This is a genomic window from Actinomadura litoris (genome assembly GCF_009733595.1).
GTDB lineage: Bacteria > Actinomycetota > Actinomycetes > Streptosporangiales > Streptosporangiaceae > Spirillospora > Spirillospora litoris.
In genome coordinates, this window is the sequence record NZ_WOFH01000002.1 from 619,951 (window position 1) to 735,293 (window position 115,343).

Here is a 115,343-nt window from a genome sequence, read left to right on the forward strand (position 1 = left end):
GCTGGCCTGCATCAGCCCGAGGCCCCGCACGTCGCCGATCACGGGATGGTCGGCCGCGACCTTGCGCAGCCCGTCGTTCAGCCGCGCGCCCTGCCGCTCGGCGTTGGCGACCAGGCCCTCGTCGCGGACGACCTCCAGCGTGGCGAGCGCGGCGGCGCAGGCGACCGCGTTGCCGCCGTAGGTGCCGCCCTGCGAGCCCGGCCGGGCCCTCTCCATCACGGCCGTGGGCGCCGCGATCGCCGACAGCGGGAACCCGCTGGCCAGGCCCTTGGCCGTGATCAGGACGTCGGGCCGCACGGCCGCGTGCTCGTGGCCCCAGAAGCGGCCCGTCCGGCCGACGCCGGTCTGGACCTCGTCCATCACCAGCAGGATCCCGTGCCGGTCGGCACGCTCGCGCAGGCCCTCCAGGAATGCGGGCGGCGCGGGCACGTAGCCGCCCTCGCCGAGGACGGGCTCGACGACGAACGCGGCGGTGTCGGCGGGGGCGCTGGTGGTCGCGAGGACGTAGTCCAGCTCGCGGAGCGCGAAGCGGGTCGCCTCGTCCTCGTCCCACCCGTACCGGTAGGACTGCGGGAACGGGGCGACGGCGGCGCCCGGCATCAGCGGGCCGATCCCGGCGCGGAACTTGGTGCCCGCCGTCGTGAGGGCGGCGGCGCCCATCGTCCGGCCGTGGAAGGAGCCGTGGAAGACGACGATGTTCTGCCGCCCGGTCGCGTGCCGCGCCAGCCGGATCGCGGCCTCGACGGCCTCGCTGCCGCTGTTGAGGTAGAACAGCGAGTCCAGGCCGTCCGGCAGCACCTCGCCGAGCGCCTCGGTGAGCCGCAGCAGCGGCCGGTGCATGACGGTCGTGTACTGGCCGTGGATCAGCGTGCCGGCCTGCTCCCGTGCCGCCTCGACCACGCGCGGGTGGCAGTGCCCGGTGCTCGTGACGCCGATGCCCGCCGTGAAGTCCAGGTACCGGCGCCCCTCGGCGTCGTAGAGGTAGGCGCCCTCGCCGCGCTCGGCCAGGACGGGGGTGGCCTGCTTCAGCAGGGGGGACAGCGTCGCCATGGGAACTCCGTAGGATTGTCGACAATCTGCAAGCCCATGGCACCACGCGCCCCGCCCTCCTGTCCAGGGCGGGGCCGGGTGTTCCTCAGGACGGGCGGAGCCGCTCGATCGAGTCGGTCATGTGCTCCTCGATGAGCCGCAGCAACCGCTCCTCCGCGCCGTCGCCGATCGCGTCGACCAGCCGCCGGTGCTCGTCGACCAGCTCGGACGGCTCGGGGTAGGTGTCCTGGAGCGCGTTCAGGCACATCCGGGTCTCGACCAGCAGGGTGTGCGCCATCCGCTCCAGCCGCGGGCTGCCGGACGCGCTGACCAGCACCTCGTGGAAGGCCTGGTCGGCGTCGCTCATCGCGACCCGGTCGCGCTCGCGCGCCGCGTCCACCAGCGCCTCCAGCGCGTCGGTGAGCCGCGCGACGGCCTCGCCCCGGTTCCGCTCCATGATCAGCCGGCACGCCTCGCGCTCGATCGCGAGCCGCGCCAGGTAGACGTCCTCGACGTCGCCGGCGTCCAGCGTGATCACGAACAGGCCGCGGTGCGGCTCGCTGACCAGCAGCCCCTCCTGGACGAGCCGCTGCATCGCCTCGCGCAGCGGGCCGCGGCTGATGCCGAGCCGGGCCGCCAGCTCCACCTCCCCGAGCTGCGCGCCCGGCTCCAGGGAGCCGTACATGATCGCCGAGCGCAGCTCGTCCGAGACGAGCTCGACCGTCGATCTGCGGGGGACGGGTTCCAGCTCACCCAACCGGCCCATGCGCGGGCCCCTTTCGTCTGGGGGTCAGGGATGTCGCGCCGGCACGGGGCCCGCGTGGGCCCCGGTGACGGCGGGAGTCGCGAACAGCCTGCCGAGTCCCGCGCGCGGGCGCGGCCCGTCCGTGCCGGAGGCGGCGTGGGCGAGCCGCAGGCCCTCCCACACGCTCACCTGGTTGGCGGTCAGGACGGGCTTGCCGACCCGCGCCTCCAGCTCGTCGAGCCAGGACACGGTGTGCAGGGCGGTGTCGGGGACCAGCACGGCCTCGGCGCCGGCGTGGTCGTTGGCCGCCACGAACGCCAGCACCTCGTCGCGGCCCAGCGTGCCGACCTCGGCGGCGGTCACGATGCCGCGCGCCGACAGCGCCGCGACCTCGATCCCGGCCTCGCCGAGGAACGCGCCGAACCGGTCGGCGACGTCGGCGGGGTAGGTCGCGGCGACCGCGACCCGCCGCACCCGCAGGTGCCGGGCGGCGTTCACGAACGCGAACGAGGTGCTGGAGGCGGGCACGCCCGCGGCCTCCGCGACGCCTGCGACCTGCGCGGCGGCGCCGTCCCAGCCGAACACGAAGCTGCCGCTGGTGCACGCCCAGACGGCGGCCTGGACGCCCAGCCCGCGCAGCTCCCGGGCGCCCTCGGCGAGGACGTCGGGGCCGCCGATGTCCAGCAGGGCGTCGACCCGGTGGGCGTCCTCGCGCATCAGCGTGTGGACGACCGGCAGCCGCACGCCGCCGAGGGCGCGCTCGATCGCGGGGTAGTCGTCTTCGGCGCTGAAGCCCGGGTAGAGGAAACCGGCGCGCGGTGCGGTCTGCGGCATGTTGTCGACAATCCTACCTTCCTCGATCATGAAGCGGGGAGCGGGCCTCACGCGGCGGTCGGACGGGTGAGCTGGACCAGCGACTGCCCGGGACCGGCCGCCGGGCGGCCCATCGCGCGCAGCGCCGAGCACATCGTGACCTGGTTCGCGGTGAGCACCGGCTTGCCGATCATCTGCTCCAGCGGCGCGATGATGTCGTAGGTCGGGACGTTGGTGCAGGAGATGAACACGGCCTCGGCGTCGGGCGTGTCCACCGCCGAGACCGCCGAGACGATCTCGCCGTACCCGACCTTCCAGATGTGGCTGAGCAGCCCCATCCCGACCGACCCGGCGACGGAGATGCCGTACTCGCCGAGGAAGGACACGAGCCGGTCGGTCACGGTGTCGATGTAGGGGGTGACGACGGCGATCCGCGAGGCGTTCAGCAGCCGCAGCGACTCCACCAGCGCGCCCGAGGTGGTCGCCACCGCCGGGGCGCCCGCCGCGACCATCGTGTGGTGCAGCGCGACCTCGCCCGCCGCGCCGCGGATGAAGCTGCCCGACGCGCAGGCGTAGGCCACGGCGAGCGGCTCGGGCGCCAGCACGTCCCGCGTCGCCTGCCGGACGATCGAGTGGTCCGACAGCGCGGAGGCCATCTCGACCGTCACCGGCACCGGCACGTAGGGCAGCCGGGTCATGAACAGCGACACGTCGTCGGGCGTCCACCGCCACAGCTCGCGGTCGAGCGCGAAGTCGAACGGCGCGACGACGCCGATGCCGTGCTGGGCGAGCAGTTCGGGACGCTGGACCAGCATGGGGTCGAAGGCCATCGGGATCGCCGCGCTCAGGACTCGGCGCGGCGGTAGACCAGGCGCTCGCCCACCGCGCCGGACCGCCAGACGTCGTTGCACGCCTCGGCCATCCGGTCCAGGCCCTCGACGATCGTCGCGTACACGTTGCCGGGCACCCAGCCGACGTCGCCGTTCAGCAGCAGGTTGTTGCGGCCGTAGAAGATCGCGAGGTCGATGACGCCGGGCAGCCCGTGGATGCCCTTCTCCTCCTTGAACGCCCGGTCGAGCATGCCGCCGGGGAAGGAGAAGTGGACGACGTCGCCCGGGATGGGCGTCACGGTCGGGTTCTCCAGCCCGACCTCGTCCTCGGCGAACCGCTCCACCATCGTGTACACCTCGTTGCGGGCGTACTTGGCGTGGTAGGCGTCGCCGCCGAGGGGCAGGGCGTTCCACACGGCCGCGCAGGTGCGCGGCGCGTCCTTCTCCAGCAGCTCGGCCACGCACGAGACGCCGCGCCGCTCCAGTGAGATGGTCATGAGCTTCGGCATGCCGGACCTCCCCGAGGACAGGGGTGGGCGAGCGCGTCGCCACCCGAAAGGACTCTTCCGTTAGAGCGCTCTGGGATCCGTCCTGGCCCTGGGGCAGCGGTTGCGACGGTCTTACAGCACGTTCAGTGCGGTCGTCCGGCCTGCTCGCCCGTGCCGCGCTGATTGTTGACAATCCTACGAAGCGTTCCTAGCGTGTCAATGCCTTGGCGAGTTGCCTTCTCGTTATTTCCCGGACCCGGAGGGGACGCCGATGGACGCTGCCGCGCCCGGCCCCGTGCCGCCACCGCTCGTGGTGGTGCTGACCGGGGACGACGCGCCCCCGAGCCTGCGGGCGGTGGAGGCGCTGGCGCGCGTCCGCCTCGTCGGAGAGCCGGATCTGGCCGCCGCCCTACCGGGCGCCGACGTCCTGTTCGTCTGGGACTTCTGGACGGAGGCGGTGGCCGCCGCGTGGCCGCCCTCCGGCGGGCCGGGCTGGGTGCACATCGCGAGCGCGGGCGTCGACCGGCTGCTGTTCCCCGCGCTGGTCGAGTCCGGCACCGTCGTGACCAACTCCCGGGGCGTGTTCGACGAGCCGATCGCCGAGTACGTGCTCGGCCTGGTCATCGCGCTGGCGAAGGACCTGCACGGCACCGTCCGGCTCCAGGGGGAGCGGCGGTGGCGGCACCGCGAGACCGAGCGGATCACCGGGGCGCGCGCGCTGGTCGTCGGCACCGGCCCGATCGGCCGCGCGATCGGCCGCAGGCTGGCCGGCGCGGGGCTGGCCGTGTCGGGGGTCGGCCGCACCGCCCGCGCCGCCGACCCCGACCTCGGCACCGTCCACCCGATGGAGCGGCTGGGCGAGGCGCTCGCGGACGCCGACTACGTCGTGCTGGCCGCGCCGCTCACGGACGCGACCCGCGACATGGTCGACGCCGCGGCGCTGGCCCGGATGCGGCCCTCCGCGCGGCTGATCAACGTCGGCCGCGGGCAGCTCGTCGTGGAGGACGACCTGGTCGCGGCGCTGCGCGCGGGCGTGATCGCGGGCGCCGCGCTCGACGTGTTCGTGGACGAGCCGCTCGCCGCGTCCTCCCCGCTGTGGGAGATGCCGAACGTGATCGTCTCCCCGCACATGTCCGGCGACGCGACCGGCTGGCGGGAGGCGCTCGTCCAGGTCTTCGCCGAGAACCTCGCGTGCCGGGTCGAGGGCCGCCCGCTGCGCAACGTCGTGGACAAGCGCCTCGGATACGTCGGATCGAGAGGGGTTCAGTGATGGGCGACGCGGCCGACCTCACGGCGACCGAGCTGCTGGAGGGCTACCGGGCCGGGACGCTGTCCCCGGTCGAGGCGACCGAGGCCGTCCTCGCCCGGATCGACCGCGAGGACCCCTATCTCAACGCGTTCTGCCTGGTCACGGGCGACTCGGCGATGGCCGCCGCGCGCGCCTCGGCCGACCGGTGGCGGCGCGGCACGACGCTCGGCCCGCTGGACGGCGTGCCGGTCTCGGTCAAGGACGTCCTGCTCACCCGGGGCTGGCCGACGCTGCGCGGCTCGCGGTCGATCGACCCGTCCGGCCCCTGGGACGAGGACGCGCCCACCGTGGCCCGGGTCCGCGAGGCGGGCGCGGTGATCGTCGGCAAGACCACCACGCCGGAGTTCGCGTGGAAGGGCGTCACCGACTCACCGCTCACCGGCGTCACCCGCAACCCCTGGGACCCCTCCCGCACGCCCGGCGGGTCCAGCGGGGGAGCGGCGGCGGCCGTCGCGGCGGGCATGGCGCCGCTCGCGCTCGGCACCGACGGCGGCGGCTCGGTCCGCATCCCCGCCGCGTTCACCGGCACGTTCACGCTCAAGCCGACCTACGGCCGCGTCCCGCACTACCCGGCCAGCCCGTTCGGGACGCTCGCGCACGCCGGGCCGATGACCCGCAGCGTGCCGGACGCGGCGCTGCTGCTCGACGCGATCTGCGGCGCGGACGCGCGGGACTGGTCCGCGCTGCCCCCGCCCGCCGCCGCCTTCACGGGGACCCCCGGCGACCCCGCCGACCTCACCGGGCTGCGCGTCGCGTTCAGCCCCCGCCTCGGGTTCGCCGCCGTCGACCCGGACGTGGCCGCGCTCGTCGCCGCCGCGGCCCGGGTCTTCACCGAGCTGGGCGCCGCGGTCGAGGAGGCCGACCCCGGCTTCGCCGACCCGGTCGAGGAGTTCGAGGTCCTGTGGTTCGCGGGCGCGGCCAAGGTCGTCGAGCACCTGCCCGCGCACGCCCGCGCGGCGCTCGACCCCGGCCTGCGCGAGATCTGCGACCGGGGCGCGGCGTTCACGGCGAGCGAGTACCTCGACGCCACGGCCCGCCGCATGGAGCTCGGGCGGATCATGGGCCTGTTCCACGAACGCTACGACCTGCTGCTCACCCCGACGCTGCCGATCACCGCGTTCGAGGCCGGCCGGGAGGCCCCGGCGGGCGCGGCCGCACCCCGCTGGACCGGCTGGACCCCGTTCACCTACCCGTTCAACATGACCCAGCAGCCCGCCGCGAGCCTGCCGTGCGGGCTCACGCCCGAGGGGCTGCCCGCCGGGCTCCAGGTCGTCGGCGCGCGGCACGCCGACGCGCTGGTCATGCGCGCCTGCCGCGCCTTCGAGCTGGCGCGGCCCTGGCACGACCTGCGCCCCGCCGCGCTCGGAGCGCCGGTCCCGCACTAGGCACCGCACTAGGCACGCGGATCAGGACGGCGCGTCGGGGCCCTCGATCTGGGCCTCCGCCTCGCGCCGCCTCATCTCCTTGCGCAGCCGCTTGTCGTGCTTGCGCGCCCGGCGCTTGACGCCGACGCCGCCCCAGAACGCGAAGCCGCGGATGACGACGACGGGGGCGCCCGGCGCGCCGGGGCCGCTGGCCCGCTGGTCGAACCCGCCCATGATCCCGAGGCCCTTGACGTGCACGGTGAGGTCGTCCGGCACGATGACCTCCACCCCGCCCATGACCGCCAGCACGGAGATCGTCGCCTCCGCCTCCTCGAACCGGGCCTCGCGCAGGTCGATCTTGCCGCCGCCCCAGAACGCGAACGCGCGGAACCGCCGGGGGACGTTCCACACCCCCGACCGCCGGAACCCGCTCATGATCCCGATGCCGCCCCGCCAGGACGGGGCGCCCCGCACCGGCCTAAAGTCGGTCCCCGAGGACGGCGCGGGCGCGGGCGGCGCCGTGCCCTCGGCCGGCAGGTCGCGGGTGAGCGGCTCCAGCTCCGCGTAGGTCTTGGCCGCGTACACCGCGTCGAGCCGCTCGTCCAGCTCCTCCAGCGTGAGCCGCCCCTCGCCGGCCGCGTCGCGCAGCACCCCGGCGACGCGCTCGCGGTCGGCGTCGGAGGCCCGCATCTCCGGTGTCGCGGGCCGTCCGGCGCGCTCAGGCAGGTTCGTCATGCGCCGAGCCTAGAGCGGCCGGCCGGTGGTCTCCAGCCGTACGATGATCGACTTCGACGTCGGGGTGTTGCTGACGGCGGCGGTGCTGTCGAGCGGGACCAGCACGTTGGTCTCCGGGAAGTAGGCCGCCGCGCAGCCCCGCGCCGTCGGGTAGCCGACCACGCGGAAGGCGGGGGCGCGGCGCTCGGTGCCGTCCGTCCACTCCGAGACGAGGTCGACGACCGCGCCGTCGCCGATCCCGAGGGCCTCCAGGTCGGCGGGGTTGACGAACACGACGCGGCGGCCCGCCTTGATGCCCCGGTAGCGGTCGTCCAGCCCGTAGATCGTGGTGTTGTACTGGTCGTGGCTGCGGACGGTCTGGAGCAGCAGCCGCCCCTCCGGCACCCGCAGCACCTCCAGCTCGTTCACGGTCAGGTTGGCCTTGCCGGTGGCGGTGGGGAAGCGGCGCTCGTCGCGGGGCGCGTGCGGGAGCGTGAAACCGTTCTTCTCCCGGATCCGCTCGTTGAAGCGGTCGAACCCGGGCACGACCCGGGAGACGCGGTCGCGGATCACGTCGTAGTCGCGCTCCATCTCCGCCCAGCCGAGGTCGGGCCCGGACAGGGTGGCGCGGGCGAGGCGGCACACGATCGCGACCTCCGACAGCAGGTCGGGGGAGGCCGGGGCGAGCCGCCCGCGCGAGGCGTGCACCATGCCCATCGAGTCCTCGACGGAGACGAACTGCGGCCCGGAGTCCTGGACGTCGCGCTCGGTGCGGCCGAGCGTCGGCAGGATCAGCGCCCGCGTCCCGGTGACCGCGTGCGACCGGTTGAGCTTGGTGGACACCTGCGCGGTCAGCCGGCAGCCGCGCAGCGCCGCCTCGGTCACCGCCGAGTCGGGGGTGGCGCGGACGAAGTTGCCGCCCATCCCGAGGAACACCTTCGCGGTGCCGTCCCGCATGGCGCGGATCGCGTCCACGGTGTCGAGGCCGTGCTCGCGCGGCGGCTCGAAGCCGAACTCCTCGGCGAGGGCGTCCAGGAAGGCGGGCGCGGGCTTCTCGTAGATGCCCATCGTCCGGTCGCCCTGCACGTTGGAGTGCCCGCGGACGGGGCAGACGCCCGCGCCGGGGCGGCCGATGTTGCCGCGCAGCAGCAGGAAGTTGACGACCTCGCGGATCGTCGGCACCGAGTTGCGGTGCTGGGTCAGCCCCATCGCCCAGCACACCACGATCTTCTTCGCGGCCAGCACGTCGCCGAGCGTCGCGGCGATCTCGCCCCGGGTCAGGCCGGTCGCCTCCAGCACCGCGTCCCAGTCCAGGCCGAGGACGTGGTCGCGGAACGCCTCGAACCCGTGCGCGTGGGCGGTCAGGAACTCCTCGTCGACCGCGTCGGGCGCGTCCGACTCCAGCAGCAGCCGGTTGAGCGCCTGGAACAGGGCGAGGTCGCCGTTCAGCCGGATCTGGAGGAACCGGTCGGCGAGGCCCGTGCCCTTCCCGACGAGCCCCGACGCGCGCTGCGGGTTCTTGAACCGCATCAGCCCGGCCTCGGGCAGCGGGTTCACCGCGACGATCCGCGCGCCGTCCTTCTTGGCGCGTTCCAGGGCCGACAGCATCCGGGGGTGGTTGGTGCCCGGGTTCTGGCCGACGACGAAGATCAGGTCGGCCTGGTGCAGGTCCTCCAGCAGCACCGAGCCCTTGCCGATGCCGATGGTCTCGACCAGCGCCGACCCCGACGACTCGTGGCACATGTTGCTGCAGTCGGGGAGGTTGTTCGTGCCGAACGCGCGGGCGAAGAGCTGGTAGGCGAACGCGGCCTCGTTGCTCGTCCGGCCCGAGGTGTAGAAGAGGGCCTCGTCGGGGGAGTCCAGGGCGTTCAGCTCCTCGGCGAGGAGCCCGAACGCCTCGTCCCACGACACCGGCTCGTAGTGCTCGGACCCGGCGCGCAGGATCATCGGCTCGGTCAGCCGGCCCTGCTGCCCCAGCCAGTGGTCGGAGCGCTCGGCCAGCTCGGCGACCGTGTGGCGGGCGAAGAACTCCCGGGTGACCCGCCGGGTCGTCGCCTCCTCCGCGACGGCCTTCGCGCCGTTCTCGCAGAACTCGGCGAGGTGCCGGTGGTCGCCCTCGGGCCACGCGCAGCCGGGGCAGTCGAACCCGGGCTTCTGGTTGACCCGGACCAGCGTCAGCGCCGTCCGGCGCACGCCCATCTGGTCGTAGGCCTGGCGCAGCGCCGCCGTGACGCCCGGCACGCCCGCCGCCCAGGTCTTCGGCTCCGAGACCTCGGTGCCGGCGATGTCGTCGGCGGGGTCGACGTCGTCCGCGGGCGCCTTGCGGCTCATCGTTCACGTCCTCGGGTCAGGGGCAGGGGGCCGCCCCTACTCTCGCACGACCCGCTTCGCTGGTCACCGCCCGGTTCCGCTGGACGGACGCTACTGGGGCGGCCCGTCGGTGAGATGCAGCACGGCGGACTGCCGGACGCCCTGCGCCGTCGTCCATTCCAGCAGGACGTCGTCGCCCGGGTGGTGGGCCAGCATCAGGTCGGTGAGGGCGGTGGCGGACTCCACCCGCCGCCCGCCCAGGGCGACGATCGTCACGCCCACCGGTACCCCGGCGGTCTCGGCGGGCGTGCCGGGGACGACCTCGGCGACCAGGGCGCCCTGTTCCGCGCCCGTCCCCCGCACCTTGACGCCGAGCAGCGCCGTCGGGCCGATGTGGACGGTCTCGGACGCCTGCCCCCGCTGGATCTGCCGGGCGATCTCCAGCGCGCGCCCGGCGGGGATCGCGTAGCCGCGGTGGGCGCCCTTCTGCTTCAGCTCGGCACCGCCCGCGGCGGCGGTGTTGATGCCGATCACGGTGCCCCCGGTGTCCAGCAGCGGGCCGCCGGAGTCGCCCGGCCGGATCGGGGCGCTGGTCTCGATCAGGCCGGTGAGCCGCTCGGAGGTGCCGTCGCTCTCGTCCCTGGCGGTCACGGACTGGCCGAGCGAGGTGACCAGGCCCGTCACGACCGAGGGGTTCCCGCCCCTGCCGCCCGCGTTGCCGACGGCGGTGACCGGGTCGCCGACCCGCACGCGGGACGCGTCGCCGAACACGGCCGCCTTCAGCCCGGACGCGCCGTCCAGCCGGATCACCGCGATGTCGCCCGCCTTGTCGTAGCCGACGACCCGCGCGGTGTAGGTGCGGTGGTCGTCGGTGTCGGTGCCCTTGATCGACGTGGCGCCCTGGATGACGTGGTTGTTGGTGAGCACGAACCCGGACTGGTCGAGGACGAGGCCCGTCCCGGCGGCGCTGGTGCTGTTCAGGCCCTGCTCGGTGTCGATGTTGACGACGCCGGGGCGGCGCCCGCTCGGCGCCGCGTGCCGGGTGGAGGTGGCCGCGACCGGCGGGGTCACCTCGGGGTCCTCCGCCGCGCGGCAGGCGGGGGCGAGCAGCGCCGCCAGCGCGGCCAGCACCGCCAGCGCCGCCGCGCGGACGCCGCGACGCTCCGGGATCTCGCTCACCGCGCCTCCCCTCGGGCTTTCCTCCAATGATTCCCGATCTCTGGTGTTTAGTCCCTAGAGCCGGAAGAGAGGCGCTCTGACCTGTGGATTCACCGGCGGCGCGGGGCCAGGAGCGTGATCGCGAACGCGGCCAGCGCCAGCGCGGCGATCGTCAGCGCCATCGGCAGCGCGGTGCCGGGGCCCCCGACCCCGGCGAGCGGCGCGGCCGCGCCGCCGATCGCGAACTGGGTCAGCCCGAGCAGCGCCGACGCGCTCCCGGCGACCCGGGGCGGCCGGTCGGCCAGCGCGAGCGCGGTCGCGTTCGGCATGATCAGGCCGTCCCCGGCGGCGACCAGGAACAGCGCGGGCAGGACGCAGGGCAGGCCCGCCCCGGTGAGAACCGCGATCGGCAGCCCCACGCCGCCGACCGCGACGACCGTCAGCCCGGCGGCCAGCAGCCGCTCCAGCCTGACCCGCCCCGCCAGCCACCCGCTGAGCTGGCCGACCGCGACGATGCCGAGTGAGTTGACGCCGAACACGATGCTGAAGCCCTGCGGCGACAGGCCGTAGATGTCCTGGAGGACGAACGGGGAGCCCGAGATGTAGGTGAACAGCGCGCCGAACGCCAGCGCGACCGACAGGCCGTAGGCGACGAAGGTCCGGTCGGCGGCGAGCGCGCGGAACGTCGTCAGCGTGGCGCGGGCCCCGCCGGTCTCGCGGCGCCCCGGCGGCAGCGTCTCGCGCAGCCCGAGCAGCGCGGCCAGGAACAGCGCGACGCCCGTTCCGGCGAGGACGGCGAACACGCCCGGCCACGGCATGACCCGCAGCAGCTGCCCGCCGAGGACGGGCGCGAGGATCGGCGCGAGCCCGTTGACGAGCATCAGCAGCGAGAAGAACTTCGCCGCCGCGACCCCGTCGTAGAGGTCCTGGACGATGGCGCGGCCGATCACGATCCCGGCGGCGCCCGCCGCGCCCTGGACGAGCCGCAGCGCGATGAACGTCTCCACGTTCGGCACCATGACGCACAGCGCCGACGCGATCGCGTACAGGGCGAGGCCGACCAGCAGCGGGCGGCGGCGGCCGAGCGCGTCGCTCAGCGGGCCCGCGATGATCTGCCCGGCGGCGAGGCCCACCACGCACGCGGTCAGCGTGAGCTGCACCTGCATCGCGCCGGTGGACAGGTCGGAGGCGAGCCGGGGGAGCGCCGGGAGGTACATGTCGATCGACAGCGGCGCGACGGCGGTCAGCGCGCCGAGCACGAGGATCAGCATGAGCCGCCGGTCGGGCGCGGCGCGCGCCGGGGACACGGGCCCGGAGGGCGTGGCCGTCTGGTGCATGGGGGGTCTCCGTGGGGAAGCGGCCGGGCGGAGGAGGTCCGGGGAGCCCGAGAGGTCTCCGAGAAGATCTAACGAGATGACCCTACGTTATCTGCCACGTCAGGAAGTGGTGTCCGTCACATCACGGTCAGTAAGGGAACCGCTCGGCGGCGGCGAGCAGCGCGCCGGTCACGGCGGCGACGGTCAGCGCCGACACCCCGGCCAGCACGGCCCAGCGTCCGACCTGGTAGCCGACCGGCACGCGGCCGCCCGCGCGCCCGCGCACCGGCCAGGGAGCGCGCGGCGGCGCCGTCCCCGGCACCCCGTCCTCGCCGTCGCCGGTGGCCGGGCCGTCGCCGTTCGCCGCCGGCGGGGTCAGGCCCGACAGCCAGCCGAGCAGGTCGGCGACGCCCGCGGGCGGGGTCGCCAGGCCCGAGCCGAGGTAGCGGACCTCGCCCGCGACCTGGTCGAGCATGCGGACGGTGTTGCCGAGCCCGACCCGGCCGAGCCAGCCGCGCAGGTCCGGGTCCTCGCGCAGGCTCCGGCCGACCTCGGTGCGGGCGAGCAGGTCGATCTTGGTGACGACGACCGCGACGCGCTTCTGCCGCCCCTGGTCGGGACGCGAGCGCAGCTCGTTCAGCACCCGCTGGAGCGTGTCGGCCGGATCCTCCTCCGACGAGGCGGCGCCCGCCTCGACCAGCCGCCGCTCGTCGGCGGTCAGCGCCCGCCGCACCTGGGGGAGCGCGAAGGGGTCCACGACGAACAGCAGCGCCTCGCCGTGGTCGAGGTAGCGCAGCGACTCCACCTCGGTCGCGCCCGTGTAGTGCTCGCCGGCCGGGTCGAACAGGTAGAGGATGCGCCGCGCGCGTCCCGGCAGCTCCACGTCCACCATCGTGGCGAGCGGCAGCTCCGGGCCCGTCTTGGCGGGGCGTCCGCCGCGCCGGAACTCCTCGATGGCGCCCGCGTACGCCTGGGCGTGCCGCCGCTCCACGAACGAGAGCCGCCCGTCGACGGCGTGCGCGTGCGCGTGCAGCGCGCGGATGCCGAGCACCATGAACGTGGTCTTGCCCGCCGCCGGGCCGCCGACGAACGGCAGCGGCTCCACCCGGACCCGCCCGATCCGCTCGGGCAGCCGCCCGCCGCAGTGCGGGCAGTAGGCCGCCAGCCGGAACCGTCCGAGCGGCACGGTCGTCGGCAGCCGCGCGCCGCAGCGGCACACGTGCCGGAACGCGCCGCCCGCGCCCGGCGTCAGCCCCCGGTGCCGGGCCCCGCATCCCGGGCACGCGTACTCGGGCAGCCCGATCCGCTCGTAGCAGAACGGGTGCGGGCAGGTCTGGAGGATCCGGCCGTAGGCCATGAACACCCGCTCGACCGCCGCGAGCACGAGCACGCAGCCGAGCCACGCCGCGAGCCCGACCGCCGCGACCAGCCCGTACAGGACGGTCAGCGCCAGCACGAACACCCCGGCGGGGACGGCGGCGGTGGCGATCCCCGCGCACAGCGCCAGCCAGATCGGGAACGCGAAGTACCCCCAGAGCCCGCCGAGCAGCAGCGTCCTGGTGAGCCGCACCACGATCGCCGACGCGGTCGTCCACACCCGGGGCACGACCGTCCGGGTGATCGCCCACCAGTCCCGCCACACCTGGGACAGCAGGTAGTGCCGGTAGGCGACCGGCGGCGGCTCGACCGGCGAGGGGCCCTCCAGCGTGGAGGGGGCGAGCGTCCGGCAGGCGTGCAGGTAGTACAGGCCGAGCGCGGCGGCCCCGGCCACGACCAGCGTCGCGGGGAACAGCACGGGGAACACGACCATGAACCCGACGTACATGGCGCCGAGCCACACCGCGATCAGCAGCAGCACGAGAACGGGATGCACGCCTCACCGCCCCCTGAAGCGCGAACCGGCCTCGGCGAGGAGGTCCTTCAGCGCCGCGCGCAGCCGCGGCTCGCCGGACAGGTGCGCGTCGAGCTGGCGCGCCGCGAGCCACCGTCCGGCCGCCGCGCGCGCCCACGTCTCCAGCGCGGGCTCGGTGACGCCCCGCGTCCGCAGCCGCAGCACCACCTCGACCAGGTCGTTGCGCTCCCCGATCTCCGCGCCGCGCAGCGGGGCGCGGCCCGCGCGGGCGCGGGCGGGCAGCTCCGCCGTCCACCGCCCGCCGAGCCGCGCCCGCACGGGCGTGGACGCGGCGGCCAGCAGCGCGGCCCGGAACCGCGGCGGCCTCCGGCACAGCAGCCGCGCGGCGGCGGTGAACGCCGCGTCGGCGAGATCGGGCCCGGCGCCCGAGCCGGCCAGCTCGTCCAGCGCCCGCGCGGCCTCCCTCGGCTGCTCGGCGGTGACCGCGTCGGCGTGCGCCCGGACGGCCTCCGCGTCGCGCGCGGCCCGCCCGTCCGGCAGGACCGCCAGGACCCGCGCCGCGAGCCGCAGCGTCATCGCGTCCGCGAACGTCTCGCCCTGCCGCGCGAACGCCCGCGACGGCAGCTCCGCCAGCGCCGGGTGCGCGGCCATCCCGGCGGGGTGGGCCTCCAGCAGCTCGACGCACTCCAGCGCCGACGGCGGGTCCGTCCACACCTCGCCCAGCGCCGCCCCGACCCCTTCGGCCTCCTCGGCGAGGCCCAGCAGCTCGCCGGTGACCGCGACGCGGGTCGCCGGGCGGCGCCGTCCCGCCGACGCCAGCACCGCCACCGCGACGTCCGGGTGCCCGCGCAGCCGCTCGGCGCTCGCGTACAGCAGGTCGCAGGCGGCCGGGTCGAGGTCCCGGTGCCCGTGCTCGGTGAGCCCGGCGACCACGCCGTCCAGCAGCGCGTCCCGGACCTCCGCCGGGCACGCCGCGTGGACGGCGGGCAGATCGGCGGCGCCCGGCCGGGCCAGCGCCGCCCGCGTCGCCGCGACGGCCAGCGCGTCCGCGAAGCCCCGACCGGCCCCGGCCCGCCGGTGCACGGCCAGCGCCAGCTCCAGGCCCATGGACCGGGCGCCGGGCGCCAGCTCCCGCCACACCCAGTCGGGGAGCGCGTCCCGGTGGGAGACCAGCTCCGCCGCCGCCCGCTCCTCCTCCGCCGTCACCGCCGCCTCGCCCCGGCACAGCGCGAGCAGCACGGCCGCGCCGTCCAGCGCGGCGGTGTCGGGGCGCGCCAGCTCGGCGAGGGCGTCCAGGCCGGCGAAGTCGGCCGCGCGCCAGCAGGCCGCGACCGTCCGGGCGAACCGGGACGGCCCGCGCGGGGCCTCCGGCGGCGCGCCCTCGCCGAGGTCGACGGCGAACGCGTGCGAGGTGCGGTGCCGGACGGCGGCCCACACGCCCGGGGTCGTGCCGACGAGGCGCTGCGCGGCGCCCTCCGGGTCGGCGGTGTAGGTCACGAACGACAGCCGCGCCGCCGCCGCGACCGGCAGCGAGTAGGAGACGACCGCGATCCACCGGGCGACGACCTCCACGTCGCCCGCGACCAGTACGACGCGCCCGTGGCCCCGCGCGAGCACCGAGGAGACCGCGTCGACCAGGCCCGCGAGCGTCGCGTAGGGGGCGTCCGAGCCGGGGGCGGCGAGCCAGGCGGCGAGCGCCTCGGGGTCGAGGGCGGCGCCGGGGGTCAGCTCCTCCAGCTCCTCCAGCGCCGGGTCGTCGGCCGGGCCGTGCGTCCACAGCGGGGCGCGCCACAGCTCGGCGGGGCGCAGCCCCTCCAGCTCGCCGGGCTCGGCCACGACCGCGTGGGCGAAGAAGTTGCCGTAGCGGCCGGAGTAGTCGCGGCCGAGGTAGCGGCTGCGCAGCAGCAGCGGCCTGCCGCCGACGGTGTCGTAGAGGAGCGAGACGGGGAACTCCGCCAGCTCCGCCTCGTCCGGCGAGAGCGGCGCGTCCGGCGGCGGACGGTAGGACAGGTACGGCGTCACCCCCGCCCGCACCCCGTCGGGCAGGCCCGGCGTCTCGGCGACGAACTGGAACCCCGCCCGGCCGGTGGGGCCATGCCGGGCCGAGGTGTAGTGCAGCTGCCAGGCCACCGTCACGCCCCTCCGGGGCGGGCCCCGTCGAGCATCCCGAACCGGTGCAGCAGCCACAGCAGCGGGTCCTCGGCGCGGTGCGGCCGGACGCCGCCCGCGCCGACCCGCCCCGCCTCGGGGACGCCGCCGAGCGCCGACAGCCCGAACAGCGCGTGCTCGGCGTACTGCTGGCCGAGGTAGGTGTCGAGCTGGCCCGCCCCCCAGTCGTGCAGCAGCGCGCGGACCTGCGCGTCCACCGCCTCCCTGTCGTCGAGGTCGAGGACGCCCGAGCCCGCGCGGGTGCGGTGCAGCGCCGACTGCCGCAGCGGCGCGGGCCGCAGCACGTCGATCTTGGTCAGCGCGACCGCGACCGGCACCGGCAGCGGCTCGCCGGGACGGGCGCCGTGCCGCTGCCGGAGCGTCTCGGTGACCCGCGCGATGACGTTCAGCGGCTCGCTGCCGGGATCCTCGCCCGCGCCCCGGGGGACCGGGACGTCGGCCAGGCCCGTCCGGGCGCCGGGCAGCTCCAGCGGGTCGACGAGGAAGATGACCGCGTCCGCCGCCTCCAGGTAGCGCAGGTGCAGGTCGGTGGCCTCGCGGCTGCGCAGGTCCTCGCCCGCCGTGTCGAACAGCACCAGCGCCAGCGACTCGTTGCGCGCGCGGGAGAAGCGGCCCCTGCGCGTCCGGGTGAGGAGGTAGACGAGCGGCTCGCGCGGGCCCGTCGCCGCGCTGGCCGTCGTCGGCAGCAGCCTGCGCTCCTCCAGCAGCGGGCGGGCGAAGTCGCGCTTGTACCGCTCGATCGTGCGGTCGTCGCAGGCCACGAGCGAGGCGTCCAGCTCGGTGCCGACCCGGTTCATCAGCTCGTGCAGCAGCACGGCGATGTAGGTGCTCTTGCCCGCGTTCTTCGCGCCGACGAGCGCGACGATCCGGCCGGGGGAGTCGCAGTAGGCGGCCGGGAGCGGGTTGTGGCACTCGGGGCAGGCCCGGTTGCCGGTCGGCCGGCCGCAGTCGGGGCAGTCGGCGCGCCCGCCGCGGCCGGGCGCGGCGAACACCGGCGGCAGCGACGCCCCGGCGGTCGAGCCGGTGTAGGCCGCGAGCCGCTCGTCCAGGACGGGCGCGCACCCCCGCGTCCGCCCGGCCTGCCCCCGGCACCGGAACAGCACCCGCTGCGGCGGCACCGCCGCGAAGCAGTACGGGCAGGTGATCCCCGGCCGGGACGGGGCGCCCGGCAGCCCGACCCGCGGCAGCCCGACGCGGGGCAGCCGGGGACGGGCGAGCGGGCCGGTCATCGCGCGACCTGGAGGGTGCGGACGGGCGGGTCGCTCAGCTCGACGACGTCGTCCTCGGCGAAGCAGCGCAGCCAGTACGGGCCGGACGCCGCCGGGGCGGGCAGCGACAGCTCGCCGGGCACGGGCACCTGCTCCCACGCGCCGAGCGTCTCGCCGTCGGCCGCGCGGTGCGGCATCACCCGCCCGGCGCGCAGCACCAGCGCCAGCCGAGCCACCCGCAGCGGGCGCGGCGAGGTCAGCCGGATCGTCAGCGACCGCCGCCACGGCGGCCCCGACCGCCGCACGTCGTAGCGGACGACCGTCCGCGCCTCCACCCGCGCGGCGACCGCCGGGCCGACCACCCGGGAGCCGCCGACGGTCCCGGACGCCGCGACCGACACCTCCACCGGCTCGTCCTCGGGCACGGGCAGCCTGATCCCGCCCTGCGTGTCGTAGGAGGCGCGCGTCACGACCGCGCGGTCCGCCCCGCCGGGCCCGGACCCCGTGCGGTCGACGGCGGCGACGCCGACCTCGACCTCCGCGACGTCGGGCGGCCAGTCGAACCCGACGTGGACGTGGGCGCCGCGCCGCTCGGCGACCAGCCGGCGCGGCGGCGGCAGGTTCACGTGCCGGTGGCAGGCGCCGATCGCGGCGGTGCCCTCGGCCACCGTCACCGCGAGCAGCCAGCCGCCCGACCCCGGCCGCACCTCCAGCCCCCCGGCGGCGGGCGCGCACGCCAGCCGCCGCGTCGCGCGCCTGACCTCCTCCACCGGGATCAGCGCGCTGCGCGGCCACGGCGGCGGCGCGGCCGCCAGCACCAGCTCGGCCCTGCCGTGCGCGGGCGGGTCGAACCGCACCCGCAGCAGGCCCGGGTCGGACGCGTCGGGCTCCACCTCCAGCTCGTACACCGGCCCGGGCGGCGCGCTCGGCGTCACCGACGCCCGCACCCCCGGCGTCACGACCTCGCGGCCGGACGCGTCCAGGTAGACGGCGCTGACCAGGTAGTGGTGGGTGCGGCCGTTGGGGACGTGCTCGCGGAACCCGTCGCGCCCGCCGGGCACGGCGCGCCCCTCCCGGACCACGACGACCCGCGCCGCCTCCGCCGGGCACCGCCACCGGCCCGTCACCTGGCCGTCGCCCGCCAGCAGCTCGACCTCGCCCGGCTCGGGCCGCACGACGACCGGCCCGGCCACCGCGGGCGCCGCCGCGGCCTCGCCGCGCACCGCGAGGACCCCGTAGTACAGCGGGACGTTCACCGGCGGAGCGGCGTCGCGCGGCCCGGTGAGCGGCTCCCCGTCCCGCGCGTCGCGCGGCGCCCGGCCCGCCCGCCGGACGACCTGGTAGCCCACCTCGCCCGCCGTGGACGGCGACGGCTCCCACGACACCCGCACGGCGGCGCCGTCCACGTCCACCCGCGCGGCCGGGACCGGGAGCGGCGGCAGCCGCCGCCGGTGCTCCGCCGCGCCGGGCAGGTCGCCGACGAGCCGCAGCGCGTCGGCGAGCAGCAGCCACGCGCGGTCGGCGTCGGGCTCGGCGACGGCGGTCTCGCGCAGCCGCAGCGCGGTGTCGAGCCGGTACCGGGCCTCGGCGGCCAGCACCTCCGTCTCCTCGTCGGGGGCCTCGCCCTCGGGGGCGCGGGCGTCGGCCAGCTCCGCCGCCGCGAACACCTCGCCCGCGTCCAGCAGGGCGCGCAGCCGTCCCGCGAGGCCGCCGTCCCGGCCCGTCTCGCGGAGCACGGCGAACACCAGCCGCCGCGCGTCCTCCGCCTCGACGCCGAGGTCGGCGGTGGCGTACCGGAGCAGCGCCCCCTCGGACGCTCGCTGCCGCAGCCGCTCCCGCAGCCGGTCGGCCACGTCGTACAGCACGAGGCCGTGCAGCGGCGCGTCCGACCGCAGCGCCGCCAGCACGGTGCCCGCGTGGGCGGTGCTGGTGTCGCGGCTGCGGCGCGCCCACGCCTCGCCCGCCGCGCGCACCGCGTCCTGGTCGAGGCGCAGGCCCGGCGCCCCGGCGAAGCCGTCCAGGACCCGGATCGGGCCCGCCAGCCGCTCTCCGAACAGGAAGTCGGGCAGGTGCCGCTTGCCGAGGACGTCCAGCGACTCCCGCACCTTCCGGTAGGCAGGGTAGGGCGCGGCGGAGGGCAGCGCGTCGGGCTCGCGGACCGCGATGCCCGCCACGCGCGCCGCGCCCTCCAGCTCGGCGCGCGGCACGCCGCCCGTCCGGGCGATGGCCTCGATCTCGGCGGGCGCGACCATCCGCAGCGTCCCGGCGGCGTCGGCCAGCCGGGCGCGGGCCTCGCGGCCGCGCCGCGCGTCGCGCTCGGCCGCGCCGCGCAGCCGGTCGGCCAGCGGGCGCGGGTCGCCGCGCTCGGCGGCGGCGAACAGCGGCGCCAGCTCCCGGTGCTCGGCCTCCAGCCGGTCGATCAGCCTGCGGTACTTCAGCTGCCCGCGCGAGCGCCGCCAGCACCGCCGCACCTCGCGCACCCGCGCGGCGACCGCGTCCGCCGCCAGCGGCTCGGCGAGCGCGTACCGGGCCCGCAGGTCGTCGGGGGGCCGGTCACCGGCCTCCCGCGCGGGCTCCAGCACCTCCCGCCGGTAGCGCTCGTCGAACGGCTCGTCGCCGGACGGCACCCTGTCGGGCGGCACCCTGTCGGACGGCACCCTGTCGGACGGCACCCTGTCGGACGGCACCCTGTCGGACGGCACGGGCGCCCCCTCAGCTCACCCGCACCTGGGAGAGGGCCTTGCGGGACCGCTCGACCTCCTCCTCGGACATGCCGCCGACGTCCACCTTCAGCTCCAGCCGCTCGCCGGTCTCCTTCTCCACCGCCGTGACGTTCAGCAGGCCGGAGGCGTCCAGCGCGAACGTCACCCCGATCGGCCAGCCCGCCCGCTTGCCCGGCGGGACGCGGATCTCCCCGGTCGCGATCTCGGTGTTGTCGACCAGCTCGACCGACTCGACGCTGCCCGCCTGCTCCATCACCCGGATGTCGGCGGACGCCTGGTCGTCGTAGACGGTGAAGAAGTCCTCGGTCTTGGCGGCGGGCAGCTCGTCGTTGGCGTGCACGAGGTGCGCCACGTGCTCGGCGCCGCTCTCGCGGTCGACGACCACGATCCCGAACGCGTGCGAGGCGACCGTCCGGATCCGCCGCCCCGCGATCTGCTCGCGCTGCTCGGCCGACAGCCCCGCCCGGCTCGCCATCTCCTCGGCGCGCTCGGCGGCGCCCTCCCGGACGAGCCGCCGGTAGGTCTCCTCGAAGGCGTAGAGCGCGGCGCCCTTCGCGACGGCGAGGTCGGGGTCCTGGAGGCGCGGCGCCAGGCCCAGCTCGGTCTCCAGCCGCGCCGCGACCACCGGCATCTTCGTCGAGCCGCCCACGAGGACGAGGTCGTCGTAGTCGTCCACGCCCTTGTCGGCGGCGGTCGCGAGGGTCCGGCCGGTGATCTCGACGGTGCGGTCCAGCAGGTCCTTGGTCAGCTCCTCCAGCTTCTCGCGGCTCACCTCGACCGCCGCGACCCGCCCGCCGTGCATCACCCGGACCGTGTGCGAGGTGCGGGTGGTGAGGGCCTTCTTGGCGTCCTCGGCGTCCCGGCGGAGCTGCTGCTCGGTGGCCTTGTCGTCCAGCGGGTCGCCGGCGTCCGGGTGCTCGGCGCGGAAGCGCTCGGCGAGGTGCTCCACGACCCGCGCGTCCCAGTCGGCGCCGCCGAGCTCGTGGTCGCCATCGGTGCACACCACCTCGATGTGGCCGCCGCGCAGCGCGATGACCGTCGTGTCGAACGTCCCGCCGCCGAGGTCGTAGACGAGGATCGTCCGGTCCGCCTCGGGGTTGAGCACGCCGTAGGTGATCGCGGCGGCGATCGGCTCGGACACGATGTCGATGACGTTCAGCCCGGCGATCCGCCCGGCCTTGCGGGTCGCGTCCCGCTCGGCCGCGCCGAAGTAGGCCGGGACGGTGATGACGACGTCGCGGGTCTCCTCGCCGGTCGAGGTGCGCGCGTCGGTGGCGAGCTTCAGCAGGATGAACGCCGACAGCTCCTCGGGCGCGAAGTCGATCCCGTGCAGCGGGCGGGTCACGTCCCGGCCCATGTCGCGTTTGATCAGGCTGACGACGTTGTCGGGCTCCAGGACGGCGGTGTCCTTCGCGGCGGCGCCGACGACGACGTTGTCGCCGCTCTCGAAGTACACCACCGACGGCGTGGTGTCGGTGCCCTCCAGGTTGCGCAGCACCGCCGGCCGCCCCACCTCGTCGATGGAGGCGATGCACGAGTACGTGGTTCCGAGGTCGATCCCGTAGACAGCCATGTCCCTCTCACCTAATCGGTGCCGAGTCCGGTGTTGCGTTCGGTGCTCATCGTCGCGCCGCGCCCCGCCGCGCGGGGGCGACTTGACCCGGTCTTGTTCGGCTCGGTCATGTCGCGTCCGGCCCTGACGGGTGCCGTGGCGGGTGCCGTGGCGCCGGGCGTGGCGCCGGGCGTGGCGCCGGGCGTGGCGCCGGGCGTGGCGCCGGGCGTGGCGCCGGCGGCGGCGGGGTCGACCCTGCCGACGCACACCGCCGCCTTGCGCAGGATCGCGCCGCCCTGCTCGAACCCGTCGGACTGGACGGTCACCACGGTGCCGTCCCGGGCGGGCTCCGCGACGGAGGTGACCGCCACCGGCCGATGCCGGGACGGGTCGTAGGGGGCGCCGGGCTCGACGGTGTACCGCTCCACGCCGAGCCGGGCGAGCGCGTCGGCGACGTCGTCGGCGACCGCCGCCAGCAGCTGCGCGGTCCGGGCGGGGTCGGGCGGGTCGTCGCGGCCGGGCTCCGAGAGCCGCAGCGACTCGCGGCGCGCCTGGTCGTGCAGCCGGTACAGCGCGGCGCGGACGGGCTCCAGCATCGCCTGCAGCTCGCCGCGGCGGAGCCGCTGGTTCTCCTCGTGCAGCCGGTCGATGACGGCCTCCCGGTGCGCGGCGCGCTCGTGCTCGCGGTCGAGCCGGGCCGACAGCGCGGCGAGCGCCTCCGCGACCCGCGCCCCGGAGCCGTCGTTGAGCGGGCGTTCCCCGTCCGTCGACACGTGCAGTTACCTTAATCGTGAGGTGGCGTGCGGCGATAGATCCGCGGTTGACCTTCAACGGACTCTAGTTTGACCCGGCCCCGCCGATCCAGCACCGGCTTCTCCGTGCCGGAACACATGGGTAACACCACTGAAACGCGTGTCGCGGACCCTGGAGGGGTCCCGGATTCAGGAGGTGGCGATGTTGCTGCGGATTCGTGTCCGCCTGCCGGACCGGCCCGGCTCGCTCGGACGGGTCGCGCGCACGCTCGGCGCGGCGGGCGCCGACGTGGCGCAGATGGCCGTGCTCGAACGCGGCGACGGGCGGGCGCTGGACGACTTCACGGTCTGCTGGCCCGCCGGCGCGGAGACCGGGCGGCTCCACGACGGCCTGGCCTCGGTGCCGGGCGTGGAGGTGCTCGGCGTCTGGCCGACCGGCGAGCCGCAGGGGGCCTTCCCCGACGCCGCCGTGATCGGGCAGGTCGCGGCCGTCCCCGAGCGCGGCGCGGAGATCCTCGCCGACGCCGTCCCGGCCGTCCTCAGCGCCGACTGGGCGGGCCTCGCGGAGGTCGGCGCCGACGGCGCGGCGGCGCTGGTGTACGCCAGCGTCGGCGGGGCCGACCCCGCTCCCGCGGAGCTGCCCGCGCTGGCGCCGGTGCGGCCGCGCTCGTTCACCGCGCCGGACGGCGCGCAGTTCGCGCTGTGCCCGCTGTCGGAGGGAGGGGTGACACTGGTGGTGTCGCGGGCGGGCGCGCCCCCGTTCCACCGGACCGAGGTGCTGCGCCTGGAGCAGCTCGCGGGCGCGGCGGGCGCGGTGCTGGCGGCCGGTCTGCCGCTCGCGCCCTAGCGGCGGGAGGGGAGGGGGTTCGGCGATGCTCCTGGAGGCCGAGCGGGCCGCGCTGTGCGGCACGGGCCGCGGGATGGTGGAGGCGGGGCTCGTGCTGGGCTCGTCCGGCAACGCGAGCGTCCGCGCGGGCGGGCTGGTCGCGGTCACGCCCGGCGGGATGCGGCTCGACCGGCTGGAGCCGGCGGACTGCCCGGTCGTGGACGTGCGCGGCCGGCGGGTGGACGGGCGGCTGGAGCCCTCGTCCGAGACGCCCCTGCACCTCGCGCTGTACGGGGCGTCCCCGGCGTCGGCGGTCGTGCACACGCACTCGACCCACGGCGTGGCGGTCGCCTCGACCCTGACCGAGCTGCCGCCGGTCCACTACAACACGCTGCTGCTGGGCGGGGTGGTCCAGGTCGCGCCCTATGCCACCTACGGGACGGCGGAGCTGGCGGCGAACGTCGAAAAGGCCATGTCCGGGGGGATGCGCGCCGCGCTGCTGGCCAACCACGGCGGCGTCGCGGTCGGCGGCGACCTGGACGAGGCGTTCGAGAACGCGCGGCTGCTGGAGTGGCTGTGCGAGGTCTACATCCGGGCGAAAGCGGTCGGCGACCCGCGCGTCCTCAGCGGGGAGGAGCTGGCGCGGGCCGCCGAGCGCGGGCACCGGCCCAGGGGGTACGGCCCTAGCTGAGGCAGACCGGACGCGTCCGGCGCTGGTACGACCACGCCGCGACGCCCAGTGCCGTGCCGTAGACCGCGAACGCGCCGATCCCGCATGCCGCGACCGTCCAGCCCGCCCATCCCGCCAGCGGCTCCTTGTCCGGGAGGTCGGTGAGGCCCGCGGCGGACGGCAGCAGGTAGAGCAGCGTCGCGGCGACGCCGTAGGGGCCGAGCGTGAGGGCGCCGAGCCACGCGGGGACCAGCGGCAGCCAGCGCGGCACGCGCCGCCCGGTGAGCGGCGGCGCCCACCGGGGGAACACCTGCCCCCACCGGTGGGTGAGGCCGAGAAGCAGGAAGACGCCGAGCAGCGCCGACAGCGTGGTGAAGTCCACGCCGTACCGCTCCAGCGCCAGCACGAGCCCGGACGCGCCGTTCCGCTCGAACTCGGCGACCATCTCCGCGCCGGACACGCCCGCGAACGTCCCGCCGAGCGCCCAGGTCGTCTTCATCGCCATGTACGGGACGAACGCGAGCGCCCCCGCGTACGCCGCGCGCCGCACCGCGCGAGGTGCCGGGAGGGGCGCCGGGAGGGGCGCCGCCGCGCCCCTCCCCGCGACCCCCGCCGCGCCGTCCGCCGGGTGGGTCCCGCCGCACCGCGCGCAGGCCCCCGCGGCCACGCGCTGGAACGCCAGGGCCGCCGCCGCGTACAGCGCGGCACCGGTGGCCGACAGCGCCTCGACGCCGAACACGGGCCAGTCGTCGACCGTGCCGGTGAACACGAGCTGCAGGGCGTTCATGACGAACCCGAACGTGCCGGCGCCGGTCAGCGCGCAGGCCGCCCAGAGCCCGGCGCGCGGCCACCAGCGCGGCATCTGCCGGCCGACGCGCCGCACGCTCGACACCCCCATGATCCCGCCGACCAGCAGCAGCGCGGCCACCGGCAAGGCCAGCGCCGGGCCGATCCGCGCGTCCCGCAGCACGTAGCCGGTGTCCCCGCCGGCCGCCCAGTACAGGGCGAGCCCGACGGCGGGCAGCGTCCACGCCCCGGCCGCGTACCCGGCCCACCGCGGCCACCGCCCGGTCGCGCCCCGCCCGGACGCGGCGTATGCGACGCCCACATCGTCCTCCCTCGCCTCGGCTCCGCTGCCGACCACTCTCGCGGCGGGCGGGGCGCCGGGCCTCCCGCCGAGGGCTGATCCGCCTAGCCCGTGCGGGGGAGGGACGCGGCGGAGGGCGCGCTCAGCGGGGGAGGGAGCCGGCGAAGGCGGTGACGGCGTCGGCGACGCGCTCGGGGAACTCGACGTGGGGGTGGTGCCCGGCGCCGTCCAGGAGCACGACCTCGGCGCCCAGCCGCCCGGCGACCCACTCGGCCTCGGCGACCGGGTCGGGCCAGTCGATGTCGCCCGTCCCCATGATGACCAGCGCGGGCACGGCGACGCGGTCGAGGCGGGCCTCGGCCTCGGCGTGCGACATGCCCATGTAGGCGCCGATGACCTTGGCGCGGCCGGGGCGGCGGAAGCTCGCGTCCAGCCGCGCCCTGTGCTCGGCGAAGTCGGCGGGCGGCTTCGGCTCCCACTTCGGGTAGTAGGACATGTAGAGCGGGCGCGCCAGCCCCGGCACGCGCAGGAGCGCCTGCGTGAGCTTCTGCGCGAGCCCGGCCTCGCCGTCCCGGACGAACGGCGCCGACAGGACGACCCCGCTGATCAGCTCGGGCGCCTCCGCCGCCGCGTAGACCGCCGCCCCCGCGCCGTTCGAGCAGCCGTGCACGAGCGCGGGCCCGGCGTCCAGGTGCCGCAGCAGGGCCATGAGGTCGTGGGCGAGGGGCGTGCTGCCGTACTCGGGCCAGGCGGCGTCGCTGTCGCCCATGCCGCGCTGGTCGAGCGTGACGACCCGGTACCCGGCCGCCACCAGCAGCGGGGTCAGGAACCGGTACTGCGAGCGCAGGTCGAGCATCGACGGCAGGCACACGACGAGCGGGCCGTCCCCCTCGTCGTCGTAGGCGAGGCGGCCGCCGGGAAGCTCCAGGTAGTGGGTCATCGCATGCTCCTTCGTAGCTCTATGGCTAAAAAGATTAGCCATAGGGCTATGTGACGTCAAATCTCAGTCCCAGGCGCCCCCGATCCGGGCGAGGTCGCCGGCGTATTCGATGCGCGCGGCCCACTCGGCGGGCCAGGCGTCCATGCCGAGGTGCGCGCCCGCGAAGGCGCCCGCCAGGCACGCGATGGAGTCGGAGTCCCCGGAGCTGGCGGCGCCGCGCCGGATCGCCGCGACGGGCTCGTCGGGGAAGAGCAGGAAGCACAGCAGGCCCGTGGCGAGGGCCTCCTCGGCGACCCAGCCCGCCCCGGTCGCCTCGCACGGGTCGGCCGCGCGGTCGGGACGGGCGAGCGCCTCCTCCAGCCGGTCGACCGCGTCGAGGCACTCCTCCCAGCCGCGCGAGACGAACCGCCACGGGTCGCCCGAGCCGGAGGCGCGCCACAGGTCCCCGAGCCAGTCCCCGTGATAGGTCGTGCGCTGCTCGTGGCAGCGGTCGCGGAGCGCGCCCGGCAGGTCGGCGGGCGCCAGGCCGTCCGCCAGCCACCGGACGGCGAACGCGGTCAGCTCGCTCGCCGCGAGCCCGGTCGGGTGCCCGTGCGTCATCGCCGCCTGGAGCTGCGACGCGGCGGCGCGCGTCTCGTCGGTCAGCCCCGGGGCCAGCCCGACCGGCGCGACCCGCATGTTCGCGCCGCAGCCCTTGGAGCCGGGCTGGGTCGCCTCCGTCCACGGCACGGGCGCCGCGAGGCGGCGGCACGCGGTCAGGCAGGTGTTGCCCGGCGCCCTGGTGTTGTCCGGGCTGTCGAGCCACTCGACGAACCGCCGCCGCCACAGCGGCTCGACCCGGTCGGCGGTGAGCGGCGGGTCGGCCAGCGCGTCCAGCAGGGCGAGGCCGACCGCGATCGCCATCTGCGTGTCGTCGGTCACGAGCGCCGGGTCCCCCTCGGGGCGCTCGGGCCCGAGGCCGCCGAACCGCTGCCCGATCTGCGCCATCGAGAGGAACTCGGTGGGCGCGCCGAGCGCGTCCCCGTACGCCAGCCCGAACATCGTCCCGCTGGCCCGCCGTGTCGTCGTCATGGGCGGATTGTCCCGTAGGCCCCGACCTTGCCGAGCCGGGGCTACGGGGCCCAGTCGTGCGGCCCGAGCACGTAGCCCTTCGGCGTCGAGTGGAGGTGGTTGACCTCGACGAGGTGCCCGAGCGCCGCCCACAGCTCCTCCTCGGGGGCCGCGACGAGGCGGCTCACCGTGTCGAAGTCCGCCGCCCCGCCCCCCTTGTCGATCTCCGCGACCGTCTCGTAGACGGCCAGCTCGAACTCGCTCAGCTCCTGGACGTCCCCGCGCCTGCCCTCTCGCTCATCCATGACCGCAGCCTGCCCACTGGGCGCGGGTCTAGCCGTAGCGGCGCATCTCGTGGAAGAACCCCGGCACCGTGCTCAGCGCTCCGGACGCGGCGACCTCGTCGTAGACGTAGCGGGCCACGGCGAGGTCCAGGACGCCGAGGCCGAACGGCGAGAACACGACCGGCCGGTCGGCGGGCGGCTCGATCGCGCCGGTGAGGACGTCGTAGAGCGTCCCGGCCACGAAGTCCCTCCCGCCGGTCTTCTGCTCGGCCAGGTGCGGGGACGTGCCGGCCTTCAGGCAGTGCTCCACGTCGTCCACCACGTTCCACGCCGACAGGATGATCTCGGGGGACAGGTCGCGCAGCGAGACGTGCAGGACCAGCGGGTTGTGCGCGAACCACGCCGGGTCGGTGACGTGCGGCTCGCCCGCGACGGTCGCGAACACGACGAGGTCCGACGCGCGGACGAGGTCGTGCGCGGACCCGTGGATCGTGACGGTGCCCGGCCCCGCGCCCTCCAGGTAGCCCTTGAACCCCTCGGCGTGCTCGGCCGACAGGTCGTGGACGCCCAGCTCGTCGAACGCGAACCCGTTGCCCGCCAGGTAGGTGTGGATGTAGCGGGCGATCAGCCCGGTGCCGACGAACCCGACCCGGCGCGGGCGCTCGCCGCGCAGGTCGGCGAGCGTGACCGCGGCCAGCGCGGCGGACGCGGCGGTCCGCGCGGCCGAGATGATCGAGCTCTCCAGGCACGCGAACGGGTAGCCGGTCTCGGCGTCGTTGAGGATCAGCACGGCGGACGCGCGCGGGATGCCCGCCGCGACGTTGCCGGGGAAGCTGGAGATCCACTTGATGCCGTGCACGCCGATCTCGCCCTTGACCGACGCGGGCAGCGCGATGATCCGGTCGGACGGCCGGTCCGGGAAGCGCAGGAAGTAGGAGTCGGGGTTCACGGTCTGCCCCTCGCCGTGCAGCCGGTAGGCCGCCTCGACGGTCCGGGTGACCCGCTCCTCGTGCCCGCCGATCACCTCGTGCACCTGCGCTCCGGAGATCACGGCGAATGTGGGGGCCTGCGTCATGGGGGGAACTCCCGTCCGTCGAGATGATCTTCGAGCCGAGGATAACCGTGCCCCGGGCACCGCCGCCCCGCCCCCCGGGACAGGGCCTTAGGGTGGCGGCGGAGGCCGCCCCGCCCGGGGCCGCCGCGCCCACGCCCGAGATCGTCTCGTCCCCGCCGGGACGAGGAGGAGGAGTCGAGCACATGACCTGGTTCCGCTGCGCCGAGACCCGGCCCTGGGCGTCGACGCGGCTGTTCTGCCTGCCGCACGCGGGCGGGTCGGCGGTGTCCTACCGGTCCTGGACGAAGGAGGCCGACCCCTCGGTGGAGGTGCGCGCCGTCCAGTACCCGGGGCGCGCCGACCGGCTGGCCGACCCCCTCGTCGGCGATGCCCACGAGCTGGCCCGGCTCGTCGCGGGCGCGATGGCCCCGCTGCTCGACCGGCCCGCCGCGCTGTTCGGGCACAGCATGGGCGCCGTCGTCGCCTACGAGGTCGCGCGGCTGCTCCAGGAGCGCGGGAGCGCGCCCGTCCACCTGTTCGCCTCCGGCGCCCGGCCGCCGCACGACCGGGGCGATGACCGCGTCTCCGACCGCGACGACGAGGGCGTGCTCGCCGAGATGACGCGGCTCGGCGGCACCGACGCCGAGATCCTGGCCGACCCGGAGCTGCGCGAGCTGGTGCTGCCCTACGTCCGCAACGACTTCGCGCTGGTCGAGAACTACGCGCACCTGCCGGGCACGCGGCTGGAGGTCCCGGTCACCGTGATCGTCGGGGACGACGACCCGCACGTGACCCCGGCGCAGGCGCGGCGGTGGGCGGAGCTGACCGACGGGCCCTTCGCGATGACGGTGATGGAGGGCGGCCACTTCTACCTCACCCCCCACCAGTCCGCCGTGATCGCCGAGATCCACCGGGCGCTGGGCGTCGTGGGCTGAGGGCCTGGCGGGGCGACCCCCGCCCGGACGCGCGCGAGCCCCCGGGCCCCCGCCGGGCGAGGCGGGGGACCAGGGGCCCGATCCCGGGCGCGCAGGCCGGAAGGCCGGCGCGGGGCCGGAGCGTCAGTACACCTGGGCGCCGTACACCTGGAGCGGCTCGGTGACCGGCTGGAAGAACGTCGTGCCGCCGCTGGAGCAGTTGCCGCTGCCGCCCGAGGTCAGCCCGAGCGCGGTGGCCCCGGCGAACAGCGAGCCGCCGCTGTCGCCCGGCTCCGCGCAGACCGTCGTCTTGATCAGGCCGGTGACGCTGCCCTCGCGGTAGTTCACGGTCTGGTTGAGCCCGGTGACCTGGCCGCTGTGCACCTGCGTGGTGCTGCCGCTGCGCTGCACGGTCTGCCCGACGGTCGGGGTCCCGGCGCTCGTGATGTCCTGGCTGCCGCCGTTGTAGAGGCTGACCGAGCCCTGGGTGTCCTCCGGGGTGGAGGAGTACTTCACGATGCCGTAGTCGTTGCCCGGGAAGCTGCCGTTCTCGGTGTTGCCGAGCAGCCTGGTCTTGCCCTGGTCGGAGTACCAGCTCGTGCCGATGTTCGTGCAGTGCCCGGCGGTGAGGAAGTAGTACGCGCCCCCCTTCTTGACGTTGAAGCCGAGCGAGCAGCGCCCGCCGCTGGTCCAGATGGCCTCGCCGCCCCGGGTGAACGTGCGGAACGTCCCGGCGACCCGCTCGGTGCGGACGGCGGCGCCCTGCTTGGCGACGGCCCGGCGCACCTTCGCGAGCCCGGCGCCGGTGACCGAGGAGTCCATGGACAGCACGACCTTGTTACTGGCCGGGTCCGCGGCCCACGCGGTGCCCGGGACGGTCGCGTCGCGCTTGAGCGCGGCCATGACGCGCTTGAGGTCCGCGCCGCTGCGCGCGACGGTCTTCGGCTGGGCGCCCGCCGCGCGGACGGCCCGCGCCGCGCTCGCGTCGGTGACCGTGACCACGAGCTGCCGCGTGGCGGCGTCGATGTAGGAGCCGGCGCTGCGGGAGCCGAGCCGCTGGGCCAGCGTCGCGGCCGTCCTGGCCTGCGCCGTCTGGGCTGTCGTGACGGCGCCGGCCGGTGCGGCCGGCGCCTGCGGGGCCGCGTTCGCGGCGGGGGCGGCGACCAGGGCGGACGCCATGACTCCCGTCGCCGTCATCGTGACGGCCGCGCCGCTGATGCGAGCGTGACGGATCTTCACTGAGCCTCCAGGGGGGAGCGGGCACACCCGGATTGGTATGCCGGAGGTCACCGCACATGCTCCGAGACCCCAAGGGCGGACGGAAGGCTAGAAAGTGCCCAATCAGCGGAGACTGCCTTGGCACAATGGGTGCGGATTTGTCTAGCCGTCACGGGCAGGATGGCCTGTTAAGGACAATTGGCTCGCACCAGGTATGGGGCCTGCCGTGGGGCGGGTAGGACGTTGCGGCAAAATGATCAGGTGACGTTGCTGCTGACCAGGTCCGATCTGGAGTCCGTGCTCGATCCCGCGGCCTGCCTCGCCGAGCTGCGCCGCGGATTCACCGCGGGGAGCCGGGGCGGGGACGCGGCGCGCCGCGTCGTGGCCCGCCCGCCGGGCCCCGGGACCGCGACGGCGCTGCTGCCGGGCGCGGTCGAGGGCATCCCCGCCTACACGGTGAAGGTCAACGCCAAGTTCCCGGGCAGCCGTCCGGCGCTGCGCGGCGTGGTGTGCCTGCACGACCTCGGCACCGGCGAACTGCTCGCGCTGCTGGACTCGGCCACCGTCACCGCGTGGCGCACCGGGCTCGCCGCCGCGCTCGGCACCCACGTCCTCGCCCGTCCGGGCGCCGACGCGGTCGCGGTGGTCGGGGCCGGGGCGCAGGCGGAGTTGGTGATGCGCGGGCTCGCGGCGCTGCGGCCGGTGCGCCGGCTCGCGGTCCATGACCTGGACGCGGGCCGGGCCGAGGCGTTCGCCGCGCGGCACGGCGCCCTGCTCGGGCTGGACGCCTCCGCCGCGGCCTCCTACGGCCCGGGGCCGGACGCCGTCCGCGAGGCCGTGCGGGACGCGGGGATCGTCGTGACGGCGACCTGGGCGCGCAGCCCGATCCTGGACGCGCCGGACGTCGCGCCCGGCGCGCACGTCACCTCCCTCGGCGCGGACGAGCCGGGCAAGGCCGAGCTGGCGCCCGGCCTCCTGCGGGCGGCGCGCGTCGTGGTCGACGACGTCGCGCTCGCGGCGGAGATGGGGGCGCTGGCCGGTGCGGGCCCCGAGGTGGAACGGTCCGCCGCGACGCTCGGGGACGTGCTGGCGGGCCGGGCGCCCGGCAGGGCGGCGGAGGACGGGCGCACCGTCTACGCGCCGGTCGGCCTGCCCTGGCAGGACCTCGCCCTGAGCTGGGCCGCCTTTAATATGGCCCGTTCCAATCAGGTAGGGCTGGCGTTCGATTTCCTCGGTTGAACTGGCCGACTGCGGACAGCGGATTCTTTCGACAAAATCACGCACGGTAATTGTTAATATTCTATTTCGTCTTTATGCTGACTCGACGATTACTGTTGGCTCCGTTCGGTAGGTCCCGCTCATGAGATCGGTTCGTCTAGACGTGTCGAAGGAAGAGCCTCATCGTGAGCCCCGTGCCTCGGGACCCCCGGCTCGGTCACCGCCTCTTTCTTCTCATAGGTTGACAAACGGTGGGTAAGTGCTTCTCGGGCCACATGGGTGGCGGGCCTTGGGAGACAGAACATGATTCGGATACTCCTCGCCGAGGAGGCGCCCCTCCTGCGAGGCGGGCTGGTCGCGTTCTTCGGCGGTGTGAAAGACCTGGACGTCGTGGCCGCGATCGATTCTGGTGATCATTTGCTGCGCATGGCGAATTTACGGAGGCCGGACGTCGCATTGATAGACGTCGCGCTTCCGGGACTGGACGGCTTCTCGGCGTCCCGGAGGCTGCGGGAGGAACTCCCCGACTGCCGCACCGTGCTCATGTCGGGCCGGCACCGCACCGGCGACCTGCGCCGGGCGGTCACCGCCCGGGCGGCGGGGCTGGTCCTGAAGGACACCTCGCCCGGCGCGCTGGTGGACGCGATCCGCCGGGTCGCCGACGGGCAGCGCGTCGTGGACGCCGAGGTGGCCTTCAGCGAGCTCGGCTCGGCGGTGAGCCCGCTGACCGAGCGCGAGAGCGAGGTGCTGGAGCTGGCCTCACGCGGGGCCTCGGCGGCGCAGATCGCCGAGGACCTCGTCCTGACGATCGGGACGGTCCGCAACCACCTCTCCCGCATCAACCGGAAGATCGGCGCGCGGAACCGGGTGCACGCGATCAGGATCGCCGAGGAGGCCGGGTGGCTGTGAGCCGCCCGGCCCCTCGGGGTCTGCCGTGCCCGGCCCCTCCGGGCCCGCCGTGCCGGGCGCCTCGGGCGAGGGCCGGTCCGGGTCCCCCGACTCCCAGCGGCCGATGAGGTCGCGGTAGAGGGGGGAGACGGCGGGCAGGTCCGCGTGCCGGCCGACCCGCGCGTGCGTCCCGTCCAGCACCAGGACGCGGCGCGCGCGCACCGCCGAGCTGACCCGGTGCGCGATGACGACGAGCGTCCCGGGGCGGCGCGCGAACGCCTCCTCCGCGCGCGCCTCGGCGGCGGCGTCCAGCCGGCAGGCGGCCTCGTCCAGCACGATCAGCGGCGCGGGCGCCAGGTAGGCGCGGCACAGCGCGATGAGCTGGCGCTGCCCCTCGGTCAGCGCCGCCGGGTCCACGGTCGCGCCGTAGCCGCCGAGGTCCCGGACGAGCCGCGCCAGCCCGAGCTCGTCCGCCGCGCGCACGACGTCCTCGTCGCGGGCGTCGGGCGCGAGGTAGGTCAGGTTCTCGTGGACGGTGCCGGTGAACACGTACGCCTCCTGCGGGATGAGCACCCGCGCGGCCGGGTCGCCCGCCGGGCGGCCCGCCACCAGCACCTCGCCCTCCAGCGGCGCCAGCAGGCCCGCGACGAGCGCCGCCAGCGTCGACTTGCCGATGCCGCTCGGCCCGACGACCGCGAGGTGGTCGCCGCGCGGGATCGTGAGGTCCAGGCCGCTGATCACCGGCCGCGCCGAGGCGCCGTAGGCGAAGGTGACGCCGCGCAGCTCCACCGCCGGCGCGTCCGCGCGCTCCTCGCGGGGCGCCTCGGCCACGGGGGGCAGGGGCGGCGCGACGGGGGCGCTCGTCTCCAGGATCCGGCCGAGCGTCACCGCGAGCCGCAGGCCGCTGCCGCCCATGCCCTGCACGAGCGTCCGCAGCGCGGGCTGCAGCCCGTGCAGGACGTAGGCGAGCGCGCCGACCACCATGCCGGGGGTCGCGCCGCGCCGCATCAGCCACGGCGCCGCCGCGAGCACGACCAGCAGCGGCAGCCAGCCGCTCACCGCGAGCGCCAGCGCCCGGACCGCCGCGAACCGCGCGACCGCCCGGCCCGCCGCCGCCTGCGCGTCGACCGCCGCCGCGAGCCGCTCGCGCACCTGGTCCTCCGCGCCGCACGCGACGACGTCCCGCAGCCCCTCGGCGAGCGCGGTGGTCCGCTCGGCGATCTCCTCCTCGCCGACGACGAGGGCGCGCTGCCGGATCGCCGCCGCCCCGAACGCGGCGCCGAACAGCACCAGCCCCGCCACCAGCGGCGGCAGCACCAGCAGCGTCACCTCGGGCATCAGCGTCGCCAGCCCGAGCAGCGCGGCGCCCGCCGCGAACACGAACCCGCGCGCGACGACGAGGATGCCGCCGAAGGTGTCCCGGACGATCTCCACCTGGTGCGTGAGCCGCGCGACCGCGCCCGTGTCGGGACGGCCGCGCAGCGACCGGTACAGCGCGCCCCGGGTGACCGCGCGGACCAGGTCGTCGCGGAACGGCTCGACGAGCGCGGCGAGCGCCAGGTAGAGGCGGCGGCTCCCGTAGGCGCCGACGACCGCCGCGACCGCCAGCGCGGCGAGCCAGGCGGCCGCGCGCACCGGGCGGTCGTCGAGGAAGGCGTCGGTGGCCTGCGCCACGGCCCGCCCGAACACGGCGGTGGGCACGGCCTCCAGCAGCGACCAGGCGAGGACGGCGGACGCGGCGCGGGGCCGCCCCCGCACGGCGCCCGCCGCCGTCCGCCACAGCAGCCGCGCGGCCTCGCGCCTGGAGGTCATGACTCGCGCCCGCAGGTCATGGCGCCGCCCCGGCGGGCTCGGCCACCCCGAACACGGCCCGGTAGGCCGGGTCGCGCCACAGCTCGGCGTGCGTCCCGCGGCCGCGGACCCGGCCGCCGTCGAGCCAGACCACGAGGTCGGCGCGGGCGGCGGTGCCCGCGCGGTGCGCGATGATCAGCCGGGTCCGGTCGCCGAAGCGGTCCAGCACGGCGCCGGTGACCTGCACCTCGGTGACGGTGTCGAGGCTGGAGGTCGCGTCGTCCAGCACGAGGACGCGGCCCGCGTGCGCGAACGCGCGGGCGAGGCCCATGCGCTGCAGCTCGCCGCCCGACATCGGCGCGTCCGCGAGCGGCGTCGCGTAGCCCTGGGGGAGGCGGCGGACGAAGTCGTCGGCGCACGCCGTGCGGGCCGACTCCCGCAGCCACGACTCCGGCGGGCGGCACGGTCCGAACGCGATCGCGTCCAGGACCGTCTCGCCGAACAGCGTCGGGCGGGCGAAGGCGTACCCGACGTGGCGGCGCAGCTCGGTGCGGGCCAGGCGGGGGAGCGGCGCCCCGTCGAGCAGCACCTCGCCCCGGTCGGGGTCGGCGAGGCGCCCGGCGAGCGCGGCGAGCAGCGACTTGCCCGCGCCCGAGCGCCCGACGACCGCGACGGCGAGCCCGCCGGGGACGGTGAGGTCCAGGCCGTGGAGCACGCCGCCGGCCGAGACCCCCCGGAACTCCAGGGTGCCCCGTCCCTCCGGGACGGCGGCGTCGCCGTCGGCGGGGGCGGGCTGCTCCAGGATCTCGGCGGCGCGGCGGGCCCCGGCGCGCGCCCGGCCGAGCCGCAGCACATGGGTGAGGACGGGGCCGAAACCGGCCGCCAGCCCCGCGTACTGGACGGTCGCGACGAGCTCGCCGGCGGTGACGCGGCCCGCCATCAGCTCCGCGCCCGCCGCGCCGACGGCGGCGACCTGGAGCAGCAGCAGCGTCAGCAGGCCGCGCGCGGCCACGCCGCCCTGCACCGTCCACATCGTCTCGCCTTCGGCGCGCAGGCCGGGCAGCGGCCGCAGGACCCGTTCGGCCTCCCGCTCGGCGGTGCCGGCGGCGGCGATCGTGCGGGCCCCGGCGAGCGCCTCGGCGAGCCGTCCGGCGATCGTCCCCTGCACGCTCAGGTAGCGGTGGGCGGACGCGGTGATGTCGCGGACGAACACCCGCAGCAGCAGCACGATCGCCGGGAGCGCGACCGCGACGGCGACCGCGAGCCGCCAGTCGATGAAGGCCAGCACGGTGAGGGCGCCGAGCGGCGGCAGCAGCGCGACGGCGGCCTCGGGGGCGGCGGACGGCGCGGTCCCCGCCTCGGCGGCGCCGCCGACGGTGCGTCCGGCGACGTCCCCGGGCGGGACGCGCAGCGCGGGGCCGACGGCGAGGACGTGGCGGACGAGCGCGTGCCGCAGCCAGGCCGTCGCGCGCGCCGCCGAGCATCCGGTGGCGAGTTCCGACAGCACCTCGGCGGTGGCCGACAGCAGGACGAGCGCGACGCACGGCCACAGCGCGGACGCGGCGGACGGGCCGCCCGGCGGGGCGGCGTCGACGGCGCGGGCGAGTGCGAGGGGGAGCAGGACGGCGGCGAGGGCGTCGGCCACCGCGGTGGCCGCGACGAGCCCGGTCCAGCCGCCGCTGTGCCGGGCGGCGCCGACCAGCAGGCGGTCCGCTCCGGCGGTCGTCGGAGAGGTCATGGGTTCGGTGACATCATGGGTCTCCCGCGATGAACGGCCATGGTCCTCCCCAGTGGGCGGACCATGGCCGTCACCGTTGCCGTTACAGGCAGATGGTGTAGCTGTGCGAGCTGTGGCAGAGCAGGCTGAGGCTGCTGTTACCGCCGCCGCCGCCGTTCTCGCTCACCATTCCCTGAAGGTCAAGAAGCGCCATTTGTCTTCACCTCCTTTCGGGCTGGATAGAGGTGGCCGCCGTGGAGGTCTCCACGGGGGGAACAGGGGCCGTCCCGAGGAACGGCAACCGGGCCGGGGCCTCGTGCAGCGCCGCGCCGAGGGCGAGCAGCACCCCGGCCGTGCCGGTCGCGAGGTCCATCGACAGCCGGTACATGTGCTCGCCGGGCATCGCCAGCCCGCCCTCGTAGGGCAGTGCGTGCCAGGCGAGGTCGCGGACGTGGCGCGCGACGCGGGGGTCGTCGCGGTCCTGGCCCGCCAGGTAGAGCAGCATCCCGGCGCGGCCGCTGAACAGGCTCGGCTGCGCGTAGTACCGCGACATCGCCGCCAGCCGGACCGACGCGCGGACCTTCTCGAACTCCGGGTCGTCCGGGCGGTGCGCGAGGTAGTCGTCCACGACCAGGCCGATGCCGACGCTGCCGCGCCCGAGGTAGGGCAGGACGCGGTGGCCCTGGTCGACGTGCAGGGCGCCGTTGCCGTCGGTGACGCACGCGGCGACGTCGCGGCGCAGCGCGGTCCCGGCGAGGTCCAGCAGCGCCTTGTCGCCCGTCCGCTCGTACCAGCGGACGAACATCAGCGCCGTCCCAGCCCCGCCGTACAGCAGTCCGGGGCGCGGGCTCTTCTCCTGGGGTGCGCGGTCCGCGACGATCTCGACGGCGCGGCGCGCCGCGTCCTCCAGTGCGGTGTCGCCCGTCAGGTCCGCGAGGTGGGACAGCACCAGCGCGTACCCGGGGAGCCCGCCGTAGAGATCGTCGCCGAGGCGCTCCCACCGCTCGTTCAGGCAGTGCCCGACCGCGCCGAGCGCCGCGTCGAGGTGGCCGAGGCGGGCGAGGACGTACGCGGCGCCCTGCAACCCGTCGTAGAGGCCGAGGCCGGTACCGCGCGGCGGGTCGGCGGCCCGCTCGGCGAGCCACTCCTCGTGCGCGGGATGGCGGCCGGCGCCGGTCACCTCCAGTGCGTACAGGACGCCCGCCGCGCCGTGGGCGATGCCGAGCGCCGCGCCTGAGAACTGCTCCACGTCGCCGGGGAACAGCCGGTCGTCCCGCTCGGGGGTGGCGCTGGCGAGGATGGCGTCCGACAGGGAGGAGCGGGCTCGCTCCCAGCCGCCGGCATCGGGCTCGAAGGCGGGCGCGGGGACCTCGGGGACGCCGCGCGTGATCTCCGCGACGGCCTCGTCGAGGAACGGGCGCGGCACCGGGAAGTACTCGGCGACCAGGTCGGCGAGCTGCCGCGCCTTGCCCCGGTCGATCACGAACAGCGTCGTCATCGGGACGAACAGCGCGAGCCGCAGGCACGCCAGGCTGTAGAGGTCGACGGCCGTGCCGCGCCGGTCGGGCGGCGCGATGAAGGCGGGGTTGGCGAGCGTCTGCCGGCCGCCGTCGGCGGCGGGCGCGGCGACCTCGAAGTCGATGAGCGCGATCGTGTCGTCCGGGCGGACCATCACGTTGAACATGTGCAGGTCGTTGAAGGCGATGCCGCGCTCGTGGATCGCCCGCACGACCCGCTCGACGCCCTCGTGGACGCGCAGCGCCCATGCCGTGTACGCGGCGACCTTCCCGGGCTCCGGCTCGGGGTCCAGCATCGGGTGGCGTTCGGCGAAGAAGGTGTTGAGCGTCCGCCCCTCGATGAACTCCTGGACGAGGAAATGGTGCTCGCCGAGCGTGAAGGAATCGCGCGCGGCGGGAATTCCCTCGACCCCGTCGAGCAGTTCGAGGATGCGGCGCTCGCGGTCCAGCCGCTCGACCGCGTCGGCGCCGTCGGCGGCGAGGCCCGCGTAGGGGCGCGCCTCCTTCAGAACCACCTTCTCACCCGTGCGGGTGTCGATTCCCTGGTAGACGCCGCCGCCGTTGGAGAAGTGCAGCGCCTTCTCGATCCGGTACGGAAGGTCGGTCGTCGTGGTGGCGCCCCGTGCGGCCAGATGCGGTTCGAGGCAGCGGGGCAGCGTCACCCATTCCGGGACGGAGAAGACGGGGTTGCGGCGGTCGGGGACCAGCACGCCCTCGCCGTTCTCCAGCGCGGCGACGAGTTCGCCGCGCTCGTCCAGGCACCGGCGGTGGGCGAAACCGCCGTAGCGGACGTACAGGGGGCCGTCGCCGATGCGCAGGTCACTGAGGATGTAGGGCCCCGGCAGGCCGGCGAGCCGCTCGCCGAGCGTCTCCAGCACCGCCTCCAGTTCCGCCTCATCGCTCGGGTAGATGGTGACGAGCTTGCCGCTCGCCCCGCGCGGAGCGTATTTCGCGTTGCGCATCCGGAGCGTCCCCGGGCCGTGCAGGTGCTTGAACTCGATGCCGTTCTCGACGCAGTAGTCGAACGAGGCGGCGAGAGCCTTGTCCGCGCTTTCCGCGCAGCCGGTGACATGAACCTTCCAGCCCTGGAGCGGCGCCTTCTGCTCCGGCGGGACGTACACCGTCCATTCATCGCCAGGCATCCTTTCCCAGCCTTCGGGAAGGGGGCGGGATCCGATCTCGAACGCGGTTTCCCGGGTCGTCGGAGGCGCGTCGTAGAAGAACTTGTTCGCGAGGCAGTAAAGCTCATACCTCTTGTCCACGACAACGGTCCTCTCTGCCGGATCCGGCGGGCGCCGGTCACAGGTAAAAGAATGGCAAATGGCCGGGAAGGGGGCTAGTAGCCGATATAACGACTCACCCGTGAAGATGTACCGGCCGCGCGTGGGCGTTCGTCACCCCGCGTCCGCGTCCCGTGACCGTGCGCCCGCCTCGACCTGGCCTTACAGGTCCGGCGTGAGCTGGGCGAGCGCCTGGACCAGCCGCTCCTCCTCGTGGTCCAGGTGCGCTTCGAGGTCGGCGGTCAGGCGTTCAACCTCCCCCGCGAGGGCGGCGGACCCGGATGAGGGCGCCGCGAGGACGGCCCGCAGGTCCTCCAGGAGCCGCTCGATGACCCGGTGCTCGTCGCGGAGCACCTCCAGGGCCTCGCCGAGCCCCGGGTACCGCTCCGCCAGGACCGGGAACAGCATCTGGTCCTCCCCGGCGTGGTGGTTGCCGAGCCCCTCGCACAGCGCCAGGCAGTTCACGCGGAGCTGCGCGCCGATCGTGGCCCCGGACCTGGCGACCTCCGTCCGGATCAGCTCCAGCTCGCGGCGGAACGCGTCGTGGACCCGGACGAGCTGGGCCGCCGGGCCGCCCGCCACCTGCGGCGGGCCCTCGACGGCCGGGTCGAGCGCGACGACGGGCAGCGTCCGGGACGCGGCGGCCTCGTACTCCGCCCACCCGGGATCGGCCTCGACGGCCCGCGCGAACACGGCGTCGCGTTCGGCGCCGTCCAGCACCGCGGCCCGCGCCTCATAGGTGAACAGGCCCGTCTCGACCGTGGCGCGGGGGTCGGCCAGCAGGTTGCGGTACCAGGCCGGGTGCCGCGGCGCCCCGCCCGCCGAGGCGATGACGTGGATGCGCTGGCCGGCGTCGGGGAAGTAGGCGAGCGGGGTGGTGTGCCGCGCGCCGGTCCGCGCGCCGGTGGTGGTCAGCAGGACGAGCCGGCCGCCCTCGAACGGGCCGCCCACCCGTCCGTCCTTCGCGCGGAACTCCTCGATGATCCGCCGGTTGAATTCGTTCGTCACTCTGGTGTCTCTCCTTTTTCGGGCATGCCGAGTTCGCCACGGGACGGTGCTCGACCATGGCGTGTCGAAAAAACGCGGTAACGCGTGAAGAAGGGCGCGCGGAAAACGCGCCGAAGCCCGGCGCGCGCACGGGCGTGCGGCACCGAGAGGAAAGAAGGAAGGGGGCGCGAGGTGCGCGGATACCGGCGGAGGCGGGGCCCTGGCCCCGGCGCTCACGTCCTGGCCGGGTGCCTCACTCGGTAGTGGCCCATGGCCGACCCGGCAGTCACGAAATTGATCCTAAAGGACATCGGATTGCCGTGGCAAGGCGGGCCGCTAAAGGCCCTCGCGGTGCGCGAACGCGGCCGCCTGGGTGCGGCTCGTGACCTCCAGCTTGGCGAGGATGTTCGATACGTGCACGCTCGCGGTCTTCGGGGAGATGAACAGCGCCGCCGCGATCTCCCGGTTGTTGCGCCCCTCCGCGACCAGCTTGAGCACCTCGCGCTCCCGGACGGTCAGCGCCGCGAACGGCCCGGCCGCACCGTTGGCCCGCCCCGGCCCCGGACCCGGGCGCCCCGGGTCGAGCCGCGCGCGGGCGCCGAGTTCGCGCAGCCGCGCCAGCAGCGGGGCCGCGCCGAGCCGCTCGGCGATCGCGACGGCCGACCGCCACGGCTCGGCGGCCTCCGCCCGCTCGCCGCGCTCGACGAGCGCCTCGACCAGCCGGTACCGCGACCGCGCGACCTCGTAGGTGAAGCCGTCGCCGCCGTAGGTGAACAGCTCGGCGGACCTGCGCCAGGGCTCGGGGTCGTGGCCGCCGTCCAGGCGGCTGCGCTCGGCCTCGGCGCGGGCGAGCCAGGCGTGCCCCTCCAGGCCGAGCCACGCGCGGGGGTGGTCGCCCCAGGTGGTGGCCGCGACGTGGCGGGCGCGGGCGAGCAGGTCGTCGCCGACGCGCGCCGCGTCCTCGACGGTGGCCGGGTCGCCCGCGGCGCGGGCCCGCGCGGCGCGGTCGGCCTGCGCCCACAGGCCGGTCGCGGCGATCCGGATGATGCCGGTCTCGAACGGATACATGACGCCCAGCACCGCCGTCACGTGCTCGATCGCGGCATCGACGCCGCCGCGCCACAACTCGTGCTCGGCGGCGAGCCCGCGCGCGACGTAGGCGATGAAGTAGTCCTCGTGCCACAGCGGCGCGATCCACCGCAGCCGCTCCTCCACCCGGGGCTCGCCCCGCGCGACCTCCAGGAACAGCGCGTAGGCCGAGACCCGCGCCTCGGGCGGGCGGACGACCCGCACCGCGAACCCCTCGGCGAGCCGGGCCGCCTCGTCCCAGTCCCCGGCCGTGTAGTGGATGAGGTACTGGAGGCTGCGGAGCACCGTCCCGAACGAGCTCCACTCCAGGCCGTTGTCGAGGGCGAGCTTGACGCCCTCGTCGGCGGCGAGCGTCGCGCCCGCGAGGTCGCCGCGGTCGAACTTCGTGCGGGCGTGCTGGAACGCCGCCCGCAGCGCCGCCGGCTGGTTGCCCTCGGCGGCGGCGAGGTCGCGGGCGCTGGCGAACACCTCGGCGACCGCCTCGTCGGCCTCCCGCGACTCGCGGTAGAGGCCCAGCGTGACCAGCAGGCTCGCCTCCGCGTCGCGCGCCCCGGCCGCGCGCGCCTCCACGACGGCCTCCTCGGCGAGCCGCGGCATCTCCGCGTCGGGGTCGTTGTAGAGCAGCATCCGGGCGTAGGTGGCGAGCGCGGCGGCGCGCACCGGGCCGGGGGTGCCGGGTTCGAGCAGCGCGACGGCGGCGCGGCCGACCACGACGGCCTCGTCGTCCTCGTCGATGTCGAGGAGGTAGGAGGCGAGCTGCTCGCGGAGCCGCACGCCGAGCGCGATGTCGGCGGGGTCGGCGAGGTCCAGCAGCCGCCGCAGGCGCGACACGGCCCGGCGCAGCTCGCCCGCCCGCCCCGACATCCGGACGGTCGCGAGCGACAGCTCCATCCGGTCGGTCCCGGCGACGGCCTCCGGCTCGGGGACGGTGTCCCACAGCTCCAGCGCCCGGTCGAAGTGCTCGAACGCCTCGGCGGGCGCGCCGAGGCGTTCGGCCTCGCGGCCCGCCCGGACGGACGCGGCGAACGCGGCGGGCAGGTCGTGCGCGGCGAGGCTGTGCGCCGCCAGCTCGGCCGCCGACCCGCGCCGGGCGGCCGCCTCGCCCGACAGCAGCTCGGCGAACCCGGCGTGCAGCCGGGTCCGCTCGCCGGGCAGCAGGTCGGCGTAGACGGCCTCGCGCAGCAGCGCGTGCCGGAAGCTGTAGCCGGTGCCCGCCGGGACGAGCAGCTGGTGCGAGACGACCTCCCGCAGCGCCTCCCCGGCGGACGCCTCGTCCAGCCCCGACACCCGGCGGACCAGCTCGTCGTCGACCCGCCGCCCGGCGACGGCCGCGACCCGCACGACGCGCTGCGCGTCCTCCGAGAGCCGCTCCACCCGCGACAGCAGCAGGTCGGCGAGCCCGGCGGGCAGTTCCTCGCCGGTGCTCTCGGCCGAGTACAGCTCGGCGGCGTAGAAGGCGTTGCCCTCCGAGCGCTGGTGCACCCGCTCGACGACCTCGGCGGTCACCGGCGCGGTGCCGCCCGCGAGCGCGGCGAGGTAGTCGGCGGTCTCCCCGGGCCCGAACGGCGCGACCTCGACCCCGGTCACGTTCGGCAGCCGCAGCAGCTCCGCGACGACCGGGCGCAGCGGGTGCCGCCGGTGCAGGTCGTCGGAGCGGTAGGTGCCGACCAGGCAGACCCGCTCGCGCTGCAGGACGCGGCTCAGGAACGTCAGCAGGTGCCGGGTCGAGCGGTCGGCCCAGTGCAGGTCCTCCAGCACCAGCAGGACGGGCCGCTCCCGGCCCAGCTCGCCGAGCAGCCCGAGGACCGCGCCGAACAGCTGCTGCTGGCCGACCTCGGACGCGGCGCCCGGCGCCCCCTCGCCGTCGGGCAGCAGCAGCCCGAGCACGGGGCGCGCCTCCAGCGCGGCGCGGACGGCGGCGGCCTCCGGGGCGGCGGCGCGCGCGGAGGTCCACAGCGCGTCCGCGAGCGGGAGGTAGGGCATGCTCTCGCCCAGCTCGGCGCACTGGCCGACCAGGACCGCGCAGCCGCGGTCGCGGGCGGCGCGGGTGAGCGCGGTGACGAGGTGGGTCTTGCCGACCCCGGCGTCCCCGCTGACCAGCGCGACCCCGGCGCTGCCCGCGGCGGCCCGGTCGAGCACGGCGGTCAGCTCGGCGAGCTGCGCCGCCCTCCCGATCAGCACCCGGCGCCCCCGGACGTCGCGTATTCGGCCATGCCGCACAGTATCCCACCGGCTGGAACACCCGAATACACCACACGGCCCCCGGCCACGCACGGCCCCCGGCCACGCACGGCCCCCGGCCACGCACGGCCCCCGGCCACGTGCGGTGCCTGGCCACGTGCGGTGCCTGGCCACGTGCGGTGCCTGGCCACGTGCGGTGCCTGGCCACGCACGGCCCCCGGCCACGTGCGGTGCCTGGCCACGTGCGGTGCCTGGCCACGTGCGGTGCCCTCGACCGTGCGGTGCCCTCGACCGTGCGGTGTCTCGACGCGTGTGGGGCCGGGTCGCGTGTGGGGGCGGGTCGTGTGTGGGGTCGGGACGGCGGCGGTGGCCGGGTGTGCCTGTGGGGGCCGGACATGAGCGGGCCCCGGATCCGGGGAGGGATCCGGGGCCCGCCGGTGACGGGGCGCGTCAACCGGCCATGGCGGGTGTCCGGTCGGCCTCGCACTCCGCCTCGTCCGCGGCCCGGGGCGCCGGCACCGGGTCGGGCTCGGGCAGCGCCTTGGCGTAGGCGCGCAGGGTCTCGCCGGCGATCCGGTCCCAGGAGTAGCGGGAGCGGGCGCGGTCGGCGGCGGCGATGGAGTAGCCGTGCAGGGTGGTCTCCTCGGCGAGCAGGCGCCGGATCGTCCGCCCGATCACGACGGGGCGGCCCGCCGGGACGTGCAGCCCGGTGATCTTGTCGAGCACCTCGTCGCCGTTGCCGCCCGCCGGGGTCGCCACGACCGGCACGCCGCAGGCCATCGCCTCCAGCGGCACCGCCGGGGACGGCTGGGCGGGCGCCAGGCAAAGCGCCAGCCGGGCGGTGCGCAGCAGCTTGGGCAGCGCCTTGCGGGGGAGGCGGCCGAGGAAGAGCACGCGGTCGGCGACGTGCAGCTCCTTGGCGAGCAGCATCAGCCGGTGGACGACCGGGTCGTTCTCCAGGTCCTCGCGGTCGGGGCCGCCGGCGACGGCCAGCTCCGCGTCCGGGACGTGCACGAGGGCGCGCAGCGCGGTCTCGACGTCGCCGGCCGCGAGGTCGCGGCACACCATCACGAGCCGGTCCCGGCCGCCGTGCGGCATCGCCGGGCCGACCTGCGCGAACGTGTCGGCGTCCACGCCGTAGGGCACGACCTTGACCGACGGCCGGGGCACGCCCATCCGCACGATCGTGGCGGCCTCCTCGACGCTGGAGGCGAGCACCAGGTCGGCGCCGCGGCCGATGGCCTTCTCCAGCCGGTCGCGGTGCGGGTGCACCTCGCGTCCGGCGCGCCGCTCGGTGGCGGCGACGCCGTGGAAGCTCTGGAAGAAGGGGATGCCGAGTTCGCGGGCGACGGCGCAGGCGGCCAGGCCGCCGATCCAGCCGTGCGCGTGGACGACGTCGGGACGGCTGGAGCCGCTCCAGCGGCGGCGCAGCCCGTCGGCGAGGTCGCGGACGTGGTCGAGCTGCTCGGCCTCGGTGAGGGGCCGGGCGGGGCCCGCGTCGAGCTGGACGAGCGCGGCGCCGGGGCCGAGTCGGCCGCGGGCACGGGCGGACGGGTCCTGCCGCCGGGTGTACACGGTGACGTGGTTGGTGTCCTCGTCGCCTGGACGCGGCCGGGCGAGGGAGCGGGCGAGATCCCGGACGTGGACGGAATGCGCGTGCTCGCCGTCAAGGTCGGAGGCGGACACGAGCGCGATGTTCAGCGGGCGATGCATGACGATCCTCCGGGACAACACAGGGGAAGCCTGGAGGTATCTGCGTCTTAGACACCTGCTCGCTGGAGACTATTTCCGTCTGCCCGGTCCGTCAAACCTCGCGAAACGGGATCACATCGGGTCAAGGGCGGCGATCAAGCCGTGACCAGCGAGGACTCCTCACTATACCGTCGGCGATACTGGAGGCGTGGACGACGAGCCGGTCTGGTACGTGGCCTACGGGTCGAACCTGTTCCGCGAGAGGTTCCGCTGCTACCTGTCCGGGGGGCGCCCGAGCGGCGGCGCCCGGCACTACCCCGGCTGCCGCGACCCGCGTCCGGCGCGGGCGGCGGCGCCGGTCACGCTGCCGGGCGGGATCTACTTCGCCTCGACCTCGCCGACCTGGGGCGGCGGCATGGCCTTCTACGACCCGGGGCTGCCGGGACGCGCCGCCGCCCGCGCCTACCTGCTCTCGCGCCGCCAGTTCTGCGACGTGGTCTCCCAGGAGATGTGGCGCGACACCGGCGTCGACGTCGACCTGACCGAGGCGGTGCGCACGGGCCGCCAGCGGCTCGGCCCCGGCCGCTACGAGACCGTGCTGAGGGTCGGCGAGCGCGCCGGGCACCCCATGCTCACCTTCACCGCGCCCGCGCCGCACGGCCCCGCCGAGCTGAACGCCCCGGCCGCCGCGTACCTGGGCATGCTCGGCAACGGGCTGCGCGAGGCGCACGGCTGGACGGCGGCGCGCGCCGCGTCCTACCTGTGCGGGCGGCCGGGCGCGGCGGGCACGTGGCGGCCGGAGAAGGTGGCGGCGCTGATCAGCGGGCCGGGACGACCGGAAGCAGGACCGCCGACGGGTGCGCGGGGGAGTGCAGCACCTCCTGGTCGGCGGTGAGCATCGCGGTGGCGGTGCCGATCGGCTCGCCGGTGCCCGGATTGCGCGCGACCCGGGGGTAGGCGCCGCTCGCGACCTGCACGCGGACCCGGTGCCCCCGGCGGAAGCGGTGGCCGGCCGGCCACAGCTCGACGGCGACGCGGCGGACGCCGTCCGCGCCCGCCTCGGGGGCGCCCGGGACGAGCCGCCGCATCCCCTCGCACAGGTTCAGCGACTCGCCGTCCGGGGCCACGTCGCACAGCCGGACGACGAAGTCGGTGTGCTCCCGGTTCGAGCGGACCCGCAGGTCCGCGGCGACCGGGCCGATGATCTCCAGGTCCTCCTCCAGCACGGCGGAGGTGTAGGTCAGCACGTCCCGGCGGCGCTCCAGGCGCCGCTGGTCGGTGGAGGGGCGGGTCTCGCCGAGCAGCGTGGGCCCGCCGAGGAACGGCGTCGGGTGCCGGGGGTCGTAGCGGTAGGGGTCCGGGTCGGACTCGGGCGGTCCGGCGGGGGCGAGCGCCCCGTCCGGCTGGAGGTGCCAGCGCTCCTCGGCCATCCCCGGGACGGGCCAGTCGGGGAACTCGCGCCACTCCGCCGCGCCGGTCACGAACAGCCGGACCGGCTGCTCCCGCAGCTGCGACGGGTCGTTCAGCAGGTGCGCGCGGAACCACTTCACCGCCTCGCCGACCGAGCCGCGCATCATCCGCTGGTCGGCGTGGAACCAGGGACCGATCGTCAGGTAGGGGCGGTGCCCGGCGGCGCGCAGCGCGGCGTAGTCCCGCAGCTGCCAGGGCAGGAAGATGTCGTACCAGCCGCCGGTCATGTTGACCGGCGCGTCCACCCGCGACACCGTGGCGCTGAAGTCGCGGCGGTCCCAGAACGGCGTGTTGGCGCCGTTGGCCAGCAGTTCCTGGAAGAACCGCTGCTGCGCGCCGGTCGCGAGCCGGTCCAGCTCGGCGAGCGGGCGGCCCGACAGCGCGGCCCGGCGGGCGCGGCGCGGCGACATGATCCCGGTCGTGATGCCCGACAGCGAGTGCTTCATCCGGGCCGTGAGGTCGACCCAGATCAGCGCCGACTCCAGCGCGAACGCCCCGCCGACGTTCACCGCGTCCCGGAACGTGGACGCCGTGACCTGCATCGACAGCGCCTTCAGCGCGGGCCCCGCCTCGGCGGCGACGGCCCATTGCACATAGCCGAGATAGCTCGGGCCGTGCATCGCGAACGCGCCGCCGAACCACTCCTGCTCCCGCAGCCACGCGATGGTGGCGAGGCCGTCCTCCCGCTCGTCCAGCGGCTCGAACACCCCGCCCGACCCGAACCCGCCGCGCGCGCTCTGCACCACGGCCTGGAACCCCTGCGACGCGAACGCCTGCCCGCACATCAGCCCGAACGGGCCGCGCCGCCCGTAGGGGGAGCGGACGAGCACCACCGGCGCCCGCTCCACGTCGGCGGGCGCGTACCGGTCGGCCAGCAGGGTCACGCCGTCGGCGGCGGGGACCTCCAGGTCGCGCTCGACCCGCACCCGGTGGGGGCCGTTCCGCAGTCCCAGCGCCGTGACCCCCAGCCGGCGCATCATCCCGACGCTCACCACTTGATCGATCGTAATCGCCGGTTCCGGGTACCGCGCGGGCGGCCTCGTCCCGGGACGCGTCCCACCCGGTCCGGTCCTTCACTACGATCGTGGGCGAAATCCGGATCTGCCCGGCAAGTCGACCATTGAGGAGTGATCAGGGCGTCATGGGCGACCACCTGGACTGGCGGCGGGTCATCATCGCGGCGATCGTCATGGTGGCCGCGCTGGGGGTCGCGGTGGCGCTGCGGATGCTCACCGGGCGGCTGTTCCGCCGCGCCGGGGACACCCGCTGGACCTGGGACGACCTGGCCGCACGGCTGATCCGCGACCTCGCGATGCCGGTCGCGGTGCTCACCGGCGCCTGGTTCGCGGCGCTGGTCCTGCACCTGCCGCGCGGCACGCTGGACGTGACCGCCCGGGTGCTGACCGCCGCGACGATCCTCGTGGTGTCGCTGGCGCTGGCGCGGCTCATCGCCGGGTCGGTGACCTCGATCGCGATGGCGCGGCAGGGCGTGGCCGCCAACGTGACGATCTTCGCCAACATCACCCGCGTGATCGTCATCGGCATCGGCCTGCTGGTCATGCTCCAGAGCCTCGGCGTGTCGATCACGCCGCTGCTCGGCGCCCTCGGCGTCGGCGGCCTCGCGGTCGCCCTCGCGCTGCAGGACACCCTCGCCAACCTGTTCGCGGGCGTGCACGTGCTCGCGTCCAAGACCATCGAGCCCGGCGACTACATCAAGCTGAGCAGCGGGCAGGAGGGGTACGTCGTCGACATCAACTGGCGCAACACCTCCATCCGCACGCTGTCGGACAACATCGAGGTCATCCCGAACCAGCGGTTCTCCGACACGATCCTCACCAACTACCACCGGCCCGCGCAGGACATGTCGCTGCTGATCCAGGCGCGCGTCCCCTACGAGGCCGATCTGGAGCGGGTCGAGAAGCTCGTCGTCGAGGTCGGCGAGGGCGTGATGGCGGACGTGCAGGGCGGCGTGAAGGACGCGGAGATCCTCGTCCGCTTCCACACCTTCGCCGAGTCGTCGGTCGACTTCACCGTGATCCTGCGCACCAGCGAGTTCGGCGACCAGTTCGCCATCAAGCACGAGTTCGTCAAGCGGCTGCACCGCAGGTTCCGCGAGGCGGGCGTCGAGACGCCCTACCCGCGCCGCCGCGTGACGCTGGACGAGGCGTCCGGCCCCGACGGCCGCCCGGTGTCGCCGGGCCTGTAGCCCCGCGGGCCGGGGGAGCGCGTCAGGGGCGCAGGATGGGGAGCAGGATCTCGTCGACCATCGAGGCGAGCCGCTCGTCGTCCATCGCGCCGCCCTCGGTGAGGTGGTCGTACACGACCAGCGCCGGGCCGACGTTCGCGACCTGGCGGGTGACCGCGCCCGGACGGACCTCGCCGCGCGCCGCGCCCTGCTCCAGCGCCTGGTACAGCATCTCCCTGACGGGCTCGGAGATGCGCGCGCGGATCACGTCGTGCATCAGGCCGTTGCTGTCGGCGGCCTCCTCCTTCAGCACCTTGAACGCCGCGCCCCGGCAGGCGATCAGCGTGTCGCGCAGGCAGGTGAGGGAGGCCAGCATGTCCTCGCGGACGCTCCCGGTCGCCGGACGCGGCGGCGGGTTCGGCAGCGCGTGCTTGAGCGCGTCGGTGACGAGGTCCTCCTTGGACTGCCAGCGCCGGTAGAGCGCGGCCTTGCCGGTGCGCGCCGCGCCCGCGATGCCCTCCATGGTCAGCCTGCGGTAGCCGACGGCCTCAAGTTGCGTGAACACGGCCTCGTAGATCGCCGCCTCCAGTTCGCCGCCGCGGCGGCGCGTGCCCGTCCCCGGGCCTCCGCCCCCGGCCGTGTCCGCCCCCGTGCCCGTGCTCACCGGTCGCTCCCGTTCACCGGCACCCTCGACCCCGCCAATATAGTGAACGCTAGCGTTCTCTTTTGTGCGGATCGGTGGTACGTTTCCCACATAGTGTACGTCCCCGTTCCTTAAGTTCTCGTTTCCGGGGGTCACCCGTGACCACATCCAACGAGCGGACGGCCGCGCGCGGGGAGTTCGCCGCTCCCAGCGCCGCCGCTCCGCCAGTCAATCATGGCCTTTTTCAGGGCCTCCTACACCGTCCGGGCGTGATGCTCGCCGTGATCGTGGGCTGCCAGCTCATGATCACGCTCGACACCTCCGTCGTCACCATCGCGCTGCCGCGGGTCCGCGACGGGCTCGGGCTGTCGACCGGCGGCCTCGCCTGGATCCAGAACTCCTACATGCTCGCCTTCGGCGGGCTGCTGCTCCTCGGCGGGCGCGCCGGGGACATGTTCGGCCGCCGCCGCGCCTTCACCGCCGGGATCGTCGCGTTCACCGCAGCGTCCCTGGTCGGCGGGTTCGCGACGAGCGGCTGGTTCCTGCTCGCCGCCCGCACCGCCCAGGGCCTGGCCGCCGCCGTCGCCGCGCCGAGCGCGATGGCGCTGATCGCGAGCAACTTCGAGGGTCCCGCGCGGGTCCGCGCGCTCAGCGTCTTCTCCGCCGTGTCCGGCGCGGGCGGCGCGATCGGGATGCTCGTCGGCGGCGTCCTCACCGAGGTGGGGTCCTGGCGGTGGGTGTTCTTCATCAACGTGCCGGTCGGCGTCGTGCTGGCGCTGCTGGCCCCGCGCGTGCTCGCCGAGACCGCGCGGCGCCCGGGACGGTTCGACGTCGCCGGCGCGCTCACCTCCACGGCCGGGATGACCGCGCTCGTGTACGGGCTGATCCGGGCCGGCTCGGACGGCTGGGGCGACGCCCGCGCGCTGGGCGCCTTCGCCGCCGCCGCCGTGCTGCTCGCGGTGTTCGTCGCGGTCGAGTGGCGCGCCCGGCAGCCGATCATGCCGCTCTGGCTGCTGACCGGGCGCGACCGCGCCGCGTCCTACCTGGTCCTCCTGCTGTACGTGGCGGGGATCTTCGGGGCGTTCTTCTTCCTGACCCAGTACCTCCAGCAGAACCTCGGCTACGGGCCGCTGCGCGCCGGGGTCGCGTTCCTGCCGCTGGTGGGGCTCCAGTTCACGACCGTCCGGCTCGTCCCGCGCGTGCTGCCGAGGACCGGCGCGCGTCCCCTGGTCGCCCTCGGCACGCTGCTGCTCGGCGCCGGCCTGCTGTGGCTGTCGCAGCTCTCGGCCGGGGACGGCTTCGTCAGCGGCCTGCTCGGCCCCTTCATGATCATCGGCCTCGGCGCGGGGCTGACGATCCTGCCGCTGAACGCGACGATCCTCGCGAGCGTGGACCCCGAGCACGCGGGCGCCGCGTCCGGGGTCGCGCAGGCCATGCTGTGGTCGGGCGCCTCGCTCGGCTCGGCCGTCCTGGTCGCGGTCCAGGGCTCGCGCGAGGACGCGATGAGCGGCATCGACGCGGCCTTCGCGGCCGGCGCCGTGTTCGCGGCGGCGGCGCTGCTGGTGACGCTCGTGGTCATGCGCGTCCGCGGGTGAGCGGGGCGTGGCCGGGGCCCGCCGCTAGGCCCGCTCCGGCCACGCGCCCCGGCGCACGACGTCCAGGACGAGCGCGCCGATGTTCCACGCGTCGTCGGCGCCGCAGTGGTGGCGGCCCTCCAGCGGCAGCCCCGCGTGCTGGAGCGCGCCCGCCATGCCCAGCCGCTTCGGCAGCCCGCGGGCCTGCGAGTAGGTCGCCTTGGCGTTGGTGTGCCGCCGCCCGAACGGGTACCGGACGCCCGCCCGCGCGCACTGCGCCTCGAACTGCTTGCGGTCGTAGTCGCCCCAACTCGCCCAGGCGCGGGTGTGGGAGCGGTGCTCGCGCTCCAGGATCGCGCACGCCTCCGCGAACGGGACGCCGCCGTCCACCTCGTCCTGGGTGAGGCCGGTCAGATCGGTGCAGAACGCGCTCACCGCCGACCGCGCCGGACGCACGAGGACGCGGTGCTTCGCGGTGCGCTCGCGCGCCTCCAGGTCGACCACGCACAGCCCGATCTCGATGATCTCGTTCGGCTGCCCGCCCGCCTCGGCCCGCGTCGGCCAGCAGGTGGCCTCGACGTCGACCACGTTGAGGTAGCGGCCGGTCCTCTCGTCCATGGGCGGGACGGTACCGGCCCGGCCGCGCGGCTCACGACCCGTTTTCCGGCCTCGGCGCGTAGTCGTCGACGTACTCCTGGCCCGACAGCCCCCGGATCGCCTCCATGATCTCGTCGGTGACCTCGCGGGCGGCGCGGCCGCGCGGGGTCCCGGCGTCGCGTCCGGTGAAATCCATGGGCGTGCCGATCCGCAGCGCGATCCGGCCCGGCTTCGGGACGGCCCGCCCGCGCGGCTGGACGCGGTCGGTGCCCTCGATCGCCACCGGCACCACGGGCGCGCCGGTCCGCATCGCGAGCCGCGCGACGCCCGTCCGGCCCCGGTAGAGCCGCCCGTCCGGCGACCGGGTGCCCTCGGGGTGGATCGCGAACGCGCCGCCGCCCTCCAGCACCCGCGCCGAGGTGTCGAGCGCGTCGAGCGCCGCGCGCCCGCCGGACCGGTCGACCGCGATCGCGCCGACGCTCCGGAAGAGCGTCGCGATCGCGCGGCCCCGCGCGCCCGCCCCCGTGAAGTACTCGTGCTTGCCGAGGAAGTGCACCCGCCTCGGCACCATCAGCGGCAGGACGAAGGAGTCCACGAACGCGAGGTGGTTGGCCGCGAGGATCACCGGGCCCGTCCGGGGGATGTGCCGCAGCCCGCTCACCGTCGGCAGGAACGCCAGGCGCATCGCCGGGCCCACCAGGACGTACTTCATCAGCGGGTAGATCAGGCGTTCGGGGTCCATGTCCGAGCAGGTTATGGGCCGCGCGTCCGCCGTCGCGGTGCCGCCCCGACACAAGATCCAGCCCCGGAATCTTGTCGGCCCCGTCATTGCGGGCGGCCCCGCCCTCCCTCTCGGGCCGCTACCCGGCCGCGGCGGCGGCGCGCCGCGCGCGGAGGAGCTTGCGGACGGCGGGCACCGCCGGGCCGCTCCGCGCCGTCAGCTCCTCGATCCGCCGTCTGTGCCGCCGCCGGTCCGAGCCGGGCAGCACCGAGGCCATCTCGCCCGCCGCCGCCAGCGCCACCGCCGCGGCGTCGTAGCTGTTCACGTGCGCGACCGGGCGGCCCCGCAGCGCCGAGGACGCGCCGCCCCACAGCGCCTTCACCACCCGGGGGTCCCGCACGCTCACGCGGTCGCGCGGGAACAGCCCGAGCCGCCGCTCCCGCGTCACCCGGATCCACCTCTCCCGGGCCAGCTCCTCGCGGACGGTGCCCGCCATCGCGCGGACGTCCTTGCGGATCCAGTGCTGCCAGGACCGGGGACGCGACGCCGAGATCTCCGCGAGCAGCCCGTAGGGGTCATCGCCGGGCGTGCCCGGCACGGGGCGGCCGTGCTCCTCGACGAGCCGCCCGTCCAGGAACAGCTCGGTCAGCGCGGCGGCGCGCAGCACGTACCCGAGCCGGGGGCCGTGCTGCGTCATCCGTTCCTTCCGCAGGTCGTAGGCCAGGAGGAACATGCGGGCCGGCAGCGTGTCCGGTATCTCGACCATGGCTACTCCTCGTTCCCCTCGGTCTCCGCCTTGGACGGCCGGCCCGGCCGGCGCATCCGCCCCGCCGAGCCGGGCATCCGCCCGGCCTCGGCGAGGGCCTGCCGCAGCAGGAACTCGATCTGCGCGTTGGTGCTGCGCAGCTCGTCCCCGGCCCACCGGGCGAGCGCGTCGTGCACGGCCGGGTCGAGCCGCAGCAGAATCTTCTTCCGCTCGGCGCTCACTGGTAGAGCGTGCCGGTGTTCACCACCGGCTGTGCGTCCCGGTCGGCGCACAGCACGACCAGCAGGTTGCTGACCATCGCCGCCTTGCGCTCCTCGTCGAGGTCCACCACGTTCTCCTCGTCGAGCCGGTCCAGGGCGAGCTGCACCATCCCGACCGCCCCCTCGACGATCCGCTGCCGGGCCGCGACGACCGCGCCCGCCTGCTGGCGGCGCAGCATCGCCTGCGCGATCTCCGGCGCGTAGGCCAGCCGGGTGATCCGGGACTCGATGATCTCCACCCCGGCCGAGGCGACCCGCTGCCGCAGCTCCTCCGACAGCTGCCCGGTGATCTCGTCGGCGTTGTCGCGCAGCGAGGTCCGGTCGTGCGCGTCGTAGGGGAAGCTCCCCGCGATGTGCCGCACCGCCGCCTCGGTCTGGAAGGCCACGAACTCCACGAAGTCGTCGACCTCGAACATCGCCCGCGCGGTGTCGCGCACCTGCCAGACCACCACCGCCGAGATCTCGATCGGGTTCCCGTCCAGGTCGTTGACCTTCGCGAGCCCGGTCTCGTGGTTGCGGATCCGGGTCGAGACCTTGCGCCGCTCGGTGATCGGGTTCACCCAGCGCAGCCCGTCGGTGCGCACCGTCCCGGCGTAGCGGCCGAGGACCTGGAGCACCCGCGCCTCGCCCGGCGCGACCGCCGTCAGCCCGGCCAGGACGACCAGCCCGGCGAGCACCAGCACCACCGCCGCCGCGATCCCGACCCCGATCCCCGCGCCGCCCCCGGCGGCGATTCCGGCGAGGACCGCCACGGCCCCCAGCAGGACCAGCGCCAGCCCGGCCCCCAGCATCGGCCAGCCGCCGATGTCGCGCGCCGCGCGCTCGGAGGACTGCGGCCTCGGCATCTCCACCCGTGTCGACTCCACCATGTGCTTCCTCCCTTGTTAGCACGAGCATAGCAAAGTGATATCACTTTTTCGACTCGTGCACGGGGGCCTCGGCGGGCACCTCGGCGTCCTCGATGACCTTGGGGACGCCGCGCAGGGTCACGAGCGCGAACACCGCCACCAGCGCGGCCAGCCCGGCGCTGCACAGCAGGGCGGCGTGCATGCCGTCCACGAACGCGGCGCGGGCGGCGCCGGCGACCTGCTCCCCGAGGCTTCCGGGCAAAGCGGCCGCCGCCTGCACGGCGCCGGTCAGCGAGTCGCGCGCGGCCGAGGCGGCGGGCGCCGGAACACCCGCGGGCAGCTCCAGGCTGTCGCGGTAGACGGCGTTCAGCACGCTGCCGAGGATCGCCATGCCGAGCGCGCCGCCCAGCTCGGTCGCGGTCTCGGAGATCGCGGACGCGGCGCCCGAGCGCTCCCGGGGCACCGAGGCGAGCACGGTGTCGGAGGTGACCGTCATCGCGAGCCCCATCCCGAGCCCCGACACCAGGATCATCGGGACCATCGCCAGGTAGGAGGTGTCCAGCCCGATCGTCAGGAACGAGGTGAACGCGCAGGCCGACACGGCCATGCCGATCGCGACCGAGCGGGCGCGGCCGAGCAGCGAGATCAGCGGCGGGGCGAGCGCGGCGCCGCCGATCATCGCGCCGAGCGCGCCGGGCAGCCCGGCGAGCCCGGCCCGCAGCGGCGACCAGCCGAGCGCGAGCTGGAACAGCAGCGAGAAGATCAGCGACTGCGCGACCAGCGTGAACATCGCGAACATGTTGGTGACGACCGACCCGCTGAAGGCGGGGACGCGGAACAGCCCGACGTCGATCAGCGGCTCGGCCACCCGGGTCTGCCGGACCATGAAGGCCGCCAGCGCGGCGGCGCCGAGGGCGGCGGCGACCGGCACGCGCGGCTCGTCCACCCCGTGGGCGGCGGCCTCCTTCACCGCGTACACCAGGCCGAGGACGCCGGCGACCGACAGCGGCACGCTCGGCAGGTCCATCCGCCCGGACGCCGCCCGCCGGTGGGAGCCCGGCAGCACCAGCGCGCCCGCCACGAGCGCCACCGCCATCAGCGGCACGTTGATCAGGAAGACCGAGCCCCACCAGAAGTGGTCGAGCAGCGCGCCGCTGACGACCGGGCCGAGCCCGACCGCGAGCCCGGCGGCGCCGCTGAACACCCCCACCGCCATCGTCCGCTGCCTGGGCTCGGTGAACACCCGCCGGATCAGGCTGAGGCAGGACGGCATGAGCGTCGCGCCCGCGACGCCCAGCAGCGCGCGGGCCGCGATCAGCAGCTCGGCGCTCGGCGCGTAGGCGGTCACGGCGGACGCGGCGGCGAACACGGCCGTGCCGATGAGCAGCAGCCTCTTGTGGCCGATCCGGTCGCCGACGCCGCCCATCGTGACCAGCAGCCCGGCGAGCGCGAAGCCGTAGGCGTCGGCGATCCACAGGATCTGCGTGGCGGAGGGGTCCAGGTCCGCGCTTAGGCGGGGGATCGCCTGGTTCAGCGCGGTGAGGTCGATGTTGGGCACGATGGCGAGCAGCGTGCAGATGGCGAACGTGCCCCATTTGCGGGTCGGGTTTTCCATGGCCGGAGCCTCGCGGGGGCCGCTGACCGCCCGCGCACCGTCCGCTGACCGAGCTTCCCGCCGGTGGTCAGCGGCGCAGCTCCGCCACGGCCTCCTCGCGGGGGAGCGCGGCGCCCCCGGCGTAGGACGCCTCGTACGCGGCGTCGCCCACCAGCGCGCGGGCGCCGCCCTCGACGCCCTCCGCGTCGGCGTCGCGCTCGACGTCGGCGCCGCGCAGCGCGCGGGCCGCGCCGAGCAGCAGCGCGGCCCGCGCCCCGTCGCCGTCCGCGAGCGCCGCGCCCGCCAGGCCGACGGCCGCGCCCGCCTGGTTCATGAAGACCGGGTGGTCGATCGACAGGGCCAGCGACGCGCGGAACAGCTCTCTGGCCCGCGCGGTCCCGCCCTCGCGCAGCTCCACCCAGCCGAGCCCGACCAGCGCGACCGCGCGGACGGCGCCCGCGATGAACCGCTCGGACATCGGGCCGCCGAGCGCCAGCTCGTACTCGCGGCGCGCCTCGGCCAGGTCGCCGCGCAGCCGCGCGACCTGCCCGAGCCCGTGGTGGGCGCCCGCGACCTTGTCGGGCGCGCCCGCGCGGCGCGCGAGGCCGCCGCCGCGCGTGTAGTCGGCGTGCGCGGCGTCCAGGTCCCCGGCGTGGACATGCACGTCGCCGCGCCGGTAGAGCAGGTCGGCGGTGTCCTCCAGCGCGCCGAGCCGGTCGGTCAGCGCGAGCGCCTCGTCCAGCAGGGCCAGCGCGCGGGCGCGGTCGCCGCGCCAGTCGGCGAGCTGGGCGAGCGAGTCCAGCGTGTTCGCGATGCCCCAGGAGTCCCCGGCCTCGCGGAACCCGGCGACGGCCTCGCCGCAGGCCAGCTCCGCGCCCGCCAGGTCGCCCCGGAACTGGAGCAGGAACGCCGCGCTCATCCTGGTCAGCGCCTTCGACCACGGGTCGTCGCCGATCTGCCGCGTCATGACCTCGATGTCGGTGCGCTCCGGCCCGGCCGTCAGCGCCCAGGAGACGGTGACGACCGGGTAGGCGAGCGTGCGGCCGATCCCGTTCAGCAGCTCCTCGGCCCGGTCGAGCCACCCCGCCGCCCGCGCGCCGGACTCGCCGCCCCCCACCGCGTTGGCGACGCACAGGACGTACTCCTCGCCCAGGCCCTCCGGCGGCTCGGTCCCGATCTCCTCCAGCAGCGCGGTCGCCAGCGCCGCGCCCTCGATCCGCCCCCGCAGCCACCAGTACCACGACAGCGACGCGACGAGCCGCAGCGCCAGCGCCGGGTCGGGCCGGACGCTGCGCCGCAGCGCCGCGTGCAGGTTGCCGTGGTCGGCGGCGAGCCGCTCCAGCCACGCCACCTGCTCGGCGCCCCGCAGGTGCGGGTCGGCGCGCCTGGCCAGCCCGAGGAAGTACTCGGCGTGGGCCCTCCGGAACCGCTCCTCCTCGCCCGCGTCCGCGAGCCGCTCGGCGCAGAACGCGCGGACGGTGTCGAGCATCCTGAACCGCGCCCCGTCGGCCTGGAGCAGCGACTTGTCGGCCAGCCCGACGAGCAGCTCGTCGGCGTCCTCGACGTCGCAGACCTCCGCCGCCGCCTCCAGTGTGAGCCCGCCGGAGAACACGGTCAGCCGCCGCGCGAGGACCTGCTCGGGGCCGTCCAGCAGGTCCCAGCTCCACCCCACGACGGCGCGCAGCGTCTGGTGCCGGGGCGCCGCGCCCCGGTTGCCGCGCGACAGCAGCCGGAACCGGTCGTCCAGCCGCGTCGCGACCTCCCCGACCGGCAGCGACCGCAGCCGCGCCGCCGCCAGCTCGATCGCCAGCGGCAGCCCGTCCAGCGCCCCGCAGATCCGCAGGACGTCCCGCGCGTTCGCCTCGTCCACCGCGAACCCCGGCCGCACCGCCGCCGCCCGGTCGGCGAACAGCCGCACCGCCGGATAGCGCGTGAGGTCACCGGCGGGCGTGCCCTCCGGCGGCAGCGCGAGCGGCGGCAGCGGACGCAGCGCCTCGCCGGTGATCCCGAGCGCCTCCCGGCTCGTCGCGAGCACCCGCAGCCTCGGGCAGGCGCTCAGCAGCCGGTGCGCCAGCCGCGCGACCGGCTCCACGACGTGCTCGCAGTTGTCGAGCACCAGCAGGATCCGCCGCCCCGCCAGCGCCGTGACCAGCCGCTCCTCCGCCCCCGGCTGCCCCTCGGCGGGCCCCGGCAGCATCCCGCTCTCGCGCAGCCCGAGCGCGCCGAGCAGCGCCTTGCCGACCTCCGTCCGGTCGACCGGCGCGAGGTCCACGAAGCGGACCTCGCCGTCCTCGCGTCCCGCCGCCTCGACCGCCAGCCGCGTCTTGCCCGCCCCGCCCGGCCCGAGCAGCGTGACCAGCCGCCCGTCCGCGAGCATGGCCCCGACCCGGCGCACCTCGTCCTCGCGCCCGACGAAGCTGGTGAGCTGCGCGGGCAACTCCCGCGCGGGCGCGGCCTCGGGCGCGGCCTCGGACGCGGGCTCGCCGCGCAGGACCGCCAGATGCGCCTCGGCCAGCTCCCGCGAGGGGTCGGCGCCGAGCTCCTCCGCCAGCAGCCGCCGCCCGTCCTCGAACACCGCGAGCGCGTCGGCCTGCCTCCCGGCCCCGTACAGGGCGCGCATGAGCAGCGCCCGCGCCCGCTCCCGCAGCGGCTGCGCGTCGACCAGATCCCGCAGCCGGGGCACCACCGCCCCGAACTCGCCCAGCGCGATCTCCGCCTCCGCGAGATCCTCCGCCACCGCGGCCCGCGACTCCTCCAGCCGCGCCGCCTGCGCCGCCGCGAACGGCGCGCTGACGTCCGCCAGGGCAGGCCCGCGCCACAACCCGAGCGCCCGCCTCAGCACGGCCGCCGCCCGCGCGTGCTCGCCCGCCGCCAGCGCCTCCCGCCCGTCCCGCGCCAGCCGCCCGAACTCGTGGACGTCCACCAGCTCGGGCGCGACGGCCAGCCGGTACCCGGCCGCGTGCCCCTCCACGAGCCCCGCGTCCCCGAGCCCCCGCCGCAGCCGCGACACCTGCGACTGGAGCGCGTTCGCCGCCCCCTTCGGCGGCTCCTCCCCGTACAGACCGTCGATCAGCCGCTCGGCGGCGACGACCCGTCCCGCCTCCAGCAGCAGCATGGCGAGCAGCCCCCGCACCCGGGGCCCGCCCACCGCGCCCTCCGCGCCCCGGACCTCCACGGCCCCCAGAACCCCAAACCACATACCCCAATCCTCCCAGCCTGGGAGCGCGCGCGAGATCGCCGGAAAACGCCCCCTGACCAGAAGCGGCCCCGGACCCGGAACCGTGCCCGGCGCTCCGCGCGTCCAGGAGACTTGAGTGTTCGCATATCGGAAGCTGGGGGACGATGGAGCCGCTGCGACCCGCCGATCCACAGACGATCGGCCGCTACCGCCTGTCGGGACGGCTCGGCTCCGGAGGCATGGGCGAGGTGTTCTTCGGCCACTCGCCGGGCGGACGCGCCGTCGCGGTGAAGGTCGTGCGCGCCGAACTCGGCTCCGACGAGGGCTTCCGCCGCCGGTTCGCCCGCGAGGCCGAGGCCGCCCGCCGGGTCGGCGGCTTCCACACCGCGCAGGTGGTCGACATCGACCTGGACGCCGACCCGCCGTGGCTGGTCACCGCCTACGTCCCGGGTCCGTCCCTCGCCGCCGTCGTCGCCGAGCACGGCGCCCTCCCCGAGCACTCCCTGCGCGTGCTCGGCGCGGGCCTCGCCGAGGCTCTGGAGGCGATCCACGCCGCCGGGCTCGTGCACCGCGACCTGAAGCCGTCCAACATCATCATGGCGCCCGACGGCCCCCGCGTGATCGACTTCGGCATCGCCCAGGCCGACGAGGGCACCGCGCTGACCCGCACCGGCGGCTCCGTCGGCACCCCCGGCTTCATGGCCCCCGAGCACATCACCGGCGCGGACGTCGGCCCGCCCGCCGACGTCTTCGCGCTGGGAGCGGTCCTGTGCCACGCGGCGGGCGTCCGCCCCTTCGGCGAGGGCCCGGCCCACACCCTGATGTACCGGATCGTCCACGGCGAACCGACCCTGACCGGCCTCCCGCCCGCGATCCACGACCTCGCCGCGTCCTGCCTGGCCAAGGACCCCGCCGCCCGCCCGACGCCGCCCGAGATCCTCGAACGCCTGACCACGGAGGCCACCCCAGACCAGTGGCTACCCCCCGAAGTAACCCAAATGGTGAGTCATCACCAGGAAACCCCGCCCCCACCCCGCCGCTCACCCTGGCCCATCTGGGCGGGCGCGGCCACGGCGGCCCTCCTCGTCACCCTGATCACGGGAGCGTTCCTCATCCACGACCCGTCGACCCCCGCCGCCGCACCCACCAAATCCGCCACCCCGACCGCGTCCGCACCGGCCGCCCACTGCACGCACGCGACCAGACGGGTGACCGACCCGACCGGCCGCAGCTTCGACACCTGGTCCTGCCAGACCGCCCGCCCGGGCCCGCTCTACCAGGAACCGACCTCCGGCCCCACGACCGGCTACCTCAGATCGACCAGCAACTGGTTCGTCTGCCAACGCCCGGGCTCCACCGACCCCGCCACCGCCTGGCTCTACACCCAGGGCGACGACCGCTACCAGAACGAGGGCTGGGGCTGGTTCCCCGCCACCTCGGTCTCCCCGACCTGGACCAACCCCCCGATCCCCGACCTCCCCACCTGCCCCTTCTAACCGGCTACCTCTGGCAGAGGTAGCCGTGCGTCTCCAGCCCTTCGGCCAGGTAGAGGGCCTCGGCGGCGCTTCCGCGGGCCGCCTGAAGGACCTTGACGTCGGCCCCACGCGCGCGGCCCCAGGCCATCGAGGCCCGCCACAGCCTCCGGCCGTAGCCTCGGCCCCGGTAGTCCGGGTGGACGGCGAAGTAAGCGGGCTGCTGGATGACCCGCCCATCCGGCCCGACCACCGCGCAAAGCGGTCCGAGCCCGGCGCGCGGTCCGGTGACGCCGGTCTCAGGGCTGTCCTTGGACTCGCCACAGGCAGCTTCTGATTCCTAGCGCAACAAGATGCGATCGGGCCGCCCGTCGATGTGCCCCTCTTCTTGGAGTTCGGTGAGGTCGTGCGCGAAGGTGCGCACGATGTCGGAGCCGCGGCGGTTCCAGCCGAAGAAGCGGGTGGCGACAACGGTCAGTTCGGGTTCCGTGATTCCGGGGGATTCCCCGATGATGCCGATGAGGGCGAGCTTCCTCTCCTGGGCGGGGATCTCGGCGACCCTGCGAAGGACGCCGTCGCCCGGTTCGCGGGGGTCGATCGGCCGTTCCTTCAGGAGGAGGGCGTCGCCGTCTCGTTCTACGTCGAGGTTGTCCCGTAGGAAGTCGTTGAGCGCACCGTCCAGATTGGCGCGGATCCGTGCGCCGATCCGTTCGACCTGCCAGACCGTGGCCGTCCGCCGGTAGAGGACGTCGCGTTGGATCGGTGCCTCGATCTCCAGGACTTCTCGGAAGAGCCGCTGGAGCAGCGGTCGAGACTCCGGGAGGTGCATGTCGTAGTAGTAAAGGTGGCCTTCGAGGCGCGCTCGACGGTAGGTGGCCGCCCAGGTACGCGCGGTCTCGGTCGACTCCATGGTCACGAGCGCGGGGTCGGGGGCCGGCGGCGCCTCGACCCGGGCGGTCTCGGTCTCCGGGCTGGCCTCGGCCTCATCAGGCGAGGTGATGTCGGCCGACTCGATCGCCGATTCGACCGCCTCGCGGAGCCGCTGCTCCGCGGCGGGCCGGTTGCGGTACCAGTCGGTGCCCCAGATGCGGTACAGGTTCCAGCCGAGGCCGCGCAGTACGTCCTCGCGCAGCCGGTCGCGGTCGCGTGCGGCTCTGGACGAGTGGTACATGGCCCCGTCGCACTCGATACCGAGCGCGAACCGGCCCGGAAGCTCCGGGTGGCGTACCGCCATGTCGATCCGGTAGCCCCCCACGCCGACCTGCGGTTGGACGTCGTAGCCCCAGTCCGCCAGGACGTCCAGAACCGACTCCTCGAACGGGCTCTCGGGCGCCGTATCGTCGTTGAGCCTGGCCTGCTCCAGGACGGCGGGACCGCGTTCGGCGTAGTCGAGATACCTCTTGAAAGAGTCGCGGCTCCTTTTACCGTTCTCCTGGATGTCGGCGCCCGAGATGGACGCGACCACCTCGACGCGATGCCGCGCGCGGGTCACCGCGACGTTGAGCCGGCGCCAGCCGTTCTCCCTGTTCAGCGGCCCGAAGGCCATGGTGAGTTTACCGGCCTGGTCCCGGCCGTATCCGACGGAGATGATGATCACGTCGCGTTCGTCGCCTTGGACGGTCTCCAGGTTCTTGACGAAGAAGCCGTTGAGACGGTCCTCGGCGAAGTGCGACTCGAGTTCCGGATGCTCGGCCCGCGCCCGCTCCACGGCGTCCTCGATCGCGCGGGCCTGCGCGTCCGACATCGCGACCACGCCCAGGCTCAGCGCCGGCCGTGACCTGTAGTGGTGTACGACGCGCTCGGCGACGGCTCGCGCCTCGACGGGATTGCTTCGGCTGCGGCCACGCTCGTACACACCGGCGACCTTGGTGAATGTCACTCCGACGTCGTCGCCGTTCGCGCGCGCGCCCGGGAATGTCACCAGGCCGTCGCCGTAGAACTCGCGATTGCTGAACGCGATAAGGCCCTCGTGCCGGCTTCGATAGTGCCAGGCCAGCGAAAGGTTGGGAATGAGACCGCTGGCCTTGCACATATCGAGGAGCGAGTCGAAGGAGTCGGGTGCCCCTTCGTCGTACTCGTCGTCGTCCGGGTCGTCCGAGTGGGCGAAGAAGTCCGTCGGCGGCAGCTGCTTCTGGTCCCCCGCCACGACCAGGGATCCGCCTCGATAGACGCAGTTGACCGCGTCCTGCGGGAGCACCTGGGACGCCTCGTCGAAGATGACGACGTCGAAGCGATAGTCGGACGGTAGAAACTGGCTGACCGTGAGAGGGCTCATCATGAAACAGGGCTTCACGAGCTGCACGACGTCAGGGGTCTTCTCGAGCAGAGTCCGCACCGGCATGTGCCGGCTCTTCTTCTCAGCCTCCCGCTGGATGATGGCGGCTTGGCCGATGTTGGGGCGTGGGCGTCGCGCGTTGCACGCTTCGATCACCTGGGCGTGGGCTCCCTCGACGAGGGCCTGGTCGAGGGAGCGGAAGAGATCGACCTGCCGGTCCCGCTCGACCGCCCGGACGGGCACGAGGCGCGCGTCATCGTTCATGATGTGCTCCACCCAGGTCTCCAGCACGGCCCGTTCGACGATCTCCCGGAACCCCGCGCCGTCCAACCCGCGTTCGGCGACGCGCCCGATCAGGCCGTCGAGCCCATGTCCGCGCAGGACCGCTCTCGCGTTGGTGAGGGAGCGCCATTCGTCGGGGCCGGACTCGTCCGCGACCAGCCGGTCGGTGAGCTCCTGGAACGCCGTCGCCGTACCGGTGAGCCGGGCCCGCAGGTCGGGCCACCGGGCTTCCTCGAAGAGCCGCACGAAGTCGGTCACCGCCGCGCGGAACGCGTTCCAGGCCCCGCGAAGGTCCTCGTCGGGCTGAGCCGCGAGCAGCGCGGCGGCGGATCGTTCGGGCATCGGCTCGTCCGCGGGTCGCATCCGGGCCGCCCGGGTCAGGGCCTCGTCGATGGCCGTGCCGTCGGTGTCAAGATCGGCGTAGAGGGGGCCGAGCAACCGCTCGTCCTGCGCCTTCCGCGCCCGGAACGCCTCACGTCGCGCGCGCACCGATTCGATTCTCCCGGCGATGTCGCGCGCCTGCGCCAGAGTGAGCGGTGTGGCCGACGACACGGGCTGGACCGTCGCGATGAACACCGCGCCCTCGTCGAGCGGACGGATGTGCGCCGAGTACCAGTCGGCGGCATCGGTCATGGTGCCTTGTGCGAGCCTCGGACGCCCGCCGGGTCGCGGTGCGGGCACCAGGGACGACCGCCACCGCTCCAGCCGGTCGAGGACACCGTCGGCGGCGGCGCGAATGTCGGGATCGGGCGTTCCCTCAGCGGAGACCTGCTCGACCAGAGCGGCCGGGACAGGTAGATCGCGTGTCAGGGTGATGATCTCCTCCGCGTTCTTGAGGAGGTCGCGGACGAGTGCGAAGTCAGTCTGTTCACCCTGCCAGTAGCGTCCGAGGGCGTGACCGTGCGCGGTGGCGGCCTGCTGGAGCGCGAGCGCGGCCTCGTGCCAGGCCACCGCCTGGGAGAGTCGTTCGGCCGCCGCTCTGTTCCACTCGCCCGAGACGGTCAGTTTGGCCAATGCGCGTTTGTCGCCGCGGTGAGCACCTGAGAGTTTCGCGACCCCATGGCTCTCACCAAACCGTCGCGCGAGGATGGGAAAGTCGGGCACATTGAGGATTTCCTGACTGAAAACTGTAACCGCTACCGCCTTGGCGCGAAGGAGCGAGTCGACGCGGTTCTGGAGTTCGGTGACGGCGCGTGCCGCGGCGTCCCTGCCCTCCCGTGTCAGCCAAGCGGCCTCCGGACGAGTCGCCTTTCGGGCAAGTTCGGTGAGCCTGCCCAGCGCGAAGGCCCGTTCGAAGGTCTCGGGTGCGGGCATTCCGTAGACGGCGGCGATGTCGGCCAAGGTCTCTCTCGCGTCCCGCAGCGTTCTCACCGCGGCTCGGAAGTCGTCGGCCAGGCCGCGAAGCCGACTCTCGGTGAGATCCGCCAGGGCGATGCCCTCGATGGCCAGCGCGGCGAGTGCCCTTTCCTCGGTCGGCACTCCGGTGGGGAGTCGCGCGGGCAACCGGTCCCAGTCCGGGCCGATCTCGTCGGCGACGGTGGTGATGGACGCACGTAGGGCGCTCAGCCTCGTGGTGAATTCCGTGGTCATCGTGCGAACCACCGGCAGCCCGGGCGCGGTGAGCCATGCCTCCGGTATGTCGGGGCGGCCTCGGGTGGAGTCGAGCAGGGCGAGCACCCGCTCCACGGAGCCTGGTCCCGTCAGTCCCAGCGGCTCGGTGATGTCGGAGTGCGCCGCCATCCGGCGCAGGAGCATCTCGCCCCGTTCGCGCAGCAGATCGAGTCGTGCCCGTGGGGTGCCGCGTTCCGTGAGGCCGCGCCAGACGAAGTCGGGGCCCTCGGCCACCGGCCGCCACGAGTCGTCGACCGTCGTCGCCGCGGCGAGCACGTCCTGGAGTCCGTCGGCGGTCAGGCCGTCGGGAAGCGCGATCCTGAGCAGCGGGACGTGCGCCAGCGCGCACAGCCGTCCGATCGCGTCGTGCAGCGTGAGGCCGAGGGGCGGACGGGGCTCGTTCATCGCCGCGGCGTAGGCCGACAGGCCCTCGCGGGTGATGCGGAGCCTCCGCCGATCCTCCTCGGAGGTGGCGCGGAGGGCCTTCGGACGGTGGGACAGGGCGGCTCCCAGGGCCCTCGCCACCTCCTTGCGGCTCGCGTGGTGGCTGTGCAGCGACAGTACGAAGGCGCCGAGACCGACCGAGTCCAGACGGTTGCGAACGACGTCCAGGGCCGCCGCCTTCTCGCTGACGAAGAGGACGCTGCGCCCCGCGTGCATCAGTGTCGCGATCATGTTCGCGATCGTCTGGCTCTTCCCCGTGCCCGGTGGCCCGTCCATGATGAAGGACCGGCCGTCCAGCGCCGCCGTGACGCACTGCCGCTGCGACGAGTCGGCGTCCAGGACGAGGGGGATCCGCTCGGGCGGCTGGAGGACGTCGATCCTGTCCGGGGCGATGGGCTCGAAGTCGAGCGCGTCGTCCGGGAGTTCCGCCGCCGCGCCCAGACCGATGGCCTGCACGAGGGGGTGCGCGAGGATCTGGTCCTCGTGGTCCAGCAGATCCCGGTACATCGCCTCCTTGTGGGAGCGGAAGGTGGCGAGCACGACCTCCTCGGTCACCTCCCAACCCGGGCGGTCTGCGATGATCTCCCGGACCGCGGTCAGCGTACTGAACAGGTCCTTCATGTCGTCCGGTGCGGGCCAGGCGAGCCCGAGCTGGCTCATCTTGACGGCGAGCGCCGGGTTGGGGGCGGGGTCCTCGTTCTGTTCCGCGACCAGGCGGAACAGGCCGGGGCCCAGCCTTTCGAGGCGGACCGGGACGAGCAGGAGCGGAGCCGAACTGAAGTCCTCCGCCCCGGGCTCGCGCCATTTGAGGAAGGACACCCCGAGCTGAAGCGTCCACAGGCCGGTGTCGTTGAAAGCCTGATTGGAGTCGCGGTACAACTTGCGCAGCGACGCCTCGAGGGCGGGTCGGGTGGTCTTCTGGGTGATGATCCGGCCGTCGGGCTCGATATCGGACCGATCGTCCGTGGCGTCGTCCTCCGGCAACTCGGCGAAGCGCAGACCCGAATCGAGATCGACGAGGAGCGGCCCCGCTTTCGGAGATTGAATCCTCAGCGTGGCGATGCGGGTGTGCCGGAAGTTCAGCAGGCGGTTCCGTCCACTCAGATCAATCAGGCTGGCTCGCCATTTCCCTAGAACGTTCCGCAACTGCGTGCGCGCCAGCTCGTCCATGTACCACTCCCGTGAAAAGACCCGGGTACACAATCCTCGCGCAAGGTCACGGATGGATAGCTTCAGTGCTGCATCAAGGCATAGATTGGCTGTGAATGCGATCGACCAGCGTCTCATTGGTCGAAAGCCTGGTAGGTGTAGCGTGGCGTTCAGCGCTGCCACAAGCGTGCATCGCAGGTAGGAGGGGTAGGGAGCCGTGCCACAGGACGCGACCGTGACCGCGGCGGACATCGCCCGGCTGGCCGGTGTCGGACGGGCGGCGGTCAGTAACTGGCGCAAGCGCTACGACGACTTTCCCCGACCCGTCGGTGGGACGGCCACCAGTCCGTCGTTCTCTCTCATCGAAGTACGCCGTTGGTTGCGGGATCAGGGCAAGCTCGACGAACCGGCCGTCGACGAGGATCTCTGGCACGAACTCCGGCGGACCACCGACGAGGCCGCGCTGCCCGAAATCCTCGGGTACGCGGGTGCCTTTCTGCTCCGCCTCGTGCGCGACCCCGCGTACGGGGAATCGCTCGCTGGGGCGTCCGACGCCGACATCCTGCGGAACCTGCCGAGTGTGGTCGACGAGGCCGCCGCGATCCTTCCGGGCGGGCGCCCGTTCCCAGCCGTGTTGCGGCGACGGTTCCCGCCGTTGCTCCGCGGACTGGCGTCGCTGGCGGCGGAGCGCGGGGCGGTCGAGACCTTCGAGTTCCTGCGTGAGCGCTACCTCGATCTCCACCGGCGGCGCATCTACGTCACGCCGTCTGAGGTCGTCCGGCTCGTCTTGGACCTCGCCAGCCCCGATCTCACGACGGTCCTCGATCCGGCCTGCGGCACCGGTGGCTATCTGCTGGGCGCGCTCGAACGCGGTGCCTCGGGGCCCGTGTTCGGCCAGGACGCGGACGAGACGATCGCGCGACTCACCGCCGTGCGTCTCGCCCTTCGCGCGCCGGGCGCGGTCGTCCGGGCCGGTGACTCGCTACGCCACGACGCGTTTCCGGACGTCCTGGCCGATCTCGTCGTGGCGACTCCGCCGTTCAACGACCGCAACTGGGGTTACGACGAGCTCACCGCCGACGCTCGATGGGAATACGGCCTACCGCCGCGCACCGAGTCGGAACTCGCATGGGTGCAGCACGCGCTGGCGCACTGCGTACCGGGCGGCCAGGCGATGCTGCTGATGCCGCCCGCCGCCGCGAACCGCCGTGCCGGACGCCGGATTCGCGCGCAGCTTCTTCGCCGCGGCGCCCTCCGCGCGGTGTTCACCCTGCCGCTCGGTGCCGTCCCGAACATGGCGGTGCCGTTGAACCTGTGGGTGCTGCGACGCCCTGCCACCGGCGACCGGCAACCGAGCCGGGTCCTCATGGTGGAGACGTCGGAGGACTACGTGGCACAGGCCGTCACCATCTGGCGCCGATTCGAGGCGGAACCCGAGGAGGAGCTCGACGAGCCGGGACGCGCCCGCGCCGTCCGCATCATCGACCTGCTGGACGAGGAGGTAGACCTCACCCCGTCACGCCACATCGGCCGCCCCGCCGCGGCTCCCGCGATCGAGCGGGTCACCGATGAGCGTGTCGGCGTTCTCGGACTCCTGTCGGCCCTGCCGGAGCTGCTCCCGGAGGTGGAGGGCGGCGAGGGAGCGGCTGACGCCCCTCTCGTTCCCGTAGCGGAACTCGTCCGCATGGGCCTGGTCACCGTTCACTACGGGCCCGGTGCTCCCTCTGCGGACGAGGAGGCCACGACGGCAGGGGCCCCTCCGATCCTGACCGCCGACGACGTCGTGCAGGGTCGCTGGCCGTTCCTGCCGCCCGGTTCGGAGATCGTGCTGGACGAGGACCTGATCCCGGTCCTCGCGGGCGACGTCGTGGTCCCGACGATCGTGCGGAGACCCGAGGCCCGTGTCGTCCCGGAGCCGGGGGCGGTGCTGGGCCGTCACCTGTTCCTCCTGCGCCCCGACCCCGAACGTCTCGACGCGCACTTTCTGGCGGGCGTCCTGCGCGGCTCGCTCAACCTTCGCCACTACTCGATGATGTCGTCGAGCTACCGGGTGGACATCCGCCGTGCGGAGGTACCGCTTCCCCCCATAGGCGAGCAACGGCGCTACGGTAGTGCTTTCCGGGGGCTTGAGGAGTTCGAGACGAAACTGCGCCTGGCCGCCACGCTCGGCGGAGATCTGGCCCGCCTGCTCGGCGACGGTCTGGCCGACGGGAGTCTGCGCCCGATCGGGCCCGCCCGCGCCAGGACCCGGGGAAAAGGCTGCGGCGCCTGAGCGGAGGAGGCGAACGTGCGGCGGGGTGACCTTCTTGGCGAACGCGGTCGCTACGAACTCGATCAGGCCATCGGGCGCGGAGGCATGGGTGAGGTATGGCGCGCCTACGACCGGTTCCTCGACCGCCGTCTCGCCGTCAAGTTCACCTTCGTGCGAGAGGCGCCGGACGAGGCGCTGGTGAGCCGCTTCGAGCAGGAGGCGCGTAGCACCGCCTGGTTCGAGCACCCGGGCGTCCCGACCGTGTACGACTTCGGCGAGCACCGGGACGAGGCGGGCGGCCACTGCTTCTACCTGGTCATGCAATACGTGGAGGGGATGACGGTCGGCGATCTCGTCGACGCGCACGAGCGGCTGCCCATCTCCTGGGCCGCTCTGATCGCGGCGCAGGTGGCGGCGGTGTTGAGCGTCGCGCATCGAAGGCCGCTCGTGCACCGTGACCTCAAGCCCAGCAACCTCATGCTCTGCGGGGACGGTTCGGTGAAGGTGCTCGACTTCGGCGCGGCCGTCGGCCTCGGCCCCCAGGACGTCCGGGCGACCACCACCGGCTTCGGAGGTCCCTACACGCCGGGCTACACCGCCCTGGAGCAGGTCTACGGCAGTCCCGAGCCGCGGAGCGATCTGTACTCGCTCGGCTGCGTGCTCTACGAGATGCTCACGGGACGTCAGGTCTTCCCAGGGACGACGCCCTACGAGGTGGTCCGGCGTCATGAGGACGAGGAGCCGGTCCCGCCGCGCTGCCACCGCCAGGAGATCCCGCTCGGGCTCGACGCCCTCGTCCTGCGACTGCTCGCCAAGCGGCCGGACGATCGCCCGGCGGACGCGGAGGAGGTCTACCACCGCCTCCGGGAGTTCATCGGGCCCCTCGAACCCCTGCCGGGCGCGGTCGACGGCACCACGAAGGTCCGCCTCTACGGCGACATCGTGAGCAGGATCGAGATGGCCGACACCGTGTCTGCCGCCGCACCCGTGGTGGAACCCACGGTGCTCCCCGATGTGGACGAGATCGTCGCGGCCCGAGCGGAGGCCGCGGTCCTCTCCGATGACGGCCGGTACACCCAGGCGGCCGGGATCCTCTCGGACATGATCGAACCCGCGCGTCTCGCGCTGGGCGACGACGATCCCGAATACATGGGGCTGCGGTTGGACCTCGCCGATGTTCTCTTCCAGGGCGGCGACCACCGGCGCGCCGTCGCGGCCTACGGCAGGCTCGCCGTTGAACTGGCCGAGTGGTACGGCCCGGACGACGCCGAGGTGCTGCGCTGTCGCGAGCAGGAGGCACTGTGCCACGCGCGGCTGGGGGCCACCACCACCGCCATTCGAAATGTGGAGGAGCTGCTCGACGACATCTCCCAGGCGGGACCCTACGGCGACACCGCCTTCCGCCTGCGGGAGCTGATGGCCCGGCTGTTGCCGGCGGTGGGCCGGACGGGCGAGGCGCGTAGGGAGATCACCCAGCTCACGGACGACCTACGCGGGCGCTACGGCGATGGCCATCCGCAGCTCAGTGCCCTGAAAGTCCTGCTCAACGAGCTCGGCTAGGGAAGGAACGGGCTGGCCGACGCCGTGTACGACACGGCCAGCCGGTCGCGAGCGCGCGTGCACGCGACGAACAGCAGGCAGCGCTCCTTCTGCACGTCCTGTGCGTGCGCCTTCGGGTCCTCGGCTTCCGGCGTGACGGCGCGGGACGACGGCAGCGAATGGTCGTCGGCCCCGATGACCGCGATGCAGCGAAACTCCAGGCCCTTCATCCGGTGCATCGTTCCCACCTGGACGCCCGCCGACTTGCTGGGGACCTGGAAGGCCTTGACGCCATCGGCCTTCAGCCGCTCGACGGCCTTCCGCACCATGTACTTGTACCGCGCGGCGACACCGATCGTGGCCGGTTCGACCCCCTCGTCGAGCCAGGACCGCACCTGCCGGACGAGCCCGTCCAGCTCCGCCTCCTGATCGTCGTAGGCCGTGACCGTCGGGCGCCGGCCGTGCATGGGGGACCGGTAGCCGTCCAGCGTGTCGGCGGAGTCGTCGAGGCCCTGCGCGGGGGAGAGCCCCAGCAGCGACACCGACCAGGTGAGGATCTCCTGCGTCGTCCGGTAGTTCAGCTTCAGCTTCGAGCTGCGTCCCCGGACGTTGATGCCGAGGCTCGCCAGCGACACGTGGCTGTCGTAGATCCGCTGGTGCGGGTCGCCCACGATGAAGAGGTCGTCGGGGCCTTCGGCCACCAGCCGGCGCAGCAGCCGCCACTGTGTCGGGTGGATGTCCTGCGCCTCGTCGAGGATCACATGGTCGTACTCGGGGCCGCCCACGAGTTCCGCCGCCTCGTTGGCGAGCTGCGGGAAGGTCGACTTCTCCTCGGCCTTCAGCCGGTCCACCACCTGCTGGACGGCCTTCCACACCGTCGACCGTTTTCCCTGGCCGAGCGGGACGCCGCGGCCGGTCCGTGTGCACGTGAGGTAGTCGGCCTCGCTTTCCAGCCCCTGCGCGAGGATGACCTGTTCCCACTCCCGGTTCAGGAAGGTGGGCGAGTACGGTGTCTGCTCGGCCGCCTCCGTCCAGAGCGGTTCCAGGACCTCGCCGCCGGCGATGTTCGGCCGCCGGTGCCGGCCGACGATCCCGTAGGCGATGGCGTCCACGTTCCGGACGTGGATGCGCTCTCGCACCCGCTCGTCCTCGATGAGCAGCGCCAGCTGCGCCTCCAGTGCCTGCGCGAGGTTGGTCGTGTAGGTCGTGAGAAGGACGCGGGTCGCATCCCCCTTCGAGGCCAGCAGGCGAGCGCGATGGAGGGCCGTGACGGTCTTCCCCGTCCCGGCCCCGCCCGTCACCTGCGCGGGGCCGCTGTAGGACGGTCGCAGCGCGATCTGCCGCTGCACCGGGTGCAGGAAGATCCGCCACGTGTCGAACGGGTGCGCGAGGATATCGCGCAGTTCCTCGGGCCCGTTCACGAAGGCGACCTGCCCGGGTGTCCGCCGCATGGCCGCGACCAGGTCGTCCGGATCGACCGACGCCGGTCGCTCCTCGCACGACAGGCTTTTGGCGACCTCCTCCCACGCCTGCTGGACGTTCATGCCCTGCGCGAGTGCCAGCAGCGCGATGTACTGCGGTTCGGGCAGCCGCCTCTCCAGCGCCTGGAGGTGCGCCTCGGTCGTCAGCAACCGGACGAGCGGGATGAGGTCCGCGTCGATGCCGAGCTTGATCAGGTCCTTGTCGAAGACATGCCCGAACAGCCGGAAGGCGGTGCCTTCGGCGGCCTTGGACAGCGCCGGCGACATCTCGTCCAGCGCGGCCTGGTCGCGCACCTCCAGCACGCCGAGCCGCTGGTTGACGGTGAACTTCCTGCTCCTGGCCCAGGCGATCGCCTCGTCGTGGGGCAGGACGGCGAGCAGGCAGTGCACGTCCCCCCGCTCCGGCGCGAGCACCACCCCGCGCCAGAACTGGTCGATCCGAATGGTCCTGATACGGGGGTCCCTGGAGTTGTGGATCTTCTCCAGATGCAGCCCGGCGTAGGTGTGCTCGGCGAACTTCGCGAAGGTCGCTTCGACGCCCTTCCGTACCTTCGGCTCCAGCCTGGCGTACTGCGGCATGAACGAGTTCGCAATCGCCAGCTGAGCCAATTCCGTGCCCTTTCATCCCTTTTGACGACTGGTCGAGGCGCCATTCTAGGTGTCCGATACTCGCCGGATGGGCCGCCAGAACGATACAGAGCAGCCATCGCCGTCCGGATCCGGACAACGACAGCCGGTCAGCTCGATGACGGAAGACCAGGACGTCACCCGGGGGAGACGTCGCCCTCTTCGGCGGCGCGGTAGTGCGGGTGGTCCATGTCGGCGACGCGGGCCAGATGGAGGGGGACCGGCCAGCGCGTACGGCCCCGCCAGGAGACCGGCTGGGCGCAGAGCCGCGCGGCGATCACCGCCGCGGACTCCTCGGAGAACCGCCCGGACCGCGCGACGACGAACTCGGTGCCCGTGAACGAGTGCCAGGGCTTGCCCTGGAGGAACTTCTTCTCAAGAGGCAGCGTGAACCGCGTGTACAGGGCCCCGCAGCGGCCGACGATGCCGGACTCGTAGGTCGTGGACGTCCTGCCCAGCATCCAGCTCCGCCTGCCGTCATCCCCCTCGTGGACGTAGAGCCGCCCGTCCGGCTTGGCCGGCTGGTCCGGGTCCGCGGACCGCTTCCCGCCGGCCGCCTTGTGGACGGGCCGGGGAATCTCGACGTCGTCGGAGCAGATGCGCACCACCGCCATGTCCCGAGCCTCCGGGAGGCCGTCCCCGGGCAGCGCCCCCGTCCCGAGGCGCGCGTCGGAGAGCCCGGACCACACGCGGCGGCTCGCGTCCGCGTCGATCATCACCAGTACCGGGTCCTCGTCGTGGCCCGGGAGGGAGCCCAGAGCCTGGTCGACGAGATCACGCGCGTTCGCGAAGGCGTCCCGGCCCGCCTCCGCTCCGATCGCGGAAGCGTGGAAGGCGGCGAGACCCTGGGCATGGGGACGCCATCCGGTTCCCGGGACGTACATGTGCATGGTCCAGGGGCGGGACGGGTCCGGGTCGGCGTGCAGAGCCACGAGCACGGTGACGAGGACGGGACGCGCCTTGGCCGCGGTCGGGTTCTGTCGCCGGATGTGCACGCCGACGAGCCAGGCCGGCCGGTCCAGCGCGTAGGACCGCATCGTGACGGCGTCCCGGAGCCGGTCGTCGCTGAACCCGCCGAGCCGCATCAGGTCTTTGAGGGCCGCTTCCACGGGATGGTCGGTGGCCTCTGGGTCCTCAGAGGCCTCAGAGGCCGGGCGGGTCGCGATGAACTGCGAGGCGACTCCGAGTTCGGCCAGCGCCCGCCGCAGCGGACGCTTGGCGTCGGGCCTGTCGTCCTCCTCGTCGTGGGCCGTCTCGACCAGCGCCAGCGTGAGGGTCCCGGGTTCCGCCTTCAGCATGGGCGCCTCCGACGCCAGCGCCGCGGCGTCCACCTGGACGTCGTCGAGCAGTGCCGCGATGTCGTACCCCACCACTTCGGTTCGCCGGGTGAGGGGCTGCACGACGCCGAGCGCGGGCGTCGGCTCAGGCGACTGCGGATGCCGGTACTTCTCCAGCCCCTCCCGGATACGCTTGCGTGTGCCGGAGGTCGCGGTCAGGTGGACGATGCGGAGGCGGCCATGCTCGGTCGCGCCGATCGCGGCGTCCAGCGCCTCCGGCCGAATGTGGTCGCTGATGGCCGAGGCGGGCACTCGGACGCTCACGCGGCCGGCCCCCTTACCTGGGGCGGTGAAGGGCTGGTAGGTGATCGGTTCCGCGTCAAGCGCCTTCGCGGCGTGCTCGGTCAGCCGTAGGTACGTGCGCGGGCCGACTCCGGTGCCGATCGGGTGTTCGGTGTTGGTCGCCCGCCAGGCGCGGACGCGTTCGGGATGCTCGCGCAGTACGTCCGGCCCCCATGGCAGCGGATCGAGCCCGCAGGCCGTGACGATGTCGGCGCTGAAGTCACCGAGGACGCGCCCCACGCCGTCCTGGTCCTTTCGGTATCCGACCGGAAGCCGCAGCAGCGCGCTGCCGCCGTGCTCCCGGCCATGGTCGATCCAGACGTTGCGGACGTCGTAGAGGCCGTCGCGAAGGCGCGTGAGGGTCGCGTCGAGGACGCAGATCAGGTCGCCGACGCCCGGCATCGTCTTGATGTGCGGGGTGATCTGCATGATGGCCCTCGCGTCGGTTCCGTTCCGCCGCGGCTTGGTGATCGGGTCGTCCCAGGCGACGAGGGCGCCGGAGCTGTCGAGGCGGAAGGTCACCTCGCGCCCGTCGAACAGCACCGGCCGGGCTGCGAGCTGCTTCGCGACCACCCAGCGCAGGACCCGGTAGACCCAGGGCTCGGCGGCCACCCGCCCAGGCGCGGGCCGCCGGACCGAGTCGGCGAGCGCCGTGCTGACGGGAGCGACCCCGCTGAGCAGGGGAGCCAGCACGTTCGTGTCCGACCCGCGGCACAGCCGCTCCCACTTGCGGACGGCGATGGCGAGGATCGTGGGATCGATGGGCTCGGTCGTGACGAGGAGGACGTCCCCCTCGCCCATGCGCGTCCGGGGCAGGACGCACACGGGACGGCCGGTGACGGCGGTCAACGCGTTGGCCAGTGACGCGTGCGGTGCCCGTGCGCGGTCGTTCTTGCCGCGCCACCGCCGCCCGAGCTCCCAGAGGGCCTCGACGAAGGCCGCCGGCAGCGGATAGACGTACAGGCGGCCGAGCTGTTCGGGCGGAAGGCGGAAAGCCGCGGTCCACAACATCGTTCACTCCTCGGGGGACGGTCGCCGGTCGGCGAACTCGAAGAAGGCCCGCAGGGTCGGGCCGTAGAGGCGAAGGAGAGGGTCGAGCTCGCCGGAGGCGGCCCACTCGTCCCGCAGCGCGCGGATGAGACGCGGCAGGTCCGATCCACCGCGCGTGTCGAAGAAGGCGTGGTCGACGAGGTGCACCCGGCCGGGTGTGCCACCGCGGCGGGCTCGGCCGACGAGCTGGACGAGGCCGATGACGATCTCGGCGACGACGCCGCGCTGGACCCAGTCGGGCTGGGAGCGGAAGAACTGCGCGGAGCGGACCACCTCGGCGAAATGCCGGCCGGCCCTGCTGATCCGGAGCCGGAGGGCGGCCTGAGGGTGCTCCTCGCCTCCCCGCTCCGCGGCCCAGAGCCGGTGATTGATGTGGGCGAGCAACTCGGCGGGCTCGTCGAGGATCGGGATAGGCCGGACGACGAGGTAGATCGAGCCGAGCGCCGAGACCGTTCCGTCGAGGATGTTGACGCCGCGTTCCACGGTGGCCAGCGGCGCGATCAGGATGCGGGCTCCCGTGGCCGGGAAGCGCTCGACCCGGTCGGCGGTGAGGGTGTGCCAGCGCGAGTCGGTCATCGCGCGCTCGTCGCCCCGCCTGGCGACAACGCAGAGCGAACCCGGCGCGGCGCCCGCGCGCGCCATGCCCTCGGCCAGGTCGAGGCAGCTCGCGTACGAGGTCGTGGCGACGAGGATCAGGTCCCGTCCCGGTGTTCCCGCCCGCCGGCGCCGAACGGCGAGCCGATCGAGTTCCGGGTGGAGCGTCGCGCGGTACAGGGACTCGCCGAGGTCTCGCACGTTCAGTTCCCGACGCGGCCCCTGGACGCCCGACACCCTGATCGGCGACTGGTCGGCCGAGAACGCCTGGGACGCGAGGACCGTCACTCCCGTGGGGTCGGCGTCGGGGACGCTCCAGGTCGGCGCGGTGTGAACGTGATGGTGCGGTGCGCCGGGGAAGTACGAGGTCGCCGACAGCCCGAGAACGGCCCTCGGCACTCCGGCGTGGGCGCGGGCGGTCAGTTCGCCCAGGTACAGCACGTAGCCGTGCGGGTCGCCGCCGAAGGCGGCCATCGAGAGCTTGGCGTGCCGGGGCGTCTCCGGGTCATGGCGTTCCTTGAAGGCCAGGAACAGCCGGCCGAGCGGGCTTCCGGGCATGGCCGTCCACGCCGTCAGCCCGCCGAGCGCGTCCGCGACCTGGTCGGCGGACTCCGCGCCGACCGCCCGCAGGTGCGAGGTGTGCACGAACAGTTCCTGGAGCCGCCGCCGCAGCGGCTCCAGGTAGGCGCGGCGGATCATGCGTTCGGCGAGCAGGCCGCGCTGTGCCTCGTCCGCCGCCACCGGTTGGAGCAGGCTCACGAGCCGCGTCAGATGGACGGGGAGGATCGCGTCGCGGCAGCCGTCCGACACCGCGCGCAGCACCGTCGAGACCTCGGCCAGCAGTTCCCGCTGTTCGCGTTCGCCGAGGCCGCCGCCGAGCCGGAGTATGCCGGCCGCCTCGGCGACCGAGCCGGTGTAGAGAAGGTGGAGCGCGCGTGTCTCCTCCTCGGCGATGTCCCGGCCGTCAGGGGGCAGGCCGAGGAGCCGCCCCGTGATCCAGGCGTCATGGCCGCGCGGGACGATCCAGTGGTCGGTGCGCCAACCGGGGCGGTGCGCGCGCACGGGGCGGAGCCAGCCATGCGCGAGCCCCGCGACGTACCCGCCCGCCAGCAGTTGCAGATCGGAGAGGATCGGGCGGACCTCCCCGTCGATCTCGGCGGGGATCTGCCCGAAGGCGGTGCGGAACTCCTCCTCCAGGGTGTGCAGCGGAGTCTTCCGCGGTCCGTCGGCGAGCACGAGGTGGCGGGCACTCCGGCCGATCACCGCGGCCTGGAACTGGTCCAGCTCGTCGACCGCGACGAGCTGGCACCGCCGTAGCAGGAACTCCTCGACGCTGAGCCGGTCGGAGCGTCCCGGCGCCGTCGCGCCGGAGGTTTCGAGGGGGATGTGCATCCGCCCGGTGAAGAACGTCTGGTGCGCGGTGACAATGACGTCGGCATCCACGGCCTCCCGCATCAGCCTGAATTTGCCGCAGCCGGCCCGCCAAGGGCAGGCGCGTGGAGCGCCGTCGGTCTCGGTCCTCCCGGGGCGTGAGGGGCGCAACTCCCGGCACGGCTCCTCTCCCGGCCGCCAGGTGTCCACCTCGGACTCGGTCTCGGCCGCCGCGGCGAGCGCGCACCCGTAGGCCAGCCGCTCGTACGCCCAGGCGCCGAAGCCGTCCGGATCGTCGGTCGCGGCCTTCACCGCGTCGTCCATCAGCTTGGCCGGGGACAGCAGCGGTGTGCAGGACGCGTCGATCTCCAGCAGCGACAGGTCGCTCTCGATGCGGTGCGCGAGCTGAAGGGCGGCGGCCCTGGTCGGGACGACGAGCGCGGTGGTCAGGTGCTGTTCGGCGGCGTGCGTCCCGATGACCTCCAGCAGCACGGACTTCCCGAATCCGGTCGGCGCCTGGAGAATCTTCGTGAGCCCGCCCGCGCCGACACGCAGCCCTTCGGCGACGGCGTCGCCGTCGCGGTCGACGAGCCCGGCGAACAGCGCCTCGACCCGCTGTAGACGGTGTCCCTCGCCCCGGGCGTTGTCGATGCGTTCGGCCATCTTGCGCAGGTCGTCGGCTCCGAAGACGACCTCGTCCCTACGCGGCGCGTCCGTCACCACCGGGATCTCGTCGGCTCCGGCGCGCAGGTCGGTCAGGTTGTAGACCGCGCGGGTCGTGGTCGTCGCCGCACCCTGGCGCAGGACGCGGAGCGTCGTCCGGTAGCGGCCCGGAGCGGCCGGCGCCGTCAGCCGGGCGCCGTTCCTCCGCTGCCGTGAGAGTTCCGTGAGCAGGCGTTCCGCGTGTTCGAGCGGAGACAGGCCGTGGTCGGGCGTGAGCGTCCCGTCCGGTTCGCGGTGGTAGCCGGGCAGCCGCCCGGTCGCGGCGGCGGTGCGCAGCGCGGCGGCGAAGAACTCGGCGCTCGCCAGTTCGTCCGGGCGGTGTCTCAGCAGCGCGCAGACCCGTCGCTTGTCGTCCTCCGCGAGACGCCAGTAGCCCGGCCAAGCGTCGATTCGACCTGTGAGCAGCAATTGGGCGTGTTCTTCGTGGGCCTTGCCGCCCATGCCGGGGAAGTAGACCTCGGCAAGCGCCAGGGCACAGGAGATCGACGTCTGCTCGCGGACGCGCTGCCTGTCGTTCGGTCGCGTCATCGGGGACTCCCCGCCCGAGCCGCCCTCCGGCGGATCCGGTCGTGGATCTGGTCCTCGGTGGCGATTCGCGTCTCGGGCAGGAGTCGCCGCAGCTCTCCGATCTGGTCGCGCCGGTACCGGGGCAGGACGAGATGGCCCGAGGCGATCGGCCGTTCCTCCAGTCTGCGGGCGAGCGCGGAGGCGGAAGCGTAGTCCTTGACGTCCAGGGTGAACTCCCATTTGTCGCCCTCTCCGGCTCCCACGACCTGGATGTCGTGAAGGTCCTTTCGCGGGTAGAGGGCGGTCTTGACGCCAGGGAGAGCGGCGAGCCGGTCGTGCAGCCGTACTTCGACGACACCGGGCACCACGATGTAGCGCCAGACCGACTCGTCCACACAGACGGCGCCGTCCGCGGGCCGGGCCCCGGGGGCGCGCCGCGACGCGCCGACCGGCCTCAGCCGCGAAGCGGTGCCACCGTCCGGTGGCCCGTAGACCGCCTCGTGGCGGGGGAAGTCGCAGCGCACCAGCGGGCCCCGCACCCGCATGGGCCAGCGGCAGACCGGACAGGGCCACCACAGGCCCCGCCACCGCCGCTCCTCGGGGATCTCCGAGTACGGGACGAGCGCGGGAAGGTCGAGGGCGTCACGCGCGACCATCAGCTCGGTCAGAGCGCCGGCGGGGCGCTCGGTGATGAACCTCCGACCCCGGGTGTACTCGTCGTCGGTTCCGACGAGGAGCGCGCGGAAGGCCGCGGTCTCGATCTGTTCGGCCCGGTGGACGCGCCAGCCCGGAAGCCACCCCGCGCCGGGATCGTCCTGTCCGCTCAGGACCTCGGCGGTGTAGTCGCAGCCGATCTCGAAGGTCGCGTCGGTGAGCTCGTCGTCCGCGTCGAGCACCACGAGACCGCCCACATCGGCTCCGCATCCCGGCAGCCATGTGCCGAGGGGGCGCCTCAGTGCCCCGACCAGCTCGACCGGCGTGGTGGGCCCCCGCCCGGGGCCGCACGTTCTCATGATCACTCCGGTCATCCTGGCGATCTCGGTCCAGGCCTCCGGCCGCTCCCGCCTGACGGTCCAGGCGAAGCCGGCCCGGATCGCCGCCGTGACCGCCCGCTCAAGCGTCGTCGTACTCGTCATGTCGGCTTCCTCTAGAACGGGGGCTCGTCGTCGGCGCCGGGCTCGGCGATGCCCTGGGCCACGGCGGCGGCGCGGCCGCTGACCGCCCGCGGAACGTCCAGCACCTCGCCCGTCCGGGGGTCGATGCGGACGCCGTCCACCACGATCGGCGCCGCCGGGTCGGTCGGGGCGCGGTCCGGACACCACTGGGCGACCGGGCATCCCGCGCACCAGTGACCCGGGTTCGGACGGAAGGCGGTGTCCACGTGCCACTCGCCGGTCATCCGGGCGATGACGTCCCGCGCCGCCTCCCGCACCGCCGGGTCGGAGACCTCGAACGAAAGGACCGTCGCCGCGTCCGGTGTCATCGTCTCCAGCTCGACCGTGCCGGCCTGTTCGCCGCCGAAGACGCCGTGCTCGACCAGGCGGACGGCCAGCGCGAGCTGCGGCACGCGCGAGAAGACCTCGCCGGGCTCCTCGCCGGGCGTCGCCGCCAGCGTCGTCTTCTGTTCCCGGTAGACGGTCCGGCCGCCCACCTCGCGGATCAGGTCCGGGTAGGCGACGACCACCACGTCAGCCGCGGGGTCGTACACCGCCAGGGCCGGTTCCGGGACGACGTTCTCCACCGTGTCGTCCAAGGGGCAGACGGCCAGATGCGCGAGCAGGAACGGTCGGGCGTCCAGGTACTCCTCATGGGTCATGACCTCCGCGGCCAGGCCGAGGTCCGCCGCGTCCACCTCCGGAAGGTCGTCCAGACGGCAGGCTCGGGCGGGTGAACGGCCGTGCGCGGCCTCCAACCACCGGTGGACGGCCCGGCCGCGCCGCACCGCCGATCCGTCCGCCCACGGCGTCGCGGGAATGTGCAGCTCTCGGAGGTGCGCCTGCGCTGGGCAGATGAGGTACTGCCTTCCGGTCGTGACCGACCACGTCCGGCGATGTGTTCCGGTTCCCTGTAGGCCCAGCAGGCCGGGAACACGCGGCAGCGCCTCGCACGACGCCCGTGCCTTGCAGTCGACGCAGTCGGAGCCTGGGCGCTTGCCTGCGCCGAAAACGACCCGGGTCACAAGATGACGCGTATTCTTCTGGTAGGTCCGGCGGATCTCGTCCGGAGTGGAGTCCACGAGAACCCTTGGGGCGATGTCGGCCGCTAGGACCACCTCCACCACCCGTATCCGCGTGGGCATGTGCTCGTCCGCGTCGACGTCGACCGGCAGATCCCGGTACACGTCGCCCTGTGCGCGCTGCCCCGCCGCCGCCACGAAGGCCATGGCGTCGTTGGACGGGGCGTCCCGTTCGCCGGCCCTGCTCATCCGCAGCCGCCGGAACTCCCGGACCCGGCCGTCCGCGGATGCGTACCACCGTCCCCAGGCGGTGAGCATCCGCAGCTCGGCCGCCGACTCGTGCTGGACGACCCGGGGAAGCGGCTGCGGCATGAGCACGACGTCTTCGGGCTCGAGTTCGTCCGCGACCCACTCGGCGGCCTGGAGGTAAGCACCGCAGGCGTGCCGCACCCACGCCGCCACCCCGGGGTGGACGGTCGAACGGTTGCGCGTGACGGCCTCGTTTACCGCGTCCGCGATGTCCGTGCCCTGGAACTCGACCGAGTCGAGCGCCCTCATGACGAGCCCCAGCGGGAACGTGTCCCAAGGCGCGTACCGGCGCCGCTCGTACGCGCTCGGCCAGATCCGGGGGCGGGCCTTGAGGGCCGTGAAGTCGCGGCAGTGCCGGTCGTCGCGGTCGAGGGCACTGGCCGAGAGCCTGATGATGTGCGCCTCACCGCGCAGCCCATCGTGAGATCCCCACTCATGAACGGTCATAGCGTCCATTAGAGCAGTTGTGAACTCGATCAACATAGAAATCGATGGATGGTAGGGTAAGTCTTACCGCGAGGACAGCACCACGGTTTCCTGACGCGGTGTCATCCGTCGGCTTGCGAGAGGCGTCCACCCAGGGTGAGCATGTGCCACGTGCGGTACCGGTGGCCGCTTGCGACGGGGAGAGGCAACGGGAGGGGAGGGCCGGCGGCATGGACGTCTTCGGCGTGCACGAGCGGCTGATCGAGGACTACTCGGCCTTCACCGCCTCGCTCGTCCAGGTGCGCGACACTAAGATCGCCGAGCATCTGGACCACGAGAACGGTGACAAGGTCCGCTGGCCGGATCCCTGGCTCTCCCTCAACCCCAACTTCGAGCCCGCCGGAACCGTGACCGAGCTGGTCCGGCGCGACGTCCTGCACCCTTACTGCGACCGCTTCTTCCGGGCGAAGAAGAGCGCGGACGACGAGGGAGCGCGGTCGCTCACCCTCCACGAGCACCAGCGGCAGGCCATCGACGCGGCGCGGACGGGCGAGAGTTATGTGCTCACGACCGGGACGGGGTCCGGCAAGAGCCTCACCTACATCGTCCCGATCGTCGACTCGATCCTGCGCGACCCCGCGCCCGGACGGATCAAGGCGATCGTCGTCTACCCGATGAACGCCCTGGCCAACAGCCAGCTCCACGAGCTGGAGAAGTACCTGACCTGGGGGATGGCGGCCGACGACCGGCCGGTGACGTTCGCCCGGTACACCGGTCAGGAGGGCGAGGAGGAGCGCGACCGCATCCTGCGCCGCAAGCCGGACATCCTGCTGACCAACTACGTGATGCTGGAGTACCTCCTCACCCGTCCGGCCGAGCGCCTGCAACTGATCGGCGCCGCACAGGGCCTGCGGTTCCTCGTCCTGGACGAACTGCACACCTACCGGGGGCGCCAGGGCTCGGACGTCGCGATGCTCGTCCGGCGGCTGCGGGACGCCTGTGACGCCCCCGCGCTCCAGTGCGTCGGTACGTCGGCCACGATGGCCACCAGTGCCACGTTCGCCCAGGCGCAGGAGAAGGTCGCCGGTGTGGCGACCAGGCTGTTCGGCACGCCGGTGAGGCCGGACCGGGTGATCGGTGAGACGCTCCGCCGAGCCACCGAGGTCGAGGAGCCGGGCGCGGACGACCTTCGCGGCGGCATCGCCGCGGTGCTCGAAGGTGCCGAACGCGACTATGCCGCGCTCGCGCGGGACCCGCTCGCCGGATGGATCGAGACGACCTTCGGCCTCACGACCGAGGCGCCGACGAACCGGCTCGTCCGGCAACGGCCGCGAAAGCTGCCGGACGCGGCGGAGGAACTCGCGCGGACCACCGGGGAGCCGCGGGACCGGTGCGCGCGGGCCATCGAGGAGGCGCTCCGCCAGGGCTCACGGGCCCGGCATCCGGTGACGGGCTGGCCGCTGTTCGCGTTCCGCCTCCACCAGTTCCTCTCCAAGGGCGACACGGTCTACGTCAGCCTGGAGCCGGAGAACGAGCGACACATCACCAGCCAGTATCAGGTGAGCGTCCCCGGGCAGCGGGAGAAGGCGCTGCTGCCGTTGGCGTTCTGCCGCGAGTGCGGGCAGGAGTACCTCGTCGTCGCCCGCACCCGGAGGTCGGACGGCGTGTTCTACACGCCCCGCCAGGACCAGGACGCCGCCGGCGGCGACGCGGCGAACGGCTACCTGTACCTCAGCGCCGACGAGCCGTGGCCGGTCCAGGATCCGATCGGCGCCGGTCGCCTGCCCGACTCCTGGTACGACACCGACGAGAGCGGCGCCCCCTACGTCCTGCCGGCGCTTCGCGATCACCTGCCGCGCGAGGTGTGGCTGGGCGTGGACGGCGCGGAGCGGCCCGAGGGCGACGGCGTCCGAGCCGCCTACTTCTCCACGCCTTTCCGCTTCTGCCTGCGCTGCCGGGTCTCCTACACCCAGACCCGCGGGAAGGACTTCGCCAAGCTCGCCTCCTACGCGGCGGAGGGCCGCAGTTCCGCCGTCTCGGTGATCAGTTCCAGCATCGTGCGCAGCCTGCGCACGCAGGAAGGGCTGAGCGACGAGGCGAAGAAGCTCCTCACGTTCGTCGACAACCGGCAGGACGCCAGCCTCCAGGCGGGGTTCCTCAACGACTTCGTGCAGGTCACCCAGGTGCGCGGGGCCTTGTTCCGGGCCGCGCTCGCGGCCGGCGAGCGAGGGCTTACCCATGAGGGCGTCGCGCAGGCCGTGGAGGACGCGCTGGGCCTCGCCATGGAGGACTTCGCGCAGAACCCGGGGGCGAAGTTCAGCCAGAAGGAGAACATCAGGCGCGCCCTGCGGCTGGTGCTGTCGTACCGCCTCTACGCGGACCTGGAACGCGGCTGGCGGGTCACGATGCCGAACCTGGAGCAGACCGGCCTGATCCGTTTCGGCTACCTCGACCTGGAGGAGATCGCCGCCGACGAGGAGAGCTGGCGGGACGCCCACCACGTTCTCCGCGACGACGATCCGACCCACCGGGCGGCGCTGATACAGATCGTCCTGGACGAGATGCGGCGAGCCCTCGCCGTGGACATCGACGTCCTCACCCAGCAAGGCCAGGAGCGGATCGAAGGGCTGTCGGACCAGCTTCTCAAGGGCACCTGGGCGCTGCCGCACGGTGAGCCGATGGTCAGGGCGCGGACGGTGTTCGCGGTCCCGTCCGGGCGCGGGGGCAGTCGCGGCAGCGTCCACTTCACCGGCCGGAGCGCCGTCGGGCGCTACCTGCGCAGGCCGAAGGAGTTCCCCCACCTGTCGGACACGTTGTCCGTCGCTGACGCCCAGGAGATCATCGCCAGCCTGCTCAAGGTCCTGGAGGACTGCGGGCTGCTCACCGTCGAGACCGAGACCCGCGAGGGCGTGCGCGGCTACCGGCTCAAGGCGTCGGCGCTGGTCTGGCGCGCGGGCGACGGCATGTCGGGTGCCGCCGACCCGCTCCGCAAGGTCGTCGATCCCGAGGTCGGCGTCCGCGTCAACCGGTTCTTCCGCGACCTCTACCAGGAGACGGCGGGTCGCCTCACCGGGCTGGAGGCGCGCGAGCACACGGCCCAGGTCCGCAACGAGGACAGGATGCAACGGGAGCTGGACTTCCGCGAAGGAAGGCTGCCGCTCCTGTACTGCTCGCCCACGATGGAGCTGGGCGTCGACATCGCGACGCTCAACGCCGTCGGGATGCGCAACGTCCCGCCCACCCCGGCGAACTACGCCCAGCGGTCGGGGCGTGCCGGACGCAGCGGCCAGCCCGCCCTCGTCACGACCTACTGCTCCACGGGACGCGCGCACGACCAGTACTACTTCCGCCGCTCCGACCTGATGGTGGCGGGCAGCGTCGAACCACCCCGGCTCGACCTGACCAACGAGGACCTTCTCCGCTCGCACGTCCACGCCATCTGGCTGGCGGAGACGGGTGTGTCCCTGCATTCCCGGATGGCGGACGTCCTGGACATCTCAGGCGAGGAGCCCTCCCTGGACATCCACCCGCATCTGCTCGACCAGTTCGCCGACGAGACCGCCCGCCGCCGCGCGACCGCCCGGGCGGGCCGTGTGCTCGCCGACCTCGCCGCTCCGGGCAGCATCGAGGGCACAACCTGGTGGTACGAGGACTGGGTGCGCGACGTCGTCCGCGGGGCGGCCCGCAGGTTCGATGACGCCTGCGAACGCTGGCGCCAGCTCTACCGCGCGGCCCTGGCCGAGCAGCGCGAGCAGAACCGGCGGGTCCTGGACCACTCGACCGAGTCCAGAGCGCGGACGCAGGCGCAGCGGCGGCGCATGGACGCCGAGAACCAGATCAAGCTGCTGAAGAACGAGGACAGCGAACAGCAGTTCAGCGACTTCTACACCTACCGCTACTTCGCGTCCGAGGGGTTCCTGCCCGGCTACTCCTTCCCCCGCCTTCCCCTGGCGGCCTACATCCCGGGAGAGCGCAGGCGCGGCGCCTACATCCAGCGGCCCAGGTTCATCGCGGTCGGCGAGTTCGGGCCGGGCGCGCTGATCTACCACGAGGGCGCCCGCTACCAGGTCAGCAGCGTCCAGGTTCCGGCGGGCGCCGAGGCGGGCGAGGTCGCCACCACCGAGGCCCGCATCTGCGGGTCGTGCGGGTACTGGCACTCGCGGCAGGCGGGCGTCGACCGGTGCGAGGAGTGCGACGCCGAGCTCGGCGGCGCGCTGTCCGGGATGATGCACCTCCAGACCGTGCACACCGTCCGGCGCCAGCGCATCTCCTCCGACGAGGAGGAGCGGCGCCGCGCGGGCTTCGAGTTGCAGACCGTGTACCGGTTCAGCACACACGGCACCCGCCCGGGCCGGCTGCACGCGGAGGTCGAGGGGCGGGACGGCGCCCGGATCGCCGACCTCGTGTACGGGGACGCCGCCGCGATCCGCGTCATCAACCGGGGCCGGCGGCGGCGCAGGGACGCGAGCGACGTCGGCTTCTGGCTCGACCCGATCCGCGGCCGCTGGCTCAGCGAGACGTCCGCGGCCGGCCTCATGCCCGAGGACGAGGGCCTCCGCCCGCTCAAGGACGCCGCCCGCGCGGTGAAGGTGGTCCCGTTCGTCGAGGACCACAAGAACATCTGCGTGATCAGGCTCGGCCGCCGGGTCTCCGAGACCGAGGCGGTCACCCTGCGCTACGCGCTGGAGCGCGGCATGGAGGCCCACTTCCAACTGGAGGACTCCGAGCTCACCAGCGAAGGGCTGCCGGACGCCGACGACCGCGGCCGGATGCTGTTCGTCGAGAGCGCCGAGGGCGGCGCCGGCGCCCTGCGCCGCCTCCACGACGAGGGGGAGGCGCTCGCCGAGATCGCCAGGACGGCGCTGCGGATCATCCATGTCGACCCTGGCACCCTGGAGGACCTCGGCTCCGCGCCCGGCGCCCGCGAGCGCTGCGAACGCGGTTGCTACGACTGCCTGCTGTCCTACACCAACCAGGTCTTCCACCAGCGGATCGACCGGCACTCCGTCATCGACCTCCTGGCCGAGCTGGCCGGGGCCTGGACGGGTGCGCGCGCCGACCAGCGGGGCACCGTCGAGGAACACGCGACCGGCCTCGCCGACGCCTCCGGCAGCGAGTTGGAGCGCCGATTCGTCACGTTCCTCAAGCAAAGGGACTATCGTCTGCCGGACGAGGCCCAGACGCTCGTCGCCGACGCCCTGGCCCGCCCCGACTTCGTGTACCGCCTGCCCGCGGGCCCCGTCGCGGTTTTCGTCGACGGTCCGCACCACGGGTACTCGCAGGTGTGGGAGCGCGACGTCCAAGCGGAAGGACGGCTGCTGGACCTCGGCTGGCTGGTGGTCCGGTTCAGTTATGACGGGGAGTGGGACGAGATCGTGAGCGGGTACCCGAGCGTCTTCGGCACTGGACGGGGCGACGCCTGATGGCGGCTCCCGCGGGCATCGCCGCGCCCGTGTACTCGCCGGGTTCCCTCGTCGCCGCGCGCGGCCGGGAGTGGGTCGTCCTGCCCGAGTCCACGGACGGCTTCATCGTCGCGCGCCCCCTCAACGGCGATCGGGAGTTCACCACCGGCCTGTTCACCGACGAGGTCGAGCCCGCGAGCTTCCCCCGCCCGTCCGCCGACCCGGGCGAGGTCGGCGACAGCGTCGCGGCCGGCCTGCTGCGCACCGCGATGCGGATCGGGTTCACCTCCGCTGCCGGGCCGTTCCGCTCGCTCGCCGCGATCGCCGTGGAACCCCGGCAGTACCAGCTTCTCCCGCTGTTGCTCGCCCTGCGCATGGACACCGTCCGGCTGCTCATCGCCGACGACGTCGGCATCGGCAAGACCATCGAGGCGGCGCTGATCGCCAAGGAGCTGATCGAGCAGGGCGAGGCGGACCGGCTGACCGTGCTGTGCTCGCCCGCGCTCGCCGAGCAGTGGCAGGCCGAGCTGCGCGACAAGTTCGCCATCGACGCCGTTCTCGTCCTGCCCTCCACGGTGACCAGGCTCCAGCGCGACCTGCGCTCGGACGAGTCGCTCTTCGAACGCCACCCCTACACGGTCGTCTCCACCGACTTCATCAAGGGCGACCAGCGCCGCGCCCAGTTCCTCCGCGCCTGCCCCGATCTGGTCATCGTGGACGAGGCGCACACCTGCGTCCCGGCGGGCGGCGCCGCGACGACGCTCCGGCAGCGCCGCTACGACCTGCTCAAAGAGATCGCCGAGGATGCCGACCGGCACCTGATCCTGGTGACCGCCACCCCGCACAGCGGCAAGGAGGAGGCGTTCCGCGACCTCATCGGCCTGCTCGACCCGGCGCTCGCCACCGTCGACCTGGAGACCGAGAAGGGCCGCGACCGCCTCGCCCGCCACTACGTCCAGCGGCGCCGCCGCGACATTCGCCGCTACCTGGACGAGGAGACCCGTTTCCCCAAGGACCGGATGCTCCTTCCCGTCCCATACGAGCAGAGCGAAGGCCAATCCGAGCTGATGCACAAGGTCCTCTCCTACGCCCGGGAGACCGTTCGCGACCCGGTCACCAGGGAGGTCCGGCGGCAGGTGCGCTGGTGGTCGGTGCTCGCGCTGCTGCGCTCGGTGGCGTCCTCGCCCCGCGCCGCCGCCGCGACGCTCACCGCCCGGTCCGCGGCCGACGCCGCCGAGACCGTCCCCGAAGCGGACGAGCTCGGCGCGCGGGGCGTCCTCGACATGATCGAGGACGAGGCGCTCGAAGGCGTCGACGTCGCGCCCGGCGCCGACCACGAGGAACTGTCCGCGCGGGCCCGCGCCCGCATGCGCGCCATGGCGGCCGAGGCCCGCGCGCTGGAGGGCGCGGAGCACGACGCGAAGCTCCGCAAGCTGATCGACGAGGTCAAGGCGCTGCTCATCGAGGGCTACGACCCGATCGTGTTCTGCAAGTACATCCCCACCGCCGAGTACGTCGCCGAACACCTCGGCAAGGCCCTCGGACGCAAGGCCGGCGTGGAGGCGGTGACGGGCACGCTCCCACCCGCCGAGCGCATCGACCGCATCGAAGAACTCACCCGGCGGTCGAAGCGCCGCGTCCTCGTCGCCACCGACTGCCTCTCCGAGGGCGTCAACCTCCAAGAGCACTTCAACGCCGTCGTCCACTACGACCTTGCGTGGAACCCGACCCGGCACGAGCAGCGGGAAGGCCGCGTCGACCGGTTCGGGCAGCGCAGCACGAAGGTCCGCGCCATCACCCTGTTCGGCACCGACAACGGCATCGACGGCGTCGTCCTGCACGTCCTGCTCCTCAAGCACGCCACGATCGCGAAGCAGACCGGCGTCGCCGTGCCCGTTCCCGAGCGCAGCGAGACCGTCGTCAAGGCCCTCGTCGAGGGCCTCCTTCTACACAGCAAGGACCCCGACCAGCTCGCCCTCGACTTCGAGGACGACCCGGCCACCAAGAAGCTCCACCGTTCCTGGGAGAGCGCCGCCGCCCGCGAATCGAAGGTGCTCACCAAGTACGCGCACTCCGGGGTCAAGGAGCTGGACGAGGTGCGGCGCGAGGCCGCCGAGGCCCGCACCGCGGTCGGCCGCCACACCGACGTGGCCCGGTTCGTCCGCGAGTCGCTGTCGGCGATGGGCGGCGCCGTCCAGGTCGGCGAGCAGGGGTTCAGCGTCCAGACACAGGGCCTCCCGATCGGTGTCCGGCACGCCCTCGGTCTCATCGGCGCCGCCGAGGACGAGTCGAAGCCGCCACTCCTGGAGTTCCTGAACGACGTGCCCGCGCCCACCGGCAAACACGCCCTCGTCCGCACGGACCCGTCGGTCGTGGCACTCGCCCGCCATGTCGTCGACGCCGCCCTCGATCCCGAGCTGCCGGATCGGGAACGGCCCGCCCGCAGCTGCGGCGCGATCCGCACCACGGCCGTCACGTCCCGGACGACCATGCTCCTCGTCCGCTACCGCTTCCACCTGACGCTGCCGAGACCGCCCCGGCCGGACGACCCACGGCCCGACCCGCGCACTCTTGTCGCTGAGGACGCCCAGATCCTCGCCTACAGATCGGTCCGCCCCCCCACCGGGGACACACCGGTCCCGGGGGACACGGGCGGTCGCGAATGGCTCACCGACGACGAGGTCACCGCACTGCTCGGCGCGGGCCCGGACGCGAACGTGCTCCCCGAACTCGTCCAGCGGGCCGTCAAGACGTCCATCGACGAACTCGGCGACCCGCCCGCGCCCGGCGAACCCGCGCCGCCCGGCTCCGTCCAGGCGGAGTTGGACGCCCGCGCCGCCGGACTGGCGGACCGGCTGGAGGCCGCGCACCGGCGCGTCCGGTCGTCGGTCGGCGCGATCAAGCGCGGCTTGGACGTCCGGCCCCACGACCACGCCGACGTACTCGGCGTCTACGTCTACCTGCCCGCGGGAGGCGCCCGGTGAGCGGCTCGCCCTACACCGCCGTCCACATCGAGGGCGGCCTGCTCTCCGCCGACCTGATCGAGCTGATCAGGTCCGGGACCAGGGAACTGCCGGGCAACCGCCCCGAGGACTACCATCTCGCCGCCGGGGAGCGGATCGGCGAGGCGGCCAGCCGCAAATGGGACTACCTCAAGGGCGCCTACCGCGCCTTCCGCGAACGCCTGGACGCGCTTCCGCCGACCGACTCCGCCGTCACCGAGACCCGCGAGCGCTGGCTCCTCCGCCTCTTCGACGAACTCGGCTTCGGACGCCTCGCCTATGTGCGCGGCGGCATCGCGGCCGGGGAGAAGACGTACCCGGTCTCCCACCAGTGGGGCGAGCACGTCGCCGTACACCTGCTCGGCTGGCACACCGACCTCGACCGCCGGACGAAGGCCCATGGCCAGACCGGCCGTGCCCCGCAGTCGATGCTCCAGGAATTCCTCAACGTCAGCGACGCCCACCTTTGGGGCGTCCTGTCGAACGGGCGCGTCCTGCGCATCCTACGCGACTCGTCCGCACTCGTCGGCTCGGCATACGTGCAGTTCGACCTGGAAACCATTTTCGACGGCGACCTGTACCCGGAGTTCGTCCAGCTTTTCGCCCTCCTGCACTCGTCCCGGTTCGAGCTTCTTCCGCGCGACGACGGCGGCGATCCCACGGTCGCCGACTGCTGGCTCGAACGGTGGCGCGCCCACGGCATCGAAACCGGCAGCCGCGCCCGCGAGCAGTTGCGCCTGAATGTCGAACGCGCCCTGAACGAACTCGGCACCGGCTTCCTCGAGGTCAACCAGAAACTACGCGACGACCTGGCGAACGCTCGGCTGACCCGCCAGGACTACCGCCACGAACTGCTCCGCCTCGCCTACCAGCTCATCTTCCTTTTCGTCGCCGAAGGCCGGAAGGCGCTCCTCGTCCAGGACCCGCCCGACGCCACACCTGAGCAGCGAGCCGAGCTTCAGGCCGCCCGCGACCGCTACACGGACTATTTCTCCGTCGAACGCCTCCGCCGTATCTCGTCCCGCCGCCGGGGCGACCGCCACAAGGACCTGTGGCGGACGCTCGTCGTGGTCCTCGACTCCCTCGGCACGGACGACGGCCATCCCAAGCTCGGCCTGCCCGCGCTCGGCGGCCTGTTCTTCCGCGCCGGAGACCCGCTCAATGACGCCGGTCTCGCGCCCGATCTGCTGCGCACCTGCGAACTCACCAACGAACGCCTCCTTTCCGCCATCCGGCTCCTCACCACCTTCAAGGACAAGAAGGGCAGCGCCCACCGCGTCGACTACCAGCACCTCGGCGCGGAAGAACTGGGAAGCGTCTACGAGTCGCTGCTCGAACTCGAACCCCAGATCGACAACGCCGAACCCCGCTTCTGGCTGGAGAACCTGCGCGGTAACCAGCGCAAGACCACCGGCTCGTACTACACGCCCACGGCCCTCATCGACGAACTCCTCAAGACGACCCTCGACCCGATCATCGAGGAGTACGCCCAGTCGGGAAATCCTGACGACCTCCTGAAAATCACCGTCTGCGACCCGGCCTGCGGCTCCGGCCACTTCCTCGTCGCCGCCGCCCGCCGCATCGCCAGGAAGTACGCGATCATGTGGAGCGGCGACGACGAGCCGACGCCCGCCGCCGTCCGCGAGGCGATGCACAAGGTCGTCGAGCGGTGCGTCTACGGCGTGGACCTGAACCCGATGGCCGCCGAACTCGCCAAGTTCTCGCTCTGGCTCGAATCGCAGGAACCCGGTCGTCCCCTCGCCTTCCTCGACAGCCACATCAAGGTCGGCAACTCCCTCCTCGGCACGACCCCCAAGCTGCTGATCCAGGGAATCCCGGACGAGGCGTTCAAGCCCATCGGCGACGACGACAAGAAAATCGCGAAGCGGTTCCGCACCGAAAACACCAAGGAACGCGATCGGCAACTCGCCCTTCAAGGTGATGGCCTTTTCGAACTGATTCGGCCCCCGGAGGACACCTCCGAACTGACACGCCAGGCCACCGCCCTCAACCGGATGCGCGTCGGCTCCATCGCCGACATTCGCGAACAGGCCCGCCGCTTCCGCGCCCTGCTCGACTCCCCGGACCTCGCCAACCGCAAGCGCCTCGCCGACGCCTGGTGCGCCGCGTTCGTTTTCCCCAAGCAGAAGAAGCCTCGCCCTATCACGTCAGCCACCCTTCAAATCATGGGCGGGGACGATGTGGCCAAGACGGACTTCGCCCAGGCCACGCCCACTGCGGAGATGGAAGACGAACTCGACAAGCTCATCGAACAGTACGGCTTCTTCCACTGGCACCTGGAATTCCCGGAGATCTTCCTCGTCGGCAACGACTCCACCCCCGACGCCAACCACGACACGGGCTGGCAGGGCGGCTTCACCTGCGTCCTCGGCAACCCGCCGTGGGAACGTGTAAAGCTCCAGGAGCAGGAGTTCTTCGACTCCCGCAACGACAAGATCGCCAAAGCCCGCAACGCCGCCGCGCGTAAGAGGCTCATCGAGCAACTGAAGATGAGTGAGGAGCCAACAGATCGGGCTCTTTATGATGATTTTCAGGAGGAGTTGCGCAAGTCTGCGGGGTGGAGCCATCTACTCCGCTCGTCGGGTCTCTACCCGCTCACTGGACGCGGTGATGTTAACACCTATTCGGTATTTGCTGAAACGGCCCGAACTATCGTCGGCCCACACGGCCGCAGCGGCCTCGTGCTGCCCACTGGAATTGCCACCGATGCCACCACGGCGCCATTCTTCAGCGAACTTGTTCAGAGTCAAGCACTAATTCATGTTCTTGGCTTTCGCAACAATCGCGGACTTTTTCAAGGAGTTGGACATGGAGATGTGCGCTTCTGTCTGATTGCGTTTGGCGGGCGCAAGGTCACGGTCGAATACTTTATGCTGGCTTTTGACTTGGGGCTGCCCTCGGAACTCAAGGACATGGGCAGGACCTATCGGTTGACCAAACGTGATGTTGAGCTTGTAAATCCGAATACTCGAAACTGTCCGACATTTAAACTCCCGCGGGATGCACGCATCGTGCGCAACATTTATGAACGTTTGCCAACATTGTGGAGAGAGCGTCCCGGTGGCAATATATGGAATCTCTCTTTTGTGCGCATGTTTGATATGGCGAGCGACTCTAGCTCGTTTGCAACCTTCAATCAGTTGACTGCGGAGGGCTGGAGTCTCGAAGGTAACATTGCCACTCGGGAAAATGAGCGGATGCTTCCTCTCTATGAGGGGAAGATGGTCTATCATTATGATCACCGATTCGGAGACTATCGCGAAAGAGGTGCCGAGCGCATAGACAGTGTCTTGCCTCGCGTTTCGGACGCCAACAAGATGAATTCTCGGTTCTCGGTGCTCCCGCGTTACTGGATTTCGGAAAAGGAAGTGGAAGACCGGCTGGCTGGCCGGTGGGATAAGAAGTGGCTCCTGGGGTGGCGGGATATTGCCCGTAGCACAGATGAACGAACTGCGATTTTTGGTATATTGCCCCGTTCTGGCGTCGGGCACACGTTTCCGGTTGCGCTAGTGTACTCGGAGAAGGTGGCATGCCTTTATGCAAATGTCACCTCACTCGTTTTCGACTATGTGCTGCGTCAGAAGATGGGTGGCACTCATTTGACCTACGGGTACCTTAAACAACTTCCTGTAATAGCTCCCGGTGCTTATGATGCTTCTGTTACGTGGGAAGTAGATACTCGGCTTCGGGAATGGCTTGAGGTTCGAGTCCTTGAGTTGACTTATGTTGCATGGGAATTGAAGGCTTTTGCTTGTGAATTGGGGGATCAAGGGGCCCCCTTTATGTGGAACAATGATCGGCGTATGGTTTTGCGTTCAGAGTTGGATGCTGCGTACTTCATTTTGTATGGCGTGGACCGGCAGGACGCAGAGTCGATCTTGGACAGCTTTGATGTACTAAGGCGCAACGATCCGGAGCGATTCGCGCGGACGAAGGCGCTAATCCTGGACGTTTACGATGCGATGGCGCGGGCGATGGAGACGGGGAAGCCGTACAAGACCATCCTCGACCCGCCGCCAGGAGAAGGTCCGCGCCATCCGGAGAGGTGATTGGGGCGAAGAACAAGACGGCCTGGGGCGATTGGCTCGTCCCAGGCCGCTAGTGATGACGGGGGTCAGTGGCTGGCTGCGCGGATTCTGTGAAGGAAGGTTCGCCACTCATCTCGGGTGAACTCCAAGGTCGGGCCTGCTCCGTGCAGTTGGGTGTCTCGTACGCCGATCGTGCCGTCAGTGGCTTGGCCCACTTCGACGCATTCGCCATTGGGTTCGCTGTGGCGCGATTTACGCCAGTGGTGGAAGTCTCCGGTCATGTTCTCGATCCTGCCTGGTCGGTTAGCCGGTTGGCTACCCGTTCGAGGAAGGCGATGCTGGCTTGGCGAGAGAGCGCGGCATCCCGGAGGCGGTCATACACCCTGGTATGCTGCACCACTTCTCGTCGCTTGGTGAGTACGAGATCGGCGGTGACGGTGTCAACCACCGCCAGCGGCGAGTCACCTGGTTCGGGGAACGTGTAGAGGTAGAACGACGACTTCGGCAGGAAGCCGCCAGGAATTCTGGTGTCGTGCAGCAGCACTCGGACACTGACCCGTTCCTCCGCAGAGACCACCCTAATCATGTGTCGAAGCTGGCTACTCATAGCGGGCGGCGGTACGGCCAGACGATGGACGATGCACTCGTCCAGGACGATTTCGTAGGACGGCCCGCCTGGCCGCAAGAGCTCATGTTGCCGCCGCGTACGGGCTTCGGCCATGCGTTCGGGCACGTAATCGAGCTTGCCCTGGCACTTGTCCAGGTCGACGAGCGCAGAAATGAACTCGGGTGCCTGGAGAACTGCGGGCATCGCAGTCTGGTTGTAGGCGCGGACGGTGTCGGCGCTGTACTCCAGGTCCGCGTAGAGCTTCTGGCGGGGACCCATCGACATCCCGTACCTGTCCCACCAGCCCTTCTGGCCGGCCTCGCGGGCAAGCTTGACGAGTCTGTCGTACTCGCTGCCGGTGACCCCGAGGATGTCCAGCATGTCCAGGAAGTCGTTGAGGTTGGGGCGGACCTGGGCGTTCTCCAGGCGGGTGATCTTCGTTCGGGAGTGGAAGACGAGCTTGGCGAGGCCATCGGTCGTGAGGTCGTGACTCTCGCGGAGTTTGCGGATCTCAGCCGCCAACCGGCGGCGTCGGACGTAGGGGCTCGGCATGACCGCCTCCCGTGGGGCATCGCCGCCTGGATCGGCGGCTAACTCTGAGTTACGGCACTAACCGGGACTGTAGCGGCCAACGGGTGGGGCGTCGCGACAAATGGGCAGGTCGGGGGCGCGTCAGAGGATTCCAGACGTGCGAATTCCGCACGTGCGTCCTTCGGACGGCTTGTAGCGGGCGGCGGTGCGGGGTCGCGCGGTCAGTTCGTGGACTTCACGGTGAGGTGGCTGCCGAGGTAGCCGATGTAGATCTTCCCCGTGTTCTTGACGTCGTCGAGGTAGTGCATTCGGGGTGCGCTCATACCCGCGCCGCCGCCCAGGCGGACATGGGCCCACATGTACGCCCTTCCGCCGGGGGCCACCTCGGGCGGGACGGGCAGCAGCCGTTCCCGGCGCATCTTCGGGTTGGTTCTCACGGTCTCCGACTCGTCCGGGCCGACCTTGCCCGCGCTGATGGCGTGGGCGCCGGGATCGGGGCGCTTGCACCAGTCTGCGAAGCCGCCGGAGACCCGCCCGGCCGCGCTCGCCTCCGCGTAGTCGTTCATGGCGAGCACGGCCTGCCATGCGCACTGCGCCCAGGACGACGCGGCCGGCATGATGTCCATGCTCCGTGGGTGGTCGCGGTCGCCGCTGAAATCGATCCGCTCCAGGCCGTCGATGCGCTCCAAAAGCTCCTCGAAGGAAGTAGGCAGGATCGTCTGCTCGTCGGCCGGAGCGTACGCCTCGGTGCTCCGTCCGACCTCGACGAGGCGCCTTCGCAGCGCCCGCACCTGGTCCTCCAGTGACTCGGCGCGCTGGTTGACGCGGTCGAACTCGGCTGTGAGGGCGTTCAGCTCCTCGTTGCGGTGCGCGAGGAGGTCTTCGGTCCGTTCCGCCTCCGCGACCAGCTCCAGTGCCGCGTCCAGGGTGCTCTGGAGGCGGTCCGTCTCGGCGCGGAAGGCTTCTGTGGCCCTCTCCACGGCTACTGACGGGGCGAGCTCGGGCCTTTCCTGGGCGAGCAGCGCCCTGCTGAGCCCGGTGAGCGGACGGGGGAGGCGCGCCTCCGCGCTCAGGCGGCGCGGCAGGCCCGCGAGGAGCGCCTTGGCGCGGCCCTGGTTGTCCTCAATGCGGGGCGCCGACAGGACGCGGTGGCGGAGCGCGTCCTCCGCGCTCGCGGGGTCGGCTCCCGGCAGGTAGGTGCGGACGGCACCGCCCCAGACCCCGTGGGAGTCGCCGACCTCGTCGTTGAACTGGTCCGTGGCGTGCGGGTCGAGCAGGTAGAGGCTCGCCAGGCCGGCGGCGTTCCGCACCGACTTGGCGACCATCGCGCGCCAGTCGTGGAAGTCGTGCCGCGAACTGGCGCTCGCGACGAGCGCGGGCGTCCGGCGGTCCGGATCGCAGATCGTCTCGATGAGCGCGTCTACGTCCGGCGGACGAACGAGGATCGGCGTCGCCCGCAAATGGGACAGGGAGTCGCGGGCGTCGACCGCGTCGAGCAGGGCGCGGGCGAGCCGGGGGACCCCGGCCTGCGGCGCCTGGGCGGGCTCTTGTTCGTGGGGCCCGCTCGCGGGTGAGCCGAGGAACTCGACGTCCAGCCAGAACCAGCTTCGGGCCTGGTCGCGTACCTTTCCGGGCGCGTGCACCGTGAGCGTGGACACCCAAGCGCCGCGGTCGGTCGGCTCGCGGAGCTGCCACCGCTTCGTCTGCGTGCCGTCCATCGCGTTGCGGGCGAGGACGAGCAGGGTCTGTCCTGCCGGGCCCACCTTCGGCATGCCGCGGTCGAACGCGTGCTGGTCAAGGCCCTTCTCGCCCAGCCAGCTGCGCAGCTGTTGTTCCGCCGCTGGAAACGCCTCATCGGCCCGCAGCACCGTGTGAAAGATCGACCGGTATCGCCCCGTCGCCATCGCCACATCCTTCGCTTATTTGCCGCTCGCCGCGTTTTCGGGAACCGGATGTGGGAGCAGAAGCGACGAGTTACCAGATAGACGTGCCGGACGACCGTGGGGTTTACCCGAAGAGGTCCGCACGTGCCGGAGTGTGATGTGCGACGTCGGCGTGTGCGGTTGACGCTTGTGCCGAATGCCTCTCCGGGCCATCTGAATTCTGGTTCTTCGTGTTCAGAGTGCGACCGGCTGTGACGCTTGCCTCGTGGACAAGGAGTGGCTCGACAGATCCGCAATGTCGTTCCCGACATGATCAGAGGTGGTTCCGATGTCACCGGTGATGCTCCTGGCAAGAGAGTCCGTGCCGCTGTGCTGGCGGCGAACCTTCCCCGGCGGTCCCGAGCAGGCCCGCGCCGTCCGGCGGTTCGTCGGCTGCCTGCTGGCGGGCTGTCCCCACCTGGACGACGTGCTGCTGGCCGCCGACGAACTCGTCGTCAACGCGATCCGGCACACCAGGTCCGGCCGGGACGGCGGGACGTTCGCCGTCGAGGTCGCCCGGTGCGGCGGCGTGATCGTGGTGTCGGTCGCCGACCAGGGCGGCCCGGGGGAGCCCGCCGTCACCGACGCGGACGAGTTCGCCGAGAGCGGGCGCGGGCTGCGCACCGTCTGGCGCACGGCCCGGAGCTGGGGCTGGCACGGCAACGGCGACGGCCGCACGGTCACCGCCGTGTTCGCGGCGGGGTGCGCCGCGTGAGGCTGCCGGTTGGCCGGAGGCACACCGAGATCAGCCGGGGAGTGCACAGTGCGATGACGATCGCGATGCGCGCGGACGTGCACGCGATCGACGCCGGCCTCGTGGAGGGCGGACGGCTCGACCTGAACAGTCGCAAGTTCGTCGGCCAGGCGCGGGGGCTGGTGCTCGCCTGCGGCGCCGCGATGACGCGCGTGCTCGCGGCGCACCGTCCCGGCGACGATCCCTATGGCCGCGAGATCTGTCTCGGCTGCGGCATCCCCGACTGCCGGACGCTGCGGGGCGTCGACCACGTCCTCGCCGCCTACTCGGTGCGCCCGGTGGTCGTCGACCGCGCGGAGGCGTGGCGGCGCGCGGACGCCTGCCTCCGCCCCGGCGGTCGCCCGGTGCCGCTGGCGGTCGAGGAGTTCTCCGCCGGGTTCGTCGCCCGGCCCGTCGAGATCGCGGCCGGGGACACCTACTTGCTGGTCGTGGACCGCTATACCGGTGCCCTCAGCCGCTGGCCGCTAATGCCCTTCGAGACGCTGGTCGGCGAGTACGAGCGATACCGCGCGGGAGGCTAGGCGCCCGGCAGCGCGGCCGCCAGCTCCCTCATGGATTCCAGGAAATCCTGGCGGTCGCGTGCCCGGAACCGGGAGAAGAACCAGTTCGGGACGCGCGACTGGGCGACACGGGTGCGGTAGACCGCGTCCTGGACTTGCCGCGCCAACGTCAGCAGGTCGCGCGTCCGGGCGGGGCCGGCCCTGCCGGAGGTCCGGGCGAGGTGCTCGTGGACGAGGCGCAGCACCCGCTCCCGTTCGTCCGCGATCATCCGCTGGCCGCGCTGGGTGTCGATGCCCAGCAGCAGCACGCCGAGGGACGGCAGGTACCAGCGCAGCACCAGCTCGGTCAGGCCGAGGTCGGCGGCCACGCCGACGAGCAGGCCCATCGCCGCCCATCCCGCGGTGGCGCCCGCCACGGTCGTGGCGTACCGGCGCCGGACGCGGGCGCCCCAGCCGAGGTTCTGGTGCTGGCAGCCGAGGACGTCGAACGGCCTCGGCAGATCCGGGATCTCGTAGTAGTCGCGCAATGGCCCGTCGTCGCCACGGAACCTGCGGTTCAGCCGGCTCACCTCGTGCGCGGGCACCTCGTCCCCGGCGATGACGCGGTTCCAGGGGATCAGGAACAGCCGCACGTCGAACATCTCCTGGAGCAGCGCGGCCCTGCGCAGTTCGCCGTCCGCCCAGAAGGACGCCCCGGCTGAGTACGCCAGGGCCCAGAGCGCCCCCAGGACGCTCACCCAGGGGAGGCTGCCGGTGAACGAGGCGAGGAGGCCCAGCGCCGCCATCGCCATCGCGGCGGCCATCCGCAGGGCGTTCAGCCTCCGGACCCGGGCATGCGACACCGACATGGCGCGCAGCAGTGCGAGGAGCGCGGGATCGTTCTGACGCTCCCTGAGCGTAGGTCTCCCTTCGGGCACCGTGGCCTCCGGAGATGGATGTCCCCATGCCCATGGTCGCTCCCCAGGACACCATGGCGGGACGTACGCGAATGCGTCACGCAACACAACATGTGCTGTGGATCTCGGATATGGGTAGGGAGCGGGCTGGGTCGGCAGGTTCGGGGTGCCTCCACGCCGCCCTGCCCGGAGGCGGAGGTCCGGTGCCCGCCTCGTGATCTCGCCCTGTGGAGGGCCGGTGGGAACCGCGTCGCGGACGACGGCCGACGACCTTGAGGCGAGCTTCGACCGGGCGACCGCCCGTGCGCTCCGGCGCTGGGCGCGGAGCCTCAACCGGACGGTGACCGTACCGCGTCGCCCCTGGCGAGGCGCGGGGCACTCCGGAGCCCTCCTCGCCGCCGTCATCCTCGGGTCGGCCGAGCCGGACGCCGCGCGGCGGCCGGAGAAGCTCATCGTCAAGGTGTGCCCGCGCGCGCTGTCGGAGGAGGAGACACGGCGGCACGAGCACGCGTGGCAGTCGCATCCCGCGTTCGCCGAACGGCACCTGGTACGCCAGCCGTACGCGCCGCACCCGATCGGCGACGGCCGCTCCCTGATGTTCCAGCGGATCGCCGGCCGCCTGGAGGAGATCGCGCCGCTCAGCCTCCTCGGTGCCGAACGGCGCCCGGTCCTGCTCCGCCGGACGACCCGGGTCGTCCTCGACGAATGGAACGGGGCCGGGCCGCTGCTGGCGTGCGCCGACGCCGACGCCTACCTGCGGGCCGAGACCCGCCACTCCGCGAACGACGACACCTGGTTGGACGAGGTCGGCCTGTCGGACAGGGACAGCGCCTGGATCTCCCTGGGAACCGGTGGCGCCGTCCCCAACCCGGTCCACCTGCTCGGCCCGGACTCGATCATCGCCGGTGTCCAGATCGACTACCTTCAGGGCCACGCTCACGGGGATCTGCACCTCGCGAACGTTCTGGCGCCCGTGTCCACGGGCCAGCGATCTCGGCTCTCCGACCTGCGGTTCGTCGACCTGTCGGCCTACGCGCCGGACGCCCCGCTCACCCGCGACCCGGTCACGCTGATGCTGTCGGCCCTGCTCCCGGTCGTCGGCGCCCTGCCTGAGGACCAGGCCGAGGAACTGCTGCGGCACGTGGTCTCGCCACGGCGTGCCTTCCCGGCGCTGCTGCCCGCCGCCTACGCCGATGCCGTCTGGGCGATCCACGAACCGGGGATGGCCTTCGCCGGCTCCCTCGGCGACGAGTGGCGGACCCAGTACCTGCTCTCGGTGACCGCCCACGCGCTGGTGCACAGTACCTACGACAACGCCGGCGCGGCCGGCCGCTGGTGGTTCGTCCGGCTCGCCGCGGGTGCCGCGTCCGCGTTCGCTGCCGCCAACGATCTTGTTCCGCCGCGACACGCGCCCGGGGCCGAGCCGCCCCCGGTCGACGATGCCGGTCGACGAGCCGGGCAGGACGTCACATCCCGGACGGGCCGCGACGCCGCCACGCCGCTGCGGGACACTTTGATCATGCTGCCCCCCTACCCTGGGCCGGTGATCGAGCGGTTGGAGCTGATCGAGCAGGTCATCGCGGTGTTGCGGGAGCCGGCGCGCAACGTCGTCGAGGTCGGCGCGGTCCTGGAGGGGACGGGCGGGTTCGGCAAGACGGTTCTCGCCCAGCAGGTGTGCCGTCGCGAGGAGGTCGCACAGCTCTTCCCGGACGGCGTCCTGTGGGTCGACGTCGGGGAGCACCTCGCCGGCGCCGACCTCGCGGCCAAGATCAATGATCTGGCGGAGCTGGTGGGCGGGCACCGTCCGACGTTCGCGGTGCCGGAGGTCGCCGGCGACCATCTCGGCCGCGTCATCGGCGACCGGGCGATGCTGCTGGTCGTCGACGACGTGTGGACTGCGGCGCAACTCCGGCCCTTCCTCTACGGCGCGCCGCGCTGTGTCCGCCTCGTCACCACCAGGAACAGGGCCGTGATCCCGCCGGAGGCCCGTGCCGTCGCGGTCGGGCAGATGGAGCCCGCCGAGGCCGCCGACCTGCTGACCACCGGCCTCACCGGGTTGGCACCCGGTGACCTGGAGGACCTGCTGCGGATGACCGGCCGCTGGCCGCTGCTGCTGTCGCTCGTCAACCGGGCGGTCCGGCAGACGGTCAGGGACGGCGCCGCCGAGGCCGACGCTGCCCGCGAGGTCGCGGCGCGGTTACGGGCCGGCGGTCCGTCCGCACTCGACCTGACCAGTGCCGACGACCGCCGTTTCGCGGTGCGCGCCACGATGGAGGTCGGGCTCGCCCGCCTTCCCGGCGAGCGGCTCGACCGCCTCCTCGAACTTTCGATCTTCAGCGAGGACACCGAGATCCCCCTCCGCGTCCTCGAACCGTACTGGCACGCGACCGGCGGGCTCGACGCTGCGGAGACCGCCCACCTGTGCCGGACGTTCGCCGACCTCTCGCTGGTGTCGCTCCGCCAAGGGGCGGGCCCGTCTCCCGCGGAGGGCCGTCGCCCCGCACCCACCGGGACTTCCTCGACCGTGCGCCTTCACGATGTGGTCCGCGCCTACCTGCGTGCCCGCACCGGGCAGGAAAGGCTGGTCGCGCGCAACAAGGCGTTCCTGGACGCCATGAGACCGTGGACGGAGAACAGCACCGGCGGAGCCACCGCGTGGTGGACGCTGCCGGACGACCTGGACTACCTCTGGCGGTCCCTCACCTACCATCTCGCGGAGGCCGGGCTGGGCGACGAGCTCGCGGCGCTCGTCACCGACATCCGCTATGTCACCGCCAAGCTCCGGCTGCTCGGACCGGTCCCGGTGGAGGCGGACCTCGCCCTCGGCACCGGCCCGGTCGCGCGGGAGCTGCTGTGGGGGTTGCAGCGTTCGTCGCACCTCCTCGCCGCCACCGACCCGCCGCACGCCGTGGGCGACATCCTCTTCAGCAGGCTCGGCCGGATCGCGGGGCTCGGAGCCGAGCCTCCGCCGGGTCGGCGGATCGAGGCGGTGTGGCCGCCGCCCGACCTCCCCCATCCCGCGCTCCGCCGCATCATTCACGGCCACACCGCGCCGCTCGGCGCGTGCGCGCTGAGCCTGGACGGAGAGCGGCTCGTCACCGCCGGCGACGACGCCGTCCGTGTCTGGGACATGGTGACGGGCTGGCTCCTGCACGTCCTCGACGGGCACACCGGGCCGGTCCTGTCATGCGCGATCGCCCCGGACGGCACATGGGCCGCGACGACCGGCGACGACGGCACCGTCCGGCTGTGGGACCTCACCACCGGGACCGAGCGCGCCGTCCTGGCCGGCCACCGGGGGGTCGTCCGGCGATGCGCCGTCAGCCCCGACGGCACCTGGCTCGCGAGCGCCGGCGACGACCATCTCGTCCGGCTGTGGGACGCCGCGACCGGCGGCGAGCGACTCAGGCTCGCGGGCCACACCGGTGCCGTCCGCGGCTGCGCCATCGGCGGCGACGGACGGACGGTGGTCAGCGCCGGCGGTGACGGTACGGTCCGCGTGTGGGACGCCGAGGACGGCCGCGCCCTCGCCGTCGTCGGCGCGCACGCGGGCGCCGTCCGGTCATGTGCCGCCAGCCGGGACGGCACCTGGGCCGCCAGTTCCGGGGGAGACGGCGTCCTGCGGCGCAGCCCGATCCGGCCGGGCGGCCCCGAGCTCACCATGACGGGCCACCGCGGATCGGTGCGCTGCTGCGCGATCAGCCCGGACGACACCCTCATCGTCAGCGGCGGTGGCGACGGCACGATCCGGCTCTGGGACGCCGCCACCGGCCGCGCGCTGGCCGTCCTGTCCGGACACGACGCGGCCGTCCGCGGCTGCGCCGTCAGCGAGGACGGCGCGTGGCTCGTCACCGTTGGCGAGGATCGCACGATCCGTACCTGGGACGTTCACCGCGCCCTCGACGCGCCGGCCCCCGAGCGGCCGAGGCGCGCCGTCGTCCGCGCCTGCGCCGCGTTCCCGGCGCAGGACCGGCTGGTCGCCGGGAGCACCGACGGCGGCGTCCGGATCTGGGACGTGAACGACGGGCGGCTCCTGCGCGCCCTCGCGGGGCACGACTCGACCGTCCGGTGCTGCGCGGTGAGCCGCGACGGCGCGCGCGTCGCCACCGGCGGCGACGACCGGCTGATCCGGTTGTGGGCGTCGGCGACCGGCACGTCGCTCGGGGTTCTCAGGGGGCACGACGCGGCCGTCCGCGACTGCGCCTTCGGCCCCGACGGGTCATGGCTCGTCAGCGTCGCCTCGGACGGGGTGATCCGGGTCTGGAAGGTCGCCTTCGGGCACCTCCTGCGCGAGTTCGGCCACCCGGGTGTGGCGATCTGGTCGTGCGCCCTCTCGCCGGACGGCGACTGGCTCGCGACCGTCGGGGACGACTCGCTGCTGCGCCTGTGGGACCCGTCGTCCGGCGCCCTGCGCGCGGAACTTCCCGGGCACCGCGGGACCACGCTCGCGTGCGCGGCCGGGCCCGACGGGACCTGGGTGGCCACCGGCGGCAACGACCACCGCGTCCGGTTCTGGGATGTGGCCGCCCGCCAGGAGCGGGCTGTCCTGGAAGGACACGAGGCGTGGCTCAACGCCTGCTGCGTCAGCCCCGGCGGCGGCTGGGCCGCGAGCGCGGGCTACGACCCTTCCATCCGGGTGTGGGACGTGGAGCAGGAGGCCGGCCTTCGCGAGCTGACCGGGCATTCCGGAGTGGTCTGGGCGCTCGCGTCCGGTGGCACCGACGACTGGCTCGCGAGCGCCGCCGGTGACGAGACGATCCGGATCTGGGACGTGGCCACCGGCCGGACCCGGACGGTCATCGATGTCAACGCGGCGGCCGTCCGCGACTGCGCGGTGTCCCCGGACGGCCGGTGGGCGGTCTGCGTCGGAGGAGGCGGCCGTGCGTACCTGCTGGATCTCGGCAGCGGAGAACGCGTCGATCTCTCCCCCGGCGCTCCCATCGCCTACAACGCCTGCGCGGTCAGTCCCGACGGACACGGCGTCGCCATCGCCGGTGAGGACGGCCGCGTCGTGCTCCACGACCCGTCCACGGGCGCGACCCGCCTCGTCCTGCGGCATCCCGGGGCGGTCCTGGCCTGCGCCTTCGCCCCGGACGGCGCGTGGCTCGCGACGTCCGGCGGCGACGGCTCCACGGTCCTCTGGAGCCTGCCGGGAGGGCGGGAGCGCGCACGGTTGACGGGCCACCACGGCTGGACGCGTTCGTGCGCCGTCGCCCCGGACGGAACCTGGATCGCGACCGCGGGCGACGACGGGACCGTCCGCGTATGGGACGCGCGCGGCGCGACGTCGCGACTGACCCTTCGCCATGACGGCGTCCGCTCCTGTGCCGTCGCCCCGGGCGGGGATTGGATCGCCAGCGCCGGGGAGGGCGCGACACGCCTTTGGGATCCGTCCGCGGGGAACCTGCTTCGCGAGCTCCCGGCGTCCGGGAGCGTCCTGGCCTGCCCTGTGAGCGACGACGGCCGCCTGCTCGCCGCCGTCGTCGCGGACGGCTCGATCGACGTGTGGGACGCCGACCATCGGAGGGTCACCGCAATGAGGACGGAACGTCCGTTGCGAGGGGCCGCGTGGATACCGAGGTCGCACGAGTTGTGCGTGATAGGGGACGCCGGTGTCTACCGATACAAAATTACGACATAGGCATTCGAAATAGCAGAAAACGCTAGATGACTGGAATGTCAGAGGGGTGTCTGACAGCCTCGATCACGTGACCAGTCGAGCCGAGACCACCGCGGACATGGCCTTCGTCGCCGTGCGACTCCTGACGGACCTCCCCCCGCATACGCCCGCCGCGGGCGTTACCTATGGTGACCTGCGCACTCGGCTCTTCGACGCGATTCCCGACCTCGCGTCGCGCTGGAGGGAAATGGTGGGGGACGGCTGGCAGGACGTCTCCTATACCGAGTTGCAGTGGGCGAGCATCAGCCTGGTGAAGGCCGGGTGGCTGTGCAAGCGTGACCGGAAATGGTTTCCGACCGGGCTGGGGCGCGCCGCCCTCGCCGAGTTCCCCGATGCCACGGCGTTCTTCGCCGAAGCGAACCGGGCCTACTGGTACTGGGATCGCAACAAGGCCCGCTTCCAGACCGCCATCGGATACGCGGAGGCGCTGCCGGAAGGCCGGTGGGTCTCGATCGCGGACATCGCGTCCGAGACGGACATCACGACGACCGCGCTCGTCCGCGTGCTTCTGGGAAACCGTCCAGAGGGGTGGTACAGGCTGCTCGACACGGATGGGTCCCTTCCGCGCGAGGCCCATCTCACCGAGCCCGAACGAGCGGAGTGGCTCGCCCTGCTGGCGGAGGAGGGGGTTCCCTTCCCGGACGGGCGGGCCGATCCGCAGCGCCGCATGGTGCCTTCCGACTTGCAGCTGAAGGTCGCCTCCGGCGATGACGCGCGTGCGCGGCGCGCCTGGCTCGTCCGTGCGTCCAACGTTCCCGGCGGCGACTTGATCACAGACGTGTGGCTCCCCGAGAAGGTCTGCTCTCTGTCCGCGGCTCGGTTGAGCGACCTGCCGCCCGGTGCGTCTCGGCAGCAGGTCTTCGAGGCGGTGCGAGAGGACTACTCAGGAACCGGCACCAAGGACCAGGAGCGGCTCGCCGGGGAGTTCCACGCCTTCCTCTCCCGCATGGGGGAGAACGACATCGTCGTCACCAACGACGGCAGCGAGGTCTACCTGGGAGTGATCGCCGGCGATCCGTCTTTCGTCAGCAGCGTGGGCAACCGCGCCAACCTCCAGCGGGCCGTGCGATGGCGCAACGCGGATCGGCCGATCGACTACGACGACCTTCCCGACGACTTCTCCGTGCTGGTGAGCAACCCCGACGCGGAGATCGTCGAACTCACCTCCTCGCTCCCGGAGTTGGAGAAGCTCCTGGGGGAGCCCGTCGAGGTCGTCGAACAGCCGATGCGGCTGCCCGACGCGACCGACAAGCTCGCGCGAGAGTTGCTGGTCGACCGCGAGTGGTTGCAGGAGTGCGTCGAACAGCTCCGCGAACGTCCCCAGCTCATCTTCTACGGACCGCCCGGGACCGGGAAGACGTACCTGGCGCGCCACCTCGCCCGGCACCTGACCTCGGGAAGGCCGGAGGGCGTCCAGCTCGTCCAGTTCCATCCCGCCTACTCCTACGAGGACTTCTTCGAGGGCTACCGTCCCAAGCAGGCCGAGGACGGCACGATCTCGTTCGACCTCGTGCGGGGGCCGTTCCGCAGGCTGGTCAGCGCCGCCCTCGCCCACCCGGGCCGCCCCTACGTCCTGATCATCGACGAGATCAACCGCGGCAACCTCGCGAAGATCTTCGGTGAGCTGTACTTCCTGCTGGAGTACCGCGACGAGCCGGTCAACCTGCTGTACGCCCCTGAGGAGGACCGCGGTTTCACCCTGCCGCGCAACGTCCTCATCATCGGCACGATGAACACCGCCGACCGCTCCATCGCCCTCATCGACACGGCCATGCGGCGGCGCTTCTGGTTCACCGAGCTCCATCCCGACGAGCCGCCGACCCGCGACATGCTCGCCGAATGGCTCAAGAAGGAGGAGCTCACCGACGAGCCCGCGCGGCTGCTCGCCGAGCTCAACCGCCGCATCGAGGACCGTGACTTCAAGATCGGCCCGTCCTACCTGATGCGTGAGAGCGCCGCCACCGAGGTCGGCCTGGCACGCATCTGGCGAACCCAGATCCTGCCGCTGCTGGCGGAGCACCACTACGGCGACGGTACCGACGTCGAGGCGAACTACGGTCTCGACGCGCTGCGGCGGCGGCTCACATGACCGTCGTCCACCTCCGTGAGAACGGACCCTGGACCGAGCACGAGCTCACCTCGGAGCAGGCCGGCGCCTTAGCCGCCGGGAAACTGGTGCGCGTGACGCCGGGGCCGCGTTCGGGGCTGTGGCGGGTATGTGACAACGGTTTCGTCGGCGCCGCGCGGACCGGGCCGGCCCAGGACCCGATCGATCTCCGCGTTCAACCGAAGATTCGCATCGACCGCCTCTTCTTCCTCCTGGGTTACGCCCGGAAGCCCCGTGGCTGGAGGCAGGAGGAGGTGGACGCGGGCGAACGCTCCGAGCTGTTGCCCGCGCTCGCTCATGCCTTCGCCCGGGCCGCCGAACGCGCGCTGAGCCAGAGCGTCCTGCTCGGATATCGCGAGACGGAGGAGGCACTGCCGGTCGTGCGCGGCCGTGTCCGCGTGAAGGAGCAGATCCAGCGCCGGTTCGGTTTCCCGGTGCCGGTCGAGGTGCGGTACGACGACTACACCACCGACATTCCCGAGAACCGGCTCCTGCTCACCGCGACCCACCGGCTGCTGCGCCTGCCGGGCGTCCCGGCGGACACGCGCAAGCAGCTCCGGCGCCTGCTGCTCCGGCTCGACGGCGTGACGCGGCTCGTTCCGGGCATGCCGGTACCCGGCTGGATGCCGACCAGGCTCAATGCCCGCTACCACACCGCCCTCGGCCTCGCCGAGCTCGTGCTGCGCGGCACGTCCTACGAGCTCGAGGACGGTACCCCTGTCCGGGTCGACGGCCTGATGCTGGAGATGTGGCGGGTCTACGAGGACTTCCTCACCGTCGCCCTCGCCGAGGCACTGCGCCCCCACGGCGGGACCGTCCGGTTGCAGGGCACCCGCCATCACTTCGACCACGCCCGGCAGGTCTCGCTGCGCCCCGACCTTGTCTACTACACCGTGGACGGGCGGCCGCGGGCCGTGGTGGACGCGAAGTACAAGATCGAGAAGTCAGTGGGCAAACACGAGTCGGACCTCTACCAGCTCCTCGCCTACTGCACCGTGCTGGGACTGGACCGCGGCCATCTCGTGTATGCGGAGGGGGTGGGCGCCCCCTACGCCCACCACGTGGTGGGGACACCGGACCTGCGCATCGTGGAGACGGCGCTCGACCTTTCGCTGCCCTCCGGTGACCTTCTCGCGCAGGTCGAGGACCTGGCGCACCAGATCCTCACAGGAAGCTTCTGATACGGCGGTCAAGCTCCGCGTCCTACGTCGCTAGCCGCTTGAGTCCTCCTCGATCGCACGGCCTATCTCCTGGATCTCAGATTTCGCGCTCCGGTTTTTCGCCACTGTGTGTGCGGGGGCGGGTGCTGGGCGTAGCTTTCTGCAGGGTGGGACGAGCGGAGGGGTGATGAATCGGACGATCTTGCTGGCGGCGGTGGCGGGGTTCGTGGCGATCGCGTTCGCGCCGCCGACGCCGGTCGGGACGCCGGCGCAGGCGCGGGGGCCGCGCGGAGGGCGCGCCGATTCGGGGGTGCGGTTCCTGTGCTGGGCGCCCGGCGGTTGGCTGCACTGCCAGGACGTGCTCGTGCCGCCGGGGCGCAGGCTCGTCGTCCGCGACCGCGCGTCCAGGGAGGGGGTCTCCTTTGTTGTGCGCGTCGGCGACGCCGAGGTGGGCGGGGGGAGGGTGGGAGCGGGGGAGGAGAGGGCGGTGTGGTGGAACGGCGGGGCGGACGCGGTCACGGTCGGCGTGGACGTCCGGGGCGCGGGAGTCTGGGTCGAGGGGACGATGTCCACCCCGCGGTAGGGCGGGTCAGTCGGTGACGCGCAGGACGCGGAGCTGGCAGGCGATCAGGCGGTAGTAGCCGACGAGGGTGACCAGCTCGTACAGGAGGTTCAGGCCGAGGGCGGCGGTGGCCTCGGCGAAGGCGGTGTCGGTGAGGTCGCCGGTGGCGGCCAGTTCGCGGGCGGCGGCGAGCACGGCGGTCTCGGACGGGTCCTCCAGCGGGCAGGCGGCGCCCGCGCGGACGGCCTCGATCTGCTCCTCGGTGAGCCCGGCCCCCCGCGCCGCGTGGGCGTGGACGGCCCACTCGTACTCGGAGTGCTCCTGCGCCGCGACGGTGAGGATCGCCAGTTCCTTCTGCCGGGCGGTGAAGCCCGTCCGGTAGCGGACGGCGTTGCCGAGTTCCTGGAGGGAGTCGCCGAGTTCCGGGCTGAGCAGCATGCCGTTGAAGGGGCCGCGCAGGCGGCCCTCGTCGTCGGCGAGCGGGAAGGGGCGCGGGCCGGTGGCGCGGGCGCTGTCGAGCAGCCGGTCGTAGAGCGCGCGCTGCTCGTCGGTCAGGTCCGCTGGCCGGAGCGCGTCGACGCGGGCTGGCATTCATGTCCCCCGGTTGTGTGTGGTTCAGCGGGTGTTCCCGGCGGCGGGCGCGCCGTCCGGCTGGAAGGTGGAGTGGTAGGTGAACAGGCGGCGCTCGTTCGCGAGCGCGCGCCGCATGATCTCGGTGCGCCACGGCGTGTCCGTCGCGGCGCGGAAGGCCGTGGTGTCGAAGACCGACGGGTCGTCGATCTCGTGCAGGGCGAGCAGGCGCGGCGCGTCGCCGTCCTCCAGGGCGAAGCGGCGGACGCGGCGCCAGCCCGGGATCGCGAGCAGGGCGGGGACGTGCTCGCGCTCGTACCACTCGCCGACGCCGGCCGCGTGCTCGGGCTCGACCGCGAGGGACCGTGCCAGCAGCAGCGGCGGGGGAGCGGTGCCGGGCGCGCCGTGCTCGGCCAGCAGCCGGTAGACGCGGCGCTCGAAGACCTCCAGCGCCGCGATCACCGACCGCTCCCGGTCGCTGCGGTGTTCGCGCAGGTCGCGGTAGCGGGGGGTGTGGAGGACGGCCAGGTCCAGGTCGTACCATGCGAGCCAGGACGGCACCTCGCCGTCGCCGGCGCGGTACCGGTGGCCTCGATGGACGCCGGGCAGGGCGAGCCTGGCCGGGCCGTGCTCGGTGTCGTACCAGTCGTGGAACGCCGCTTCGTCGCCGTCGCGCGGCTGCGACAGGACGTAGAGCAGACCTTCCGCCACGGTGGACCCTCCCGATCGGTGTGTTTCCCCTGCCGGGAGCGGTCGGCAGCGGGTAGGTTTGTTCTACTGACGAACATGTGTACGTCAGTAGAATACTTTGAGGGCGGGAGTCAGGGATGTCAAGGCAGGACCCCGATGTGATCGACTCGGTCGAGAAGGCGTTCCGCGTGCTGGAGACGTTCTCGGCGGAGCACCCGTCGCTGACCGTCAGCGAGGCGGCCGAGCTGACCGGGCTGTCGCGCGCGACCGCGCGGCGCATCCTTCTGACCTGCGTCCGGCTCGGATTCGCCGAGGTGGACGACCGCCGGTTCCGGCTGCTGCCGCGCGTCCTGCGGCTCGGGTACGGCTACCTCGCCTCGCTGCCGATCTGGGACCGGGCCCAGCCGCACATGCGGCGGCTGGCCGACGAGGTGCGCGAGTCGTGCTCGGCCGCCACCCTGGACGGCGGGGAGATCGTCTACGTCGCCCGCGTCCCCGCCAACCGGAGCATGTCGATCGTGCTCAACGTGGGCTCGCGGCTGCCCGCCTACCCCACGTCCATGGGGCGCGTGCTGCTGGCCGCGCTGCCGCCGGACGCGCTGCGCGAGCACCTCGCGGCCGTCGCCCTGGAGCCGCTCACCCCGCACACGATCACCGACCCCGGCGAGCTGGAGAAGGAGCTGGACCGGGTGCGGGAGCGGGGCTACGCGCTGGTGGACGGGGAGCGCGAGGAGGGCGTGCGCTCGGCGGCGGCGCCGGTGCGCGACGGGAGCGGCGCCGTGATCGCGGCCATCAACGTCTCGGCCAACGCCGGACGGGTGTCGGTGGACGAGCTGCGCGAGCACCAGGTCCCGCTGCTGCTCCGGACGGCGGACGCGATCTCCCGCGACATCGGCTTCGTCCCCGCCCCCTGAGCCCGCTCGGGCCGCTCCCACCGATTCCCAACCCCGCCGTCGCACACTGCCTCTTGACCTGGTCGGAGAGGTCGGTCACACTCACCATCTAACTGACGTACAACTGTGCGACTGGCGAACAGAGGAACCGCGATGTCCCGTGCCGCTTCCCTCCTACGGACCGCCTTCACCACGCGACTCTGGCTGACGGTCCTGGTCGCCCTCGCCCTCGGCGCCGCGCTCGGCCTCGCGGCGCCGGACGCGGGGGCGTCCCTGCAACCGCTCGGCGACGGCTTCATCTCGCTGATCCGGATGCTGGTCGGGCCGGTGATCTTCTGCACGATCGTCACCGGCGTCGTCTCGGCGGGAGCGCTCGCGGGCATGGGCCGGATCGGTGTCAAGGCGCTGGTCTACTTCGAGGTCGTCACCACGATCGCGCTGATCATGGGCCTGGTGGTGATGGACGTCCTGCGGCCCGGGGACGGCGTCCACGCGGACCCGAACGCCATCAAGCTCGCGGGGAAGGCGAGCGAGTACGCCTCCGAGGGGGAGCACCAGCACTGGTACGACTTCCTGGTCAACACGATCCCCGACAGCGTCGTCGGCGCGTTCGTGGACGGCAACGTCCTGCAGATCCTGCTGGTCTCGGTGCTGTTCGCGATCGCCGTCAAGATGATGGGCGAGCGCGGCGCCCCCATCGGACGCGGCGTCGAGCGGGTCGGCGAGGCCGTCTTCGGCATCGTCAAGCTCGTCATGTACCTGGCGCCGTTCGGCGCGTTCGGCGCGATGGCCTACACCACCGGCAAGTTCGGGACGAAGACGCTGACCAGCCTCGGCACGTTCGTCGGGCTGTTCTGGCTGACCGGGATCGTCTTCTGCCTCGTCGTGCTCGGCACCGTCGCCCGGATCTGCGGCATCCGCGTCCTGCCGCTGTACCGCTACTTCAAGGACGAACTGCTCATCACCCTCGGCACCGCCAACTACGAGGCCGTGATGCCGCAGCTCATCGAGAAGCTGGAGCGGCTCGGCTGCCCGAAGCCGATCGTCGGGCTCGTCGTCCCGTCCGGGTACGCGTTCAACTCCGACGGCGTCTGCCTCTACATGGGGTTCGCGGGCCTCTACATCGCGCAGGCCTTCGACATCGACCTGTCGATCTGGCAGCAGCTCGGCCTGCTCGCGGTGTTCCTGCTGACCTCCAAGGGCGGCGCCGGGATCGCCGGCGCGGGCTTCGTGCTCCTGGCGGCCACGCTGTCGACCACGGGCACCGTCCCGGTCGCGGGCATCATGCTGATCTTCGGCGTCGACCGGTTCCTGTCGATGATGCGCGGCATCGTGAGCCTGTGCGGGCAGATGCTGGCGAGCATCGTCGTCAGCGCGTGGGAGGGCGTCTTCGACCGCGAGCGGGCGCTGCTGGTGCTGTCCGGGCGCGCCCCCGCCGAGGACGGCCCGGCCGCGGCGGAGCCCGCGCCCTCGGCCGCCGCCGCGGTGGGAGGGAACGCGTGACGAGCGGACCGGAGAGCAGGGTGGAAGGCAGGCTGGCGGGCAAGGTCGCCCTCGTCACCGGCGCGGGCAGCGCGGGGCCGGGCTGGGGCAACGGGCGCGCGACCGCCGTCGTGTTCGCGCGCGAGGGCGCCCGGGTGTTCGCGGTCGACCGGGACGCCGCGTCCCTCGCCCGGACCATGGAGCTGATCGGGGAGGCCGGGGGAGAGGGCCGCCCCTACGAGTGCGACGTGACCGACGCCGCCGCCGTCGCCACGATGACCGAGGCGTGCCAGGCCGTCTACGGGCGGATCGACGTGCTGGTCTGCAACGTCGGCGGGTCGCGTCCGGGCGGCGCGGCCGACCTCGACGAGCGGACCTGGGACGGGCAGCTCGGCCTCAACCTCACGAGCGCCTACCTCGCCTGCCGGAGCGTCCTGCCGGTGATGCGCGAGCAGGGCGGCGGGGCCATCGTCAACATCGCCTCCACGTCCGGGATCCGCTACACCGGCTCGCCGCAGGCCGCCTACGCGGCGGCCAAGGCCGGGGTGATCCAGCTGTCGCGGGTCACCGCCGTCGAGCACGCCGAGCACGGCATCCGGGTCAACACGGTCGTGCCGGGCCAGCTCCACACGCCGATGGTCGAGGCGCGCCTCGCGGCCCAGCGCACCGGCGGCAACGTGGGACGGCTGCTCCGGGAGCGGCTGAACCGCATCCCGCTCGGGTTCATGGGGGACGGCCGCGACACCGCCCACGCGGCGCTGTTCCTGGCCTCCGACGAGGCGCGGTTCGTGACAGGCACGGAGATCGTCGTGGACGGCGGGATGACCGCCCGCTGCGACTGACCGGCCGATCTTGGCCGGTCCTGGCCGTTTCCGCCATTCCGCTGAACGTGCCGCGAATTCTTGGTGGGACGAAGCGGCTATTGTGGGGCAATTGGGAGCGGCAAGGGCGAAAACTGCCAAAGATTGTTGATCAGGCCGTGGGCTTCACGGAATGGCGGGCCGGGTACAAGGAGATCGACACAATTCGATACCCGGCCCCGGAGTTCAGATGCGCCTTCCCCGCCCCTGTCTGATCGCACTCGGAGTGGCGGCGTTCACCGCCGGTTCGCTCGCCCTGCCCGCCACCGCCTCGGCGGCCGGCCCCGACTACGTCGCCCTCGGCGACTCCTACTCCTCCGGCACGGGCGCGGGAGACTACGACCCCGCCAGCGGGGACTGCAACCGCAGCGCCAACGCCTACCCCAAGCTCTGGGCGGCGTCGCACTCCACCGGCTCGTTCAGGTTCGCCGCGTGCTCAGGGGCGACCACCGACACGGTCGCGAGCGGCCAGTTGGACTCGCTCAACTCCTCCACCGACCTCGTGAGCATCACCGTCGGCGGGAACGACGCCGGATTCTCCGACGTCATGCAGGTCTGCGTGCTCCAGTCGGAGTCGGCGTGCCTGACCGCGGTGGACAACGCCAAGACCTATATCAGGAACACCCTTCCCGGACGGCTCGACTCGATCTATTCCAAGATCCGGGTGAAGGCGCCCTCCGCGCGGGTCGTGGTGCTCGGCTACCCGCGGCTCTACAAGATCGTCAAAGTGTGCGTGGGGCTGAGCAACACCAAGCGCACCGCGCTCAACGGCGCCGCCGACGCCCTCGACACCACGGTCTCCTCGGCGACCGGCCGCGCCGGCTTCACCTTCTCCGACGTGCGGGACGAGTTCGCCGGCCACGAGCTGTGCTCCGGCGACGACTGGCTCAACTCGGTGACCCTGCCGATCGAGTCGTCCTACCACCCGACCGCCCTGGGCCAGAGGCTCGGCTACCTGCCGGCCTTCAGCGGCTCCGCCAAGCTGGTGCACTCCCTGTCCTGAAGGACCGGCTGACGAGAGAAGGGGCGGACGCCCGCGTCCGCCCCTTCTCTCGTGCCCTCATCCGGCGGCGCGGCGGCGGCGCCAGTACGCGACGGTCACGGCGGCCAGCAGCGGGCCCCACAGCACGAGCGGCAGGTAGGCGCCGTAGGCGAGCACGCCCTCCCAGGTGCCCAGGTCCATCGGGTCCGAGCCCTCGACGGGCCGGCCCTGGACGGTCTTCTCCCAGGGGACGAACACGGCCAGGGTCCCCCACAGGGGAGTCAGGATGGCCGCGCCCAGCGCGGCGGGGATGACGGCGCCGAGCGTCGGGACGCGGCGTCCGCGCAGGAAGGGCACCCAGCGGGGGAACACCTCGCCCCACGTGCAGACCAGGCCGACCGCGGTGAAAGCGAGCCCCTCCGACAGCAGCGACAGCAGCACCACGTAGACCTCGCCGGGCAACCAGGACGGCAGGTTGCCGTCGGCCCCGGCCTCGTCGGCGCCGTTGACGATCGGCACGTGGAGGGTGACGCCGACGATCCGCCAGAGGCTGGAGGGCAGGACGAGGAACGGGATGGCGAGGGCGGCGGTCCGCGCCCAGCGGGGCACGCCGGCGACGGGTTCGTGCGCGGCCCGCCAGGCCGCGCCCGCACGGGCGGTGAGGACTGTGCTCATGCCCTCAAGATCGCAGTGCGGACCGGTCGCGCGGATCGCCTCTCCGGGGGAACCGCCTCCCCCGCGCAGGGGAGCCCGTTAATGATCTACAATGTAAAGGCGCCGGGCGGGTTCACCGGCGGAGCGTCCGGCAGGTGGCGAGACCGACCGGGACGGGCGCCCAGAAGGTGATCGCGCGGAACAGCAGCACCGCCTGGAGCGCCGGCCCGGCGGGGATGCCGAGCGCCGCGAGCGCGGCGACGAGCGCGGCCTCGGTGGAGCCGACGCCGCCGGGCGAGGGCACGGCCGAACCCGCCGCGGCCCCGACGAGGTAGGCGGCGAGCAGGGCGGAGACGTCGCCGGGCCCGGCGCCGGTCGCGGGGACGGCCCACACGCTGAGCGCGAACGCCAGGGCGAGGATGAGCGTGGTCGTCGCGGACGCGCCGAGCGTGACGGCGAGGTCGCGGGGGCGGCGGCACAGGTCGGCGAACCCCTCGACCGCGCGCCCGACGAGGGCGGAGCGGGCGGCGCGGCGGCCGGTCAGCACGGCGGCGGGGAGCAGCACCCCGGCGCCGACCAGCAGCGGGACCGGCGGGACGAGCGCGGCGGCGCGCGCGAAGTGCACGCGCGCCGCGTCCAGCATGCGGTCGTCGCCGCCCGCGCCGAGGACGGCGGCCATGAGCAGCAGGTCTGCGGGCAGCCCGGCGGCCTGGAGCACGGCGACGGCGACGGCGGCGCGGGGGAGCGGCAGGCCGCGGCAGACGAGGTAGCGGGTGTTGACCGCGACGGCGCCGAGACCGCCGGGGGTGACGCGGTTGGCGGCGGCGGCGGTGAACTGCGTCAGCGTCGCCTCGTACAGGGGGAGGCGGTGGCCGGACGCGCCGCGCAGCGCGATCGCCGCGACCACGTAGTGCAGGGCCGCCAGCAGGACGAGGACGGGCAGGAAGCCCCAGCGCATGTGCCGGACCGCCGTCAGGGCCGGACGCGCGGGCCCGGTGCCGAAGACCAGGACCGCGACGGTGGCGAGAGCCGCGAGCAGGACGCCCGCGGCGGCCCGGCGGATCGCGCTCCGCCGGGCCGCCGAGGCCGCGCGGGTCGTGGGCGTCGTCGGTGTCGTGGGTGCCGTCGGGATGGCGGGGGGCGTGCCGGCGGGGGCGGCGATCGTCTCCACACCCTTGTTGTCGGTGTTCCGGTTGACGGCTGTGCGACCGTGGGCTGCCGGGGAGGGGAACGCTCCATGGGAGGTTGGTGGGCGGGCGCGGTCCCGGGGAGGGACCACGCCGGACCGGTCAGGCGGTCCAGTGCGGGTCGCGGCCGAGGTAGTGCAGGAGGGCGGTCTCGTCGTCGCCGGCGCCCTCGATGGCGGGGGCGTAGGCGCCGTACCGGCGGAGCGGCTCGACGATCTGCCGGGCGACGTCGAGCAGGCCGACCGCGAGGCCGGGGGTGAGCGGGGACGGCTGCCCGGTCGCCCTGGCGACGTCCCAGGCGTGGACGGCGGCGTCCAGCGCGGCGGCGCCCGCCCCGACGGCCGGGGGCAGGGCGTGCGGCGGGACGGGGACGGGC

General features: G+C 73.4%; 78 protein-coding genes and 1 pseudogene (2 of these 79 only partly in view). 26 read left to right on the forward strand and 53 right to left on the reverse strand.

Going from position 1 to position 115,343, the window contains the following annotated elements; translation table 11 throughout:
* The 5 genes from GNZ18_RS07315 to GNZ18_RS07335 form a co-directional block, all read right to left on the reverse strand.
* Positions 1 to 1,050, reverse strand: the 5' portion of a protein-coding gene (locus tag GNZ18_RS07315) for an aspartate aminotransferase family protein (protein WP_156215416.1). Its footprint begins 201 nt before the window's first position; 1,050 of the gene's 1,251 nt are visible here — the first part of the coding sequence; it begins with the start codon at positions 1,048 to 1,050; the stop codon falls past the left edge of the window.
* A gap of 85 nt (positions 1,051 to 1,135) precedes the next feature.
* Positions 1,136 to 1,795, reverse strand: coding sequence for a GntR family transcriptional regulator (locus tag GNZ18_RS07320; protein ID WP_156215417.1), 660 nt, complete (start codon positions 1,793 to 1,795; stop codon positions 1,136 to 1,138).
* Between the two features lie 24 nt (positions 1,796 to 1,819).
* Entirely contained in the window at positions 1,820 to 2,608 is a 789-nt protein-coding gene (locus tag GNZ18_RS07325) for a maleate cis-trans isomerase family protein (protein WP_156215418.1), read from the reverse strand.
* Positions 2,609 to 2,655: 47 nt separating this feature from the next.
* The gene (locus GNZ18_RS07330) at positions 2,656 to 3,417 is read right to left on the reverse strand and encodes a maleate cis-trans isomerase family protein (RefSeq protein WP_156215419.1); all 762 of its coding nucleotides are present in this window, start codon (positions 3,415 to 3,417) and stop codon (positions 2,656 to 2,658) included.
* A gap of 14 nt (positions 3,418 to 3,431) precedes the next feature.
* Positions 3,432 to 3,914, reverse strand: coding sequence for a DUF3830 family protein (locus tag GNZ18_RS07335; RefSeq protein WP_173390688.1), 483 nt, complete (start codon positions 3,912 to 3,914; stop codon positions 3,432 to 3,434).
* A gap of 262 nt (positions 3,915 to 4,176) precedes the next feature.
* Here GNZ18_RS07335 and GNZ18_RS07340 point away from each other — a divergent pair, with 262 nt between their 5' ends.
* The gene (locus GNZ18_RS07340) at positions 4,177 to 5,175 is read left to right on the forward strand and encodes a D-2-hydroxyacid dehydrogenase (protein WP_156215421.1); all 999 of its coding nucleotides are present in this window, start codon (positions 4,177 to 4,179) and stop codon (positions 5,173 to 5,175) included.
* The gene (locus GNZ18_RS07345; protein WP_156215422.1) at positions 5,175 to 6,599 is read left to right on the forward strand and encodes an amidase; all 1,425 of its coding nucleotides are present in this window, start codon (positions 5,175 to 5,177) and stop codon (positions 6,597 to 6,599) included. Before GNZ18_RS07340 ends, GNZ18_RS07345 begins: the two co-directional genes overlap by 1 nt.
* 21 nt (positions 6,600 to 6,620) lie before the next feature.
* On the opposite strand, the gene GNZ18_RS07350 is transcribed toward GNZ18_RS07345, so the two are convergent.
* The 10 genes from GNZ18_RS07350 to grpE form a co-directional block, all read right to left on the reverse strand.
* Positions 6,621 to 7,313, reverse strand: a complete 693-nt coding sequence (locus GNZ18_RS07350; protein ID WP_156215423.1) for a DUF1707 SHOCT-like domain-containing protein — start codon at positions 7,311 to 7,313, stop codon at positions 6,621 to 6,623.
* A 9-nt stretch (positions 7,314 to 7,322) separates the two neighbouring features.
* On the reverse strand, positions 7,323 to 9,623 hold the full coding sequence (locus GNZ18_RS07355) for an FdhF/YdeP family oxidoreductase (protein WP_156215424.1): 2,301 nt from the start codon (positions 9,621 to 9,623) through the stop codon (positions 7,323 to 7,325).
* A gap of 90 nt (positions 9,624 to 9,713) precedes the next feature.
* Positions 9,714 to 10,781, reverse strand: coding sequence for a S1C family serine protease (locus GNZ18_RS07360; RefSeq protein WP_308166165.1), 1,068 nt, complete (start codon positions 10,779 to 10,781; stop codon positions 9,714 to 9,716).
* 89 nt (positions 10,782 to 10,870) lie between these two features.
* On the reverse strand, positions 10,871 to 12,097 hold the full coding sequence (locus tag GNZ18_RS07365; protein WP_156215426.1) for a multidrug effflux MFS transporter: 1,227 nt from the start codon (positions 12,095 to 12,097) through the stop codon (positions 10,871 to 10,873).
* A gap of 127 nt (positions 12,098 to 12,224) precedes the next feature.
* Positions 12,225 to 13,949, reverse strand: coding sequence for a TRAFAC clade GTPase domain-containing protein (locus GNZ18_RS07370; protein ID WP_312874353.1), 1,725 nt, complete (start codon positions 13,947 to 13,949; stop codon positions 12,225 to 12,227).
* Positions 13,950 to 13,952: 3 nt separating this feature from the next.
* Complete coding sequence (locus GNZ18_RS07375) at positions 13,953 to 16,058, reverse strand: GAP1-N2 domain-containing protein (protein ID WP_312874354.1); 2,106 nt, start codon at positions 16,056 to 16,058, stop codon at positions 13,953 to 13,955.
* Positions 16,059 to 16,060: 2 nt separating this feature from the next.
* Complete coding sequence (locus GNZ18_RS07380; protein ID WP_242886066.1) at positions 16,061 to 17,326, reverse strand: TRAFAC clade GTPase domain-containing protein; 1,266 nt, start codon at positions 17,324 to 17,326, stop codon at positions 16,061 to 16,063.
* Positions 17,323 to 20,007, reverse strand: coding sequence for a SaeA-related protein (locus GNZ18_RS07385; RefSeq protein ID WP_173390673.1), 2,685 nt, complete (start codon positions 20,005 to 20,007; stop codon positions 17,323 to 17,325). Before GNZ18_RS07385 ends, GNZ18_RS07380 begins: the two co-directional genes overlap by 4 nt.
* Positions 20,008 to 20,017: 10 nt before the next feature.
* Positions 20,018 to 21,601 carry an Hsp70 family protein gene (locus GNZ18_RS07390; RefSeq protein WP_156215427.1) on the reverse strand — a complete coding sequence of 528 codons (1,584 nt, stop codon included), beginning with the start codon at positions 21,599 to 21,601 and terminating at the stop codon, positions 20,018 to 20,020.
* Between the two features lie 11 nt (positions 21,602 to 21,612).
* Entirely contained in the window at positions 21,613 to 22,353 is a 741-nt protein-coding gene (gene grpE / locus GNZ18_RS07395) for a nucleotide exchange factor GrpE (protein WP_312874355.1), read from the reverse strand.
* 181 nt (positions 22,354 to 22,534) lie between these two features.
* Here grpE and GNZ18_RS07400 point away from each other — a divergent pair, with 181 nt between their 5' ends.
* Both GNZ18_RS07400 and GNZ18_RS07405 read left to right on the forward strand, forming a co-directional pair.
* A complete protein-coding gene (locus GNZ18_RS07400) occupies positions 22,535 to 23,179 on the forward strand; it encodes an ACT domain-containing protein (protein WP_156215429.1) in 645 nt (214 codons plus the stop codon).
* Positions 23,180 to 23,204: 25 nt separating this feature from the next.
* Positions 23,205 to 23,849: a class II aldolase/adducin family protein gene (locus tag GNZ18_RS07405; protein WP_156215430.1), complete on the forward strand. Its 645-nt coding sequence runs from the start codon at positions 23,205 to 23,207 to the stop codon at positions 23,847 to 23,849.
* Here GNZ18_RS07405 and GNZ18_RS41095 read toward each other — a convergent pair.
* The 5 genes from GNZ18_RS41095 to sbnB form a co-directional block, all read right to left on the reverse strand.
* Positions 23,842 to 24,936 carry a hypothetical protein gene (locus GNZ18_RS41095; protein WP_216651186.1) on the reverse strand — a complete coding sequence of 365 codons (1,095 nt, stop codon included), beginning with the start codon at positions 24,934 to 24,936 and terminating at the stop codon, positions 23,842 to 23,844. The two genes, GNZ18_RS07405 and GNZ18_RS41095, sit on opposite strands and share 8 nt — an antisense overlap.
* 121 nt (positions 24,937 to 25,057) lie before the next feature.
* Positions 25,058 to 25,855, reverse strand: coding sequence for an alpha/beta fold hydrolase (locus GNZ18_RS07415; protein WP_173390674.1), 798 nt, complete (start codon positions 25,853 to 25,855; stop codon positions 25,058 to 25,060).
* Positions 25,856 to 25,918: 63 nt separating this feature from the next.
* Positions 25,919 to 26,926 (reverse strand): ADP-ribosylglycohydrolase family protein, encoded by a 1,008-nt coding sequence (locus GNZ18_RS07420; protein ID WP_246249463.1) that lies wholly within the window; start codon positions 26,924 to 26,926, stop codon positions 25,919 to 25,921.
* Between the two features lie 41 nt (positions 26,927 to 26,967).
* A complete protein-coding gene (locus tag GNZ18_RS07425) occupies positions 26,968 to 27,210 on the reverse strand; it encodes a hypothetical protein (RefSeq protein WP_156215432.1) in 243 nt (80 codons plus the stop codon).
* A gap of 28 nt (positions 27,211 to 27,238) precedes the next feature.
* Positions 27,239 to 28,264: a 2,3-diaminopropionate biosynthesis protein SbnB gene (gene sbnB, locus GNZ18_RS07430; protein ID WP_156215433.1), complete on the reverse strand. Its 1,026-nt coding sequence runs from the start codon at positions 28,262 to 28,264 to the stop codon at positions 27,239 to 27,241.
* A gap of 182 nt (positions 28,265 to 28,446) precedes the next feature.
* Here sbnB and GNZ18_RS07435 point away from each other — a divergent pair, with 182 nt between their 5' ends.
* Positions 28,447 to 29,178, forward strand: coding sequence for a thioesterase II family protein (locus GNZ18_RS07435; RefSeq protein WP_156215434.1), 732 nt, complete (start codon positions 28,447 to 28,449; stop codon positions 29,176 to 29,178).
* 123 nt (positions 29,179 to 29,301) lie between these two features.
* On the opposite strand, the gene GNZ18_RS07440 is transcribed toward GNZ18_RS07435, so the two are convergent.
* On the reverse strand, positions 29,302 to 30,396 hold the full coding sequence (locus GNZ18_RS07440) for a S1 family peptidase (RefSeq protein WP_242886052.1): 1,095 nt from the start codon (positions 30,394 to 30,396) through the stop codon (positions 29,302 to 29,304).
* 240 nt (positions 30,397 to 30,636) lie between these two features.
* On the opposite strand from GNZ18_RS07440, the gene GNZ18_RS07445 reads away from it, so the two are divergent.
* Entirely contained in the window at positions 30,637 to 31,614 is a 978-nt protein-coding gene (locus tag GNZ18_RS07445; protein ID WP_312874356.1) for an ornithine cyclodeaminase family protein, read from the forward strand.
* Between the two features lie 282 nt (positions 31,615 to 31,896).
* A pseudogene (locus GNZ18_RS07450) lies at positions 31,897 to 32,421 on the forward strand (response regulator transcription factor); the annotation flags it as partial.
* On the opposite strand, the gene GNZ18_RS07455 reads toward GNZ18_RS07450, so the two are convergent.
* The 7 genes from GNZ18_RS07455 to GNZ18_RS07485 form a co-directional block, all read right to left on the reverse strand.
* Positions 32,353 to 34,293 carry an ATP-binding cassette domain-containing protein gene (locus GNZ18_RS07455; protein WP_156215436.1) on the reverse strand — a complete coding sequence of 647 codons (1,941 nt, stop codon included), beginning with the start codon at positions 34,291 to 34,293 and terminating at the stop codon, positions 32,353 to 32,355. The pseudogene GNZ18_RS07450 and the gene GNZ18_RS07455 sit on opposite strands and share 69 nt — an antisense overlap.
* Before the next feature lie 16 nt (positions 34,294 to 34,309).
* Entirely contained in the window at positions 34,310 to 36,010 is a 1,701-nt protein-coding gene (locus tag GNZ18_RS07460) for an ABC transporter ATP-binding protein (protein ID WP_156215437.1), read from the reverse strand.
* A gap of 82 nt (positions 36,011 to 36,092) precedes the next feature.
* Positions 36,093 to 36,203: a SapB/AmfS family lanthipeptide gene (locus GNZ18_RS07465; RefSeq protein ID WP_156215438.1), complete on the reverse strand. Its 111-nt coding sequence runs from the start codon at positions 36,201 to 36,203 to the stop codon at positions 36,093 to 36,095.
* Between the two features lie 6 nt (positions 36,204 to 36,209).
* Entirely contained in the window at positions 36,210 to 38,768 is a 2,559-nt protein-coding gene (gene lanKC, locus GNZ18_RS07470) for a class III lanthionine synthetase LanKC (RefSeq protein ID WP_214619000.1), read from the reverse strand.
* Positions 38,769 to 38,948: 180 nt separating this feature from the next.
* Complete coding sequence (locus tag GNZ18_RS43570) at positions 38,949 to 39,794, reverse strand: nitroreductase/quinone reductase family protein (protein WP_312874357.1); 846 nt, start codon at positions 39,792 to 39,794, stop codon at positions 38,949 to 38,951.
* A gap of 315 nt (positions 39,795 to 40,109) precedes the next feature.
* Positions 40,110 to 43,043, reverse strand: coding sequence for a helix-turn-helix transcriptional regulator (locus GNZ18_RS43030; RefSeq protein ID WP_312874358.1), 2,934 nt, complete (start codon positions 43,041 to 43,043; stop codon positions 40,110 to 40,112).
* A gap of 450 nt (positions 43,044 to 43,493) precedes the next feature.
* The gene (locus GNZ18_RS07485; protein ID WP_156215439.1) at positions 43,494 to 44,756 is read right to left on the reverse strand and encodes a glycosyltransferase; all 1,263 of its coding nucleotides are present in this window, start codon (positions 44,754 to 44,756) and stop codon (positions 43,494 to 43,496) included.
* Between the two features lie 187 nt (positions 44,757 to 44,943).
* Here GNZ18_RS07485 and GNZ18_RS07490 point away from each other — a divergent pair, with 187 nt between their 5' ends.
* The gene (locus GNZ18_RS07490; RefSeq protein ID WP_214619004.1) at positions 44,944 to 45,630 is read left to right on the forward strand and encodes a histone deacetylase; all 687 of its coding nucleotides are present in this window, start codon (positions 44,944 to 44,946) and stop codon (positions 45,628 to 45,630) included.
* On the opposite strand, the gene GNZ18_RS07495 is transcribed toward GNZ18_RS07490, so the two are convergent.
* Positions 45,554 to 47,200, reverse strand: coding sequence for a CocE/NonD family hydrolase (locus tag GNZ18_RS07495; RefSeq protein ID WP_312874359.1), 1,647 nt, complete (start codon positions 47,198 to 47,200; stop codon positions 45,554 to 45,556). The two genes, GNZ18_RS07490 and GNZ18_RS07495, sit on opposite strands and share 77 nt — an antisense overlap.
* Positions 47,201 to 47,346: 146 nt before the next feature.
* Here GNZ18_RS07495 and GNZ18_RS07500 point away from each other — a divergent pair, with 146 nt between their 5' ends.
* Positions 47,347 to 48,411: a mechanosensitive ion channel family protein gene (locus GNZ18_RS07500; RefSeq protein WP_156215440.1), complete on the forward strand. Its 1,065-nt coding sequence runs from the start codon at positions 47,347 to 47,349 to the stop codon at positions 48,409 to 48,411.
* 22 nt (positions 48,412 to 48,433) lie between these two features.
* Here the strand turns inward: GNZ18_RS07500 and GNZ18_RS43035 are convergent, their stop codons facing one another.
* Positions 48,434 to 49,054 carry a TetR/AcrR family transcriptional regulator gene (locus GNZ18_RS43035; RefSeq protein WP_214619006.1) on the reverse strand — a complete coding sequence of 207 codons (621 nt, stop codon included), beginning with the start codon at positions 49,052 to 49,054 and terminating at the stop codon, positions 48,434 to 48,436.
* 251 nt (positions 49,055 to 49,305) lie between these two features.
* On the opposite strand from GNZ18_RS43035, the gene GNZ18_RS07510 reads away from it, so the two are divergent.
* On the forward strand, positions 49,306 to 50,628 hold the full coding sequence (locus GNZ18_RS07510) for an MFS transporter (protein ID WP_246249527.1): 1,323 nt from the start codon (positions 49,306 to 49,308) through the stop codon (positions 50,626 to 50,628).
* Between the two features lie 24 nt (positions 50,629 to 50,652).
* Here the strand turns inward: GNZ18_RS07510 and GNZ18_RS07515 are convergent, their stop codons facing one another.
* From GNZ18_RS07515 to GNZ18_RS07545, 7 genes are all read right to left on the reverse strand, one after another.
* Positions 50,653 to 51,225 carry a 3'-5' exonuclease gene (locus tag GNZ18_RS07515; protein ID WP_156215442.1) on the reverse strand — a complete coding sequence of 191 codons (573 nt, stop codon included), beginning with the start codon at positions 51,223 to 51,225 and terminating at the stop codon, positions 50,653 to 50,655.
* 31 nt (positions 51,226 to 51,256) lie between these two features.
* A complete protein-coding gene (locus tag GNZ18_RS07520; RefSeq protein ID WP_156215443.1) occupies positions 51,257 to 51,946 on the reverse strand; it encodes a lysophospholipid acyltransferase family protein in 690 nt (229 codons plus the stop codon).
* Between the two features lie 118 nt (positions 51,947 to 52,064).
* Entirely contained in the window at positions 52,065 to 52,691 is a 627-nt protein-coding gene (locus tag GNZ18_RS07525; RefSeq protein WP_156215444.1) for a GOLPH3/VPS74 family protein, read from the reverse strand.
* Between the two features lie 2 nt (positions 52,692 to 52,693).
* Positions 52,694 to 52,912, reverse strand: a complete 219-nt coding sequence (locus tag GNZ18_RS07530; protein ID WP_214619008.1) for a type II toxin-antitoxin system antitoxin — start codon at positions 52,910 to 52,912, stop codon at positions 52,694 to 52,696.
* The gene (locus tag GNZ18_RS07535; RefSeq protein WP_156215445.1) at positions 52,909 to 53,820 is read right to left on the reverse strand and encodes an SPFH domain-containing protein; all 912 of its coding nucleotides are present in this window, start codon (positions 53,818 to 53,820) and stop codon (positions 52,909 to 52,911) included. The genes GNZ18_RS07530 and GNZ18_RS07535 overlap by 4 nt, the downstream gene beginning before the upstream one ends.
* A 40-nt stretch (positions 53,821 to 53,860) precedes the next feature.
* Complete coding sequence (locus GNZ18_RS07540; RefSeq protein ID WP_156215446.1) at positions 53,861 to 55,414, reverse strand: MFS transporter; 1,554 nt, start codon at positions 55,412 to 55,414, stop codon at positions 53,861 to 53,863.
* A 67-nt stretch (positions 55,415 to 55,481) separates the two neighbouring features.
* On the reverse strand, positions 55,482 to 58,592 hold the full coding sequence (locus tag GNZ18_RS07545) for an AfsR/SARP family transcriptional regulator (protein WP_156215447.1): 3,111 nt from the start codon (positions 58,590 to 58,592) through the stop codon (positions 55,482 to 55,484).
* Between the two features lie 143 nt (positions 58,593 to 58,735).
* Here GNZ18_RS07545 and GNZ18_RS43040 point away from each other — a divergent pair, with 143 nt between their 5' ends.
* On the forward strand, positions 58,736 to 60,067 hold the full coding sequence (locus GNZ18_RS43040) for a serine/threonine-protein kinase (RefSeq protein WP_216651188.1): 1,332 nt from the start codon (positions 58,736 to 58,738) through the stop codon (positions 60,065 to 60,067).
* A gap of 4 nt (positions 60,068 to 60,071) precedes the next feature.
* Here GNZ18_RS43040 and GNZ18_RS41905 read toward each other — a convergent pair whose 3' ends face one another.
* Complete coding sequence (locus GNZ18_RS41905) at positions 60,072 to 60,296, reverse strand: GNAT family N-acetyltransferase (protein ID WP_216651189.1); 225 nt, start codon at positions 60,294 to 60,296, stop codon at positions 60,072 to 60,074.
* An 87-nt stretch (positions 60,297 to 60,383) separates the two neighbouring features.
* Positions 60,384 to 65,942 (reverse strand): DUF3320 domain-containing protein, encoded by a 5,559-nt coding sequence (locus tag GNZ18_RS07560; protein WP_173390675.1) that lies wholly within the window; start codon positions 65,940 to 65,942, stop codon positions 60,384 to 60,386.
* 97 nt (positions 65,943 to 66,039) lie between these two features.
* Between GNZ18_RS07560 and GNZ18_RS07565 the strand changes: the two genes are divergently transcribed.
* Together GNZ18_RS07565 and GNZ18_RS07570 are read left to right on the forward strand one after the other, a co-directional pair.
* Positions 66,040 to 68,076, forward strand: a complete 2,037-nt coding sequence (locus GNZ18_RS07565) for an N-6 DNA methylase (RefSeq protein ID WP_312874360.1) — start codon at positions 66,040 to 66,042, stop codon at positions 68,074 to 68,076.
* Positions 68,077 to 68,091: 15 nt separating this feature from the next.
* On the forward strand, positions 68,092 to 69,615 hold the full coding sequence (locus GNZ18_RS07570; protein ID WP_312874361.1) for a serine/threonine-protein kinase: 1,524 nt from the start codon (positions 68,092 to 68,094) through the stop codon (positions 69,613 to 69,615).
* Here the strand turns inward: GNZ18_RS07570 and GNZ18_RS07575 are convergent.
* The 5 genes from GNZ18_RS07575 to GNZ18_RS07595 form a co-directional block, all read right to left on the reverse strand.
* A complete protein-coding gene (locus GNZ18_RS07575; protein ID WP_156215450.1) occupies positions 69,612 to 71,684 on the reverse strand; it encodes a UvrD-helicase domain-containing protein in 2,073 nt (690 codons plus the stop codon). The two genes, GNZ18_RS07570 and GNZ18_RS07575, sit on opposite strands and share 4 nt — an antisense overlap.
* 155 nt (positions 71,685 to 71,839) lie before the next feature.
* Positions 71,840 to 74,332: an RNaseH domain-containing protein gene (locus GNZ18_RS07580; RefSeq protein WP_156215451.1), complete on the reverse strand. Its 2,493-nt coding sequence runs from the start codon at positions 74,330 to 74,332 to the stop codon at positions 71,840 to 71,842.
* Between the two features lie 3 nt (positions 74,333 to 74,335).
* Positions 74,336 to 77,587, reverse strand: a complete 3,252-nt coding sequence (locus tag GNZ18_RS07585) for a hypothetical protein (protein ID WP_156215452.1) — start codon at positions 77,585 to 77,587, stop codon at positions 74,336 to 74,338.
* Positions 77,584 to 78,702, reverse strand: a complete 1,119-nt coding sequence (locus GNZ18_RS07590) for a restriction endonuclease-related protein (protein WP_156215453.1) — start codon at positions 78,700 to 78,702, stop codon at positions 77,584 to 77,586. The genes GNZ18_RS07585 and GNZ18_RS07590 overlap by 4 nt, the downstream gene beginning before the upstream one ends.
* Before the next feature lie 11 nt (positions 78,703 to 78,713).
* Positions 78,714 to 80,498 carry a PD-(D/E)XK nuclease family protein gene (locus tag GNZ18_RS07595; RefSeq protein ID WP_156215454.1) on the reverse strand — a complete coding sequence of 595 codons (1,785 nt, stop codon included), beginning with the start codon at positions 80,496 to 80,498 and terminating at the stop codon, positions 78,714 to 78,716.
* A gap of 209 nt (positions 80,499 to 80,707) precedes the next feature.
* Between GNZ18_RS07595 and GNZ18_RS07600 the strand changes: the two genes are divergently transcribed.
* From GNZ18_RS07600 to GNZ18_RS07610, 3 genes are read left to right on the forward strand one after another with little or no spacing between them, the layout of a single operon-like run.
* On the forward strand, positions 80,708 to 85,900 hold the full coding sequence (locus tag GNZ18_RS07600) for a DEAD/DEAH box helicase (protein ID WP_156215455.1): 5,193 nt from the start codon (positions 80,708 to 80,710) through the stop codon (positions 85,898 to 85,900).
* A complete protein-coding gene (locus GNZ18_RS07605; RefSeq protein ID WP_156215456.1) occupies positions 85,900 to 88,863 on the forward strand; it encodes a DUF8741 domain-containing protein in 2,964 nt (987 codons plus the stop codon). The genes GNZ18_RS07600 and GNZ18_RS07605 overlap by 1 nt, the downstream gene beginning before the upstream one ends.
* A complete protein-coding gene (locus GNZ18_RS07610) occupies positions 88,860 to 92,951 on the forward strand; it encodes an Eco57I restriction-modification methylase domain-containing protein (protein ID WP_312874362.1) in 4,092 nt (1,363 codons plus the stop codon). The genes GNZ18_RS07605 and GNZ18_RS07610 overlap by 4 nt, the downstream gene beginning before the upstream one ends.
* A 65-nt stretch (positions 92,952 to 93,016) precedes the next feature.
* Here GNZ18_RS07610 and GNZ18_RS07615 read toward each other — a convergent pair whose 3' ends face one another.
* The 3 genes from GNZ18_RS07615 to GNZ18_RS07625 form a co-directional block, all read right to left on the reverse strand.
* Positions 93,017 to 93,211: a DUF397 domain-containing protein gene (locus tag GNZ18_RS07615; RefSeq protein ID WP_156215457.1), complete on the reverse strand. Its 195-nt coding sequence runs from the start codon at positions 93,209 to 93,211 to the stop codon at positions 93,017 to 93,019.
* On the reverse strand, positions 93,208 to 94,089 hold the full coding sequence (locus GNZ18_RS07620; protein ID WP_156215458.1) for a helix-turn-helix domain-containing protein: 882 nt from the start codon (positions 94,087 to 94,089) through the stop codon (positions 93,208 to 93,210). Before GNZ18_RS07620 ends, GNZ18_RS07615 begins: the two co-directional genes overlap by 4 nt.
* A gap of 200 nt (positions 94,090 to 94,289) precedes the next feature.
* A complete protein-coding gene (locus tag GNZ18_RS07625) occupies positions 94,290 to 95,972 on the reverse strand; it encodes a hypothetical protein (protein WP_156215459.1) in 1,683 nt (560 codons plus the stop codon).
* A gap of 307 nt (positions 95,973 to 96,279) precedes the next feature.
* Between GNZ18_RS07625 and GNZ18_RS07630 the strand changes: the two genes are divergently transcribed.
* Positions 96,280 to 96,705 (forward strand): ATP-binding protein, encoded by a 426-nt coding sequence (locus GNZ18_RS07630; RefSeq protein ID WP_156215460.1) that lies wholly within the window; start codon positions 96,280 to 96,282, stop codon positions 96,703 to 96,705.
* Between the two features lie 53 nt (positions 96,706 to 96,758).
* Positions 96,759 to 97,265, forward strand: a complete 507-nt coding sequence (locus GNZ18_RS07635; RefSeq protein WP_156215461.1) for an SUKH-4 family immunity protein — start codon at positions 96,759 to 96,761, stop codon at positions 97,263 to 97,265.
* On the opposite strand, the gene GNZ18_RS43045 is transcribed toward GNZ18_RS07635, so the two are convergent.
* Positions 97,262 to 98,248: an S-4TM family putative pore-forming effector gene (locus GNZ18_RS43045; RefSeq protein WP_312874363.1), complete on the reverse strand. Its 987-nt coding sequence runs from the start codon at positions 98,246 to 98,248 to the stop codon at positions 97,262 to 97,264. The two genes, GNZ18_RS07635 and GNZ18_RS43045, sit on opposite strands and share 4 nt — an antisense overlap.
* Positions 98,249 to 98,378: 130 nt before the next feature.
* Between GNZ18_RS43045 and GNZ18_RS07645 the strand changes: the two genes are divergently transcribed.
* The 4 genes from GNZ18_RS07645 (at position 98,379) to GNZ18_RS07660 (ending at position 107,670) form a co-directional block, all read left to right on the forward strand.
* Positions 98,379 to 103,781: an NB-ARC domain-containing protein gene (locus tag GNZ18_RS07645; RefSeq protein ID WP_156215463.1), complete on the forward strand. Its 5,403-nt coding sequence runs from the start codon at positions 98,379 to 98,381 to the stop codon at positions 103,779 to 103,781.
* Positions 103,782 to 103,848: 67 nt separating this feature from the next.
* On the forward strand, positions 103,849 to 105,909 hold the full coding sequence (locus tag GNZ18_RS43575; RefSeq protein WP_156215464.1) for an AAA family ATPase: 2,061 nt from the start codon (positions 103,849 to 103,851) through the stop codon (positions 105,907 to 105,909).
* Entirely contained in the window at positions 105,906 to 107,108 is a 1,203-nt protein-coding gene (locus tag GNZ18_RS07655) for an McrC family protein (protein ID WP_156215465.1), read from the forward strand. The genes GNZ18_RS43575 and GNZ18_RS07655 overlap by 4 nt, the downstream gene beginning before the upstream one ends.
* A 166-nt stretch (positions 107,109 to 107,274) precedes the next feature.
* The gene (locus GNZ18_RS07660) at positions 107,275 to 107,670 is read left to right on the forward strand and encodes a hypothetical protein (RefSeq protein ID WP_156215466.1); all 396 of its coding nucleotides are present in this window, start codon (positions 107,275 to 107,277) and stop codon (positions 107,668 to 107,670) included.
* 6 nt (positions 107,671 to 107,676) lie between these two features.
* Here GNZ18_RS07660 and GNZ18_RS07665 read toward each other — a convergent pair whose 3' ends face one another.
* Both GNZ18_RS07665 and GNZ18_RS07670 read right to left on the reverse strand, forming a co-directional pair.
* Entirely contained in the window at positions 107,677 to 108,240 is a 564-nt protein-coding gene (locus tag GNZ18_RS07665) for a carboxymuconolactone decarboxylase family protein (RefSeq protein ID WP_156215467.1), read from the reverse strand.
* A gap of 24 nt (positions 108,241 to 108,264) precedes the next feature.
* Complete coding sequence (locus tag GNZ18_RS07670; protein ID WP_156215468.1) at positions 108,265 to 108,930, reverse strand: hypothetical protein; 666 nt, start codon at positions 108,928 to 108,930, stop codon at positions 108,265 to 108,267.
* Positions 108,931 to 109,046: 116 nt separating this feature from the next.
* On the opposite strand from GNZ18_RS07670, the gene GNZ18_RS07675 reads away from it, so the two are divergent.
* The 4 genes from GNZ18_RS07675 to GNZ18_RS07690 all read left to right on the forward strand — a co-directional run bounded on the left by GNZ18_RS07675 (position 109,047) and on the right by GNZ18_RS07690 (position 113,147).
* Positions 109,047 to 109,823: an IclR family transcriptional regulator domain-containing protein gene (locus tag GNZ18_RS07675; RefSeq protein ID WP_156215469.1), complete on the forward strand. Its 777-nt coding sequence runs from the start codon at positions 109,047 to 109,049 to the stop codon at positions 109,821 to 109,823.
* A 132-nt stretch (positions 109,824 to 109,955) separates the two neighbouring features.
* Complete coding sequence (locus tag GNZ18_RS07680) at positions 109,956 to 111,305, forward strand: cation:dicarboxylate symporter family transporter (protein WP_156215470.1); 1,350 nt, start codon at positions 109,956 to 109,958, stop codon at positions 111,303 to 111,305.
* Positions 111,302 to 112,126, forward strand: coding sequence for an SDR family NAD(P)-dependent oxidoreductase (locus tag GNZ18_RS07685; RefSeq protein WP_214619025.1), 825 nt, complete (start codon positions 111,302 to 111,304; stop codon positions 112,124 to 112,126). The genes GNZ18_RS07680 and GNZ18_RS07685 overlap by 4 nt, the downstream gene beginning before the upstream one ends.
* A 208-nt stretch (positions 112,127 to 112,334) precedes the next feature.
* Positions 112,335 to 113,147, forward strand: a complete 813-nt coding sequence (locus GNZ18_RS07690; protein ID WP_156215471.1) for an SGNH/GDSL hydrolase family protein — start codon at positions 112,335 to 112,337, stop codon at positions 113,145 to 113,147.
* A gap of 57 nt (positions 113,148 to 113,204) precedes the next feature.
* Here GNZ18_RS07690 and GNZ18_RS07695 read toward each other — a convergent pair whose 3' ends face one another.
* From GNZ18_RS07695 to GNZ18_RS07705, 3 genes are all read right to left on the reverse strand, one after another.
* On the reverse strand, positions 113,205 to 113,801 hold the full coding sequence (locus GNZ18_RS07695; protein ID WP_156215472.1) for a hypothetical protein: 597 nt from the start codon (positions 113,799 to 113,801) through the stop codon (positions 113,205 to 113,207).
* A gap of 112 nt (positions 113,802 to 113,913) precedes the next feature.
* Entirely contained in the window at positions 113,914 to 114,951 is a 1,038-nt protein-coding gene (locus GNZ18_RS07700; protein WP_156215473.1) for a lysylphosphatidylglycerol synthase transmembrane domain-containing protein, read from the reverse strand.
* Between the two features lie 118 nt (positions 114,952 to 115,069).
* Positions 115,070 to 115,343: the 3' end of a TIGR03086 family metal-binding protein gene (locus GNZ18_RS07705; RefSeq protein WP_156215474.1), read on the reverse strand. 338 nt of this gene lie beyond the right edge of the window; the window shows 274 of its 612 coding nt (coding positions 339–612); its start codon lies beyond the right edge, outside the window — the gene reads right to left on this strand; the stop codon is at positions 115,070 to 115,072.

What these genes read in the sequence shown, in the direction of transcription:
- GNZ18_RS07320 (WP_156215417.1), bottom strand. Translation starts at nt 1,795, where the DNA reads ATGGGCCGGTTGGGTGAGCTGGAACCCGTCCCCCGCAGATCGACGGTC.
- GNZ18_RS07325 (WP_156215418.1), bottom strand. Translation starts at nt 2,608, where the DNA reads ATGCCGCAGACCGCACCGCGCGCCGGTTTCCTCTACCCGGGCTTCAGC.
- GNZ18_RS07330 (WP_156215419.1), bottom strand. Translation starts at nt 3,417, where the DNA reads ATGGCCTTCGACCCCATGCTGGTCCAGCGTCCCGAACTGCTCGCCCAG.
- GNZ18_RS07335 (WP_173390688.1), bottom strand. Translation starts at nt 3,914, where the DNA reads ATGACCATCTCACTGGAGCGGCGCGGCGTCTCGTGCGTGGCCGAGCTG.
- GNZ18_RS07340 (WP_156215421.1), top strand. Translation starts at nt 4,177, where the DNA reads ATGGACGCTGCCGCGCCCGGCCCCGTGCCGCCACCGCTCGTGGTGGTG.
- GNZ18_RS07345 (WP_156215422.1), top strand. Translation starts at nt 5,175, where the DNA reads ATGGGCGACGCGGCCGACCTCACGGCGACCGAGCTGCTGGAGGGCTAC.
- GNZ18_RS07350 (WP_156215423.1), bottom strand. Translation starts at nt 7,313, where the DNA reads ATGACGAACCTGCCTGAGCGCGCCGGACGGCCCGCGACACCGGAGATG.
- GNZ18_RS07355 (WP_156215424.1), bottom strand. Translation starts at nt 9,623, where the DNA reads ATGAGCCGCAAGGCGCCCGCGGACGACGTCGACCCCGCCGACGACATC.
- GNZ18_RS07365 (WP_156215426.1), bottom strand. Translation starts at nt 12,097, where the DNA reads ATGCACCAGACGGCCACGCCCTCCGGGCCCGTGTCCCCGGCGCGCGCC.
- GNZ18_RS07380 (WP_242886066.1), bottom strand. Translation starts at nt 17,326, where the DNA reads ATGACCGGCCCGCTCGCCCGTCCCCGGCTGCCCCGCGTCGGGCTGCCG.
- GNZ18_RS07390 (WP_156215427.1), bottom strand. Translation starts at nt 21,601, where the DNA reads ATGGCTGTCTACGGGATCGACCTCGGAACCACGTACTCGTGCATCGCC.
- GNZ18_RS07400 (WP_156215429.1), top strand. Translation starts at nt 22,535, where the DNA reads ATGTTGCTGCGGATTCGTGTCCGCCTGCCGGACCGGCCCGGCTCGCTC.
- GNZ18_RS07405 (WP_156215430.1), top strand. Translation starts at nt 23,205, where the DNA reads ATGCTCCTGGAGGCCGAGCGGGCCGCGCTGTGCGGCACGGGCCGCGGG.
- GNZ18_RS07415 (WP_173390674.1), bottom strand. Translation starts at nt 25,855, where the DNA reads ATGACCCACTACCTGGAGCTTCCCGGCGGCCGCCTCGCCTACGACGAC.
- GNZ18_RS07420 (WP_246249463.1), bottom strand. Translation starts at nt 26,926, where the DNA reads ATGACGACGACACGGCGGGCCAGCGGGACGATGTTCGGGCTGGCGTAC.
- GNZ18_RS07425 (WP_156215432.1), bottom strand. Translation starts at nt 27,210, where the DNA reads ATGGATGAGCGAGAGGGCAGGCGCGGGGACGTCCAGGAGCTGAGCGAG.
- sbnB (WP_156215433.1), bottom strand. Translation starts at nt 28,264, where the DNA reads ATGACGCAGGCCCCCACATTCGCCGTGATCTCCGGAGCGCAGGTGCAC.
- GNZ18_RS07435 (WP_156215434.1), top strand. Translation starts at nt 28,447, where the DNA reads ATGACCTGGTTCCGCTGCGCCGAGACCCGGCCCTGGGCGTCGACGCGG.
- GNZ18_RS07455 (WP_156215436.1), bottom strand. Translation starts at nt 34,293, where the DNA reads ATGACCTCCAGGCGCGAGGCCGCGCGGCTGCTGTGGCGGACGGCGGCG.
- GNZ18_RS07460 (WP_156215437.1), bottom strand. Translation starts at nt 36,010, where the DNA reads ATGACCTCTCCGACGACCGCCGGAGCGGACCGCCTGCTGGTCGGCGCC.
- GNZ18_RS07465 (WP_156215438.1), bottom strand. Translation starts at nt 36,203, where the DNA reads ATGGCGCTTCTTGACCTTCAGGGAATGGTGAGCGAGAACGGCGGCGGC.
- GNZ18_RS07485 (WP_156215439.1), bottom strand. Translation starts at nt 44,756, where the DNA reads ATGCATCGCCCGCTGAACATCGCGCTCGTGTCCGCCTCCGACCTTGAC.
- GNZ18_RS07500 (WP_156215440.1), top strand. Translation starts at nt 47,347, where the DNA reads ATGGGCGACCACCTGGACTGGCGGCGGGTCATCATCGCGGCGATCGTC.
- GNZ18_RS07510 (WP_246249527.1), top strand. Translation starts at nt 49,306, where the DNA reads ATGCTCGCCGTGATCGTGGGCTGCCAGCTCATGATCACGCTCGACACC.
- GNZ18_RS07515 (WP_156215442.1), bottom strand. Translation starts at nt 51,225, where the DNA reads ATGGACGAGAGGACCGGCCGCTACCTCAACGTGGTCGACGTCGAGGCC.
- GNZ18_RS07520 (WP_156215443.1), bottom strand. Translation starts at nt 51,946, where the DNA reads ATGGACCCCGAACGCCTGATCTACCCGCTGATGAAGTACGTCCTGGTG.
- GNZ18_RS07525 (WP_156215444.1), bottom strand. Translation starts at nt 52,691, where the DNA reads ATGGTCGAGATACCGGACACGCTGCCGGCCCGCATGTTCCTCCTGGCC.
- GNZ18_RS07535 (WP_156215445.1), bottom strand. Translation starts at nt 53,820, where the DNA reads ATGGTGGAGTCGACACGGGTGGAGATGCCGAGGCCGCAGTCCTCCGAG.
- GNZ18_RS07540 (WP_156215446.1), bottom strand. Translation starts at nt 55,414, where the DNA reads ATGGAAAACCCGACCCGCAAATGGGGCACGTTCGCCATCTGCACGCTG.
- GNZ18_RS07545 (WP_156215447.1), bottom strand. Translation starts at nt 58,592, where the DNA reads ATGTGGTTTGGGGTTCTGGGGGCCGTGGAGGTCCGGGGCGCGGAGGGC.
- GNZ18_RS43040 (WP_216651188.1), top strand. Translation starts at nt 58,736, where the DNA reads ATGGAGCCGCTGCGACCCGCCGATCCACAGACGATCGGCCGCTACCGC.
- GNZ18_RS07560 (WP_173390675.1), bottom strand. Translation starts at nt 65,942, where the DNA reads ATGAGACGCTGGTCGATCGCATTCACAGCCAATCTATGCCTTGATGCA.
- GNZ18_RS07580 (WP_156215451.1), bottom strand. Translation starts at nt 74,332, where the DNA reads ATGTTGTGGACCGCGGCTTTCCGCCTTCCGCCCGAACAGCTCGGCCGC.
- GNZ18_RS07585 (WP_156215452.1), bottom strand. Translation starts at nt 77,587, where the DNA reads ATGACGCGACCGAACGACAGGCAGCGCGTCCGCGAGCAGACGTCGATC.
- GNZ18_RS07590 (WP_156215453.1), bottom strand. Translation starts at nt 78,702, where the DNA reads ATGACGAGTACGACGACGCTTGAGCGGGCGGTCACGGCGGCGATCCGG.
- GNZ18_RS07595 (WP_156215454.1), bottom strand. Translation starts at nt 80,498, where the DNA reads ATGACCGTTCATGAGTGGGGATCTCACGATGGGCTGCGCGGTGAGGCG.
- GNZ18_RS07600 (WP_156215455.1), top strand. Translation starts at nt 80,708, where the DNA reads ATGGACGTCTTCGGCGTGCACGAGCGGCTGATCGAGGACTACTCGGCC.
- GNZ18_RS07605 (WP_156215456.1), top strand. Translation starts at nt 85,900, where the DNA reads ATGGCGGCTCCCGCGGGCATCGCCGCGCCCGTGTACTCGCCGGGTTCC.
- GNZ18_RS07615 (WP_156215457.1), bottom strand. Translation starts at nt 93,211, where the DNA reads ATGACCGGAGACTTCCACCACTGGCGTAAATCGCGCCACAGCGAACCC.
- GNZ18_RS07620 (WP_156215458.1), bottom strand. Translation starts at nt 94,089, where the DNA reads ATGCCGAGCCCCTACGTCCGACGCCGCCGGTTGGCGGCTGAGATCCGC.
- GNZ18_RS07625 (WP_156215459.1), bottom strand. Translation starts at nt 95,972, where the DNA reads ATGGCGACGGGGCGATACCGGTCGATCTTTCACACGGTGCTGCGGGCC.
- GNZ18_RS07630 (WP_156215460.1), top strand. Translation starts at nt 96,280, where the DNA reads ATGTCACCGGTGATGCTCCTGGCAAGAGAGTCCGTGCCGCTGTGCTGG.
- GNZ18_RS07635 (WP_156215461.1), top strand. Translation starts at nt 96,759, where the DNA reads ATGACGATCGCGATGCGCGCGGACGTGCACGCGATCGACGCCGGCCTC.
- GNZ18_RS07655 (WP_156215465.1), top strand. Translation starts at nt 105,906, where the DNA reads ATGACCGTCGTCCACCTCCGTGAGAACGGACCCTGGACCGAGCACGAG.
- GNZ18_RS07660 (WP_156215466.1), top strand. Translation starts at nt 107,275, where the DNA reads ATGAATCGGACGATCTTGCTGGCGGCGGTGGCGGGGTTCGTGGCGATC.
- GNZ18_RS07665 (WP_156215467.1), bottom strand. Translation starts at nt 108,240, where the DNA reads ATGCCAGCCCGCGTCGACGCGCTCCGGCCAGCGGACCTGACCGACGAG.
- GNZ18_RS07675 (WP_156215469.1), top strand. Translation starts at nt 109,047, where the DNA reads ATGTCAAGGCAGGACCCCGATGTGATCGACTCGGTCGAGAAGGCGTTC.
- GNZ18_RS07680 (WP_156215470.1), top strand. Translation starts at nt 109,956, where the DNA reads ATGTCCCGTGCCGCTTCCCTCCTACGGACCGCCTTCACCACGCGACTC.
- GNZ18_RS07690 (WP_156215471.1), top strand. Translation starts at nt 112,335, where the DNA reads ATGCGCCTTCCCCGCCCCTGTCTGATCGCACTCGGAGTGGCGGCGTTC.
- GNZ18_RS07695 (WP_156215472.1), bottom strand. Translation starts at nt 113,801, where the DNA reads ATGAGCACAGTCCTCACCGCCCGTGCGGGCGCGGCCTGGCGGGCCGCG.